Below are 115,343 nucleotides of genomic sequence, written 5' to 3' on the forward strand. Positions count from 1 at the left end.
TTAAGATTGGGAAGAGCTTCTAAATGCTGTTTCCCCGTCAATTCTTGACTCAAAATTTTTTCATCTAAGAAAAAGGAAACTTTGCCTACTGCATCTGCTGTACTATTGATAGTCTGATCAAACACTCTGATTTCTCCCGTAGTCGCTTTGAAAATACCAGAAAGCAACGAGAGAAATGTAGTTTTTCCTACCCCATTTGGGCCAATACAACCGATAAGCGAATGCTTTTCAAATGTTAAATTGCAATTATGAAAAATCGTGGTACTACCAAATTGTTTACTCATGTCTCTAATCTCAATCATTGTTGTATCACTCCTAAAACTGGCTATTAAGAAAGGAAGGGGTGTCTTTTAAACGTTTATTTATCTATAATCGTAGATATAGTTTGTAGTAACAATCGCATGAAGTCCCGAATAGTACTTAGTCTTTTTCTCATCGACAGGGTGACAATATCTTGTATAGCGAATTGTTCTCCAATAATTGGTTGTAGAAGTAATACGTCCCAATATATCTAACACTTGTACTCGACTACTTTTTACAGTTACATCATAGTCGCAGCACTTGCAATGCTAGCTCCCGCAGCGAAAAACAATGAGGCAATAGTTATAACTAAAAAACCAACATTAACAACTTTTTTTATCTTATCCTCCTAGTAAAGCCCTTCCTTTTAATTTAATATATAGTAGGAAAACAAAATTGTCTATATTTTCTAACATTTTTAATTTAAATAAATCGATTCATTAAAATTAAAATCAATTAAATAATTTTAGATTTCAAACACATAGTAGCTACAGTTATTGCCTATGTACCGAGTACTTCCATCACATCTATATATTGACCCTCAAAAAACCAGAATAAGTCATCTGAAAGCCGACTTATTCTGGTTAATGATGATCTTTACTTTATTTTTTCGTTGAAAGAATTGTTTATTTCTCTTTCACTGCAACCCAAATCTCACTGTAACAATTTTCTAGACCTTCATCATAGTTTGTAAAAGAAAGCTCTGGGGCTTGGACCAATTCGTAGTTTGATGAGGGCAGCCATTCAGAATAGATCTTTCCCCAAGTATCTTGTAAAGTCTGAGGAAATGGTCCCTTATTTGGGAAAATCGCCCATTTGTGTTTCGCAATAGGTAGTTGCTCCAAATCATCAAAAAGATTTTCTTGTGTTGTCGCAAAACCGATGAAATGTGTTAGTTCTCCTGTTTCTTCCATCCTTCCTTCATCGAACGCGTAGGAAGCGTTCAACACCTGATTAGGATACATATTCCCTAATTTACGCATTTCTGTTCGTTGCTTTTCCGTCATTGATTGTGCCAGCTCTTGAACCACCTTGTTTGTTCCTTCAAATTGTATGGGAACACGCTTTGAGACACCCACTAAATTGAATGTGGGTTTTTCTTCAATTTTAAAATCCATTGAAACTCCTCCTTTAACATTAATATAAAAGGATAGTGGAGGAAAAGACTTTTGAAACTGATTTTTGATAATCTCGGAAGGCAAGAAGCCTGACCATTCTCGGAATGCTCTTGAAAATCCCTCTACGGACTGGTAGCCGTATTTAAAGGCTACTTCTGTTACGGATTCACCTTTGATTAAATCACTATTAGCCAATGCCAACCGTCGATTTCTAACATATTCTACTAATGAAATCCCAGCAATAAATGAAAACGTACGCTTTAAATGGTATTCAGATAACCCCATCGTTTTAGCAGCCTCTGCCAGTGAAATCTCTTGTGTTAATCGCTCTTCGATATACGTCATCAACCGATTCAACTCTTGAATCATTTCTTCCACCTCACCTATGTACTGATTCTATATAAGATTCCGTTATCGGACTTGATAAATGCTAGACTAATATTATCGGTTTCACCTATTGGAATGACGAATCGTTTAATCTCAAACTTCATGCACGTATTCCTATAAAAATAGTGCCTATTTCCAACTTGTTTTTCTTCAACACCTATTAAACACCTCCTTACTCACAATTGCTAACAGAATACTCGATAGATTTGAATGAGTCTAGAAGATTTTTTATGTTTTTATCGCTTTTCTCTGAAACTTCGTGGATATTCTTCCGGTAACGAACTGTTCTAAAATTCATCGTCTCCTATTTTCAGCTGAACATAGATTTTGTTACGAGTTTCTGTGCACTATATAGAATACTTTTCATAGAAATTTGTTCAAAGAAAAGAATGTCCAGAAAACAGTCATTTTCTGAACACTCCAATTTTAATGGTAACCACAGTTTTATAATTTTTCTTAATTTTGAATTCCATATCGAGATTATGTTAATTTGGGGAAGAATTAACACGCGCACTAATTTATTATCATTTCTTAATCGTTTTATAAATACCATATGCACAATATAAAATAAACAAGACGGGGATAGCGATTAATGGCGTTTTTAGTAATAAATAAGGATCTAAAACACCATTGACTGTACCTTGTTTAACCAAAAGATAGTTGCAGTAACTGATCAATTGTAATTGAAAAAATAGAATGAATCCGATAAATAAACTATAAATGTATTGTTTCTCCATCTTTTTCTCCTTAGAGGTTTTTAAATGAGTAATCCCAATGACCAAAGGTTTTTACAGTAGCGGTTTTAGTTGTCTTTGTTTTGACCCCACTTATATATTCACGCTGTACTACTTTTGTAGATTTGTACACTGGTCTAAAAATTATTTGTTGTCTTTTACCTGCGGGGATGTTTATAGAATAAGATACTCCGTAAGTCTTTGATTGCCCAATTGTAATTCCCAACGATGCTCCGATTTTATCGGCACCAATTGGATAACTACCTGAAATAGAAGACGAAACAGATCTACTAGAAGTATTTGAGTTAGTGGCTGACAATGTTGCTTTTCCCTTTCCAGACGGTCCATTTCTCCATGCGCCATAGGATGTACCAGCTGATGTTTTCGATTCAATTCTCCACATTCTATATTGAGCTACCCTAGTATTTACTTGTATACCTTTCGAGTACAAGTTCGTATCATTATCAAGATTAATTTCAGGAATGTTTAAGTACTCTGCTCCTTCGTCCGAAAAAATTGGTGCATTTTCGTCAGGAAGAATAAGTTCGTTAGTTTCTTCCATTGTTTCTGCTTTAGCATAAGTTACTGCACCACCAAAAGCTGTAAATACAGTGGATGCAATTATTGCTGTTAACATAGTTGTTACGATAGATTTATTCATTTTGATCCCTCTTTCATTTTTTATATACTAAGTATCCTTGAAATATGAAAAAAATGTAAGGAACAAAAAGTTTACATCATCGGCTTACTACTAAAGGTAAACGAAAAGGTTATTTTTAGTAGTTACTATTACACCTTCAGAATTAAAATTGTCTTCACCATAGAATGGGACTACTCATTTAATAGTTTATCTCTTTCTTGAACTAATTCTTTTTCTTTATCAATCAGTGTAAGAAATGTTTTATCAGAATACAGTTCTTCCTGAGTATTACCCCTAAATAGAAGAAATTCTTCCGCATAGTTTAATTTTTGCTGATTGACGCTTCTTCTTTCGTTACAAACAGTAAGTAAATTTCGTTTTTTCATTCTTACTCCTACTGATTTTGACGTTATTCAATCTGTTCGATCGAAACTGATCCCCAACCCATATAATTTGCTAAGTGTCCGTATCCAGCATATAAATTTAACGCCAGTGCTAAAATGCTGATAAGCCAAATTAATTTGTAGTATGAATTACAGCGCTTATTTCTGACAAATACGAACATACACACAATAATGCCTACTGGAAATATGAACGATGCTAACGCTGAAAGACCGATTAAAACCAGACTTTCATCTTTTCCCAAGGTATTTCTTAAAAGTCTGAGCTTCTGTTTCTTACTAGCAATATCTTCATTATTATGTTCAATTTTTTTCTTCAATTTTTCATTCTCATCGAGTAGCTCTCCAATAGAAACTTCATAAAGTTGGCTCAATAGAATTAAGTTATCGTAGTCAGGATAGCCTCGGTCATTTTCCCACTTTGAAATAGATTGTCTTGAAACATTAAGCTTTTCAGCTACAAACACTTGTGAGAATCCTTTGTTTTCTCGATGTGACTTAAGTTTTTCCCCGAGTTCCATCATTAAATACACCTACTTATTATTTTACAACCAGTTTACCATTTGAAATAGTCGTCGTCACGCTCGCATTAGAAGTCATTGTTCCAATCTTGTGTTTGAAATTACAGATAGCTCTTGATGAATTGCTACTCAAAGAACTTGAAGTAATACTTCCTTGATAAGTGGTCATATTTAAATTAGTTGCAGATGTGAATTGTTTGTTCGAGTTAACAGTCACATTGTACGACACTAACCAATTACCCGTGCTTTTTTTTGAGACTTTGTATGTCCCTTTACCTACCCTAGTACCGGATGAAATATTTTCAATCATTAGTTCAATGGTTTCTCCCGAGTCATCTATATACGATGACTCGCTTCTAATAGTTGTTGAATCAAGGTCAAATACTAATTCCTCATTTTCGTGCGCAAGTCCCGTGGCTGGAAAAAAAAGAATACCTACCCCTAATATAAATAACGCAAATATTTTGTTCATTTCGTTCTCCTATTCTAAATTTTTCTCTTAGTATACATTGTAATAATGGCATTTATAAGTATCGTTCTATTTACACTACGTAAACTTCAGGTTTACATCCCTTCGTAAACCTGAAATGTAAATAGATTAGTCCTTTAAAGTAAATAGATATGTGGCATTATGAAAATGTAAATGGAAAAGGAGTGTGAATGATGGAAAAGAGAATATTTAAAAATAAAAAAACGTCATTATTGTTTACCATACTTTCAATAGTTGCATTATCCATACTTATTTTTTTAGTTTTGCCCGGCCTCTTATTAACTAATCCTAAGTCCGAAGAAACTCAAACTATTGTTTTCGAAAACACCATAAGTTATGGATTACGTGATAGTAATGGTCAGATAGTTGATGTAGGTACACAAATAAACCAAAGCGGCTCATCTTCATTTTCAGGGGATCTTGAAATTATCCAAGATATGGAGGGACAATACCTTTATTACTTAAACATTTTAAAGGACTTGCATGAAATTCCCTATGAAGTTAATGGTAAAGAAGTTACTTCGGCAAACATGTTTTCATTGACCAATAAACAGAAAATAAATATAGACCTTTCAATAGATAATATTTCTGAGGGAAACGAACTAATGGTTTTACTTTTTAAATATCCGAAATCGAACGACTCGATGACCTTGGAAAGAAGTTTAGAATACTCGGTTATGGGACTAAGATTCAATTTGACTAATAACAGTACCTATCCTCAGTCCATTAAATTTCTTAATGATAATGATACGAACGATTACAATGCCAGAATTTCAATGGTAAATGTTCAATCTTCAAATGAAGCGATCCTCGAACTTGAAAAAAGATCTAATGACAGTGTGGAGCTTCTTTTGGGACAAACTAGTCATGAGAACAGCAGACACTCTATCCTTTCCTTTGTAAATGGCTCTCTCATAGAAAAAAACGAACTGCCTCCAAACACCGTGTATGAAATCTCTGATAATAAATTGTATAGGATTCCGATTAAAATTCCCTTCACAAAAAAAGAAAACAGTATTTTTCAATTAGTTGATGTTCTGTCGCCATATCAAATGAACGATGGGATATATTCTATTACTGAGATTGATTTCTCAAATCCTATCCTCATAAAAAATAGTAAGTAGGTGGAAAAATATGAAAAAAACAGCAAATCTTGTAAATAACTTAATTTTCGCATATTTCATATATTGTATATACGTCATAATCTCGCCAATAGTTGTGCCATTTATTTTCCAGTTATTGTTAGCAAAAGAGGTTCCTTTGGATACAGTAAATCACAGTTTCTCTTTCGTGAAAGCAGTATTATTTATTGTTTTCATCTTGAAAGGTAACTTTGAGAATAAAAAGAAAGAAGGTCATCATAATGAAAAAAGTACTATATAAAATGGGGGTACTGAGCCTCTTACCACTCACGACACTACCAGGTTTTGCATACGCCTCTGAAGAAGGTGAAAATATTCAAGAAGAACCAATTCTAGAAGAAGTAGTCGTCTCGAATAGTGATTCCAGCTCCATGGCTGGTGGAGTTTCACGGTCTTCCATCAAATGTACTACGACTGCTACAATCCATTACACACTCGCTCCAATAAGTGCAGCGTCCTCTGCAACTGGAGAAGCTGCTAAAATGATGGACAGTATCTTTGTACGATCACGACTTTACAATTCAAACGGTGTACTGAAAAATGATAAGTCCTCTACTAAAACAAAAACAGCCTATAATTCTGTTAAAACAAATCATGCCCCAGTAAGTGTGTCAAAAAACTATACCTATGCAAATTCAACATTTAAGAAATCAGGTTATTCAACGGTCACTCATGAAGTTAGAGCGAATCAGTAAAGGAGAATCAATAATGAAAAGAAAAATTATACTTTTTACATTCTTGCTAAGCATCTTAGGATTCAGTGTCTCCACTACAGCCCTTGCAAGCGAACAAGGAAATCTACTTGAAGTTGTTGACTCAAACGAAGCAACAATGTCGAACGCACGCACACGCTCTTCTATTTCAGTAAAAGGAAATCTATCAAAATCTAATCTAGTTTTTGTGGCTACTTCAACTGCTAGTCAAAAACAAGATTCTATCTGGTCGAAATGTGAGTCTTATACATCTGGAAAAAAACTCATAAACAGCGATCAGAATACAGTAAAAAATAGCAAATATGGAAGCGCACAAGCAACGTTTGGTATACTGCACACTAGCCCTAAATCTTTAGGGTATCATCAGTTTAAAAAATCAGGCTACAACACTGTAACACTAACAACAAAATATAATTGGTAAAATGAAAATGGGGGCGTGACATAAGTTAATTAGATACGCCTTCCAAAAAATAAGGACCAAAACTCAAATTTTTATATGTATATTTTGGACACCCAAATTCCCTCGCCAATAAAGTGAATCTGGCGAGGGATATTTATTATTATAATCAAATATTTTTCAAGCAATTACAGGTTTAGTGCTGCTTCCAAGAATAATCTTCCCATACCACTAATACTGGTATAAGCAGACATGTATGCACGTCCATTTCCAGCTGTATTTTGGGAAGCATATCCCCATCCAGTATTATAAGAGAAGGTATTGCTAGTAGGATATTTCCATGCAGTCTGTTGAACATTTGGTCCTCTATAAGTTACATAACGATCGGAGACGATAATTGATGAGGTAGAAGCTTTGCTCCAGGATCTATGACATTTTTCAACCTTGATAGTATTACCAGAAATCCAATAGGTCAACGTTATACTCGATTTCGCAACACCATTATTAGCTGAACCAGTATTAGTAGATAATGGGGAAATATTAGTATTATCAGGAGTAAAGTAATAGTCGACTTCTATAGTAGTCTCATACTTCTTTTCTTCTAATGCAGGAACCATTGAAAATTTACTTAAATAAGTTAATTCCTTATGTTCGATAACTTTTGTTTGCGTACTTCCTTCTCCGACAACACCTTCAGCGGAAGTAATCTTTGCCTCAACTGTAGAAATAGTTGCTAGAGAATCGGCTTTAGCCTGTAAAGTATTTCCAAACAATATCGTCAATGAGACAAATCCGATAACAGTGATAAGTATTTTTTCATTTGAGTTCTCCTTTTTTATAATCTGGAGGCTGTTGCAGAAACTCTATAGCTAGCCATTCCAGACATTGTTACTGTTCCTGATACCGTAGTTTTTGCAGTAGCTGCTCCACCATAATTGTAAACATATCCCCATCCAGTATTATACGTGGTTAATGAATTAGAAGTAGACGTTCTTTCTAAGGCATTGGTAAAACCCTGTTGAACTTTTAAGTTTCTGCTTGAAACACTTGCGAAGGAACTGGTCAATGTAAATTTGGAAGAAGCGCTAGTTACTTTAATGTTGTATCCAGATTTTGTATAAGTAATTCTTGCAAGTACTTTCACAGCTTCGGTTGAATTTGTTTCATCATCATTACTAGCAAATGGTTTGATCATATTGCTGTCAGTTTCATCTTCAGGAGTAAACTCAATCTCAAACTCAGAAACGTAGCTCTTTTCTTCGCTAACATTGCCATCGGTTATCATACTTGATCTTAAAGAAGGTACTTCATACGTTAACTCAACATTTTCATTTACGTATTCCCCAGTATCAATATTTTGAACTGAAAAATTAATTTCGTCAGTTCTCTCAATTTGACTAGCTGCACCTTTATCTGACAACAAAAATACGCTACCAACAAAACGGAAAACGCAAGAACGATTTGTTTCATGATTACCTCCAAATATATCCATCAAACCAATTTGATTGTAATCAAAAAATATCTTTTCACTTCAAATACATTTAAAAGTTTTTATTCGATTTTAAAAACACAAAATTTATTTGTTTGCATATTTGAAATTTTACCCTATATAATAGAATAAATAAGATTTATATTATAAAACAAGGAGGGATTTATAATGAAAAAAATCTGTTTAAGTATTTCAGCATTACTAGTACTTGTGGCTATAGGGGGATGTACTTCCAGAAATAACAATAACGGAACGAGTAGTTCCAGTATCGAAGTAAGTGCTACAAGTGATTCTGCTACTAATCCTACGGGAGATAGCATCGATAGTATGAGAACTGATGGCGATAACTCAAGGTTTAAAGTAGAACAAAAAGCGGGGCAATCCATTCATATCATGTCTACTAATCTAAAGACTGAAGAAGCGACAGAAATAGTTAATTCGGAATTTGTAAGTAACTCCCAAAGCAGAGAATTAGAATTGATTTTTACCACTCAAAACAATAAATTTGAAGTCTCATTGTCGGCTTCAGGTAGTGAAGAATTATCTGATACCAATACTTTTACGGCTGATCAAAAATATGTTGCATTCATCCCCTATAGTTCTGAAGAAAAAAATAAGTTAGGTGTTTTCGTAATGAGTAATGATCAGAAGATTATTACTGATATAAAAAATGATTTGGATAATATAACTAACTATATTGAAAGTGATTCAGATTTTTACGAACAATCGATAGAGGTAAAATAGATTAGTATCTCCCATCCTAGCATAGTTTATTATATCAGGTGTTAAATTTATAATATTAAGTTGATCAAAATAAAGAGTGCCCAGATAATAACTCTGGACACTCTTTATTTTGTGGGTAAAACAACCTTTGGGTTTACAATACACTCTATTAAATAAGGGGAAGATTTTCATAGGTTGACATTACCTGGATACTCTCACGTGCACTATATGTTCGTTAAGTAATACTCAACGAGAGAATTAGTTAGTTACAGTTCCTGTTTCTAAATTGATGGTATAATTCGTGTTTTTAATTTTGATAGTTTCCTTATCAGATAGAAAATCATTAGGAATTTCTAGATTCACTCTCTTCTTTGGATTAAAAATAGCTTGTAGCTGTATCCTTTTCGAGACTTCAATAATCCCCTTTCCATCCTCTAGATCCGGATAATATTCCCAGACTTCAGGTTGTTCAAATACATTGAGATTCAATTGAACCTCAACATTAGTGTGATCCTTTGATTTAGTAACAGTAACAGAATCTACATCGTCTTTACCAATATCCATTGAGGGAGAAAAATAGTTTAAAACAAATATAGAAATTAATAAGGTTAAACAAAGTGTCGCTATTTTCCATCCTTTGTATTTTTTTGACATATTAACCTTTTGTGCGAAATCTTTTACCATTACAGAATCACCTCGTAAAATTTCATCTAAGGAAAATTCAAAAAAAATGCTAAGTTCTACAAGAGTATCTATATTAGGGTATGATAATTCATTTTCCCAGCGAGAAACAGTTTGACGTGTAACATTAAACTGCTTCGCAATATCTTCTTGTGTTAAATTTAAATCAGTTCTCTTTTGGCGTAACATTTTTCCGATTTCCATAAATAAAGTTTATCCTCCAAGGGTTCGTTTGTTTAGCAATTGCCATTTAACAATTGATTTTGTAAAACATAAATTGCTCTAATTATTTTATTGTACCTGTAAACGAGTAAGAATTGTTTATCAAGTTACCATTATAAAATTGAGCATACCAAGTTGTACTAGATTTAATTCCATTCCAGATTACTGTCCGGCTTTTCCCTGCTTTGACAGAAAAAGAAATATACGTTGTACTACTATTTTTACACTTTATATCTATAACATTTTTTCCTGTATTACTAATCGATACGGTATAAGAAGTTTTTCCTTTAAATGTATACGAAGAATACACGTATCCCCCTCGATCACTACTTCCACTAAGGGAATATTTACCTTTGGAAGCTATGTTCCAATTGCTACTTGGCACATTAGCTCCTCTAGTCAACCCAGGGATAGTTATGCCAATATTTTCAATTGGGTGATCGCTTAAATCGGCATCCGTTTCAACATCACTAATCATTTCAATTCCCTCAGAAACCCAAATCTCTGATTCTTCAGCTGAAGCTGCTACACCCCATTAATAAAGATAGAACAGCTGCAATCCCTAAAATAATTTTCTTCACAATGATCATCTCCGATTTTTTCTGATTACTATATCAGTCAAGTAGGATTATACATTGTGTTCGACAAAACAGGCACGCAATTATCATGTTACATCCCTGAAAACATGCTATTCTACCGTATTCGTCTTTCTATTTGTTGCCCCCCATCTTTTCATGAGAGGGACCCACTCTTCTAAAGATTCGATTTTTCCACCAGCCTCTTCGATCTATCTTTTTTGCTTTTGCACAATATGGTTATCTATTTTAGTAATCCCTTGAAAATAAAAGGTCAGTATTTTGGTAATCTTTTTGATTTATAGGCTGATCGATTTCATCATAAATTTTACCCTAACTTAATACCGACTGAATAACTGAACTTAGATTTTGTTACGTGTTTCTGAACACAATAATTAAGACTAATGAATAAAACTGTAGTCTACGATAAATCACTTTCTTGATCAACTGGTAACCAGCTTCATCAACACCAGAAAATACTTCTAACGGAGAATTATTGTACCTCTTACCATCTTCGAATCCATAGAAATCTTGATTGGTAAACAAGTGATACGCCAAAGCGACCAATCGTTGTTCCCCACCACTTAGGAGGACAAAAAAATAGACGTGCAAAGCAAGTCTATAGCGTCAATGATTGATATCTTACCGAAATCTTGCTATAATTACTATGTAAAGAGGAGTTGCGTCAACAACTCCCCTACAGCACCGCTTAAGACGGTGGCCAGATTTAATTACTTTTTAAAAAATAATCGTCGCCTGGCTAAAGAGGACGGTTATTTTTTTGCACTCTTTTTTCGTTTCTTCTTGCTTTTACGCTTAGAAGAACGAGTGTTTATAATCGTATCTGCTAGTTTCACACATGCTTCGATTAAACCAATAAAGGCTAATAAAACAGGCGCTATTGCTAACAAAATGCCGATTATATCTACACCTTGCAAAAGACTGCTCCTTTCTTCAGATTTCGATAGTACATTCATAATGCACCACCTCACTTTCAAAAAAAGCGCCACCGTCACAAACTCTACTGTATCCTTATTATACCAAAACCCACGCTAAAAACCGATATTTATCAAGGTTTTTAGCGTTTATTCATGCGATAAAAAGGGCTAAAATAAAGGAACCATTCACTCGTTTTATCCACTTTGAAAGATTTTTCTTACCTCAAGAACACATACCTACACCATTTTTTCTCTGACCTTACCTCAAAAAATACCCATTCTTCACCCTTCATCCTCCCAAGACAGCTCATCCAAGATCCTAATCAACTTCTGAACTTCTTGATTCAACATCGCACTCTTTAAGTAAGCATATTGAATATAAAAGATCTCCTTATCTTCAGGGATCAGCGGTATTTTCACTAAGCCTTCCATTTCTTGAAACACGGGAAATTCCGTCATCAAGGTAATGCCGATATTGGAACTGACCAGCTGGCCAATCGTCTGGACGTCTGAAAAATAAAAGGGGACTTCGGGTTTCTTCTTTGATTTCTCACTTAAATTCTGAAAGGCGCGCATGTGGGTATAGCCTTTTTCCAATAGGATAAAGGGATATTCGGCAGCTTCTTCAAATGAGATTTCCTTTTTCTTAGCTAATGGATTTTCTTTTGACACAAAAATAAAAAACTCTTGCTGATGCAATAATTTCACCTGCAGATTCGGGTGGACGAGGGGATTGACACTGCCCAGCAAGCTAAAATCGATTTTTCCTGATAATAGTTTTGAAAGCAATTCATTGGATCCCCCAGATACCAAGTGAAATTTCGAAATAAAGCGGATGATCTCTTTTTCATCTAAGAGTTTCGAAAAAACTTTGGAACGAATGATCGGCGGCAAACCGATGTGGGTCCGGTTGTTTTTAGCATGGTCGATGGCTCGGTCCAAGGTCACAAATTCGTCTAAGATATACTGTGCATGAGCTTTCAAAATTTCCCCTTCCGTGGTCAATGAGATGGAGCGATGCGAGGCTTCTCGCACGATCAAATCACAACCATAATGCTCTTCCAAGCGTTTGACAGCGTAGCTGACGGTTGGTTGACTGACCGCAAATTTATGCGCCACTTGGGTAAAAGAAAGCATATCTGCCAAAGCGTTAAAGTATTCTAAATCTCGTATGTTCATCGTCTGATTTCTCCCTTAGCCGATTCAAGCTCGCATCGGCTTTGTTATAAATAATTTTTATTATACCACCGATAGTTGACTATAATTCTGTCCGAGGATTAAAGTAGCTAATGGAAATGAACGAGTACTCAAAATATATCCATTGGAGGAACATAATGAAAGCACATGACATTTTAAACAACCCATTTTTAAACAAAGGAACCGCGTTTACACAAGAAGAACGAAAAGAACTAGGATTGATCGGTTTATTGCCCCCACACGTGCAAACGATCGAAGAACAAGCAGAACAAGCCTATTTGCAATATGTCACCAAAGAATCAGACATTGAAAAACGTCACTTTTTAATGGAGATCTTTAATACCAATCGGACATTGTTCTACTATTTGTTCAACCAACATATCGTTGAATTCAATCCGATCGTCTACGATCCAACGATTGCTGATACCATTGAAAATTATAGCCGCCTATTCGTTGATCCTCAATATGCAGCATATTTAGATATCAACCATCCAGAAAACATCGAAGAAACGTTGAAAAACGCCGCTGGCGATCGGGACATTCGCTTGATCGTAGCCACTGACGCTGAAGGAATTCTTGGGATTGGTGACTGGGGTGTCCAAGGTGTTGATATTTCTGTCGGTAAATTGATGATTTATACAGCAGCTGCTGGGATCGACCCTGCTTCTGTTTTACCAATCGTGATCGATGCCGGTACCAACCGCAAAGAATTGTTAGAGGATCATTTGTATCTAGGCAATCGTCAAGAACGTGTCTACGGTGACGCTTACTACCAATTCATCGATCAATTTGTTCAAACGGCAGAATCATTGTTCCCTAAACTTTACTTGCATTGGGAAGACTTTGGCCGTTCAAATGCTGCAACGATTTTGGACAAATACAAACAAACAATTCCAACTTTTAACGATGACATCCAAGGAACGGGAATCGTTGTACTGGGTGGTATCTTCGGCGCATTAGATATTACAGGTGAAAAATTAACGGATCAAGTCTACTTATGTTATGGCGGTGGTTCCGCTGGTGCTGGGATTGCCAGTCGAGTCCATGCGGAAATGGTCAGCGAAGGTCTTTCAGAAGAAGAAGCCTACAATCATTTCTTTATGGTTGACAAACAAGGGCTTTTGTTCGATGATATGTCCGATTTGACTCCTGCACAAAAACCATTTGCCAAAAAACGGGCTGACTTTGCCAATGCTGGCGATATGACGCAATTGATCAATGTCATTAAAGTCGCAAAACCAACGATTTTGGTCGGTACTTCAACCAATGCGGGTGCCTTTACCAAAGAAGTGGTGGAAGCGATGTGTGAAAACACTGCTCGTCCAGTGATTTTCCCTATCTCTAATCCAACCAAAAAATTAGAAGCAACGGCTGAACAAGTAATCGAATGGTCTGATGGAAAAGCCTTTGTGGCAACCGGTGTCCCTTCAGGAACGATCCAATACAAAGGAGTCGACTACCAAATCGGTCAAGCAAACAACGCCTTGATCTATCCTGGTCTAGGGTTAGGTATGTTGGCTTCAGAAGCCTCTCTCTTGACCGACGAAATGATTGGTGCCGCTGCTCACTCATTAAGTGGTTTGGTTGATTTGAGCCAACCCGGTGCACCTGTTCTCCCACCATTTGAATACGTTGCGGACGTTTCTATCAAAGTGGCTGAAGCAGTTGCCAATAAAGCCCAAGAACAAGGACTAGCCCAAGCGCAAGAAACCGATATGGCAAAAGCTGTCCAAAATCTTAAATGGTATCCAACATACTAGGAAGGTCTGAAAAATGAATAAATTAAAAACGATGACGATTTCGGGAATTAGTCTTCCCTTGTATCTCTTTTTCATGGTTGTCATATTCAGTGCGATTGCCTTAGACAAGTTGCCATTAAATATGGTTGGGATCACCATTTTACTGGTTGCCTTAGGACACCTGCTGTATTTCATTGGGGAAAAACTCCCAATCATGAATTCTTATCTTGGCGGTGGGTCAGTTTTTACCCTGCTTGGTGCCACCCTTTTAGCCTCCTTCCATCTCGTTCCCACGAAAGTCATTGACGCGGTCAGTGACTTCATGGGGGGCGGTTTTGGTTTTCTTGATTTCTATATTGCCGCTTTGATTTGCGGCTCGATTTTAGGTATGAACCGCAATTTGTTGGTGAAAGCTTCTACGAAATTCATTCCTGTTGCTTTGATCACCATGGTAGTAGGCTTTTTCTCCGTCGGCCTTGTCGGTATGCTGCTAGGCAATGGCTTTGCTGATTCGGTGATGTACGTATCTCTACCAATGATGTCTGGCGGGATGGGTGCGGGAATCACCCCACTTTCACAAATTTATGCCGATGGCTTGGCAAACGGCAATCAAGCCGCCATCTTTTCTCAATTAGCGCCAGCAGTTACTTTCGGGAATATTCTTGCCATTATTGGTGCTTTATTTATCGCTAAGGCCTTTGCTAAAACCAAATACAATGGCCATGGCACCCTGATCAATGCCACGAAAGAAGAATTAGAAAAACCAAAAATAACACTTGATGCCCAACAAATCGGGGTCGGGATGCTGTTTTCCTTCTCACTGTTGGTCGTTGGTGCGATTTTAAGCGACTTTTTCCCTAAAATTCACGAGTATGCCTTTATGATCGTGATTGTCTTTATTCTAAAAGCCTTGAACATTGTCCCTAAGAAACTCGAAGATTCTGTGGTGATGTTCAACAATGTTGTGATGACGAATTTGACCCATGCGGTCTTGGCGGGGATTGGTTTGGCATTGATCGATCTGTCAACATTGGCCTCTGCCTTTACTTGGCAATTTGTCGTGCTTTGCCTAACCAGTGTCGTATCTATGGGGGCTGCCAGCTGGTTCTTCGGGATGGTATTGGGGATGTATCCCGTTGAAACCGCAATTGGCGCCGGTATGATCAACAACTCGATGGGGGGAACAGGTAATATCGCTGTATTGTCTGCCTCTGATAGAATGGAAATGATTGCTTTTGCCCAAATGGCCAACCGTTTATGCGGTGCGATTGTGCTAATTTTAGGCGGGATTTTGATCCGTTTCTTCTATTCTTGATCTAAAACAAAAAAAAAGTGCTGCTACGCATGACGCATAGCAGCACTTTTTTGCATTCATCAAGCGAATTCGTCCAATTCGTTGCACGAATCAAACAAAGGTTCAACCATGTCCTCATAAAAGTGTCAACAAGAGCAGTGCCTCTGCACTGCTCTTGCTTTACTGATTCATTCAAGGATTACAGCTTCTGAAACAAGGTTGGGGCTTGATCAGGAGACCAAGTGGCGTCCCCGTAATTTGAGTGGGTGTTAATCACGACATAATTGCTGCCTTTATGGCTCACGATTTCACCACTTGTATACACTTCTGGTGCAGAGAATGTACCTAGTTTCCACACACGGTATTCTGACTCCCCGCCTCCAGGTGTTTCCGTTTCTTCTTTGGCATTGGTTTTCACGCTCAGCTGGTTACTGAAAGCGGATTGTTCGCCCGTTTTGCTGATTGCTTTGATTTGGTAATTGTAGGTTGTATCCGCTGCTAGATTCGTGTCTTCATAGGTTGTTCCTGTGGCTGTAGCGATTTTGACGCCATTGCGGTAAACATCATATCCAGCGATACCATTTGTATGAGTGGATGCTTGCCACATTAAGGACACGCTGCTGTCTGTCACGCTCATTTGGTGTAGGTTGCCTGGTGTCGAAGGGGTTTCGACTTGATTGTCTGCTGCGGTAGTCACTTTCACTGCAGCACTTTTTTCTGAAACTAACGCCGTAAAGCCGACAGCTTCTACTTGATAGCTATAGGTTGTGTTGGCTTTTAATTGCGTGTCGGTAAAGGTTGGCTCAGTAGTGGTTGCCACTAAGGCACCATCACGATACACGTTGTATTCTTTCGCATCGGTTTGACCGTTCCATGCTAAAGCCACCGTGCTGCTAGTCACTCGTTCTGAGCGGACATTTGCTGGTGCTGCTGGTTTTTCGGGAATGACTGTTGAACCGGAAACGTTGACGTCGATCACGTTATAAAAGGCATTTGGCGTATCGGCAACATCCCAGACCGCTAAAATGACATGGTAACCAAGACGATTTTCTGGAATGGTAATGGTATGGCTTGGGCTATTGCTGGCAGCCGATCCATCGTGATTCACAGTAGCGATCAATTCCAAGCTATCTCTTGAAAGTGGCGCGTTTTGATCCCACCCTGGTTTCGTGATATAGTAATGCCATTTTGTGGTCTTGTGAGGCGCTGTATAATGCCAGTTGACCCGCAATGGACCTTGATTGATGTCTTGTTTGGTCCAACGATTGGTTCCTTGTTCATCAAGAACAAAGTCCCCGATTTGTCCAAGTCCACCATCTGCCGAAGCGATGCGACCATCTACTGGTCCTGCTTCTGGAAAGCCTTTTTTAGTTTCCAATGATTGTGGGTTTGAAATGACATTGCCATATTTCTCAAATGCAGCGCTCCACCCTAACGTATTGCGATCCAAAGACCCTTGATAGCCCCGACTGACAGGTGATTCCACATAACCATGAGCAAATACTTGTTTCCCCGTGAAGAACAAGGTCCCTCCAAGTAAGATTGCCACCCCGACCGACCATTTTACCAATGCGTTTTTCATACTCTGCCTCCTAAAATTTTTTATCATCGAATAAACCAAACTTATCCGTTTATTCATTGATTCCGATTCAGTGAAAAGCAAACCCTCCATTTAAAAATAGTTTATTTATATATGTATAATAAATGACCTAATCATTATAAGATTATAATGACTAGTTTTCCGTCCTTTCAGTGAGAAATACAAAAAAACTTGAAACGATTCTCCTAATCACTTAAGAGGATTCGTTCCAAGTTTCTTTCTTTATAGACGATCTTTTTCAGGAAAAAACAGCCGCTTATTTCCCGTTTTCTTTCACATAGTCAGAGGATTGCGCGCCTGCTTGGCGACCAAAGACCATAATGTCGGCTACAGCATTGCCGCCGATTCGATTTTGTCCGTGGATACCGCCGGTCACTTCACCTGCTGCATACAAGCCAGTGATTGGTGTGCCATCTTCTTTCAACACTTGGGTCTTCGTATTGATCTTGACGCCGCCCATTGTATGGTGGATCCCAGGTGCGATTTGAATCGCATAGAATGGTCCTTCCGTCAAATCATAGTCCATCGCCGTTTCACGACCGAAATCTTTGTCGGATTTGTCTGCCACTGCTTGGTTCCATGTATCTAAAGTTTTCTTCAAGGTTGCTGGATCAACATCAATTTTTTCAGCTAACGCTTCGATGGTGTCAGCTTCTACCACTACACCTTGTTCTTTGTAGTAATCGACTTGTTTGGCTCTACCTGCTAACGCATTATCAAAAATCAAGTAGGCATAGCTTTCTGGCAGATCCGTAATAGCAGCTGAAACATTGTCGCGGGTTTCTAATTCATTGTAGAAACGTTCCCCTTGTTGGTTCACCAAAATGGCGCCTTCTCCACGAACGGTTTCACTGATCAACATCCCTGTATCTTGAACCACTGTTGGATGGACTTGGATTTGATCCATATCAACCGTTGCGCCGCCTAATTCTTCGATCATCTTGATGCCATCGCCTGTACTTCCTTCAGAAGTCGTGCTGACATAGCCTTTCAGATCTGGACGATATTTTTCGATCAGTTCTTTGTTGGAGCCAAAACCACCAGTAGTAACAACCACTGCATCACCAGCGATTTCTTTTTCTTCGCCATTGATTTTCACGTTGACGCCAGTGACTTTGCCGTCTGTTTCATTGATTTTTGTCACATCAGCATTTACAAACAAAGGAATTTCTTGCTCATGAATGTTTCTCAACAGGCCATCCACCAAATACGTACCGACTGCTGAACCGTCATGAGGACGATGGATTCGTTTTACACTGGCACCGCCACTGTAACTGATATTGTCTAAAGTGATCCCCATTGAATCCAACCAATCAATCGCTGAAGCAGAGTTGTCTACTAAATAATGCAGCAATTCTTGATCGTTGGTTCCTTTACCACCTTTAAGGGTATCTTCAAAAAATTGTTCATTGGAATCTTCAATACCTTGGGCTTCTTGGAATTTGGTTTCTGATGCGTTCATTCCGCCAGAAGATTTCAAGGTATTTCCGCCTGCGATCGGCATTTTTTCTAAAATGACTGGATTCATTCCAGCATCTTTAGCCGACAAGGCTGCTGCCATCCCTGCACCGCCAGCACCAACGATGACGATATCATATTGATCTTTTAACTCTGCTGGATCGGTATACTCTTGTTGGGAAGCACCTGAAGTGACTTCACTTTCTGAAGAAGAGCTTGCCGCACTGCTGCTGGCTTTTGTTCCGCCATCGGCACCACATGCACTAAGCAACAATAATGAGGCTGCCCCAATCACCCATTTTGACCATCCACTTTTTTTCATTTGTTTCCCTCCGTTTTTCTTGCTCTTTTCTCCTCACTGATCCCCGTCATATATGATGAGAAAAGAAGCTTTTTTCTTGTGAACTCTGCCCAACTTGTTACTTTATTAACAATGGTAAATATCTTGCGATCGGACTATTTTTCTATTCGATAGCGATAAAAACATTGTTTAAGCAACATTTCAACAGCGCTCTATTTTATTTAACCATTGTAACAAAAAAAGAAACTAAGTGTCTCGTAATAATTTGTGTATATTTTAACTATCCATTCTCATCTTTTTCTAATTTTATCGGAAAAAGATACTATATTTTCCTCGCTACTTTCTGCTATTGAAAGCTATCACAAAAGACATGCCCATAGAATGACCGTTAAGCTCGCGAGTAAAAAGATATGGCCGCGATTGTTCTTTCACTGTTCTTTTCCCTTTGTGCTGCACCTTCTTTTGTATAATAAAAGAAAAAGCAGAAATGGAGTGGCATATGGAAAAATTGACCCGGATGTTCGAGCGAGTGATCAGTATCTGTATTGATAGCATGTTAGCGATCTTAGTCGTTGTCGTCTTGATTTTTATGGGAAAAGCGATTTTTATGATCAGCACGACGCTCTTTCCTTTAAGTGAAGCGCCCCATCTGTCCTTTTTGATTGAAGAAATTGCCACGTTATTCATTTTGTTAGAAATCATTTTGATGTTGCTGCGGTATATGAAGGACGGACACCATATTCCCGTCCGTTACTTGATTTTGATCAGTATCACTGCGATTTTGCGCGAGTTATTATTGACGCAAGGCATGGCGAACGATGCCCTATTTTTTGCTTTAGCGATCTTTGTTTTGGTACTCGTCTTACTAGTCCTGCAAAAAATCAATGCCTTCCAGCATGCCCAAGAAAAAGACCACTGAAACCACCCCGTCGGATCAGTTGGTTTCAGTGGCTTTTTCGGGATCAGTTAGAGGAATACCAATATAAAAGGTGGTTCCTTTAGGCGTACTCGTAACATCGATCAACCAGTCGTTTTTTTCCACGATTGAAGAGACAGTAAAGAGTCCTAGACCAGTACCGCCAGTGGCACTCTTGGTCGTGAAGAAGCGGGTAAAGATTTTTTCTTGGATCGCTTCTGGTATGCCGGGACCGTTGTCGGCAATTTCGATCAAAGCAAATTCCTGTTGCGCTGGGAATGCTTGCTTACGAAACGGAAAGTTGGCGGTTGTTGTCGAACTGCGACTCAATCGAATGCTGCAATCGGCATTTGCTTGGTACACATTCATCAACAAATTGTAAATGATCACTTGCAGATCGATTTTCTCGTAGACGGCATATCCCGCTTCTTGGATATCATACGTAAGGGAAAAGGCTTTTGGCAACAGTGCGCGCATAGTATCGATGGCTTCTGTCAAGGTAGTAGCAATCGACTGCACAGTTTTATCGGCACTTTCGAGTTTCGAAAAACGCAGCACATTGCTGGCTAACTCTTTGCCTTTTTCCGCCGCTTTGCAGACTTCTTGCAAGTCCTCCACTAAGACTTCATCGTGTTGGTTTTCCTCGATCAGCAATTGCAGATGACCAATCATGGGCGTCAAAAAGTTGTTTAGGTCATGGACGATTGAGGTCGTTAGCAAGCCAATGGTTTCCAGTTTTGATTCTTGCAAAATGTTTTTTTCGATTTCGTGCTTTTCTTTTAGTAGCCGTTGTCGTTCTTTCAATGCTTGGTTTTCGACATAGGCTTGATTGCGTTTCATGTAGTTTTTGATCAGGACCGTCAATAAAATCATAATGACAAACAACAAACCCAGTAGGCCGATCAAAATCAAGTTATCTTGTAAAAAGAGACCGCTTTGCTCCAAAAAATCGGCATTGCTAGCGACGATCAGCCGACTGTCGCCGATGGTGATCCATTGATAAGCAGCCAATTTCAGTACTTTTTGCAGTGTTTCTTCATTCCACCAATAAGAATAATAGACGGAGGTGCCTGCTTCATTGTCGATTTGTTCTTGCTCCAAGCGCTCAAGATCGGTGAAATCCAGCTCTGGAAATTCTTTTTTACGGCTCTCAACGATGGAAAAACCAATTTGTTCGTCCGATGGGTGCATAACGATCCGCATATCGGCGTTTTTGACCATCGTATAGCCGGAGACATTGCGATCGGTGGTAAATTCATGATGATACATGCGCTGCAGATTCAAAGGCATCACAAGAACCGCTTCTTTGTCGTCAAGGGTTAGGGACTGATACACATTTAAATAGGCCTCTTTACCATCGAAATAGACTTGCCCATTTTGTACCTGCCGTCCCGCCAATACTTTGTCTAAGGATGGATCTTTAAATAACAGTTCCTGCATCGTTGGGTCTTCTGGTTTATTGACCGCCGTTGCGGTATTTTGGGCGATGACCTGACCTTGTTGGTCGATCAAAAACAATCCGACCATGGCATTGTTCGCAGAATTGATCACTGGTAACGTTAAGGGGCGCTGCAAATCAGCCAAGGCGGCGCCTTCGAGGTGGTCATCGGCATAATTGGTAAGAGCCATGTGGTACGATTCGATACTGCGGCTGATCAGCTTGATCGCCGCTTGATTGACCGTTTCCAACTGCCGCAACCCGACGGTTTCAGCTTGTCTTTGTGCGCTTTTATAACTTGTAAAGGTAAAAATAAGTCCAATCAATGTAATGAATAAGGTAGCGACCACGCTTAAATACAGCCAAAACTTTGATGGCGGTTTCATTGTAAACCCCTTTCATATTTACTATAATACTATTGATACAGGAGGCGGATATTTTGCGAGCTGAAAAAATTTTAATCGTTGATGATGACCCTGCCATTCGGCGGCTGATTTGGAAATCTTTACAGTCGACGGGCATTTTGATCTACCAGACTGATTCCGTTGAAAAAACGATTGCGATCAATTCTCGTGTCAGCTTTGATCTTTTTTTACTGGATATCAGTTTGGAGCATGAAAATGACGGCTATCATTTGGCACAACTGATTCGAGAAGAAAACCCCACGGTGCCGATCGTCTTTTTGAGCGGTAAAAGTGACGAAAAAGATATGATCAACGGCTATGAGATCGGCGCTGATCACTACATTACGAAGCCTTTTTCACCGGCACTCTTAAAAGCACAAATCGTTTCGATTCTAGATCGCCGCAACGTGCTGCGAGAAAAAGGGATCGCTAAACCGGAAGGAGATCTGTGCAGCGGCATGTTTCGTTTTGACCAAAAACGCTATCAGTTTTTCAAAAATGATCAGCCCATCAAGTTATCTTCAAAAGAAATCATGCTGATGCGCTTTTTCATGGAAAATCCGGATCAAGTGTTCTCGAAAGAACAGATTTACAGTAATGTTTGGCAAGATGGCCAATTCGATGCCAATACCGTGATGGTTTTTATCAATCATCTGCGAAACAAAATTGAAGATGAGCCGAAGCAAGCCCGTTTTTTGAAAACCGTTTGGGGGATCGGCTATACCTTTTTACCAGAAGGAGACGCCTTCTAGCTGCAAGAAATAAAGGGCCAAGGCTAAAAGATCCGCCGAGCCGCCGGGACTCAAATGGCGTGCAATCAATACTTGATCATAGGTCGTTAATTCACGAAGCAAGTCTGTATCCGACAGATTGGCTTGGTGAATTTTTTGCATCTCCTGCTGCACGGTCTTCATCGCCTCGTAGCCGCCTCGGTGGACGAGGTTGCTGTCTTCGGTTTCACTCATTAGATAGACCAACCCGCGCAACAAGGAAACGGAGGTTTTTTGTGGTTGCTGCCGCAAGTACTCCAGCAGTTTTTTGACCGTTGGATACCCAGCTGCAGCTTCTCCACGAATCCCCATCGTGCCATAGGTCAAATAATTTTTTTCTCCGTAAGACAACTGGTCTTTGTGGGTGATTTGCTGCAGGTCTTGCTTGACCAAATGCTGGCAGATATCGGCAGCAAGCTGCAGGATCTGATTGGTATCTTCAGCCGTCAGCTCCGCCTTGCCATTTTGTTGATAATAGACTCCTGTTGCCCCCAACAAAACTGCAAAGGAAAAATTCGCCCCCTTGTGGGTATTGATGCCTTTGGTTGCCTGAAGCATCGCTTCTTCTGCTTCTTGACCGATGCCTCGTAACTGGTCAAACAGCTGGATCAGCGAGCCTGTATGGGCAAAACCGGCTTGGCTATAGCGCTGAAAAAACGGCGCCAAACAAGTGATACTATTGATAAAGGTAAACACATTCATGTCCTGATGCGCACCGGATGAGCAAGGATCTACTAAACCAGGCTTGGGAGCTAACACTACCTCATAATGCAGCGCATTGACTGCATAGTTGCTGGCGGTAAAAAGACGGGAATCAGTCAATTTTTCTTCGCTCCATTTCAGCAAGAATAAATTGCAGGGAATGATCCAAATGTTCATGGGTCAACAACGTGATCTGTTCCGTGTCATTGGTTCTCATGCCGCGATAAATCAGCCAATGTTCCGCCAATGCCGCATCCCTTCTTCTAGAAGAGCGAATCGCAATATCACGAAAATACACGAGGTACGCTTGCAGATCCAGCACGATACTTTTTAACCGTAGCATTTGGCTTTTTTCGTAAATAAACGCATTGAAGTCAGAAAAGTTTTTCAAGACCCCATCCACGTCATCCTCACGATTCAGCTGTTCGCCATGTTCTAACAAGCAGCGCATCTCCCGGAAATCTTCCTCACTCATCAAGGCCATTGCTTTGATAGTCGCCAACGTATCCAGTGATTTGCGGATATCATAAATCTCATAGGCATCCTTGATACTGATCCCTTTTACAACGATGCCGATTTTTGGCACATGCTCCACCAGTTTTTCAGCCACGAGCTGAGTCATGGCGTAACGAATCGGGGTTCGGCTGATATTTAGCGTATCGGAAAATTCTTTCTCATTGATGCGAGAGCCTGCGGGAATGTCTCCTAAAATGATGGTTTTTTTGAACGCTTCATAGATCAAATCTTTTAATGGTTTATTTTTGGTCAGATCCAGATTTTTATTTACTGCATCAATAATTGGATTCATGATTTACTCCTATCATACTAAAAACAAATGAGATTTTTGGGAAAAAATAGATATATCGATAAACAAGGAAAACTACCGAGCAAAATGGCAGCCTGCTCGATAGTTTCTTTATGAAATTACTGTGGAATATAAAACGGCATATGACCTAATAGTACGATCGTAACGACGAAGATCACGAAAATTCCCAGTGCGTATTTCGCCGCTTCTTTTTGCCATTGCCCCATATCTAAGCCCGTCAAGCGCAATAGCAAGTAGATGAAGGCAACCAATGGACTTAACAAGTGGAATGCTTGGCCCATTAAGGACGCCAAGGCCATCTGCATATTGGTGAAGCCATACGAGCGACCTGCTTCTGCTAAGACCGGCAGGACCCCAAAGTAAAAACCGTCATTGGAAATAAAGAAGGTTCCTGGTGCGGAAATCAGGGCGATAACTAACCCCCAGAAACCGGCCAATTGTTTAGGAATAATTTGCGTGAAACTATTCGCTAAGGCAGTAGCCATCCCGGAGCCTTGGAACAAGCCCATGAAGACGCCCGCTGCAAAAACTAAAATTACGACTTGTACAGCGTCGCCGCCGTTGGCACCGATCCGTGACGATTGGTCTTTCAAAATTGGGTAGTTGACCATCAATGCGATACAAGTACCTACAAGGAATAACAAGATTGGTGGTAAAGCGATACTAGAAATAAAGGAGCTTGCTACTAACCAGCCAATCAAGACGATCGTTAAGATACCATTGAAGACAAAGTTTTTCGGACGACGGATCGCTAATGTATCAGGATCAGTCACAGTCGTCATTTCTAAAATCTCATCGTTCGTCAGTTCCGTAACCCCTAAACGTTTCCGTTCTTGGATCCCCATTCTGCGAGCTACGAAGAAAATCACATATAACAGAGACAAAATCATTCCTGGCAACAAATAAGAAAGAATATCCGCATCAACTTCCAACACCGCCATTGCCCGAGCAGTCGGTCCGCCCCATGGCAATAAGTTCATGATGGTGTTTTGCAAAATGATCAAGACACCAAGGTTCATCATTTTCATATTCAGCTTCTTGTAGATGGGAATAAACGCAGAACAGCAGATCAAGGTAGTGGTCGTTCCATCACCGTTCAAAGAGACTGCAGCGGCAACGATTGCCGTTGCCATCAAGACTTTCATCGGATCGCCTTTGGCAAAATAAATCATTTTTTTCGTGATTGGATCAAATAAACCGGCATCCAACATAATGGAAAAGTACAAAATCGCAAACAGCAACATGATCCCTGTGTTGGCTGTAGTGGAGATTCCCTCAAGAACAAAATCTCCGATGTTGCCTTTTTCGGAAACACCGGCAACCATCGCAACGAGGGTAAATAGTAATGGGATAATTACTAAGGATGTAAAGGGTGACATTTTTTTCTTCATGATGACAAACATGAAGACAATAATCATGGCATAGGACAAAATTGTTAAGAACATTTTCTTCTTCCTTTCATGCATCGAAATGTGTAAGCGTTATCAAAAAACATTTTAAAAAAATTACAGGCCCGTAATTTATTAGTGACAAGCGCCACTAGTTTGTGAAAATTTTTCTTTTCTTAAAGGAAATAATGTTATTGAATGCTTTACACGTCTAAGAATAAACAATCAAGAATTAGAAAAAAAGACCCGTTTACAAAAAGAACAGCAAAAAAACAATTTCTCTTTTCAAATCTTATTTTTCGTTTAAAAAGTTCTTAACAGAATATTAACGCAAGAAAAACCTTGATAAAACAACGTTTATCTCGGTTTTTCGCTCTTTTCTCAAAAAAGGAACACTGAAAAAACAATTTTGAGCTGAAATAATTCTCGCTGATTGAACAGGAGTTTCTATAATGAAAGAGAACGAATCATTGAGAAAGGAGAAGCCCATGAATCTTATTAAAAGATTGTTCAAAAAAACGCATGATGAACCAGATGCGCCTGTCAGTCCTCCTCTGAAGCCAAGGGAAATGATAGCGGATCCACCCGCATCTGTTTGGCAAGAAATGTCGAGCTATCAGCCGGCGCCAGCAGAAGATTATCCACTAGTCAGTCTGATAGCCGCCGCACTAGGTGCCGAGTGTTCCCCTGAAAGTCAGTTTGTCATTCGTAGAATTGAGAAACGCAATCCTGAATTTATGCGAGTCACCCTGATAGCCGCCAGTATTGCCGCCGGAGAGCTGCCTGATTCTCAGTTCACAATCAAAAAAATAGCCAAAAAAAATGAAAACAAGTGAGGGAAAAACATGTTACGTAAATTTAAAATAGCAATCGATGGGCAAGAATACCTTGTCGAAATGGAAGAAATCGGTGCGCCGCAAACTACCGCTCCTGCCCCAGCAGTGCCAACACCGGCTCCCGCAGCGGTACCTACTCAACCAGAGCCAGTCAGCACACCAGAACCAGAAGCCGCACCACAGCCAGCGCCAGCTACGCTCCCTGCTGACGGCGAGCCGATTCATTCTCCGATGCCGGGAACGATTTTACGTCTCTTGGTCAATGTAGGTGATACTGTACAAGAAAATCAGTCATTGATGATTTTAGAAGCCATGAAGATGGAAAATGAGATCGTGGCACCAAAAGCCGGAACCGTGGTTGCCATTGCAGTCAATGCGGGCGATATGGTCAACCCAGGAGAACTGCTGATTACGATCGGCTAATTTATTGAAAAGGAAGTGACGTAGTGGAAACGTTAATTGAAGGTGTAGTCGGGTTAGGATCAGAGCCGGGACGGATCGTTATGATGTTCATCGGTGGTCTATTGATGTATTTGGGGATCAAGAAAGAATATGAACCAACCTTGTTAGTCCCTATGGGATTGGGCACGTTGTTAGTGAACTTCCCGAACTCAGGTGTGTTAAGTGCTGGTGGAGAAGCTGGCCCGTTCCAAGTATTGTTTGATATGGGGATCTCAACTGAATTATTCCCTTTGCTTTTGTTTATCGGGATTGGTGCGATGATCGACTTCGGTCCATTGCTGCAAAATCCATTTCTTCTGTTGTTTGGCGCTGCTGCACAATTCGGGATCTTCTTTACGATCATCGTTGCCGTGCTGCTTGGCTTTGATTTAAACGACGCGGCTTCCATCGGGATCATCGGTGCCGCTGACGGACCAACGTCGATTTTTGTCGCAAATACGCTGAACTCGAAATATATGGGTGCGATCATGGTGGCAGCTTACTCTTACATGGCGCTAGTACCGATCATTCAACCGGTAGCCATCAAAGCAGTGACGACCAAGCATGAACGAAAAATCCGTATGACGTATCGTGCCGGAGAAGTTTCGCAAACGGCAAAAATTTTGTTCCCAATCGTGATCTCGATCGTAGCAGGGTTGATTGCGCCTGTTTCATTGCCATTGGTTGGATTTTTGATGTTCGGAAATCTCTTGCGGGAATGTGGTGTCTTGGATCGTTTGTCCATCACCGCTCAAAACGAACTGGTGAATATCATCAGTATCCTCCTAGGTTTATCAATTTCTGTGAAAATGCAATATGAAGAATTTTTACAAGTCGACACATTGATGGTTATTGGTTTAGGGCTGGTTGCCTTTATTATGGACTCGGTCGGCGGCGTGTTGTTTGCGAAAGTGCTGAACTTGTTCCGTAAAGAAAAAATCAACCCAATGATCGGTGCAGCTGGTATCTCTGCGTTTCCAATGTCTAGTCGGGTCATCCAAAAAATGGCGACAGATGAAGATCCGCAAAACTTTATCTTGATGCATGCAGCCGGTGCCAACGTTTCAGGACAGATTGCTTCGGTCATCGCCGGTGGCTTACTGCTGGCACTGATTGCTTAGGTTACTAGAAAGGAGAGGAAAACTATGAGTCAAGATTTACTGACTTCATTTGAATTGTTGTTATTCGGTTGGGGCGGCGTCTTTGTCGTGATCCTGATCATCTACTTCGCATCCTTGCTTTTGTCGAAGCTCTTTCCAGTAAAAAAATAAAGAAGGCATTGTATGTATACCTTAAAAAGAATCTGGCTGCAAAAAGATCCGGAAGTCTTTTTGCAATGGCAAAAATTGATCACTCATGCTGGCTTAGCCGTCGGTGAAGAAGTAGCCTATACCGTGGGCATTTTTGATCAGCAAACCTTGATTGCTACTGCTTCTTGCTATGCCAATATCATCAAGTATGTAGTGGTCTGTGAAAAAAGACGCTCCGAACAGCTGTTGACGCAATTGATTTCACACCTTAGCGATCATATCAAAGACGAAGGCTTCAGCAAGTCCTTCGTCTATACAGCACCGAAAAACCGCCTGTTTTTTGAATCACTCGGGTTTCGTGAAGTGCTGGCAGCACAAGACATCTTGTTCATGGAACAAGGCGTTCCTTCTTTTGAAAGCTATGCCCAACAGCTGCAACGGCAGCGAATTGGACAAAACAACGGCGCGATCGTCATGAACGCTAATCCTTTTACTAAAGGACATTTGTACTTAGTCGAAACGGCTGCGAGTCAAAAAGAACAGGTTTATGTGTTCGTTTTATCAGAAGACCGCTCGCAATTTTCTGCCAGCGAACGGCTGCAGATGGTGACGGATGGTGTGGCTCATCTGCCAAATGTAACGGTGCTGCCGACCAACAACTATCTCGTCTCTTCGGCAGTTTTTCCCAGTTATTTCTTGAAAGAGCAAGCACCTGAGGCGATCGCCAAAAAACAAGCCGCCTTTGATGCGACCCTCTTCAAAGAAAAAATTGCCCCGCTGTTGGCGATCACCACGCGTTTTGTAGGCTCAGAGCCTTACTCACCCGTGACCCAACTCTACAATGAGGCAATGGCTGCCGTTTTTTCTCCCGAGCTTGAACTGATCGTGATCGACCGTCTGAAGATCAACCAATCAACCGTTTCGGCTACAAACGTTCGGAAAGCGATTGCAGAAAAAGATTTACTTTCCTTGCAGCAATTTTTGCCAGAAACAACGTTCACATTTTTAATGCAGCATAACTATATTTAGAGGTGATAATAAGTGGAAATCAAAAAAAGTGCGGTTGCTGGCTCTGTTGAATCCAGTGATATCTTGATCGCGATCGAGCCTACCACAACCCAAACCATCGAGCTGACCCTCGATAGCAGTGTCGAAAAACAATTCGGCAAACAAATTCGCGCCGTCATCCTTGAGACGCTGAACCATCTAGGCGTGACACAGGCCAAAATCACTGCCACCGATAAAGGCGCATTGGACTGTACCATCAAAGCCCGAACTCTGACCGCCGTTCATCGGGCCGCCGAACAAGAACAGTATGCTTGGAAGGAGATCGACACATGGAACGTTTAAGAAGAACGATGATGTTTGTACCAGGAGCCAATGCTGCCATGCTACGGGATGCACCATTGTATGGCGCCGATTCCGTTATGTTTGATTTAGAAGATGCGGTCTCCTTGAATGAAAAAGACTCCGCTCGGACACTGGTGCATTTTGCCTTAAAAACCTTTGACTATTCTGCCATCGAAACCGTCGTACGCATCAACGGCCTCGACACGGTGGGTGCCCTTGATATCGAAGCGATGGTCCTAGCGGGGGTCAACGTCATTCGTCTACCGAAAACCGAAACCGCCCAAGACATCATTGACGTTGCCGCTGTGATTACACAAGTGGAAAAAGACAATGATCTACCGGTAGGAACCACCAAAATGATGGCTGCCATCGAGTCTGCCGAAGGCGTTTTAAATGCCCGAGACATCGCCACAGCTTCCGAGCGCTTGATCGGGATCGCTTTAGGGGCAGAAGATTATGTCACCAATATGAAGACTCGTCGCTACCCAGATGGGCAAGAATTGTTGTTTGCCCGCAGTATGATCTTGCATGCAGCTAGAGCTGCGGGAATCGCCGCCATCGATACCGTCTTTTCTGATATCAATGACACAGATGGCTTTATCGCTGAAACGACCCGCATCAAACAGCTTGGTTTTGACGGAAAATCAGTGATCAATCCCCGGCAGATTCCCCTAGTCAATGGGATCTATGCGCCTTCAAAAGCCGAGATCCAGCAGGCCAAAGAAGTGATCTGGGCCATTCGCGAAGCCGAAAGCAAAGGATCTGGTGTGATCTCCTTGAATGGCAAAATGGTCGATAAACCAATCGTTGAGCGAGCGGAACGCGTGATCGCCCTTGCCAAAGCAGCGAAATTGATTACCGAGGAGGAAGTGTAATTATGGTGTTAAACAAAGCAGGAAAAGACATCCCTGAATGCTATGCCACCCAATACGGGGTCTTTGAAAATGAAACAGCCAATATCCATGCCTACAAAGAAGCGAGTCGCAAGATCGAGCCAGTCCTGCCAGGCAAAAGCAAGGTCTTGGGCAGTATTCGTGAAGCCATTGAAAAAACAGGGTTAACGGACGGCATGACGATCTCCTTCCACCATCATTTTCGCGAAGGGGATTTTATCATGAATCTCGTTTTGGACGAGATCGCAAAAATGGGTATCAAGAATCTTGCGATTGCCCCTAGTTCCATCGCGAATGTCCATGAACCATTGATCGGACATATCAAATCTGGCGTCGTGACCAATATCACCTCCAGCGGACTGCGGGACAAAGTCGGTGCCGCAATCTCCGAAGGCATTATGGATGCTCCAGTCATTATCCGTTCTCATGGCGGTCGGGCTCGTGCGATTGCCGCCGGCGATATCCACATCGATGTCGCCTTCTTAGGGGCGCCTAGCTCAGATGCGTATGGCAATGCCAATGGTACCGTCGGAAAAGCAACCTGCGGCTCATTGGGCTATGCGATGGTCGATGCAAAATACGCCGACCAAGTCGTGATCATCACCGACACCCTTGTGCCGTTTCCAAATACCCCAATCAGCATTCCCCAAACGGATGTCGATTATGTCGTGGAAGTCGACGCCATCGGTGATCCTGCAGGGATCGCAAAAGGTGCGACCCGCTTTACCAAAAATCCAAAGGAATTACTGATTGCTGAGTATGCAGCCAAGGTCATCACCAGCTCGCCTTACTACCAACAAGGCTTCTCCTTCCAAACCGGAACAGGCGGTGCCGCATTAGCCGTTTCTCGTTTTTTACGCGAAGCAATGATCAAAGATGAGATCAAAGCCAGCTTTGCCCTCGGCGGCATTACCAATGCCATGGTGGAACTGTTAGAAGAAGGATTAGTGGAAAAACTGATCGATGTCCAAGACTTTGATCATCCTTCCGCGCAATCGCTAGGGAAAAACACCAATCATTACGAGATCGATGCCAATATGTATGCCTCACCGTTAAGCAAAGGGGCGTTTATCAATCAATTGGATACCGCCATTCTTTCCGCACTGGAAGTCGACACGGATTTCAACATCAATGTCATCACCGGTTCTGACGGTGTGATCCGCGGTGCCTCTGGCGGCCACTCAGATACCAGTATGGCGTGCAAAATGAGCTTAGTGATCGCTCCTCTTGTGCGGGGACGGATCCCAACGATCGTCGATACCGTCAACACGATCGTCACGCCAGGCGCCAGTATTGATGTCGTCGTTACGGAAATCGGGATCGCCATCAACCCTGCTCGCGAAGACCTGATCAGCCATTTTGAAGCATTGGATATTCCCCAATACACCATTGAAGAGCTAAAAGAAAAAGCCTACAGCATTGTCGGTCAACCCGAACCAATCAAGTACGGGGAAAAAACCGTCGCTTTGATCGAATACCGCGATGGCACGATCATTGATGTGGTCAAAAATGTCTGATGCCCTATTTTCAGGAAACCCTGTGACGCTAACCGACATGCTGCAGGCACGAGAAAATAGAAGCTCCCTTCAACGGGAGCTTCTCGCTGCGGATGAAAAAGCGGCATTGCTTGTTGCCACCATGAATATTCCCGGTCCAGTGAAAAATTCTGCCCCATTGACCGCTGTTTTTGAAGAACTCATTACGGAAATCGAAGAGGCCGTCAAGGAACTGATTCCACTGGCAAACCTCTACCGTAGTTTGGAAACTGGACCGGAATATTATCTCGTACTGCCCACAGATCCTTATGAACTAAAACGAATGATGGTTCAGATTGAGACCCATCATCCTTATGGTCGATTGGTGGATCTGGATGTCTTAGCCAAAAACCAAGACCAGCTTTTACCTATCAGCCGCACCGAAATCGGACTGCCGGCAAGAAGCTGCTACGTCTGTGAACAAGATGCCAAAGTTTGTGGCCGTTCTAGAACTCATAGCGTAGCAGATATGCAGCAGCAGATCCGTAAAATCATTCAGGAAAGAGTGAAAGAATGAAAAAAATCCAATTTACCGAAACCGTCTTGCGGGACGGCCAACAAAGTCTGATCGCCACGCGAATGCCTACCAGCGATATGCTGCCAATTTTAAAAACCATGGATCAAGCAGGCTATCATGCCCTTGAAATGTGGGGTGGCGCGACCTTCGATGCTTGTCTGCGTTTTTTAAATGAAGACCCATGGGAAAGATTGCGGGCGATCCGCAAAGAAGTGAAAAAGACCAAACTGCAAATGCTCTTACGGGGACAAAATCTCTTAGGTTACAAAAACTATGCCGATGACGTCGTTGCTGACTTTGTGACCAAATCAGTCGAAAACGGCATCGATATTCTTCGTTTGTTTGACGCCTTAAATGATGTCCGCAATTTAGAAACCGCCATCCGCGCCACAAAAGCAGCCGGTGGACACTGTCAAACGGCAATCTCTTATACTACTAGCCAAATCCATACCGTGGATTACTTCGTTGACCTTGCCAACAAAATGGCAAATCTCGGCGCCGATTCCATCTGTATCAAAGATATGGCCGGCGTTTTGACGCCGCAAACCGGCTATGAGCTGGTCAGCCGAATCAAAGATGCCGTCGATCTGCCGCTAGAAGTCCATACCCATGCCACCAGCGGCATCGCTGAGATGACTTACTTGAAAGTTGCGGAAGCCGGTGCAGACATCATTGATACCGCCATCTCCTCCTTTGCTGGCGGCACCAGTCAGCCAGCAACCGAATCTGTGGCAATCGCCTTAGAAGATTGCGGCTTTGCTACAGGACTTGATCTGCAGAAAGTCGCTGAGATCGCGGAACACTTCAATCCCGTTCGTGATCGTTTCCGCGAAGAAGGACTACTGAACCCGAAAGTCAAAGATATCGAACCTAAAACCTTGATCTATCAAGTACCTGGTGGCATGTTGTCGAACCTACTCAGCCAATTGACGGAACAAGGATTGCAAGACAAGTATGAAGAAGTTCTAGCAGAAGTACCAAAAGTCAGAGCGGACTTGGGCTATCCGCCACTAGTGACCCCATTGTCGCAAATGGTCGGCACTCAAGCCTTGATGAATGTGATTTCAGGAGAACGTTACAAACTTGTCCCAAGTGAGATCAAAGATTACGTCAAAGGACTTTACGGACAATCGCCAGCACCCATCAGCGACGAAATCAAAGAAACAATCATCGGAGATGCCGAAGTGATCACCGTCAGACCAGCTGATTTACTGGCACCGCAACTGCCAGCCTTCAAGGAAGAAATCGCTGAGTATGCCAAAAGCGAAGAAGACGTGCTGATGTACGCCCTCTTCCCTCAGCAAGCCCAAGACTTTTTAGGCCGACGAGAAGATCCCTTTTATGACGTCCCCGTACAGACCGTGTCTGTGAAGATTGCGGTGGATTAACAACGAAGCCAGAAACAGAGAAAACGACTGAAAGTGACCCTCACAAATTCGCTTGCTTGAGCAAATTTGTGAGGGTTGTTATCATTTCCAGGCTGTTTCTTTGTTTTTACTAATCAGCAGCGCAAAAATACATGCGCCATAGCCACTCCACCAACAAGCTTTCATTCGTCGTTTCTCGCTCACGTATTGTGGACAGCTGAGAAGCCAGGATTGTACTTCCGCTTCATCCATTCTATAATCAGCTAAAAGAAGGGGTTTAAAGGAGGAGTTATCCATGCAACGATACATCGCTTTATTAAGAGGCATCAATGTCGGTGGAAAGAACAAAATTTCTATGAAAGAATTGAAAGCCGGTTTTGAAGAATTGGGGTTTAGCAATGTGGTCACTTATTTGAATAGCGGCAATGTGATTTTTTCCAGTGAAGGGGATGATCCACAAGCCCTTGCCGAAACGATTAAAGCAATGGTCAAACGCGACTTTTCCTTTGATATCGCTATTTATATCATTCGCCAATCAGAGCTGCAGGAACGATTGACCCATATGCCCGACTGGTCAGGGACGGAAGATAAAACCATCTATGACAACCTGATCTTTTTGATGCCTTCGCTGACCTACGAGGAGTTATCTGAAAAACTCGGGGCTCCGAATGCCGAGCTTGAACAGGTTTTCCCTTACAAAGACGTCGTCTTCTGGTCTTACCTCCGCAAAGACTATCAAAAAACCAATTGGTGGAAAAAAACAGCCAGCACCAGCGTCGGCAAACAGATTACGATTCGAACCATCAATACCGTACGGAAGATTGCGGAGCTGTGAGGACATTCTAAAAAATATTCCTCTTTCAGCTTATAAGAAAAACCGCCAGAAGGAGTCCCTCTGACGGTTTTATTTGACTATCGAATCGTCTTTTTCGCTTGATGGATTTCAATAAAAAGTGCCAGCAGAAACGTGAAGGTTACGATCCAAATTGAATATTTTTTCAAAATAAGACTGACAAAGGCTAGTAAACAAGCACCAATGACAAATGAGAGCACGACGATCGTATAGTTATGGGCATTGCGTTTTTGAAGCGACGTTTTATTTCGTGAGGTCAGATACAGATACCATTCATTTAGCATTTTCCGATAATTGCCTGAGGTCATCATGATCGTATAAGGATTTCCTTCGATTTGCGTTCCAGTAAACGTCAGCATCAGCAAGCCACTGCCAAAAGCAAGCAGACCAATTTTAAAAAGGTGCAAGTTTTGAGACAACAATGGAATGATCAAGCTCGATAAAATAACAGGTAGCATGGTGTAACTGCGCCAATAATGACTGAAATTGCTGCGCTTTAGAAGAATACCTAATAAAAATCCTACCGTAAACAAAACGATCGATACGATCTTAGGCAGCATTTGCTGCCAATTATATTGGGATAAATTCGAAGCCATCAAAATAATGTTCCCCGTCTGGGTAGCAACTAATCCATGAAAGTAATTGTGAGAATAGACATCTAATGCCCCGCCTGAAAAAGCCATTAAAATCGCAAACAGACGACTGTTATTCGAGACAGAGACAACTTTATAAAATTTTTTTTGCATAGTAGGTTCCTCAATCGCTTGATAGTTTTTATAATAACGTTCATTTTAGACACTTTTCTTCTATCAACACATTCAAAAATCATTGATCTTTGAATGAAGTTTTTTCAATTGTAAGTATAACAGAATGAACATCTCCTCTTACTTTAATGCAAAGAAAATAAATAGCAAGTAAAGAAGCCCAACAAAGCAAACTTCGTTGAGCTTTCCATACCCGAGATTCGAAAAGAAACCTTTCGCTATCTTTTCATCCAGAAACCAATAGTTCAAACGTACCTGATTCTTATATGCTACTGTTTTGCATGGCGGGCAGGTCATCCTTATTAAGTTTATTTAGATAAGGAATCATCATTAAGACACCCGCAACAAACGCGATACCTTCTGTAATCGTCATTGACCAAATCAATCCATCCAATCCATAGAAATGATGAAGCACTAAAACGATTGGAATAAAGAATGTTCCTTGAATCGTGGACATCACTCCGGTCTGAGCACCTAGTCCAGATGCCTGAAAGATGCCCGTGAATAAACCAGAGAAACCATTAAAGATCGAAGAAACCAACTGTGCCCCTAAAATCGTTAAGCCAACTTGGATCACACGAGGATCACTTGTAAATAACCCCAGCACAGGCACTCGCAACCAATACACAATCAATGCAAAAAGGATGGAGATCCCACCTATCCACAAAGATACTTCTTTCAGTGCTTCTTTCACTCGTTTCGTGTTATGGGCAGAGAAACTGTAGGCAAATAACGGTATGACGCCCAAAAATAGACCCATTGTTAAAAATTCCGGTAGTTGCGTGATTCGAACAGCGATACCAAAGCTAGCCACAACATTGTCCCCATATTCAGCAGAAAAATTGTTCAATAATAATGTGGTGACGATCATGAAAGCTGATTTAAACAGCTCGGATATTCCTATTTTGTAAACTTCTAGCTGATCTTTGATTGAAAGTTTCATGCTCTTTAAAAAGCCCTTCAATGTCTCACTTTTCGTTTCTAGGAACCAGACATAATACGTTGTTGAAGCGATATTCGCAATCACCAGTGATAGCCCTGCACCGATCACATGTAGGTTAAAGACGAGAATCAATAATGCATCAAGTAGGATACTCACTGCAACACTGACAAACATGCCATACATTGATTCTTTTGATGCCCCTTCTGAACGCACCAACTGTTCCAAAGCAAAATTTAAAATGAACGATGCTCCACCAACAAACAAAATCAGTGAATATTGTTTTGTATACAAAAATGTCTGACCACCTGCTCCTAGTAAATGAATAAACGGATCCATGAAAATTACTGCGACAATCCCTATGATCACACCGAGCAGGATGCTCGAGTAAAACGCATAGCCGGCAACTTTCTTGCCCTTTTGAGTGTCTCCATTTCCTAGTAGTCGTGTGATATAGCTTCCTCCACCAACACCTAGCATGTTCCCAACGGCCATCAACAAAATCGTAATGGGCATCGCCAAGGTAATCGCCGACATCATATTGGTATCATGGATCAATCCAATAAAATAAGCATTAATCAAATTATAGATCGTCGTGGTTGAAATACCAACCATCATCGGGATCGATAAATGGGCAATTGCCTTTCGCACCGGACTTTCGCTTAAGTAGTAAATATTGGATTCATTCATTGTGACTTCTTCCATGATGATTCCTCCTTTAATTAGATAGTTAAATGTTAGAATTCTAACTTTAAGGCAATAAGCAGTGATTGACTGCTTATTGATCATAGACTTTGATCGATTTTTCTTAACAAACGAGTCAGTTCTTCGACTTCTTCTGCATTCAGTGCTTGGACCAGTTCTTTTTCTGCCGCATAAAAAGCTTCATTGGTTTGATCAATCAACGCTTTTCCTTTGGGCAAAACGTATATATTTTTTTGCCGCTCATTATTTTTTGGGATGCGGCGTTCGATATACCCTTTTTTTTCTAACCCTTGAAGCATACTTGTGATACTGGCATCACGACGTTGAAACACTTGGGCCAAATCCTTCTGAATCAATCCCTTGTCTTCATTTTGTGCGATATACGCAATCATTCTTCCTTGCTGCTGACTGATATCCAGGTCTTTTATACGCAGTTCCATCGATTCCCGTGACTTATTCATAATGGAACGCATCAAATTCGAAACGATCAGTTCCTCCAAAACGACTCCCCCTTCGCCAAATGTTAGATATCTAACTATTCGAAAAGAATATACACCGGTTAAAAAGGAAAGTCAATAAAAAGATTCGCTACCTAATAATTAGATCTCTAATTATTTTCAAATCCAATAATGGTAGTAAGGCTCAGGGAGTTCCACACTGTGGAAAAGTTACTCACAAAAGCAGACAACAAGGTACTTTTTATTGCCTTTGTAGTAAACGTGTATAAAAGAGACTCTGGGTTCATCGATTTTTTCCCCTCATGGTATCAATGCCAATTAGAAAAGTAGGCTTTATTTTCCGCTCTTGCTAGCGAAAAAAAGAAAGCTTATCCAGAAATCATTTTCTGAATAAGCTTAAACTGATTTATCGATCTAATTAAAAAAATTTTCGTCAACTAAGATCGGCTTCAATACTGTAGTAGGTATTATGAACTCTTGTGTCCCCATGTATCCAGCCGAAACTTCATATTTATCAAACGAAATAACTAGTTCATGATTTTCATTAATATAAAAATTCGGATCATTCTCCAACCAATTTGTATCATTATAGTCTAAAACCCAATATTTGATATCGCTATTTACTCTCATCCGCTCTTTCATTTGGTGCTCAATTTCCTGAGCCAGCACCTCTAAATAGTTTTCCGTTTTAAATAACATCTTTAATGATAATAAGACCTCGTTCTTTTTATCGAATGTATCAAATCGATGTTCGACATTGGTGCTCCCCACTGTCTCTTCAAACGTACGGTCGATTACTAAAAATCGATTATCATTGACTTTCACATCATAGGTACCACTGACATACATTTGTTTTTCGTCCACCTTATTTATTACGTCTATATAACTTTGATATGCTCGTTGTCCTTCACGGAGATATTTTTCATTTAATTGCGAATACACTTGATTTTCTTCTGTTATCTTAGGCACATCAATAGTGATTTCTGCTTCCTCTTTACTGAACAGAAGCGTTTCCCCAGTTATAATTGATACCAAATCCCCCAAAATAGGTATTTCTGATGCAAAACCTCTAAAGGTAGTATTTTGAAGCATAATCAAAAAACTAAAAACCACCAAGATCACGCTTTCGACTCCTCTTCTAAGTACTTTTCGCTTCTTTTCTTCGTATACCTTTGCCTTTTCTATTTGAAAACGCGCAACTATTTCACGCTTTAATTGTTCCTGGTTTTCTCCATCAAACGTGTGCTGTTTCATTTCGCTCATTCTCCTTTTCATATCTTGTTTTTTCTAATTTAAAAGATGCTTAAATTGAACAAGAGAACGGTACATCTTCGTTTTCACCGTATTCTCATTTAAATTAAGTATTTGAGCAATTTCCTGCAAGGTAAATCCATCAAAATATTTTAAAATGATGATATCTCTTTCCGGACTAGGCGTTCTCTCTAGAATTTCCTTTAGTTCAAGAAATTCACTTTGATCGAAACGAAAATGACTTAGTTCTATAGTTTCTTCAAAGGCTAACCCAAATGGTCTTAGTCTCTTCACTCGCCATTGATCAATCGCGGTTCTTACTAAAATTTTATAGAACCATGCTTGAAAATTATCAATTTCTACTGTGTTTCTAAAGCTTTTTAACGCCTTTTGAAAGCTATCCTGCAGGACATCTAAAGCATCTTCATGATCATAAACATAACTGTAGGCAATTCGATACATTTGATCATATTTACCTTCTATCAGTTCTTCTAGTAGATGCTCATAATAGCGCACTTTTTTTGTTTGACTTCTATTCTTAAAAATAAAGATCACTCCTTCAACAACTCTCCAAGGGACTAGAAAAGACTGCTATTTAATTTCTCTTTGGTCAGCTAAACCAAAATACTGATTTAGTGGTTTTTGTCCATAAGAGAGCAATTCGCTTATAGTCACAAACTCATAGCCTCTTTTTCTTAGTTGACTTACCATTTCTGGAATGGATTCTACGGAACGTTCATGGATATCATGAATCAAAATGATTGATCCATTTTCTACAGTATCAATTACCTTATTTACAATCAAATCTTTATTTTTGACTTGCCAATCTTCAGAGTCTACATTCCATTGAATAATAGGCAATCCGATGGTTTTGGCAACGGCGCCGTTTACTGCTCCGTAAGGTGGTCGAAAGAGTTTTGGCAATACCCCTGTAGCATGAAATATTGCCTTATCAGTCTTCAGTACTTCTTCTTTGACTTTATCCAGAGTTACTTGAGTTAAGTCTGGGTGAGTGTATGAATGACTGCCAATTTCATGCCCCTCTCCCACTATTTTTTTCGCGACCTCTGGGTTCTTATCAACCATCTGACCTAAAACAAAAAAAGTCGCTTTTATCTTTTCTTTTTTTAACTCTCCTAGTAATTTTTTCGTAGACGTATCGTTAGGTCCATCATCAAAGGTGAGCGCGACATAGTTTTTTTTTTGGTCTAAGGATTTTTTTGGCAGATTATTATCAGAAACGATTGCTGGATCAATAAAAGGCAGAATTTTTTCAATGTCGACATTCATCTTTGTCAACCCTAAGACCTCTTTATCAAAAGCGATTTGTATTGAGTGGGGGAGAATGGTTATCTTACTATCCTTGCTTAAAAAGTCATATGTTAACACTTGATCTAATTCTTCCTCATCAATTGTTGATTTTAATTTAGTTCGAGTACTAAGTAGTTGTTCTTGTACAACTCTGTTTATCGCAAGCAAGTCTGATTCATCGTTGACAATATCTTTTAATCGAGGCTCATTTCGATTTTTGGATAAGAGTATTTCAGATAGTTCTTTTATTTCACCTAAATATTTCAAAGACTTTGTTTTATCATCCCAAATATATTCCTTTGTTACTAATTGTCGATTAATAAGGGCATCATTCACCTTTTCCTCATTGACATAGGAAAGCACCATTGACCGAGAATCCTTCAATTGTTTCGAAGCAACCTGAGTTTGAGCTTCCAATTGTTTTATAATATTTTTATTTTCAGTCGCAGAATAGTACAGGTAATATTTATTGTATTGATTATCGCCACTCTTTGATTCTTCAATCTGAGTGATATCACGATCAAAAAATGCAGTTTTAATTGTTTTTTCGACTTGCGTTTCAAAATTTGTTTGTTCTTCTCCATACACTTGACTCATTAGGTACTTATACGTGACACCCACTACTAACGTAAGAATCAATGCACAGAATATAGCTATTAACAATAATTTTTTTCTCATAGTATTTCCTCTCTTTCGTTGTTCTATAGGGTATGACGAAAGAACAGGTCAATTAGTTTCATTTATTAGCAAGTTTTTATCAATCGTGAACTTTCTTAATCGTGATTCCTTTATCTCCATAATATTGCTGTCTAAATTCATTAGCGAAAAATAGTAACTTCCAAATTATTCGTTTTTTCCTATCTTTTCCTTTAAGGTTTAGCTTTAACACAGACCTTTACGTTTTCCCTTAACTATGTCATTAGACAGTAGCGTTAGTTCTTAATCTTAATACTTGCGGAAAACAAAAAAAGGCTTCAAAAAATTTTTTTGAAGCCTTTTTTAAGATAATTTTTATTTATACAAACTCTATGACACATTGAATACGATAGAATTCTTCTTTTCTACACTTAGATCATAACCACAGATTTCTTTGAAATATGTCTTGATTTGTTTGATATTTCCTTTAACTATTGGTGGCATGACGCTTAGTTTCTCTTTTAATTCTTTGTTCGTCATGGCTTGACTTTCTTTTGAATGAACCAGGATCATACACGAACTATTCATCTTTTTACGAACCCATCTAGCGGTCTCAATAATAAATGGCAGAAAAAGGAAAAAAGAAATTTCTCTTTTAATTGTCAGGAATAGCATTCAATTCCCATATCAGGGTTGTGGAATAGCTTGTGGCTTCAGGATTTGAACCTTTCGGTACGTTGAGCGTAACACTTTCTCTTGCTGTATGCTCATCTCCAAAACGATAGATCCATGTGCCTGTTCCTTCAGTATCTTCCGCACGAATCAGCGCTCGCTTGTTTCCTGGTACCAACGTTAACGGGTTGGCTGTCTGTGAAGAAGGGGTATTGCCACCTTGAGCGGTCACTAATTGTTGATTTGAGAAAGTAATACTCGCACCTGTAAGCTGTTGATTTTTTAATCCTTCAAATTGTTTCGTCTGGGTAACCGATAGCTGCCAGCCGTTACGTTCAGTAGCTGACCGACGATCGCTGATCTGAATATAGTTAGGACGTTCTTCCATCTCATTTACAGTTCCGTCTTCATCCAATAAACGTTGTGGTTGCGCGTAATAGATTTGGTCATGAACTGAAATAGGTTGTGAGCCAAAGTTAAAGGAGGAAATGAAGTCAATACTCAGAAGCCCTTGATTTTCTGGCAGCTCTGGTTTATTTTCTGGGTTCACTTCTATTTCAGGATCCAATGGATCTACTGGTGGCATGGAGCCTTGTAAGATATAAACGAGCCAATAATTTTGTTGCTCTCGAGTAAATACTGTATTCAATAATTGATTGTCTCTTTCAAATAAAAACTTGTAGTTTTCTATTTCCTTAATCGTTACTTCTAGCTCCTCATTCACATAACCAATGATTGTATCAGATGGCGAAATAACTGTCCCGGCATCATCAATGTAATGAATTGTCACCTCGGACTCAGCACGATTAAAAAAGTAAGTAACATTCCGACGCTCAGTCTCTGGTTTTATGGTATTGTTTCTTTCATCGAAATAAAGTGCATCTGTCTCAACATGACTATAGTCATAACCAAGAAGGTACGGTTCATCATCAATCCCTGAATTTGGATTAAGAACTGCCTCTGATTTAAAAGGAATTTCTAACAATTGACTAGGTATTATTTCTTCATTTGTAGCTGCATCACGATAACTGACTTCAACTTCTCCTGTCCCTATTACATAGTCCATCTGTTCAAATACAAAGCTATGAACATTACATTGCATAACACAACAACAAAAAATGAGCAACACACGGCTATTAATCACTTCATAAAGAAATAAGATGCTTCTAAACACAAAAAAGGATCAAATGCTCTTATGCTTTTCCATTATTATCTATTTGCTTACAAAACATTCTAATCTCATTAGCGATGGTGAAGAAGAGGAATGCTCTCGAGCTTCTTTCATTGCAAAAATCTTCTCTCTATGGTTTAATGGTTTAAACTTTTAAACCATATAGGAGAGACAATTATGATAGATTATGCCAATCTGCAACAAGATTTTTCTGAATTAAGTGATTTTTTAATCGCGCTAGGTGACAAAAAAAGACAAGCTATCATCATTCGGTTGCTAGAAGCGGAAAATTGTGCTGGCTTACAGGTCACTTCCTTATTAGAGGCCACCAATTTATCTAGACCCGCCATTTCACATCATTTGAAAATCTTGAAAGAAGCCAAAATCGTGAATTTCAGACAAGAAGGAACAAAAAATTATTACTATCTCGATCACAAGCAAACAGAAATAAAGAAACTCCAATCTTTTTTGACGAAAGTCATTCACATTATGAACGCGAGGGACCAATCATGAAGAAAGTATTAGTTGTTGAAACAAACATTCAAAAATATGCTGGCACGAACGAAGCTACCGGACTTTGGTTAGGAGAAAGTGCCGAGTTTCTAGATGAAGTCTACCAACAAGGGATTGACGTTGATTTCGTAAGTCCATTGGGAGGCTTTGTTCCTCTAGATCCAAGAAGCATGAAATATATAGATCAAGCCATTATGAACATTTATCTGGAAGAAAATTTCATTCAGAACGGCTTGATTCACACGAAAAAAACCTCAGAGATAAATCCGAACGATTACCATGCGATTTATTTTACCGGAGGGCATGGTGTCATGTGGGATTTTCCTGATAATAAAGAGCTGCAAGAACTCGCTTTAGCCATTTATGAAAATAATGGGTATATTCTATCTGTTTGTCACGGAATCGCTGGTTTACTAAATATAAAAGATAGAGAAGGAAGCTTTTTGATTTCTGGGAAAAAAATCACTGGATTTACGAAAACAGAAGAATTTCTCGCCGGGAAAATGAACAAAGTTCCTTTCTTTAATCAAACCGCCGCAGAAGAACGAAACGCTCAATTCAAAAAAAGACGCTTTTATAAAGCATTTTCCCTAAAAGATGGACGGATTATCACTGGCCAAAATCCTTTTTCTGTACGTGCTGTAGCAAAACTATATCTTGAGGAGGTACAGTCATGCAAACAATTTTAGGAAGCAATGGACAAATCGGCTATGAACTAGCAAAAGAACTATACAAAAATTACACAAATGAGCTTCGGCTAGTTAGCCGGAAGCCTCAAAAAATCAATCCTACAGATCAGATCGTTTCCGCAGATTTGATGGACTTTTCGCAAACGAAAAAAGCGATTGAACATAGTGAGATTGTTTACTTCACTGTTGGGTTACCGATGGATGCTGGGCTGTGGGAAACCAATTTTATGAAAATCACAGAAAATGTCATCCGCGCTTGCCAAGAAGCACAGAGCAAACTGGTTTTTTTTGATAATACTTATATGTATCCAAAGGATCGTACGCCCCAAAAGGAAGACACGCCATTTTTTCCAGCAGGCAGGAAGTCCCTCGTACGCTCTAAAATGGCTCAATTGGTTTTATCCGAGATGGAAAGTGGCCGTTTAGATGCGGTGATTTGTCGAGCCCCCGAGTTTTACGGCCCTGGCAAGACCCAGAGCATTACTAATACACTTGTCTTAAACAATATAGTCCACAATGCTCCCATCAAAATACCTGTCAATAAGGACACCTTACGCACACTTATATGGACACCTGATGCTAGCCGGGCAATGGCCCTTATCGGAAATACGCCTAGTGCCTATGGCCAAACTTGGCATTTGCCCTGTGATACACCTCATAGTTTCCAAGACATGATCGATCTCGCCGAAAAAATTGAAGGCAAGCCATTGAAATACCGCGTCATTCCTTTGTGGCAATTTAAACTTGCTAAGCTATTCAGTAAAAACGCGCGCGAACTAAGTGAGTTATTACCTAGATACACGGTGGATAATCTTTTTGTCTCTGATAAATTCAAAAAGGCATTCCCTCATTTTAAGATCACAACGTTTGAAGAAGGCATTAGGCAGGTACTTGTTGAGAATAGGGCAGGATGACTGACAACACTTTATTAACCCCAATGAAGAGAATGACTGATGAGAAGCTACCCAGCTTTTAGTAAATCAAATTCAAAGGATGTTCGCGTTAGTAGAAAGTTGAATTAGATATACTTATTTTACCGTTAGCAAAACCGTTCATTACACCGTCACTATTATTAATAAAAAGGATATTCATCCCACCCAAACACAATTAGAACAGGAATATAGAAAGCCAATTAGGCGTAGGCCTAATTGGCTTTAATAAGACATTCTGTTTCCTTTTTCTTTGCTCGGGCTAATAGAAAAAAAACAAGCACTAAGAAGTAATTTTGAGGCAGCTAGACAACAATATAACTGAAGACGAGAACGAAAGAAAAAATTCTTATTTGCGACATTCGATTACGCAAAAAAATATATATGAACATCTATTATTAGCCATCCTTTTTTCTAGCTCTCATTTTAGTTAACCTTTTTATCTATCCTAACTGCTATAAAAACTCTCTCACACGTTCTTTAACATGCTGCTATTGTTCCAACTTCTTTATTGCTAAAGCTAAGCAGCCGATCAAACCTGCATCGTCAGCAAGCATTGGAGTTAGTAGGTATTCTTCGAGAGTGGGCGTATCCACGTAGGAACCCATTTTTTCTTTAAACGCTTGGCGAATCAACTCGAGTAGTTGCGGCTGTTTCATTACACCCCCGCCTAAAATTATTACTTCCGGTGCATATAGTAACGTTGTGTTATACACACACTGAGCAAGATAATCTGCCTCAATCGCCCAATAAGGATGATCAAATGAAATGGTCTGGGCTTTTCTTCCAAAGCGTTTTTCAATCGCGGGGCCTGAGGCTAACCCTTCCAAACAATCATGATGAAAAGGACAGATTCCTTCAAATTGATCTTCATTATGACGTTGTAAGAGCATATGTCCCATTTCAGGATGACTGAAACCTGTGACTATTTTTCCATCGACTACAGCACCACCACCAACACCAGTACCAACGGTGTAATAAAGAACACTATTTTTACCTTTTCCATACCCTGCCATATATTCTCCATAACAAGCAGCATTTACATCGGTAGTCCAATAGATGGGAACCGACAAGGCGTTTTCCAAAGCTCCGACAAAATGATAATTTTGCCAAGCTAACTTCGGGGTGTTGGTGATATATCCGTAAGTTCTTGATTCGATTTGAATATCAATTGGCCCAAATGCTCCTACACCAATTGATGCGATATTTCCTTTGTACTTATCAAAGAAATCAAACACTTGCTTCATCGTTTCTTCTGGTGTTGTGGTAGGAAAACTTTTCCGTTCTATCACTTGTAATTGTTCATTACCAATCCCACAGACAAACTTTGTTCCACCAGCTTCAATTCCACCATATAACATTTTATCTACACCTTTCATTCACTCATTTTCAAAAAAAGAAACGTATTTGCACTAAGCAAAATCGTTTCTCACTAAAGATTTCGTTGTTCCACCTTCACCAAATTCAATCGGCAATACGGTACGTTTTTCTACTGTCTCTCCATTAATGACAGCAATTAATTTTGCCACTGCCACTTCCGCCATTTGCTTTGTAGGTTGGGCAATTGTTGAGACGAGATAAGGGTCTCCTTCTGTCATCTTTTGACCATCAAATCCGATAACTTGGACATCCTCTGGTACGTTTTTCCCTATTTTTTCAAGCATACCAATGACAGCTAATGCCATCGGATCGTTGATCGTAAAAATCCCATCGATATCGGGATTCTCTAACAAAAAATTTGTTACACGTTCTGAGAGATGGTCTAAAGGTTCTAACATATCTAACGCTTTATAGGAAATCCCCAGTTGACGGCACTCGATCTCAAAATATTTTCGACGACTCTTCGTTTCATTCGGTGTTTCTTGGTACCCACCGATATATGCTACATTCTGACATCCTCGGCGATAAAGTTCATTTGCAGCCAAACGTCCACCGGCCGCATTGTCAGCGGTCACATAAATCACCTCTTCAGTGAAATAACGGTCAATACTAACAAAAGGCAGATTACTCGAAATGTATTCATCGATATCTGAATAAGTAATTCCAATGATGCCGTCTACTTTATTTTGGCTGACCATCTGGATATATTCTTGTTCTTTTTCACTATTACCACTGGAGTTACACAAATAAAGCTTGTAGTTTTGTCTTTCTAATGCTGTTTCTACATGGTAGGCAAATTCGCCAAAAAATGGATGCCATACAGTGGGTAGAATCAAAGCAACCGTGTTCGTATGCTTCATCTTTAACCCCCGGGCATAAAAATCTGGTTGATAGTTTAACTCTGTCATTGCTGCTTCAACTTTTTCTCTAGTAGAAGCTTTAACAGAACCGTTATTCAATACCCGGGAAACAGTTCCTACTCCGACACCTGCTAATTTTGCGACATCTTTCATTGTTGCTTTCATAGTTGATCCCTCACATTTCTGCACAAGTTTAGTATAATGAATTTTGTCATAAATTACTAATTTTTTCAAAATACTAATAGCAAAGCCGTGGGAAATCTAGCTATCTGTTCTTTTCTAAAAACATTATCCTTCAAAACCTATTAAGTAATTGATACATCGCCTAAGCAATCAAACATTTATTTCACACTCGCTGTTTCAAAAGCTTGAATACGACTTTCTCCAATCGAATGAAACAAGATATCTCGAGCTTTTTCTAGCTCATAGAAAGTAGCCGTCATAACTTCTAACCCATTAATAAAGACTTCAACTGATGAGGTATCTCTAAAAATCTCAAGAACGAGCTGATTATCAATCAAAGGTACTTCAACTTTTCGGACATTCAGAGGGTCTTCTTCCGCCCCTGTAAGCTCTCTTCCTAGTTTCTGACGATCCAATTCAAAAACCTGTGTAGCAGTGTCATAAGTTAATTTGAGACAATCCGTCTTAGACCTCAGTAATTCAATTGTAAAAACTTCAGCTTTCTCCAAATCTACGACTAGATGTAAATATGAAGAATCAGACAGCGCGTTTCGAAATACGACTGAGGTGTCAGTCACTGCAATATTTTCACTGCCTTGTTGATAAACTAAATGACTATATACAGTTGAGATGGGTTTTTGTACCAATCGATTTTTTTTCACTCTTAACTCTCGGGGCAAACTCATAGAGCCTGCCCAAAGATGGCCTAACTCATGTGTAGGCAATGTACGATCCCACATCTGCATCCAAGCAATCATCACCCGTCCACCATTAGGATCTGTTGTTGTTTGTGGTGCATAAAAATCCATTCCAAAATCCATTTCATGGAAATTATCAACTATCATCTGACCTGTTTCCCAGTCTACCTCACCAATACAAGCCATGGTAGAACTGATATTATGATATTCCAGTCCGTTCTTCTTGATTTGTATCGGTGACATGATTAAGACATCTCGTCCGTCTAAATGGAATAAGTCAGGACATTCCCACATTATTCCTTGCTCTGAAGTCCCTTCTAGCAACACAGAGTAAAAGTGCCAAGTATACAAATCTGATGATTGAAACATCACTATTCTACCAGTAGACTGTGTAGATTTAGTAGCTACTACCATATAGTAAGCATCGTTGTGAACAATTACTTTAGGATCACGAAATTCTTGTATCAGCCCATTCTCACCTAGCTGTTTTTCTGCTACCACAGGATTACCACTGTATTTGCTAAAATGAATACCATCTTCAGAGACCGCCAAACATTGATGCTGATGGCTAATACCATCAATTTCTTGACAGCCTGTATAAAATAAATATAGTTTTCCGTCTCTTTCAATTGCACTTCCTGAGAAACACCCGCCGCTGTCATAAGGTTGATCTGGGGCTAACGCTACTGGTAGATCTTCCCAATGGACCAAATCACTACTGCGCGCATGCCCCCAATGCATGGGCCCCCATCGACTATCGTAAGGATAGTATTGATAGAAGAGATGGTAATGCCCTTTGTAATATATAAACCCATTGGGGTCATTTATCCACCCGATGGGTGCGGAAAAATGATAGTTTTGTCGATACTGAGGGTTAACTTTTCCTCGCATCATTTCAATAAATCGATTTGCTTTATCCAAAATCGCCGTTTCTTCTACTAACACTTATTGTGCTCCCTTCAAAAAATTATCATAGCCAGTTTGTTTTATTTGAATCCATTCTTCCAAACCTACACGTTCCAATTCAGCAAGGTATTCTTCCCATTCTTCATCGATTTTACCGCCGGTGATCCACTCTGCTCTTTTGCGATAGATGTAATCCCACATATCTGTTTCAATTTTTGCTAATCGGTCTGTATCTTCTTTTTCTAAAAAGACACGTGGATAGATATTGTCTTCCGTAATATATGGCAAATACGTATCATGCATCAAATCTAAACGCCACTTCGCATCATCTGGCATAGTAGTGACTGTGTCGTAATAAGAATCAAGAACTGCTAATGGTCCTCCAGCTTCGGTTTTTTGTCTTAGTTCCCCCGGTGCTGTCCCCTCTAAAGGCAAATGTTTTAACATACCATCCTTTAATTCAAAAATATTGGCCTGTGCTTCATCACCGTAGGTTCCCCAGTTATTTTGGACAGACTGTAACGGTTCATACATTTTATCTATCCATCTAGCTGTAAGTTCCAAGTTTTTATTCGCACTAGTAATTACGAAACGATCTCTTGAGAAACCCATGCCATTCGTACGAGTAACGTGTTTCGTTCCATCTGGTCCCGCTAAGACTGGCAAGACGTCATAACTATCATCTGCACCCGTGATATTTGCTTTATCCCAAGTAAAGTACACGCCATACTTATGTTCTTTTCCTTTGGCAACATACGTATTCCAATCTTGTTCGAAAGCCTCTTTATCAATAAGACCTTTATTATTCATTTCATTGAAATATTTGATGGCTTCTTTATACCCTTCTTTGTTAGCAGTAAATTGTACCTGGCCATCGTTATCAACGACTAAGTGGTCATCATTATCACCTAGACCGAATGCCCCCATTAAAAATTTTAAGTCTTCATTTCCTCCATTGTTAATAAAGCTAAAAGGAATTTCATCTGCTTCACCATTACCATTTGGATCTTGCGTCTTGAAAGCCTCCAACACAGTCATCAACTGATCAGTGGTTTGCGGCATTTCAAGACCCAAATTATCCAACCACTCCTTGTTGATCCAAGCCATCCCATTTACTGTATGAATCGACTCTTTTCCTTCGCCTAATTCTTCAATCCAAGGCATAGAGTAAATGTGACCATCAGGTGCAGTAGACATTTGTCGGTATTCGGGGTTTTCATCAAAAATTTTCTTCAGATTTGGCATATATTCTTCGATCAAATCTTCAATCGGTACAATAACGCCACTTTCCGCCCAGTTTAATAAATCATAGTCACCTGCAGCGGCGTTGAAGATGGCATCTGGTAAATCACCACTAGCGATATCCAAATTTCTTTTTTCGGCAAAATCACTACTGTAGTTTGTCCAATCAATATGGAGATTGGTCTCTTCTTCTAACCGTTGGAAAATCAATTTGTCATTAGGATCATTGGGAGCCAAAGGGGCACTTTGAGACATCATTTTTAAAGATACTTTTTCTTTCAATGGAAAAGAGACATTTTCTAGTTCATAATCAGGGCTTGATGTACTCTTTTCTTTTGAGCCTCCACAAGCCCCCAAAATTAGTACGGAAGTAAAAACGATTGGCAGCATCCATTTTGCTTTCATCTTAAAATCTCCTTTATAATTTTTATTCATACAAATAGTGAACAATACTTACCCTTTAACGGAACCAACTAAAACACCTTTATCAAAATATTTTTGGAAGAAAGGATACATTATGATTAATGGCAGACTAGAAATGACGATCGTTGCGTATTTAATCAACTCAGCAATTTGTTTCATTTCTGCCATGGCTGTATTGGCTCCCACCATGTCTTGTGAGGGCTGGTTTTGGATCAAAATATTTCTTAATACGAGTTGCAACGGCTGTAAGTCGGGATCTTTGATGTAAATCATGGCGTCAAAGTATGAATTCCATTGTCCAACAAAGGCATATAGAAACAACACGAACATAATTGGTTTAGCTAATGGAAGCATGACTTTGAACAGTATTTGCAAGTCATTGGCGCCATCGATAGTAGCAGCTTCAGAAAGTTCTTTTGGCAAAGCACTAAAATAGGTACGCGCTAAGATAATATTCCACACATTTATAGCACCTGGTACGATAATCGCCCATACACTATCTAACATGCCCAAGTTCTTTACCAATAAATAGGTAGGTATCAAGCCGCCACCAACGAACATTGTAATGACAAAAAAAGTCATAATAATCTTTTTCCCAGCCAAGTTAGGTCGAGACAAAGGATACGCAGTGATCATCGTAATAAATACAGTCAATAAGCTGAAGCTAAAAGAGTAAAACAACGAATTTACAAAACCGCGTAAAATGGAATCATCTGCAAATACCCGTTGATATCCTTGTATTGTCCAATCTTTCGGATTGAAGCTTATACCTTTATTGATCAAAGTAGCTGGGTCCATAAAAGAAGCTACCAGTACATAAATCAGCGGAACAATGGTAATGACGACCAAAAAAGTTACAATCACTCGATTCAGCCATAAGATTTGACGGTCGATTTTTGATAAAGCACTATTCATAATTTTCTCCTTTCATTACAAGCCTTGACCATCGTTTAGCCGCTTGGTTATATTGTTGACAATCAGTAATAAAACGACATTAATAATCATATTGAACAGACCAACAGCAGCAGAGTAGGCATAATCACCTGATTGCAAGCCGACTTTGTATACATAAGTGGAAATGATTTCTGAGGCAGGGATGTTCATTGAAGTTTGCATCAAGTAGGCTTTTTCATATCCTACATTCATAATACCGCCGGCGGCCAAGATGAAGCTGATCACCATCACAGGCCTCAATGCAGGCAAATCGATATGCCAAATCTTTTGTAAAATATTTGCCCCATCGATATTTGCTGCCTCATATAAATCGGTACTGACTCCCGCCAGCGTCGCGGTGTAAAGAATGGATGACCAGCCGATTCCTTGCCAAATTCCCGATAAAATATAAATCGTTCTGAAATAAGCTGGATTAGACATGAACATAATTGGTTGCCCCGTAACCTTTTCTACTAACCCGTTAATAGGTCCATTTGCGGATAGGAACAAAAACAGCATCCCCACGATAATAACTACTGAGATAAAATTCGGCGCATATAGAATCAACTGGATTTTCTGTTTTATTTTTTTATTGATAATTTGATTCAAGCTCAGTGCTAAAATAATTGGTGGAAAAAAACCTAACAATAAACCATAAATGCTAATTTTTAATGTGTTGCTCAGCAAAAGCGTAAAATTTGGTGAACTAATAAATTCCCTAAAGTGATCAAGTCCTACCCAAGGACTTTCCAAAATTCCTAGCATAGGATTATAGTCTTTAAATGCAATCACAGCACCGTACATTGGCACATACTTAAAGATAAACGTCATGATGATACCTGGTAAGAGCAACAAGTACATCCACTTATCACGCCGCAACTGTTTCTTTAATTTTTCCCACTTCGAGATATTTTTTTTATCCCGTTGTACCGCCCTTATCTCACCACCTGGTCCCAATGTCTTTTCCAATTCGATCTCCTCCCAATACATTTTAGAAACGTTTCCATTTTTGTTTAAAAAAATAAAAATTTAACAAAGATGCATTTTTGGAAACGTTCCCACTATTTTCGTTTATAGATTACCATAGCCATTTTTTTAAGTCAATATTTTTTTGTAATTATTCTTTCACCCACACTAAGCTTCCTTCAATTCATTTATGGTTTTCGAAAATTGTTAAAAAATAAGGATCTCGATTATTTCATTAATCCTATTTTTTCTCTACTTTTCTAGCATTCTTCTTTTATGAGTTTACTTATCACAACTTGCATTCCCTAATCTATTTTCTAACAATCATTCACTGTTTAACCGTTCCAATCGGAAGATTATCTAGTTAATTATTTAAAAATAGCTCGGATTCACATTTATTTTTTGCTTTTTAACTAACTAAAAGCGAAAAGATAAGAGTTAGATATGTAAATGTATATAAGGTTAAGAGCTGTTAGATGAGCTTTTTAGGGGAATCTTGGAAAATTAAAGATATTCAAAAAAATTGTGAATTTACTCCAAATCAATACAAAGCTTTTTTTTCAATTAATCAAGTTTTATATAGAGATGCTTGCGCTTTCCTCCTATAGCAGCCCCATACTTAGTCAATCTCAACATTCAGCCACGAAATGCTTTTGCATATGAATGATCTGTGATTAGCTACCGATCAAATCTACAATAATCATTGTATTCTCGATGTAAGAGCGTTTAGATCACCACACAAAAAGCTAGTCAGGGACTGTTCCTAACTAGCTGTATCTGCTTTTTCATCTTCCTATGCCATTATCAAAGTAAACTATTAAAGCTAGTTTCATCTTATAAAATCCTCGTAAAAAAGATGTTCTCTTGACTACTATCTCTCTTACTTTTAACTGATTTTAAGCTTCCCTGCAATCAGCCCCACTAGAAGCAATAAACTGCCGGAAAGAACAAACACCCACCGTACATCAAAAACATCTGCTACCTGTCCCATCAACAATGTGAATAAAGCAAAAACACCGGAATTTAAGATGCCTGAGGCAGCGTAGATGGCAACCAATCGATCGGCTGCTACTTTTTGTTGGATTAATGAGGCTTGTGGAATATTTTTGATCTGGGAAAAAAGCCCGATTAAAACGGATAATCCCAGAATCAAAAAGCGGTCGCCTGATAGGGCAACGGCAACGGTGATCAGTCCGCCTAAGACAGCGCCCATTACAATCGCTGTTCGTTTGTTTTTATCAAACCGCTCGGAAAATCGCATCACCAACGCACTTCCTAGCAACGCGCCAACAAAATAAGTGGCGTTGATATAGCCCCACCAAGCATCAGGTGCCTGCATCACTTCTCGAACGAATACTAACACAATTGCGGACACCCAGGCTGTATTGGCGATACTTTCCAGCATGTCCATACCAACGATCACCCGAACCAGAGGATCTTTCATAATCCAGCGCCAGCCAATAAACAACTGGTGTCCTAATGGCTGCTTTTCGTTTTTTTCTCGAGTCGTTCTAGGCAAAAACGCTAATACTATCGAGGCACTTAGAAACAAAAAGCTGTCTAATAAAACTAACTGATGAACAAAAAATACCCGCAGCAAGGAGGTTCCGATCGCCCAGCTGCCGATGTTGACTGTTTGAAGCATCGAATTGAATATTCCATTGGCTTTGACGAGGCGATGCTTTTCCACATATTTCGGGATCAAGGCACGGCTAATTGGTTCTGAACAGCCGTCCAAAAACGAAATCAATGCGACAAGGCAATAGAAAACCAATAGATTCATCGTTTCAGCTTTCAGATAGAGATACGCGGTCATAAAAAAGAGTAAGGCTGTTTTGCACATCTGGCTGACCTTCAGCACTTGTTCTAAGCGAAAATAACTCGTGATGACCGGTGAGAGAAAGCCGGAAATGACACCACCTCCTGTTACTAGCACTGGGACAAGCGCCGCTGCCAAAGCAGAGTCCGTCCAGCTAAAAATAGAACTGATAATTGCCACAATAAAAATGGTATCCCCGACATTCGCCACTGTTTGGCCAATGATCAATTGAGTAAATCCCTGATTCTTCTTCATTTGTTTTCCACCTTTACTTAGAAATAACGATTGCTCGTTTTTCTAGTTATTGATCGCCATTTGCTAAGTAAAGGATTTTATTTTGTCTGATTCATTTGTGGGCCTCCTCTATCTGGTGTTGCCTAGCTGTCTAATAGTTCTACTATACCAGATTGACGGGTAAAATTATCTTATGTACACTATAATCACATTGCTCAAGGAGGTGCCTATGAATAATTTAGGAACCACGTATCGTAAAATCAGAAAAAGCCGTGGCATCACGCAAGCGCAAGTTTGTAAAGACCTGCTTTCAAGAACCACCTTATCTAAATTTGAGAATGAAAAATTAACGCCCTCCGTTACCCTTTTTATCGCACTTTTAGCGCGAATCGATTGCGGTTTTGAGGAATTTTTTTACATCGCCCAAGGATACCGTTTAAATGAAAAACAACAAATCTTGCATCAATTTTTCTCTTTGTTTTCCAACCAGGATCTAAAAGCATTGCTTGCTTTGAAAGAACAATGTTTACTTTTCCAAAGAACATCCGTCAGTAAAACCATTGACTTATTGTTGTATGTAATCGACTCTCTCACAGCGCTCTCAACGAATGCAGAAAAAGAAATTCCTTGCCTGCCCAAAGTTCTTTTGACGGTTCCCTGGGATGCACTTCAAGCTTATTCCGACTGGACCCTTGATGATATTAAGCTGATCAATTGTCTTTTATACCTCTTTCCAGTTGAAATCGCCCACGCCATCGCCCGCCAATTGATCCAACAACTAAAAAAATACGAAGCACTAGAAAACACTATGTCTTTACAGTGTGCGATTCATTTGAATGTCGCCTTGCTTTATCTGCAAGAACAGCAACACCAAGAAGCGAAAGGAGCCGCGGATCAAGCCCTGCTATTGGCAAAAAAGAGCAAGCGCTATGATTACTATTCGTTAGCCACTGCTCGAAAAAGTTTTGCGATCAAAGATACGGATTTGTTTGCGCAAGCAAGACAGATGGCATCGTTATTTGAGGATAAATAGACGTGTGAGTTGATTGAGAAGGAAGGACGACAGTTTTTGAGTTGATGGCAGGTTCATTGGAGGATTACATTGTTTATAATGAGGAAATTGATGATGAAAGTTTGTTTTGAGCTTAGAAAGTGACTAGCCTCTCCGTCTTTTTGGGAGTTTTGATGTTGTGATGATTCGGTCGATCGTTAATTGAATGCTTTTGGCGTTCCTTTGTTTTAGATTTAGACAAGATCACACGGTTGTTACTAGCGGTCAACAAGTAGCTTTAAATTCCACTATTTTAGATTTGAACCCCGCCCCTACTACACATTGAAATAATAGGCTTTATAGGCCTGTTTCTGTCGATGTCCAAAATTTGAAGTGATTCATCCCCTTAGATAACATTATATATCAAAAGAAGCTTATATTCTAAGTACTTTTCGTCATCTGTCGTAACTAGGGGAAATTAAGGCTGTTTGACATCGACAGTTGAAAAGATCTAGAACCTATTCTATACTATCGATGCGACTGTTCTCATTTGGTATTTTCTCTTATTAATATTTTGATCGTCAAGATTATGTGAACCAGTCGTTAAATACCGTTTTTTAAAAAAATTTGATAAATGAGACTTCATCCATCCCGTTTTGAATCGGTGTGATATTTTCTTGTTTATATCCCATTTGAGTATAAAAATGTATCAACCTGCTCTCTTGCAAAATAGTTTCTAAATGCCATTCTTTTACAGTATTAAATTCCATTTCGACCAGTTGCATTACTTTTTTTCCTAATCCCAAATTTTCATACTCTGGGAGTATAACTATTGGCGCAATTCTAGCTTGATCTCTTTGATCTGTAGTAACCACCCTTATGTAACCTATACTTTCTTTATAATTTTTAACTAGAAACATATAATTATTGGGTCGATTAAACTTTCTCAGAAAATCTTCGCTAGTTTCATTATAAGGAGATTCTTTATCTCCGTACTTTCTATACAATTTTTCAAAACCTAATTTTTGAATTTCATGAACTTTTAGTATATCCTCCGTCGTTATTCGTTCAATAAAAACCATATAGAAATCCTCCAATTATTTTAATAAATTAATTTCAAAATAAATTTTCTTCCAAATTCAATTTTTTACTTGGTATAAAAAGTTTGATTATGTTAACTAATTGGTAAAAAAGCTGAGTTAATCCAAAAGAGTTATTGTTGCGATTGCTGTTTTCAATATGATTAAATGCTTTTTTGTTGTTTCAACTTCTACTCTCATAGAATCTTCAAAAATATTTATTACTGTACCTCTAATATTTTCTAATTTATCGTTTAAAAATAGAATGTCTACTTGTGAGCCTAATAATACTTTCACTTCTAAATACCTCTTATTTCCTTTCAAAAATCACATTTTTAGATGGCATATTACCATGTCTTATAAACTCGAATATGATCCAGAACTTCCTCTGTCGTGCTTACTTGCTTGACATAAACTGCATACCCACTTACCCATTCATAACCATTTCGAACATTTAAAGTCTTATAGCGCTTATTATAATAGTCCCCAACTGCTGCCCCTGTAGCAATTTTATGCTTTCTATAAGCTGCAGATAGAACATCCACTCTGTAAGCACGTGTACGATTAAAAACTGGTACAGGATCTTCAATAGTATATTTATATACAGCTCCAACTTCTTCTTTCGAGTAACCATGTTCTTCTAAAATCGAGCTAATTGTTTCTAAGTCTTCAACTTTTTCTAAAACTACCGTTTCGTTGTCAATAGTAGCGACCTTCGTTTCTGAAGCTTCAACATTTTTAAAAAACAATACGCTCAAAGACACAACTACTCCCAATAAAAACAAATATTTCTTCATGCACAACACTCCTAACTATTGCTAATTTTGATTGATTTGATTCCACTTATCTTTCGCACTAGTAAAAACATTTTTTACAACTTTCATATCTTCGCTAGAAACTATTTTTCCTGTTGTTTCGTCTATAACGTTAAAATTCGAATCCATGTGTACCGTTTCGCTGATGTTTCCGCTTGTTGTCCATGTCACTTGAAAATCATTGTCATTTCCATCGTAATCAACTAATACGCCATTTTCATAATCTGTAGCTGTAATAGGAAGACTGGCTGGCACTTCGAATATATTTTCGGTACTAAGTTCAACAACAGAATACCCAATACCATTTTCATTGGTAGTATACGTTCTCCCAGTTTTTTCCCACGTAGAAACTTGGGAATACAAATCAGAGAGTTTATTCTTTTGAACTGTAGCAAATCCTGTAGCCCCCCCAATCAATACCACAAAAAACAAAATAACCACAACAACCATTTTTTTTGATCGCTTCATATTTTTCATATATACTCCTTTCTTTCGAATTTCTCACCCGAACATTTAATATTTTGAAAAGTTTAAATATTATTGAAATTATACTGAATCAATATATTTATATCAAATAAATTTATCGAACAAGCAAGTGGACTAAAAATCCGTCCATTTGCTTGTTCGTGTTAAGGATAAAGAACGACCGTCAATCGCTGGATCACGAGTGAGCCACAAATAACCTGTGAACAACCGTTGGCAGCACCATATCGCCTTTTCTACTCTTTAAATATCATAACTGCTAGTATGATAGACTAAATACCGGTAACTGGTCCGCAATGGGTTGTCACTGTGATTGAAGAACGAATTTCGTGGATTATCGGCCTACTTCTAGTAGGTCTAGTACTTTTGCTAGTTGATCGCTGGTTAGACGATTAGCCGATAATCAAAGCAGTTGCCTTCTAGCCTCACCACGGAGTCGCAACAGCGCAAAAAAATCACTCCTATTCGCAGTAGGAGGGATTTTTGTTGCAACTGTAATTTTAAACTAATTTCGTTTCGCACACTCATTTTTACACAGACCAATTCAAAAGTCATACTCGATACAATCCCCTTTTTACCTTATCTTCTCTTTAAAATTAGAAAATAATGGCGTCTCACTTATGGCAGAACCAATAATGAACCCACAAGTATTAGTGAAAATATCACCAAAATCAAAAATCCCTAAAGCAAAAACGTATTGGCTAATTTCTACAAGAAAAATAACCAAAATAAATAGGAGTAAATTTTTCTTGTTAAATTTAAATAAAAAACCATTAGGTATAAACATAACAATATTAAGCAATACCACAGCACTCAGTAAATCTTGAATGAACATAAGAGGATTCCATTCAATTCCTTGTATTCCAATATTTTTGAAAAAAAGTAAATAAATTAATAACAAATAATAAATAATATAAAATATATATATTGCCCATTTTGGAAAAAAACCAGAAATAAAACTTTGAACAAATAAATACAAATAAAAAGTAATTAGCAATATCTGTATCAATGGAATAACAAAATCAACAGATCCACTAGTAGGGAAAAAACTCATCGAAAAAGGATACAAAAATTCCATAAAAAACCATCTGGATACAAAAAAAGAAACTATAATTATAAAAAAATGGATTGAAATTAATTTTAAGTTTTTCATGAATTCTCCAATATATTATCGTATACATGCAATCGTAATATTATTATATCATGTTAGAGGATAAGTCATGGAGAAATATATGAAAAAGGTAGCTTACTCATTGCTTGTGTTAAGCTTTCTAATTCCCGTTGTTGCACACGCAGCCACCGATATTACTTACAAAGGATATGGTATTTGGTCTTGGTCATCTGTAAGTGATTGGTCAGTAAGCTCAACAAAAAAATACAAAGTAACACATAAACAAACAAGAACAACTGCAACCTCGAGTACATCAATGACAGTATATATAAAGAAAAAAGAATTCGTGGGTTCTAGCACTGCAGCTTCGTCTAGTTTTAAAGGCTCAACAAACGGTTCTTTTTCAGCTAATCTAGGCAAAGGAACATACTATTTAAGATTTGAAGCTCCGAAAGCATTAAAATTTGATATTAGTGGTAGCGTAACTCACTAAACGAAAAAACGAGCAAAGTTCTGCTCGTTTTTCGTCTTAGAGCGTTCGAAATCTCAAACGCTTTAAAAGAGCATAAGGGAAATCTGTGCTCATATCCATGGGATCCCCACAGTGCTGGGCGATTCGCCTGGGACTGCTAAAATCATTTTTGACGCCACACGCCGTCAGTCTGCCACACATTTGCCACTAGCTGACGGTAAGGAGTTTTCTGAAACGTTTAAATACAGCTTAACTCGTGTGTATACTAAAGACAAAAACAAGGTGGTGACAACCCTAGTGATAACCGATAGACACCCCAGACAAATGCTGACAATAAAGGAATTAGCTGAGTTTTTCGGAATAAACAGACAAGTTATGAGGAAACATGTTGACAATCTTGAGACAACCTACCTTGCCAAAAATAGCCACGGATATAAGTTTTATATCCCCTTCCACACTATCTTTGATACCTTAGTTAACTATAATCAGATCCATAATTAATCAAAACGTATGATCGACTTTCGTTTCAGTGCGGATCTTCACAACCATCACGAGCCCTATTTTAAATATAGATTATTGAGAATTTCCTTAGCGAAACAAACATAGTTACTCCCATGATACAATTAGTAAAAAGGAGACCTATATGGATAAAACTATTGGTGTTTTTAGTGTGATCATTTCAAATGATCGTGTTTTGTTGGTAAAACGAAGAGACCTTCCCCTATGGGATTTACCAGGAGGAAGGCTTGAGGTGGGAGAATCTATTTTTGATTGTTCAATTAGAGAAACCCGAGAAGAGACTGGTTACAATGTAAAAATTGAGAAAATTATTGGTTCTTACATCAATAATGAACGAAATGATACTCAAATACTTTTACTAAGCAATATAGTATCAGGCTGTCCCATCACTGAAGGACCTGAAACGAAACAACTGAAATTCTTTCCTTTAAACAGGCTGCCCTTGAATATGGTTCCTGCTAGACGACGTCAAATTAGCGATGCTAAAAAAGGAAAAGAGAATATTGAGATTGCTCTAAAAGAAAACGCAATCATTCAATTTATTCGTAAAATTTTGGTGTTATAGTTTAGAAAACGGATGAATTAGACGTGATTTTTCAGTCCCAGATTTAATTTTTGTACAACTCACCTGTCCTCGTAAACGAATTTTTGCCTAATACGCTGCTTTTAAAGCGTCTATAAAACATAAAATTTTTGAACAACCCATTCCTTCCGGAAATGATTTCGTTGTTGTATGATTTTGCAGAGTACAATGGATTTAGGGAAAGAACCCAACGAGGAGTTGCTAATTAGTTCTATAGCTTATCCCTTCATAAGTCTGTTAACCAGAGCACTCTGTTCCACTTACTAGCTGTTTCGATCAGGTGCTCGACTCTCAAATAGAAATCAGAAGACAGCTGCTCGCTCTTTTACTCCATATTCTATTAGGTGAAACGTGGCCATCCAGTGAGATTCTGGGAACCCCCACAGTATCAAGATGTTTGCTTCCTAATAGATAATAATCAACGGCCCATTTTGCCGGAAACCTCGGTTACTAATAACAGCGAGGAACTTCAATAACCTGATAGACTGGATGACAAAGAGCCAATATTTGACTCGTCACGTCGCCGTCGGTATTTTTTACAAACACTTATTTGACGACTTCTAATAAATATTTTTTTTAATCAGCTCACCGTTTTTCCACTGCATTTCAACTGTTTTATTCCCTTTGATTTTTAGTCCTTTGACAAAACCATCTTTCAGTTCATTTGGTAATGCAGGCAACCATTTAACGCGTCCATTGCGATCTTGAACAAACAGATTGGCAATCCCAGCGGCCACACCAAAGTTACCGTCAATCTGAAATGGTGGATGTTTGCTCCAAAGATTACTATAGGAAGCTTCCAAAATAGCATGCTGAATATGTTGATAGGCTTTTTGCGAATCTCCTAAGACAGCAAATAAATTGATTAACCAAGCATTACTCCATCCGGTATGTCCCCCACCATTTTCTAAGCGCAGAGCAATTGACTTTCTCGTTGCATTTAAAAGTTCATCTGTCTTATAAAGTTCACCAGGATATGCCCCATAAAGGTGAGAAACGTGGCGATGCCCGGGTTCTACTTCTTCAAATTCTTCTTGCCATTCCAAAATTTGACCTTTCGATCCAATTTTTACAGTTGCTAAATATGGTTGGATTCGCTTCATTCTATCCAACAAATCATCTTGGATACTTAGTGATTCACAAGTTCGCTGGAAGAAATCGAAGTTTTCATTGATTAAGCAGATATCCATTGTAGTTGACAGATGCAACGAGCATTTATTTCCAGCAGCATCGAAAAACAGGTTCTCTGGTGACGAAGAGGGACAGCTATGATATGTTCCATCACTTTCTATTAATGTATTGACTAAGAACATCACAGACTTTCGCAATACTGGATAAACCACCTCTTTCAAGTAAGTCCTATCTCCCGTGTACTCATAGTGCCGGTACAAATCACTGGCTAGCCACGCCCCGCCCATTTGCCACATTGCCCAAGAAGCATCGCCTCTACCAGTCTGGGATTGATAAGGAGCCCCCACTGGATTGGTTGTAAACCAACGATCTGTATTATGATGACATACAGATCCTGCTACACCATAATGAACACAGGCTGTCTTTTCCCCTGCACTAGAGAGTTGTTCAATAAAGTTACTATAAGGCACAAAGCATTCGTGTAAATTACAAGTATCCGCTAACCAATAATTCATTTCTAAATTGATATTTGTTGTGAAATTGCAGGACCAAGGCGCTCGCAGCTGCCAACTCCAGATTCCTTGTAAATTACTCGGCAGACTCCCAGGGCGAGAAGAACTGATCAATAAGTAGCGTCCATATTGAAAATATAAAGCGATTAGTCCAGGATCTGATTGCCCTTCCTTTACCCTTGCAATACGTTCATTCAGCGGCAAATGGACTTGGTCTCCTAAAGACATCTCCACGCGATTGAATAGTTCTTGATAGTCTTTCCTGTGGCACTTTTCCGCTTCTACAAAGCTTGAAACCTTTCGTGACTCTTTTCTTCTAAAAAGAAATGATACATTTTGGGCGTTTTCGATGACAAGTCGATCGTTGTCAAAAATCAGATTGCCATCCGTTTTCTCAATGATTAATTCATAGATATGTGTTTCTCCGCGTGTCCCTTGTACAAAGTCCCGTTCATTGCTTATATATTTAGGGTTTACGTGTTCCGGACATTTAACCTGTATTTCAACACAGCTTTCATTCGCATGGTAGATAACCCTTGAGTGTAACTGTGACTCATAGGCAATAATAATGGATTCTGCTTCGGGAGCAACGAATCTTCCCCACAAGGCTTGGTCAGGATAACTAGCAAAATACTCGCGCTGATAGACACCTTTCCTTCCTTGGTAGGTTATTTCTACTTTACTTTTACTTAAATCAAGACAACGACAATACTGTTCAATCGCTCCTTTTTGATCTGGTTGCGTAATGATCAGGTTTCCCAAGGGCAAATAGCTTTCGGTATAATTTCCTAAAAAAGCCGCTTCCACTTGTTGACCTGCTTTTAGATAACGGCCTTCTAAAATAGCTTGTTGTACTTCTGACAAATACTTTGCAGCTTCTGGCCTATTTTTATCATATTCGTATCCCGACCAGAGTAATTCATCATTCAAGCCAATTTTTTCAGGGAAACTTCCAAAGATCATTCCCCCTAGACTACCATTTCCAATAGGTAACGTTTCCTCCCATTCCTGCGCTGGACTTGTAAAGAAAAAATTCATTTTGAGGACCTCCATCATAAAAAGACATATGGCTGTTCTTGAAAAGAGTATTGTATCCCTGATTAAACAATCAGGCATGGTCATATTGCCCTCTTTAATTCAAGCTAATTCTTGTCATATTCCACGAGAGCGGCTTTGTGTTAATTGTAACTCTTCCTCCGTCAATCACTATCCGCTCCAACGAATCACGAGGGGCAACTAACTCTTGATTTGGCCCATTAACCGCTTTTGGATCATAATCAGCCATTTCAGTAGCTTCAATGACACTAGCTAATCTCAAATCAGAATCAACTGTGAATGCAATTTCTTCACAACGATGCTTATTAACAGAGAAAATGACTAACTCATTTTTTTCACCGTTCAAAATAGCAATACTGTCAAGATAGGGCACATTCTTGAATTGGTTTGTATCATAAGTTGCTACATCAACTTTTGTCGTTAATGCTTGGCCATGGCCATACAATGAAGCTTGTTGGTACGGATAGAAGATGGTCTGCTTCCAAGCGGTTCCATTTTTTTCGGTCATAATCGGTGCGATCACGTTTACCAATTGCGCTAAACAAGCAATCTTCACTCGGTCAGAATTCTTTAACAATGTAATGAGCATGCTGCCAACAAGCAAAGCATCTTCAAAATTGTAGATATCTTCCAAAATGTGCGGTGCTACCGTCCATGGTTTTTGCGCCGCCGTCTCTTCATTGGAGTGGTACCAGACGTTCCATTCATCAAAGGACAACATCATCGTCTTGTCACTTCGTTTTTTTGCTTTCATCGTGTCGCAAATTGCTATTACTGATTTGATAAAACGATCCATATCTTCTGACTTGGCCAAAAATTCAGCAAGGTTATCTGTTTTATTGTCGTAATATTGATGCAGTGATAAGTAATCGACATATTCATAGGTGTGATCCAGTACCGTTAATTCCCAATCCACGAATGTCGGTCGAGTACTGCTGGAACTGCCACACACCACTAGTTCAATTGAATCATCAACCCATTTCATTGCTTTTGCCGTTTCTTCTGCTAAGCGACCATATTCTTCTGCAGTCTTATGTCCAATTTGCCAATCTCCGTCCATCTCATTCCCTAAGCACCAAGTCTTAATTGCAAAGGGTTTTTCATCTCCATTTTGCTTTCGAAGATCAGACCAATAGGTACCTCCCTCAAAATTGCAATATTCAACAAGATTACGTGCTGCATCAATGCCCCGTGTCCCCAAATTAACTGCCATATTCACTTCAGTCCCGCACTTCTGCGCCCAATGCATATACTCATGCAATCCCACTTCATTTGTTTCAACGCTTTGCCATGCTAAGTCCAATCGCTGAGGACGATTTTCTTTCGGTCCTATGCCATCCTCCCAACGATAGCCAGACAAAAAATTCCCTCCAGGATAGCGAACAATTGGAACAGACAACTCTTGTACAAGCTTTAGAACATCTTGGCGAAACCCATTTTCGTCACTCGTTTCATGATTTGGTTGATAAATTCCTTCATAAACGGCTCGCCCCATGTGCTCAATAAATGAACCATAAATTCGACGATCGATTCTCGAAATTTGTTGCGTCTGTGAAATTCGTGTACTAGCTTTCACTTAATCACACTCCTTTTATTCTTACCTCAAATTGATAATGATACTTTTGTAAATGTAGTTGGTATTTGTCTAATACATCAGGACCACAGCTTCTAGAACCAATCCCGTGCTGTTGATAATCGATGTACAAATAGTAGCGGTCTGCTTTTTTTAATTCATGAAGATGTTGTGCAGAATCAATAGCCGCAACAGAATAAGGATGTACACTAAAATTAAAGGAATGGTTTCCTTGAAACTTGAGTGCTAATTGGCTGTCTGCCTTGAATGTTGCCCACTTCGTCTGGCAGTGATTACCACTTTCTTGTGGATACAAATATCGAAAACTCAGCTCATCTGTGACCTGGGAAAATACATCAAAGTAACTCCCATTTTCGGTATCTGCATAGGTTTCTATGGGCCCCTTCCCAGACCAGCAAGTTTTATCAAACTGTTTATGCAGCTGCCAAACAAGTCCGATACGGGGAACTGTCAGCGGATAGTTATTTTTAGGCTCCCCAGATATTTCATAGATAACTCGACCATCCTTGAAAAAAGTAATCGTCGATGTTTGCTCAATATGCCAAAACCTCCCTGCTGGCCCGATTGCTTCCCTTAAAGATAGCTTCAATTTCTCAGAATCATTGGCGACAATGCTGCAGCTCATTACATTTGTTAGCATGCGATCAACACCATACTCCCGCCACGTTTCACTAGAAATAAAATCATTGTTTGTTGTCGGTCGCCAAAAAATACTTTCTGGCGAAGCTAGATAAATGTCTTGTTGTTCGTTCATAAACTGCCATTTGCCAGTGACTTTATCCACTCTCAAATAGTTTGTCCCATGTTGGAGCAGCAAAATTTTTGCATCATCCTGAATTTCATTAAAAATGAGTAAATCAGGTTCTGGCTCAGGTAGAGAGAATCCTTCAACTGGCATAGATGCGACAATATTAGCTAGTTTGCCATGAAGTGCTTTTTGATCATCGAAAATCAACACTTTTAAAAGGTTACCCTTTTCTGTATTCAACAAATTCCTAGGCAACGTAATTTCGACGTCTTTTTCGTGGGGCAAATTGACGGTCACTATCTTTCTTGCTAACACTTCTTGATCTTGTTTCATTTCAAAACAACACTTCATACCTAGCAGGCCTTTGAATTGATTGCGATTACGTAGGATTATTTTTCCAACTTCATATGAGGAAAAATCAATGGTGATTGGTTCTTGTTGTCGCTGAATATCGAAATAACTAGGTGATGGTTGCAAATCAGGCGTCATTAACCCATCCAGAACAAAATTGTAGTCGTTAGGAATATCACCAAAGTCGCCGCCGTAAAAATAGGTCAGTTGTCCCTCTCGCTTTGCTTTGATTCCTTGATCTTTCCATTCCCATAAAAAGCCACCTTGTAATTGCGGTTCCTTATAGAACATTTCCCAGTACTCTTTTAACGAACCGGGGCCATTCCCCATCGCATGCCCATATTCACAGAGGATGTAGGGTTTGATAACTTTCGGATTATCAACGACCTCTTGTAATTCCTGAATCGTCGCATACATTCTAGAATTAAAATCGGCTTGTTGAACATCTTTAACATAGCGTCCATCCGTTTTTGAGAGACAATCACGGGACTCTCCTTCATGGTGAATCAAACGAGTGGGGTCCTTCTCGCGGCACCAACGAATCATGGCTTCATGATTGGTCCCATTTCCAGACTCATTTCCTACCGACCAGATAATGATTGAAGTATAGTTCTTGTCGCGTTCGACCATTTGTTTCATGCGATCAAGATACGCTTCTTCCCATTCTTGATTGCTACTCAAGAAATTTTGATCACCGGTACTCCCTATGCCATGGCATTCTAAATCCGCTTCATCCATCACGTATAATCCATAGCGATCACACAACTGATAAAATTCAGGGCTATGAGGATAATGAGCAGCTCGAATGGCATTGAAATGCGCTTGTTTTATCAACTGGATCTCTTCTTCTAAAAAACCTTTTGGCAAAGCTCGCCCCTTCGTCTCATGAAACTCATGATGATTGACTCCTTTAAAGAGAATTGGTTTGCCATTAATACAAATTTTATTTTCCAAAAGAGCAACTTCTCTGAAGCCAATTTCCTGACAAATTTCCTCTTCTGAAGTGACCAAGCGCAACCGATACAGTTCTGGCGTTTCAGCAGTCCATTTTTTTGGTGAAGCGACTGGAAAAGAAAAACAATGATTATCTTTATCTATCACGATCTTTTTTTGAAAGACAATGGCTTCTTTTTCTAAAAAGATTTCGCAAGCGAGCTGATTCCCATGAATTTTTGGAAAATCAATCGTCAAAATACCATTCTCATAATTGCTATCAAAAGATGTTTGAATTTGGAAATCCCAAATACATTCTTTGGGGCGACTAAGTAACGCTACTTCACGAAAGATCCCACTTAACCACCACATATCTTGATCTTCAATATAAGAACTATCGGACCATTGGAAAACCTCGATGACGAGTTGATTCTCACCCTTTTGGATATAAGCGGTTACATCAAATTCAGCTGGATTACGGCTGCCCTTACTAAATCCTATATACTTCCCATTCAGATACAAAGCAAAGCAATTATCTACACCTTCAAACCTAAGAAACTGCTGCATTTTTTGAGGGTCACAGCTAAAATCACAGCGATAAACCCCTACCGGAATCTCAGAAAATGTATAGGGTGGATTGATTGGAAATGGATATTGGATATTTGTATAGTGCGGTTTCCCGTACCCTTCCATTTGCCAATTACTAGGTACAGGAATCCGGTTACTATTTTGCCAAAATTCATCAGAAAAAAATTGCTCCTTTTCACTATCTAGATGAGATGGAAAATATCGAAATCGCCAAAAACCATTCAATGACAAAACTCGCGAAGAATTGTCATGATCATCCGTTGGAGCATAGGGAAGATAATAACTTCGCGAGCTTTCTCTATTTTCATGAATGCGCTTGGGATCTGACAAATAGTTTGTCGTAAACATTCTCTTTCCTCGCTTTCATTCATAATTAGTCTTTCATCCCAGTTGTCGCACCAGAATCTAAGATATACCGTTGGAACACGATAAACACTAATACTAATGGAATAATTGAAATCACTGAGGCAGCAATTAACACCGTCCAGTTTACATTTTCTGCCCCCACCAAGCTCCTGATGGCTACCTGGAAAGTGTATTTTTTGGGGTCGTTCAAAACTATCAACGGCCAAATGTAATCATTCCACCGCCATTGGAAAGAAAAGATGCTCAGCGTCATAATGATTGGTTTGGCAATGGGTAACATGATTTTCATAAATATTGTGCCATCTGAAGCTCCATCAATTCGCGCGGACTCGATTAAGTCATCCGGAATAGAGACAAAGAAGGTTCTGAACATGAAAATTCCGGTAGCAGTATTGATTGAAGGAATAATGATCCCAGCCAAACTATCATACAAACCTAATTTACGAATCACCGTAAATACTGGATTCATGATTACTTCGGTAGGTAACATCGTAGTTGCAATAATACAGACAAAGAAGAATTTCAACCACTTCATGTCATATTTTGCAAACGCAAAGCCACATGTTGCACTGGCAATAACCGTTAATATCGTGGTAATAACTGACGACTTCATGGTGTTCGTAAAGTATTTTACGAAATCCAGACTTGTCCATGCATCAAGATAATTCTGCACGGTTGCGTTCTCTGGCAAGATACTTAACGGGTAGGAAAATAATTCTGACCCGGGTTTAAAAGAGCTAAGTACAAACCATACTAGTGGGAACAAGTACAACATAGCCACAAGAATCAGGGCCACTGTGAGAATGATTGTGCTCGTTTTATCGTGAAGTTTTGAAGTGTCATTCATTTTTACCACCTCCAATTTTCATTTGAACGAGTCCGAGAACTAACAAGATTGCAAATAATACCATGGAGGCTGCACTGGCATACCCAACTCTCATCTTGTCAAATCCAGTTGTATAAATGTATTGCACAATGAACATATTTGCTGTGCCTGGTCCACCATTCGTTAAGGATTGAACTAAAGCAAATTCTTTCATGGCCCCAATACTAGCTAATAGGATCACCATAAAACTAGTTGGTTTTAATGAAGGAATCGTAATGTACAAAAACTTTTGAAAGGATGAGGCACCATCAATATCTGCTGCCTCGTAGTATGATTTAGGTATGTTCTTGAGCGCAGACATAAATTGCAACATATTAAATGCGGTCCCGCCCCAAAGCGCTGCTAACAGAATGACAGCAAATGCCGCGCTTGCATTGGAAAACCACGGAACGGATTCTCCCCCTAAATTCCCAATGATGTAGTTTACAAAGCCAAAATTTTCTCCAAACAACCATTTCCAAATAACCCCAGCGACAATTCCTGAAATTGTCCAAGGTAAGAAGAAAACTATTTTTCCTATGAGTTTTCCCTTTGTGTGTTTGTTATTCAACAAGATAGCAATTCCTAAAGACACAGCGTAAATCAGTGGCACCAAGAAAATTGCATAGGTAAAGGTCCGGAATAAGGAACGATAAAAACTCGCATCTTGAAATAAAGCAATATAGTTATCGAAACCAAGAAAGTTAGCAGTCCCAAATCCTTTATAATCCGTTAAAGAGTAATAGAAACCCAGAATTGCTGGTATGAGAAAAAAAGTAATGAACAGGACAATATTGACTCCCGTAAAAACTAAAGGCCATATATTTTTTTTAAGTTTCTTCATGCTCTGCTCCCTCTTTCATTTTTACAACTGGCATTACTTGGTACGACGCAAGATGGTCAATCTCATTCCAAACGAACAAGCCAAATTGAGAATCATCAAACGACTCATCGGTCATTTTCGCTTTTTTGACCGCTGTTATAAAAGACTCAAAAGTTGAAAACTCATTCCTGCTTCCGCACTTTACAAGTACCGTATGATCTATTCCTTCAGAAACGATGTCTCTCCCACGAGTATCCCCGCTTTGCTGCATTTTATACCCTTGCGAGAAGTAAACACCAAGGTAGCTTTGATCTTTTTTGATAAACAGCCAATTAGAATCATCCATATCTACCTGATCTAAATTCCAATAAGGCACATACATGTGGATAAACGGTACATATGCCTTCGATAAATTGTATTTCATACACAGAACATTTTTAAATTGTTTAATACAAGGCATTCTGCCATTTCCGGCCCAATAACTAGGTCGATTTTCGCCACTATGCATAAACTCACCTGGGTTATTAATCCAAAGCTGTGTCCCATCACTGCCTAAGGAAACGTTCATCATATGTTGCTGGTGACCCTTTTCAAAGCAATGATAGTCGATCCCACTAGCAAGTGAATATTCTCGACATTTATAAAGATACGTCTGCACTTGATTGATCCCCTGAAGATAAGTTACGGTCAATTCCTCCTTTGGCTGTAAATCAATCAAAGACAAGCACTCTTTTGGTGGAACATAATCAGATAGGCAAAACAGTGTCGATGCTCGTAAGGCGTAATTAAAATTTCCGCGGTCCCAAGCAATCGCTAATATATTACTGAGTTCTCCTAAACGCATGGCTTTCAAATCGTGCTCATAGGTTCTACCGAATGTGGAGGAAAGCGTGCCTCCATGAAAATTTACAGCCATGATTGTGAAGGTGAAATCCAGTGCTTTTTTCGCTGCATCTCTTATCTTTTCATCTGGCGCATTCGTATAAAGGCTGAAAAATCCGATTAAATCGATAGGTAGATACGTAGTAGAATTCCATTCAGAAAACCCATAGTGTTCAAATTGCTCAAACCACTGTAACAAACGTTGTTTTCCTAAATCGTATTGTTGACTTCCCTGTCTGCCACTCGTTACAAACGTCTCCTCCGGAAGCAAGCACCCAGCAAAATATTGGCAGGTATGAAACAACAAGGAATGATTTTCACTAAAGTACCACATAACATCATTGCCAGGTTCATCAATCCAATACCGAAAATGTATGGCCAAATCTTTTAATTTTGTCCTTAGCTTTTCTGGCAATTGCTCTTTTTTTCCTAGCCAAAAGCCTAACAACGGTGCAAACATAAAATCTGCACAATCTCCCCGCTCTTCGATCATACGAAAAGCAGGCTGGAGTTTTTCCCAGCACTCTTCTGACAAGGAACCTGTTAAGTGAATTTCGGCTAACGCACTATTCATATCCTGAATAGCCAGTTTTGAAAAAATCGTCAGCGCTGTCGTTTTTCTTTCTTCCAAATTTCCACCTAAATGACGCGCGAGTTTTTCTTCGTTATAAACTGTAAAAACAAATTTCTTGAACAGATATGTTTGATCCGGAAGTAAAACCCCCACAAATAGATGCGTTAGTCCTGAGGTAGGGATGTCTTCTACATCACCTAAGGAAATCCGTTGATTGTTTAACGGCAGAAACTGACTTTCTCGTCGGAAATCAGTCAGATTTCCCCCAACTTCTTCTGTAAAGGTGACTTCTTCATAAGTAACAAAGACTTTTTCAAAATAATCATAGTCTGAACAGATACTTACTTCCCCTTTAGAATAAAAGTCTTTTTCAAAATAAAGACCATTCAAGAAATCCTCTGCCTGTTGAAGAATCGTATCGTCATACGATAAAGGTAAAACGACTTGAAAGTGATGATTCGACAAAATTTTTAATTCAACAAAAAAGTTTACGTCCCGCTCGGCTAGATCATTCATGTACACGATCAGCTCGTTATCCCCCTGTTCAAGAGGAAGATTTACCGTGGTTTTCGTACCGTGGTTTCGCGTGTAGGGATGAAAATCGATGAGCAATTTTCCGTTTATCCAAAGAATAGCTCTTCCACAAGTAACCAACGCGCATTCCACCGTTTGGTTCTCTTGGCAACGTAGTTGTGCTCGCAAGTATGTACTTACTTTCTGCGGTGTTGCTTGAAAAGTAGAAAAATCTACCCTCGGGTTTTCAAAGCCATCATACACTTCTGAAAACACTTGCTTTCTAGGGTAAGGCACCTCCGAAAGTTCTCTCAAAAAGTTTGTTCGAATGGGGTATTCGACTTCTTGATATCCTTCCGTCATATTTACAGGAGCATCAATACAACTAGCTTTGCTTGCAACTTTTTGCTTTTGGAGCGTGCTGCGTTGCCAGCGATTGATAGAAGTGCCTTGCTTTACTGAATAAATATAATTGCTCATTCTTCTCCCACTTTCAAAATAGAATGGATGTGAACCGGATGAATATCCGTCCAGTCCACATCATTTCCCACTTTACTTACTTCTTCGTGTACCCATCATTGTAGTCTTTTTCGATATTTTCAATCATTTGATCAAACGTGATTTCGTCATTCAACGCTTGAACCATTGAGTCCTTGTATGCACCAGTTAGTCCAACGTATCCAGCCATTGTCATCGCTACTTGATCTGCAGTTTGTTTAGAAGAAATTGGCTGGGCTGCAGCTTCAATTTCTTGATTGTAGATATCATAAGCCGCTTGTGCATCCCCGTAGTCCACATTTATTCCTTCTTCTGCTGGAAGATAACCAGCTAATTCACATAACTCAGTATAATTTTCTGGTGTGTACAACCACTCCATAAATTTCTGTCCGCCCTCACTGTTCTTACTGTTCTCAAAGCCAACCATAAAATTACCACCCATATTGGTAGCACGAGTTGTTTCATACGGCATGTAAATGGCTTGCCAATTGAAATCTTTAATATTCGTAGTAAAATCCTTAATTTGCCAGCTACCCGACATGTATGCAGGAATCATTCCACTCTTAAACATGGAAGAAGCATCTTCCCCAGAAGTCCAGACCGTTTTTGGAATTGTTCCGTCATTATTTAGATCAATGAACTTTTGTAACGCGTCTTTTGTCGCGTCATCCGTTTCATACGTACCAGTTGCTTCATTCAAAACAAAATCCTGTCCACCAAATTGGTACGTAAACGCTCTCAAACGATGGTCAGAAGGATCCATTACAAACCCATATTTCGCATCTGTTTTTTCTTGAATTGTGTCCACTGCTTCTAAAAATTCATCCCATGTCCAAATGTCTCCTTCATCCTGGGGATAAGAAACACCTGCTTGATCAAATAGATCTGTATTAATAAACATCCCTACCGCAGTAATATCTGTTGGTAGTGCTCGAACCTTGCCGTCGTCATCTTTGATTGTCATCGAATCTAGCGTTTTCCCATTATTAGCAATATCTGTCAAATCAACTAAGTAGTCTCCCCAATCTGGTAAGATTCCTGAAACGCGGGCAACATCGGGCGCATCATCTGATTGTACAGCTTTTGTAATTTTCGTTTCCATATCTGCATAAGGTACATCTGTCACTTCCACTTTGACGCCAGTCTCTTCTTCATAACGTTTTGCCATCTCACTATAAGCACCGCCTTCTGATGCATCTCCCGATACAAACAATCTTACCGTTTCGGAAGAAGCAGAATCAGAATTGCCACATGCCGTCAGGCCCATTAATAACCCTACACATAAGCCTGCCTTTAAAATCTTGTTTTTCATTAGTATTTCCTCCTAGTCGTCTATTTAAATTGACTTAAACCCAAAATTGCTGAAAAAAACATGACCATTCCGATGATCGTATGCATCACTTCTACCTTGGACTTTTTTTCCTTTAATAATAAAATCCCCCCAATAATAGATACAAATATGCACAACTGAGAAATCGTATAACTGAATCCTACGCCTAACTGTGTCACGATATAAAATAAGGAAACATTTGCTATTGTCCAAAATATACCTGTCAGCACATTACGAGAAATTCTCGATAGTTCTTGCTTCCCTGGATCAAATTTCGCAATCACACAAGAGGAGAGAAACATTGCAAATGCTTGGGGTAGAAAGATTTGTAGCCCTTCTACATGAAAAAGTGATGTCGTTATCATATAACCCATCAGACAAAGTGATGAGGTACAAATCATGATCATGGTTTGTAACGACACCGTTTTTTGTTCAGTATCCTTTTTTTGATTCATTGTAATAAGATAGATGGCAGCTAGGATAACCAGCAGCAATAGCAGGGTAACAAGTGACTGCCTCATACTCTGCCATTCACGGAGAAGGATGCCCGCAGCCAATGACGTAAACACCAATTGTGTTCCATTTGATAATGGCATCACGACCGAAACTAACCCAGTCGTAAGGGCTTTGAATTGGAGATATTGGCCACCTGCCCAAAATGATCCAGAGATCAACGCCGCAATTGTCCCAGTCAAAGTGTACTCAACACCCGTTAAAAAACTGAGAATGATAGAAATGCCAAACGCCGTAACAGTTGTTCCCAATAATTGTTCCACGGGTGATCCCCCAGCTTTTTTAGAAATAATAGGCATCAATCCCCATCCCAAAGCTGGTAAACAATAGATGAGATAGTTCATTTGATTTCCTTTTCTTTCAAAGATTTTGCGATACTCAAGGCAAGCAGTGTCATCGCTTGTCCATACACCATTGGCATTTGTACAATTCCTTTATAGTCTTCCGCGTTGCAAGAAATCGGAGTACCTGCAGACACCCCAAGTACCGTACCATCTTCTGCTATTTTGGCAGTTAATGATGAGATTAAATCGTTGATCGTCTCGTCAGAAAGCTGAATGGTAAGGAAGTCATTCTTTATTCCTAAAAGAATGCCGGCAATGATTCCGGCTGAGCCGGACGTTTCCGTATAGGAAGTGGCGTCCGTTAAAATGGTATGCCATAATCCATCCTTGCTACGGAGGTCTAACAACGTTTTGACTTGATTGTTGTAGAGATTCAATAGGTACACTTCTGACGACTTAGCTAAATACCCTTTCATTATTTCCAAAAACAGCGGTATACCAATCGTGATCCAGCTATTTCCTCGACACCAAAAATTGCCTCCATAGTTTGATTGTTCTTCAAAATTCCACCCATGATAAAACAGCCCACTCTTACGATTCAAGAGATACTTACAATGTAGCAGCATTTGTTCTATTGCATCCTCACGCCATGCCTGATTATCGTATTTCACCCCCATTTTTCCCATAAAAAGCACGGTCATGAAAAGAGTATCTACCCAAATTTGCTGTCGATTCTCTTTTACTGTGAATTTGTCTATCCCAGACGTAATATGCTGTAGACCATTTTCATCTGTTCTAGGAAACTCTCTTTCAATCCACTTCATCCATTCTAGAGCCATGTTTTCATACTCCGGATAGTCAACAAGTGTTAGTAAAGGACAAATCGTATTCACATTTTTAGTTGGAAGTCCTTTATTGATCTCTTCAGTTGCCCATTGTTTGATATACTCATCATTTAGCGGTCCTTCCAAATGTAAACCATAGATTGCGACGCCTTGAGGCCAGTCCCATTGTTCCATGCCAAAGTCTCTAGCAAAAAATCCTTTACGTTCGGATAATTGATTATTATTGTCTCTAAAATCTTCTTGATTTAACGGTAAGCTATCAAAATACTTAAGCCGTTCTCTTACGAGTGAGATTTTATTATTCGCTACTACCATTCCTAACTCCTCTTGGCTCTTAAGTTTTTTAATTGGTATTGTTTTGGTGACTCAGCTTGTATCTCTTTAAACTTTTTAATATAGCTAGATTCATCACGATAACCAATTTTTTCCGAAACTTGTTTCACAGAGTATCCTTGTTCCAATAATTCTCGTGATTTCATAATTCGCATATAGATTAAATATTGATTTGGGGTCATCCCAAGTGCATTTTTAAATGCGCGAATAATCGTTGATTTACTGATAAAAAACCGTTCACTCAATTCGTCCAGAGTCATTTCATTCATGTATTCTTCTTTAAGAAAAGAAACAATCTCAGAAATTGTTTGGTAATGCTCATACGATATTGGTTTATGTAGCTTCTCATTAGAATAAACGATTTTATTCAATAGAATAAGTAACTCAGTTAACTTCAATTTTAGATGCAAAAGTTCAAACGGTTTTTCTCGCTCTTGGTCACATCGAATCATTTCCTCATAAAGGTTAGTGACTTTAAGACTTTGATCTGAAGTCAACTCGAGACAGTCGACTTTTTGTTTCTTAGAAAATATTTCTAAAAGAAAAGGAAAACTGGTTGTGAATTCTTCAATAAAGCTGGGCTTGAACAAAACAAAATAGCGTTCATACAATTTGCTACGATCAATCGAGACTCGATGGAGTTCTTCTGAACTAAATAGAGCAACTGTACCAGCATCCGCATCAAATTTTCGTTCATCAATCTGATACGTTGTGCTATTTGTTAATGTAAAATGAATTTCAAACCCGTCATGAAAATGCGGCTTATCCATAAAATGAATCCTGTCTATTTTGTGCATTACTACTAAATCATTTTCAATCAGTACCTTATCAACGTTTTCAGTATCTAATCTCATGTTCTCACCTCACTGACAAGATGATTGTAACCGATTTCTCTATGAAATTGTATACGTTTCCATTCAATAAATCGGGCAATATTGTCATAAAATATAGAATTTGGCACGATTTTAATTGTTACTAAATAATTAACCGAAAAAAAGTATGCATTACTTAATCTAGTTGAGTGGCTCGAAACCTCTTGATATCCCTCCAAGCCAAAATTTTTCGATAAGCAGTTTTAAAGGCACATAACGAGAAGAACGTCCGTTGGTTAAGCGTATCTGGCTTAAATGATGATCGCCATTCAAATCAAACTGTCAGAAAGCATTGGCTACTAAATAGAGAAATAGAGGAATCTATCATTTATCGGGCTGATGAATCATAATTGTCGTTGTACCATTTTTGCGCATCGTAAGAAATAAAAAAGCCGCGCGTTTCTACGCGTGGCCAAGATAACATGAACGATAAAAAAACCTTTCAATACACGAACAGTGGCTACCAACCACATATCAGATCGAAAGGAAGTTTTTAATGTCTAACAACGATAAACCTTTAGGGCATGTAAGGTGGAGTTGTAACGTTCCCCTTGTTTTTACGGGTGGCTATTTACTATAGCTATAAAAAAGTATCGGTCTCTAGGTTGAGTAAATTACTACAAAATAAAAATCGGGATCTTACGAGTATAACATTCCATTATTTTAGATTTGAAAAGGTATTTAGGTCTTTTAAACAAATTAGGACTTTTTTTCTGTATTTATTCTTTTCAGGTTATCAGTGTGTTCCCTAATTAGTTTAAATGGAAATGGATAGACTGTCATTGAACCATTCCTCACCATATCAATATCAAATAACTTTACAATCTCTTTAAATTGTAATTTTGGGGTACCGCTTACTAAAAATTCTCTCATTCTTGTTGTTCTCGCTACAGGGCTATTCGATATATTATTAGCAAATCCCGCGAAGTAAAAATTTAACCCAGATGAATTTGAATCTCGAAATAAGTTGATATTTAAGAGATTTCTATAGACTTCTTGATATTCTACGGTTCGGATAGGTGGCCAAATATAATAACCTAGCTTATTATGAATCTCTTCATTTATTGCTTTGAAAATGGATGGGTTTCCCCTTAAATCATACCCTTCCTTAATTAGTCCAACTTTTTCAATATATCCTAGCTTCAATAGATGCTCATAAAATAGCTTGCCCTTTTGGATGTTTGGATGATGCGGGTTTTCCTCTAAGAAGTCATAAACAACTTCCTTTAGTTTCGCAGTGCTAACATCCTTGTCTACAGTCTTAGTATCCAAAAGAATATCATGGATGTATTGATAATCTGCAATCGTTGTCATGTCTGTTTCATAGATCATAGCTAAAGAATGCTCATTTTTCATAACAAAACCTGCAACCTTGCTGTAATTTTCATACTTATCATAAGGTTTTTTTCGTTTGCATCGTAGATTTTCTAGCTTGACCAGCAGTGGAGAAACCCTGTTTTTCACGTTGTCTGAGGAGTAATAAATATATTCCAGCACTCCTCCCTTCGCTATCTTCAGTACACATAGTCCATACTCACTGTCTTGCTCTCGAACATAACAGCCAAAAGTCCAGATATCATCTGTGTTGAAAAAGTCTAACAATGTTAATTCGTTTAACTGCTTTTGATCATTTACTTCCTTTAATATAAGTTCGTGGAATAATTTAAATAACAGAGTTTCTTTTTGCTTCTCATTTGTACTCAAAAAATTAAAGTCCTCGATTGTAATGTGTTGGATAATTTTTCCAGGTTGCATCACTAAGTAAGGATCTTCTACATTTGATTCCTCTTGGAATTGGTAATACTCCAGATTATGAAGCAAAGCTATGTTATAGCCTTCTCGGACATCATCAGAATACTGGAAATTAATCTCTTCACATCCTTTCATTGTAGTTAATAATTCTAACGTTTTACTCAAAATATCTTTTGATTCAGAAGTTTTTACTAAATCAATCAGATAAATTGTTTTTCCTGAAAAATAATCTGTATATAATTTTTTGTTTTTATTACTCGCACGTTTTGCTGAACTATACGCAACATCATCCATTGTTGAAATGGTTACTGTCATATAATCAGACATATGAGTTTTCATTTCTTCCATGAATGAGTATAAAATCCCCGTTTTTGATTTAAGAAAATCTGTATGCGATTTTAAATCTAAATGGTTCACAGATGCTCTCATACTAGGAACTGCACGATTTGAAAAAACTTTCTCATTCATATCTATAGAAGCATTCTTTATTTGCTTCAATATGCCTTTCTTGTCTTCCCAAATATAAAATTTAGTAGTTTTTTCTCGATTAAACTCAGTTAATTTTGCAAAATTTCTCGCTCGTAAGTTGAAGCGGTTATTTTCAAATAACGGTTCGATCATTACACCCATTATTGAATTTTTACGATGCCAACTGCCCTCTTTTTTGGGAAGAAAAAAACAAGTATGTCCATCAATCTGGCCCCAACCGTTTCTGTCACTTAACCTTGGAAGTATTCCAAGAATTAAGCATTTTAAGGGAAAAAAATTTTTTTCAGCGTCAGGATATCTCCCTTGATAGAAAACGTTATAACTTTTTGTTAGGAAAATATCAATTGGTATTTTCCCGAAAAAAACTGAAATTTCATCTAAAAAATCTGGATTCTGATCGCTTTTCTTCAGTAGAAAGAATGCTTGACCTGATATTATTTTAAGATTGAGTACTTGCGACCAGTACAATGGAATTTTTGTGCAAACAGAGTTGAATTCTTTATGTCCTTCTTTATTGATAATCGTATAGAAATAAAAATCTTGGTCCAATCGTTCAAAATGAAACTGTATATTCCATTGATTATGATATAACTGCGCTTCTTTATTCACTTAGTTCCCCCCATATCATTCGTGCCTGTTTTTTTAATATACTTTGACCGTTTAGATCAATTAAACCAGCAATTTCAATAATTTTTTTGTCATTTGTCATATCAAAATGAAAATTTCCGCTAGTATCAATTAAATTAATTATCCACGCATGTTTCCCACCTATATCGCAAAATTTACTACGTACCTTTTCTCTTGACTCTTCCAGCGAAACTTCAAACGTTAAATTCCAATTTTTAAAGTCATAATAATTTCCTGAATCATCACGATAATCAAATAACTCAAAAGCTGCATCCGTTCTTATTTCGTGCAATGTCGTTTCCAATTCGGTTTCAACAATAAACTTCCCAGCTATCTCCCCATAAGCTCCCTTAAGTATGGCTTGAAAGAAAATAGGATTTACCATAAATGGTGCTTCGGAAAATGTTTTAGAATAACCTTCTTCTTTAAACAACTCCTTCATTCTTGGATACTTCAAAAGTATAGGTAAATTAGCATTTTCTTTTGACACTCGAAAAATCGACTGTTCTTTCTTTCCTCCAAGCTTTTCCACTTCTAACTTTGTCTTTCCTAAGTAATAATTCCCATAATCATCTTTTGCATAATAGTAAGAGTCTGCCATTCCTCCAGGGCTCTCAATATAGGCACTTGCTAACTCGTCATTAGGTAAGTAGTCCAAGGTTGGGTTAGTCAAGAGTCTTCTTCGTATTAATCGCCACTCTTCTCGTGCTTGCTCACTGTGGTGGATACTTTTAAGAAGCTTATTTAGATAGTTAGCTGCATTTTTCATAACTAAATTGTTTCTTCTATTTCTTTGTACTTCGGCATCCACAACTGGTTCTAACCATTTTTCTTTTTTATGTGCTAGAACTGCTGCCATCTCAGGAGTTATGAGTTTGGTATTTAGACCTGATTCAGTAATGTTTCCGAGTAATTTCGGAGAGATCAAAAATAAGATACGATTGGATTTATTGGTTGTTCGTGTGATTCGACCAACAGCTTGAATAACTAGTTTGGTAGCTTTCAAACGGACACTTATTGTTTTAGAAAGTTCTCTAGTATTGAGCTTGCGCGATTGTCTTGTCGCATAAACTTTTAAAATACTATCAATAAGTTCATTTTTATAGCCTAGATCGATCTCACCTCCTGTATACAAATACTCAATTTCCAAAAGCAAATAAAGAACCTGCTTATTCAACATTTCCCATGGGACATCTACATTCAGATAGGAAAGTAGGTAAGTGATATTTCCTAAGTAAACACCATCAATATCTTTCATTATTGTTTGCAAATCATCTTTAGTAAGTGATGTTTCCATCCTAACAATAGCTTCGGGCTCACAAGCTTTGTATTGGAGATTTTGACCAGCTCCAGTAGTCGCATATGATGTCAATATATACAATTTTTCCCCGCCTGAAAGTCTAGTTAACATTTCTTCTTTTTTCTTCTCAAAGTGATCGCCCTTCAAAATAAAAATGCCTACGGTTATTTCATAATAAGCTACAAGTGCGTTGAAAATTTTTAATAAGATAGTTTCATCAAATTCAGGATGATTTCGTTTTGGTAATGCTGTTTGTAATGCTAGTATTGACTGGTATTGGGAAGAATTAATAAAAATACAAAACGATTCAACGACCTCCATGTATCGATCAGCAAAGTAAGAAGTCTCTTTCTCCTTGATTTGGCTTACTGCATTTTCGATATCTGTTGATATCTCAACGGCAAGTTTTTCTAATAATGTTTCGTCATCGACTTCCTTAAATTCAGAAATTATATTTTTTATTTTTCTTTTTGAAAATGGTTCATCAAAATATTTATCGAAACTATATGTATCAAATAAGATTCTGTTTTTTTCGTACAATGAATACTGCTGACTATATTCTTGCATCGTTTCTTGTGATATCAAATTTTTCTGTTGCGTTGCAATATGAAAATCTGTACCTAACTGTTTCTGTATTCTTCTTAGATCGTAGTTACCAAGTATAGTAGGAACCATTGCTGTTGCCGAAAGGCCAATCACTCGTGCGCGACTTGCCAATGAAACAATTGCTGATTCTGGAATATCATCAATACTTAAAATTTGGATCATCGTTTCAAAATATCTGCTATCTGAATCAACATATTCATACCAACGCATAGTTATTTTTGTTTCGTCAAAATAATAACTGTTATGATTCAGTTGGTTCGCTACTTTTCGATTCAACAAGCGCTTTATTTCATCCTCCGGAAAGTGGAACAGTCGATACAAAGACTCGATAGATTGATTTCTGGTCATGCGACTATCGTTTATGTTGCGATTCGCATTAGTATTGGTTCTTAAAATCTGTGCCCATTGTGTAACAGCGTAATGAAATTTTTCAACAAAGTTGTACAATATCTTTATTGTATTTAAAGGTTTCATCTGCACCCCGCTTTTTACCGACTCACTGTATTCTACTTTTGAAACAAAAGATAATTCCACTTGCTCTTTCTGTTCATTAATAATGCCAGAAGTCAAATTATTTTCCGCATCATAAGAATAATGATTATCGCCATCAAAGAAAACGACTTTGACCGAATTGGTACCAGTATCTATGGTTTTATATGAAAGATCTAAGCGATTATCCTCATAAATTCCTTCTACTTCTTCAATTAACCCAGGAAATCCATCGCCTTTACCAACGAGAAAACCTCTATTCAATTCTTTATCATACTTTTTTATAATTTTTACGTTCCTAGGATTTGTTAAAGTTGAATGTATTCTTCTGAAGGAATCAAGCAAGTTGCTTTTAGACTTCATAGCAGATTCTACAATCTCATTTAGTAAAACTTGCTTCGTTTCATCAAACTCATCGATAACGATTGTGGCATCTTCTGTAAAATCAGAATTCATAAAAATAAAGCTCGCATCAACAATTGGATCAACAACTTGAATAAACTTTTTAACAGTCATAAAGAAAATACTATAGTTCCAAATATCGGCAGTTGGATATAAAGTTCTTAACCACGCCCACTCATCACTCCTGCTTACCATTTTTTGGCGTTCTTCCAATTTTGAGGGAAGATCGTGCAGTACTAATTTCTTTAGTTCTCTTCTAAATTCGGGTTCCAAATCTTCTCTAATAAAAGTATGCAACTGTCGTTTTCTTTCGCCTGATTCATTCTTATACTCATTAATCGCATTTACTATTTTATGATAGATGTCTGTTTTATACTTATCAGGATATGCCAACATCTCATTTAAATTCTCTAACACAAAATCAACGTTCGATTTTACATGAAGCACTTCTTTCTTAAAACAGCACTCTCGACCATCAGATTTGTATAACGCTTTCATTTCTTCGGATGATAAATTTTTAATATTATTTGTTATAAAAATTTGCTTTTTATTTCCTGCTTTACTGTTACGATAAAGCAAATTTCTTGCCGCGTAGCTCTTGCCCTTTCCCGTAGGCGGATCGTATAAGAACAGTCCTCTACTATATTCCATTACCCCTTTTAGATCTCGATATTTCATACGACTCCCCCTATTCAATAATTATTCTAAAATTTTCAGCAAGATGTGCTTCTTGAAATTTGTATATTTAACTCTCCCCACAATGCTTTTTATTAAGCTTATTTCTATTATTTTACCAAACGCGATTTTTTATTCAATAAAAATAAGAAACTTATTGTTTTTAACAACATTTTTGAAAAAATAAACTTTTTGGTCTGTGTAAGTATCTTAGTCTGTTATATCGACACACTCTCATAAAAATATGCAAATCCATTCCTTAATTTGAAAAAAAACTAAATAGTCTCCTAACATTCATTTTTTAGCCTTCTTAAGTACCACCTACAAATAAATTTTTCTTATAAAAATCAATGACAAAATTATTTTGATAGGAAAACGTATCTTCCCCAATAAAATAATGAATAATATCATAAGCAATAAAAGCAGCCGTAATCAAATTAGTTGGACAAAAAGATGCTTTCGGTATTTCAGATCTTATTTGACTTCTTTGTACGCTATATTTCGGCTTACGCATAGCATTAAAATGAATAACCCCAAAATTGATTCCTACTCCACCTTCTATACATGGAATATGTTGCTCTGAACAATATTCAGTTATTTTTTGAGGTAGCCCATTAGGTTGATCAATAGCTACGACAACTATATCTGGGTGTTGAATGTCTACACATTTCTTGAAATCATGAATGTTGTTGATCTTTTTATCAATTTTTAAAATTTCTGAATCACAATAATATTCTTTGACCAATTCTTCGCACTTATCCGTTTTCTTTTTGCCAATATCACTTGGATAATAAACCATTTGTCTATTCAAATTAGTTAATTCAACATGATCATAATCAACTAAAGTGTAGTTTTTTATACCCGAACATAATAACTGATGCAACACCATTGATCCAATTCCGCCTAATCCTATGATTGCAATGTGAAGAGTGCTCAAATACTCTTGCACTGCTTTAGGATTAACAGTAAAATCACTTAAATAGTAAAGTTGTCTATTTGTTATAGTTTCCTCATCCTCAAAAAGATAAGTTAACATCCTCATCTCGTTTAATTTATCTATCAACAAACAATAGTCTGGATCCATTCTTTCCAGAACTACGGTGTCTACTCCTTCTATAAGGGATTCAACCATTTGTTCTATTCCTTCAAAATGCGCAATTTTCAAAGTTTCTCTATTAATAAAATAAAAAAAGTTTTTGTCTCTCTCGACTGTGATATGGTTTTTCAATCCAATTTTCATATACTTTCTCCAATAATCACTACATCACTAAATTTATCTAATACTAACTGGTCGTAATGATGTAAGGACAGTAAAACTATTTTATCGTCAATCTTAAGCAAATAGTCCAGCACAACTTCCTCCATTACTTTGTCCAAAGCAGAAAAAGGCTCATCCATAATTAAAAATGACGCGTCTTTATACAAAGCTCTGGCAATTGAGACCATTTGCTTTTGACCACCACTAAGGGCGCTGACCTCTTTCGAGAAAAATTCATCCTGCTCATTAATAAACAATTTTTTTATCTTACATAGTTTCTCTTCATTCACATCGCTAGAAAAGCCTGTAATGTTGTCGATTACACTGCCGTTGTATAGTTTTATGTTTTGAGTCACCGCACTGATTTGAGAAAAATAGCCTTCTTTTTTCAAATGTTGGATGTTTTTACCATTAATCAAAATTTCTCCACGATATTTATTATTAGCCAGCATCAAAGCAGCATATATCGTTGACTTTCCGCTACCGTTTTTCCCTATCATTGCATAAGTATTTCCTTTCTCCAAAATAAAACTGTTTGGTCCAATTTCTCGCTTGTTTTCCATAAGAAATGTTACATTTTTCATTTCTACTTTATCTATAACAGAATGGAAGTCCTCTCGCTTTTGTGAATCTTCTGATTGCAAAAACTCCATCATTTCTTGTCGAATTTCCTTTGAAGAGTAAATATCTGCTAGCGTATTGGAAAACCAGAAAATAGGTGTTGTAATTGTACCAGCAGCTTGTGTGATAGCAATCAATTCCGCAAAAGATAAGCTCTTTTGTGTAATGAGAATAGCACCAATGACATACATACCAATTTGTAATAGCCAAGCAAACGAATCATTTGAGACAGTAACGATTGACTTTTCTTTTTTTAATACAAACATTTTTTTTGCACTCTGTTCACTCGAAGAAGCAAACCGTTTTTCCAAAAAATTATCTAGAAAAAATACTTTTCTAATTATGGAGTGATCAAAAATATCTAGCAAAACGTCTGAGTTATTTCCCAAACTATCATTGTATTTCTTTTGAGAAGGGGATATCTTGTTTGACATTTTTTTCGAGACGAGTAACGAACAAACAGCAATAAGAATCAGATAGCACAGAATAATTTTGTTTAAAGAGAAAATAAGAATCGCACCAAAGCTAAATGACAAACCAAAATATATTAAACTAATCAATGAAGGAATATAATTATCCACGATTAAGGGGATGTCATTACTAAATACCTTGATTAGTTTTGAAACCTTTAATTCTTCTGTCACATGTTTAGCAGCTTTGCTGTAAAACAATTGATTTAACTCGTTTTGTGAACGAGAATAAAATTTAATTGAAAAATATTGAGAAAACCAATTAACTAGACACAAAAGAATCAATACACTCAGATTTATTGTTGTCAATCTAACCAGATCTAAAGCGTACTTACCTTCTGCGACAGACATATTGTATTGAATTAATTTTGATAAAATAGGACTATACGCTGAGTAACATACTAAAAAGAATATCGATAAGAAACCCAAATATTTATTTTTTTTCAATAAAAGTCTAAACATTATTTACCCCCAATATGTATCTTTTATACTGATCTTTTAACATTTGGTGCTGATCTATTACTCCATTTGGATTATCAATATTATTCATCTCATTATTCATCAATAGAAAACGATAGAAAGTAGATTCTTTTATTTTACTATCTAGCAATCCAAGCGAATAAATATCATTTTCTTCACTAGGTAAAGGAAAATGTGAATAGATATCATTGTTTCCAATCCATAAAGTTCTAAATAAATTTGTAACTATCGGATTCAAATAGTGCTTCAGTTTTTCTCTTGTACATAGGGATGTATAAATGGGAATTTTAAAAAAATATTTTTGATATACTCTTTTTATTTCTTCAAATATCTTCTCATGTACTTCTATACCTTGTTCGATATGAGCTGCCTTACCATCTGGAATAACGGGATTAATTGTGATTGACTGTGCTCCTAAACTGATTGAAAGCAGATAAACAGCTTCTATTTCTGAAATATTTTTTTCAGAAACAGTCATTGTCGTAGAAAATGGGATTTTTTTAGGGAGATGTTCAAGAAATTTAACAGTCCTTTCATAAGCACCTTTCTTTCCACGCAAAAAATCGTGTGTTTCACTTTCTCCGTCAATACTCACGACAAAATGACTTATATATTCGTTTTGATATATTTCTTTATCTAATGTAGTTGTGCCATTTGTTAATACTTGAACCGGCAAAGAAAAATTGGTTGTTACTTTCAAGAATTTATAAAAATCTGGATGGATTGTAGGTTCTCCCCCTGTAAGAATTACTTTCTTCAAACCATAGTCTTTTAATTCATTAATTTTGTTTTCAAAGTAACTAAGATCCATTTTATCTTTATTCGAATATTGAGCAGATGCAAAGCAGAAATTACAACGAAGATTACACCTGTTGGTAATTGGAAAAATAGCAGTTTCTACTATGTTAGGCATACTCAGCCCTCCAATATTTGATAAAATATTCTTTCCAAGGAAAAAACTCATACGGATAGTTCAGTATTTCCTCTGTAAAGATTTTTCCATTTATATTCAAATAATTTTCTTGACTATCATGCAGTAAATCCTTTAAATTGTCATACTTCAAATTACCAATATTACAGTCCGAGAAAATATAAATTCCATAATCAAATTTAAGGTATATATTTTTAGGTAATCCAGTTTTCTTCATATGGCATTCCTTCGCACTACAGGCACCTATATGACAAGGATGTTGTCTAAGGGAATTCACATGTATATGATTATTAGATAATCGTATATTCTCGTATGGCATTTTAAATATCCATTCAAGAAAATTGGCATACTTATCAATGGCTATTTCATTTTTATAAAAAAAAGGATCAAAGATAATGACGTGTTGATTACAAATTATAAATTTCTCGATTTTATCTTTATCGTAATCCCCAGATAAATTTAATGGAAGGTTTATGAAAGATAAATCTTTATTATCTCGAAAACATAAATTTGGTTGGATCATTTCATAATCGAGCGTTAAGCTATAACTTTGGTTTCTACTCAAAATTGGCATATTTTGAAGATTTTTCATGTTACATTCAATATTAATATTGTTTGAGGTAAATATATTTTTTAATTCAGCAAAGTTTAGGTTCACATTCCGAGAGTTTTTTATATTAATACTGGCAAAATTAAACTCAACCAAATTGCAAAGCTTTTCTTTGTCCTCATCTCTTTCAAGAAGTTCAGCTTCAATAGTTAAAATAGCATATTCTTCATCGGTAAATCTCATTTTTCCACTCCATCATCTCAGACTTTTCATTTTGATAAATACTACACATGATAGGATCAACTTCTTGAACATCCCCTAAAAAATGGTATGCTCGAGAACGACAACCTCCTAAGCATTGCTTTGAGTAAACACATTCTTGTTCAAATTTACAAGAGACATTTATATGTTTGTTTTTAAAGTTATGCATAATCGTTTCAAAAGAATCTTCTTTTAAATTCCCAAACCAAAATTGTTCATTGTGAGTTTTTCGCATAGATGGACAAATAGTTACATTGCCATGACTATCCACAAACAAAAAACTTTTACCAACACCACAATCGTTGGCATATATGCAAGCTATGTTACACTCTATTTTTTTACTTAAATCTAACTTATGGTCATTCAGAACAGCATCTACTGCAATTTGTTTATACTTAAATGAATTTTCCCACAATTCCGTTAAATTGTTTCTATTTCGCCCTCTTCCTGTAGGTATAATCACATCTGCTATATAGGGAACTTTTAAATCTAATTTTAAAAAGTTGATAATACTCTCGAGTTCATTATCATCTTTGTTATCAATCATCATATTTACTCTTACTTCGATTGACTCATTTTTTAATTTTTTTATGTTTTTTATAGTAGTATTTAAAGCACCCGTTTTCCCTCTAAAAGCATCGTGTTTTTGGGGATCAATGAAATCGATACTAGTTACAATTTTTATACTGTACTTACTTAAAAGAGCCACTATCCTTTTGGGTAAGAACGTCAGATTAGTAAAGATAGTAATTTTGAATCCGTTTCTTCCTATATAGTCAATAATTTCCTCTATATCTTTCCTAATCAAGGGCTCACCACCTGTAATTTGAAAAATATAGCACCCTTGTCCTTTAGCGTTGTCAATTAAACCTTTTATATCACTATAAGATAAAGCATCCTCCATCAATACTGAAGATTCATTATAACAATGATTACATCTTAAGTTACATTTTTGACTAACTTCCAAAAAAATACGGTTCACACTATAATTTTCTTGGATAAAGACTATATCCATTTTTGTTGTACAATATGAAACTAGAACTTCCTTTTGAATTAATTCATCTAGTACGTCTATTTTACGAAGATACTCTATAATCTCCTCTGTCATAATATGTTCATAACTTAACCCTATAAGTAAATTAAACATATCTTCATTCATTTTCTCTTTTTCTTCACTTATTTTATTGAACAAGAAAAACTTTTTATTGCCATATTCCTTTACCAATAAAAAGTTTGTATTAAACCAAAACATTGAACTCCTCCTCACAATTTAAAGAAAAGCCCACTATCTTTCGTATAGTGAGCTCCTTAAGCTTCATTAACTTCTGGTTGGGGCTCCACTACAATGACAAGTGCCACAAGTTATGATTGAAGCTTTGGGTTTCTGTGTATCAGATACGAATGCTGGGTTTACTTTTTTGAAAGTAAACTGTACTTTTGTTTCTTTTTTTACTTTCGTTGTCATAATACACACCTCCTTAAATTTTTGTTGGCGATAGATGTACACCAACTACCTTCAGATTAACAAGATTTTATTTTCCAACTACTTTCTGTAAAGATTAATCACTCTTTTACCCGCCAATTAACCATAATGTAAGACTAGATATACACAAAGGTAGTATAATATGCATAAAATTCACCCTTTCTTTTTTTGAAAAAGCATATTACACTTTCTTTAGAGAAATTAATTTTGTACAGAGTACTCACTTTTTAAGGAGGTTGTTTATGAGATGGGATGCAGGAAGTATTTACAAAAAGATACGAAAGAGTAAAGGGTTAAGTCAAAACGAGGTTTGTGGCACCAGCATTTCTAGAACAACCTTGTCAAAATTCGAAAATAATAAACTTTCACCTTCCTATGACACAATGGTCTATCTGTTGTTGCAAATTGATATGAGTGAAGAAGAGTTTCAATTTGTATGTAATGACTTCAGCTATGATTTAAGGGATGAAATTATTTCTCTTTTCTTTAGACAAACGTCGAACTTAGAAACTGCTCAACTTTTCAGGTTACTTGAAAAAGGAAATAAATATTTGAAAACAGCAGACGATATTTTTATAAGACACTTGATGAAAATCATTCAAAGTCTCACTTTACTGACTAATGACCAGATTGAGCAAATCGATTGTTTACCAAAAATCATCATAAGTGATGTCTGGTCTAAATTGTCAAAAATGGATGAATGGTACTATAGCGAACTTCGTCTAATTAATAGCTTTATGTATTACTTTCCGATAGAAACCGTCCTTTCGTTTCTTCCAAAACTACTTGAAACAGTTGAAAAATATGAAAAATTTACCCCTATGATTACAATTAGACTATCTATTCTATTAAATGTAGGATTACTTTTGATTCAGAACAACCATAAAGAAGCTGCAATTCCTCTACTCAAAGAAGCAATCGATCTAGGAAAAGAAGCGAAACGATATGACTATTTGTCGATTGCCAAAGTACGTTATGCTATCTGCATAGATGATTACAAAATAGCTTGTGAAGGTTTTCTCTTATTGGAAATGACCGGAGAAAACGATATTTTAGAGCATGTGAAAAAAGAATGGGCAGTTTTCTCTTCTTAATTAAATGCTTACCTATTTCCTTTTATGTACCGATGGACAAAAGACTGAACTAAGCAGAAACCAAAAAGCTATAACAACGTTGATATTCACTTTTTTCCGCCAACTGAAAGAAATTAGCGAAAAAGAGTAAACTCACAAAAATTGTGAATTTACTCCAAATCAATATACGGCTCTTCTTTTATGGAATCAAATTTTCTAACGATGAGCTAGTATTTTCTCGCATATAGCTTCTCCCTACTTCACCGATCCCAACATCCCAGCCACAAAATACTTTTGCAGCGAGAAGAAGACCACCATTGTTGGCAGAGTTGCGATCACGATTGCTAACATCATTAAGCCATAATCTGGATTATTGGCGGCACCGATGGCAGAAATCATCAGGGGAAAGGTTTGCTTTTCTGGTGATTGAAGGGTGATCAACGGCCAAAGGTAGCTGTTCCAACTATTGATGAAGGTAATGATGGCAGCTGCCGCATAAGTTGTTTTCATGGTTGGCATGTATATTCGGAAAAACAAGCCTAGTTCCGACAGACCATCCATTCGCCCTGCTTCAAGCAGTGACTTGGAAAACATTTTTGTGTTTTGTCTGAAAAAGAAAATCAGAAATGCGGTCGATAATGTTGGCAAAATGACTGAAGCTACTGTATCGAGTCCAATAAAAGGAATCGTCGTTGAAAAGCTGCCGAACATTCGAAACAGCGGAATCATGGTGGCGGCAAAAGGCAACATCATCGACAAGAGCAACATATTAAAAAGCATATTTTTTAATCGGCTTTGATAGATCTCAAATCCGTAGCCGGCCAACGAAGCGATCGTCACGGATAATATTGTCTGTAACAACGCAATCCTTGCACTATTAAAGAACACTTGTTTCAAGTCATAGGTTGAGACTAGGTTACGCCAGTTTTCTAGCAAATGGGTACTTGGCAATAGTTTGCCTTGCATGATATTTACGGTAGGGTTGGTGATACTCACTAACATGAAATAAAAGGGAAAGGCAAACAGAATGGTAAAAACACCTAAAAACACATATGTGCCTACTTTTTTCATTTGTCCTCTCCTCCGATCTTAAATTGGATCATGGAAAAGAAGATGACCATGACGACAATGGCATAGGAAACTGCAGAGGCGTAGCCAAAATCTGGTGTATAGCGAAAAGAAAGATTATAAATATATTGGGAAATCGTTGATGTGGCGTTTCCTGGTCCCCCTTGGGTCAAATTCATCGGTTCATCAAATAACTGTAGTGTGCCAATCGTTGAGGTCACGGCTGAAAACAAAATGACTGGCTTCAGCAAAGGGACGGTGATTTTAAAAAATTGTTTCGTTGGAGAAGCCCCATCGATTCTAGCAGCTTCATAAATTGCTGGGTCAATGTTTTGCAAAGCCGATAAAAAGAAAATCATATTGTAGCCGGTCCAGCGCCAAGTGATGGCTAAAATGATAATGACTTTTGCCCAAAAGGGACTAGAGAAAAAGGCGATTGGCTCAGAGACAATCGACAGTCTCACTAAAAGGGCGTTCACCACGCCATTTGTTGCAAACAGTGATTTAAAGACCATGGAGTATGCGACTAATGAAGTCACTGCTGGTAAAAAAATGATCGTCCGAAATAGGCCATTCAGCTTTAGGGTTTTCTGATTGAGCTGGACGGAAAAGAACATGGCCAACAAGACCATGACAGGCACTTGAAATCCCAAAAAGATCAAGGTATTTTTCGTGGCTGTCAAAAAGGTTTGATCCGAAAACAGCCGCCGATAATTTGCGAGTCCGCTAAAGGTCAGCCCGGTGCCGCTTCCTGATTGCAAGGATAATAGAAACGCTTGGATCATTGGATAAAAAGAGAAAAAGAAGATTAAGAGTGTCGGGATAGCAATAAACAGCCACCCCGTGATCACTCCTTTTTTATAAAATAATTTATTTTTCATCGTACATGCCCCTCAGTCCGTGTTAATTCAATTGATTGTCAGCAATCATTTGCGTGTTTTTTAAGACTTCGTCCAAATCTGCTCCATTGACATAGTCCAAAAAGCCTTGATTCATGATGTCTTCCAACGCATAAGTGTTTTTCCCAAAGTTAACCGAAGGAATTTCATTTGCCCAGTTCATGAAATCTTGATAGATAGCCTGATCGTCGAAGAAAGGATCTGGTGCATGATACGCATCTCCTTGTGAAGCGGGAACGTAAGAACCGATTGCTCCAACGGTTTGAATCAGCTCTTCGTAAAAGGCGATATTTTTGCCAAATACGTCAGCAATATAGCTCAGGGCTTCTTCTTTCCCATCGATATCTAACACATAAATTGACGAGCCTCCGAGATTGGTTGCATTGACTGAACCTTCGATCGATTCTTGCTTTGGTACTGGAACGACTGCCCAATCGCCACTGTGGCTTTCTTCTGCTTTCACCGATGGCGTGATCCAGTTTCCTTGTAAAACGCCTGCTACTTCGCCGCTGTTAAAACCTGCCAGCATTTGGTCCCAGCCATTGTGCGTTGTCATTACTCCTGAATCAAGCAGCATTTTCAAATCTTCAATCCCTTGTTTCAAAGAAGGATTGCCGTCAATAAACGGCGTTTCACCATCCTCCGCGGTATACCAGTAACCACTGGAATGCATCATCATTCGCAAATGTCCTAGATCGTTCATATCGATGGACAGCAATGGTTTGCCAGTTGCTTCTTTCACACGGATCCCCAATTCATTAAAGGTTTGCCAAGTGATATTGGTGAAATCTGACAGCTCCAAGCCCGCTTCTTCAATGATCGATTTTCGCAAGTAAACGCCTGCTACCCCTGAATCAAACGGCATCCCATACTGCTCGCCATCGATCGAAGACACCTCGATTTTGTAATCCATAAACTCGTCAACATTTATATACTCAGTCAATGGAACGAAATACTCTGGAAACACTTCTAAAAAATTACGAGCGCGAAAATCTTCAATCAAGACGATATTAGGCAATCCTTGGGTACTGCCTGAACTAAAGATGGTATTCATTTTTTGTACGCTGTCTTGTTGGGAAATCTCGGTGACATTGATTTTGAAATCAGGATTTTCTTCTTGATGATATGATTCCGCCAACTCAAAGGCTGCGATATTGAATTTTGGGTCCCACGCCCAAATGGTGATTTCCTCTGCGCCGTTTTGTTCGCCCCCCTCACGCTCTGGCGTATCGCTGCCATTCCCACAAGCAGCTAAGCCTCCTAGTCCAATCATTGCCATACATAAAGCTATTTTTTTCATTGTTTTGCTCCTTCCACTTTTTTTTGATAATTCATCTGAAAATCAAAGGCAAATGCCTGATTTTTTAATAAATACTTCGGTAAAATGCCGGGACCGCAACTGGCACTTCCTAATCCTTGCACCCCATAGTCAATGTTGACGGCAACTGCGTCGCTGGTTTCTAATTGATTGGTATGGGTCGCTTGTTCCAAATTGTTCTGGGTGTAGTGATGCACACTAAAATTCAGCGATTTGCTGGAAATAGTCAGTCCACCTCCAGAAGACTTAGACAAACGGAAGAATTTGGTCTTCATACGGTTGCCATTTTCTTGCGGCCGCACATACGGCGTGTGCATCTCTGGAACGGTTCTTTCCCACCAATCGAAAAACCCACTCTGGCAACTATCAGGATAGGTTTCATGCGGCCCAAGTCCCAGCCACTGAACATTCTGATGTTGTTTATCAATCATCAGCTGCACACCGATTCGCGGTAGGGTTTTCGGTCCATTGCCAAACGGGGTTCCTTTGACTGCTACACGGATGTCGCCTGCCAATGAAAGACGATACGTAAAGAACAAGTCAATTCCCCAGTCGAGGGAAATAGGCATGCTGTTGCGGCGAATCTCAACTTTTATTTCATCAGGGCGCTGTTCATAGGTAAACGCGAGCACACGCTCCTTTAAGTGGCGAATGCGAAATGCTTCCCATTCCTTGGCGATGCTTGCCGAACCAAATTCTTCACTGCCTAACAAGTCGTTGTCAGTCGGTGCCCGCCAAAAGTTCATTTCAAGCGGTTCAGTAAGCAAGGCTTGCCCTTCGATGAGCCACTGGCTCAAGGTACCTGTTTTCTTATGAAAAATATGGGTCTGCTCAGCTAAAGTAATCCTCAGTTCATCGGCCGTTTCTGAACAGTGAAAGGCATCCGCTTTAGGTATTTGTACGCTTTTTACTGGTTGATCAATGACGGCTTGTTCCCAAGCAACTGCGTGTTCTAGAGAAAAATCTGGCGCACTTTCTTCAAAGAAAAACAGCGTGACCACTGCCTGTGCTCTTCCTGCTAAGCTCAGCGTAGCTTCTTCTGGCAGGGAAATGGTCGTTTCTTCCTGAGGCAGAAGGTCGATTCTTGGCAACTCTTGTAAGAAAATCACCTGATCGTCTTCTTTGATTTGCAGGACTGCCTGTAAAGACGCTAAATTTCGAAAGTCGAAACGGTTGGTGATGTGACAGGTCTGTTCTGATAGCTGGAAGGTGATTTTGACAGGCTGAATCACTTTCTTATACTCGAACAATGCTGGCGATGGCGTACGATCTGGAAATAGCAATCCATCAATCACAAAGTTGCCATCATGGATTTCCTCTGCGAAATCACCACCATACTTGTAGTACGTTTCACCAGAAACACGATCTATGCTCTTGATGCCATGATCGATCCACTCCCAAATAAAGCCGCCTTGCAAACGAGGATAGCGATAAAACAATTCCAGATATTCGCTCAATCCACCAGGGCCATTGCCCATCGCATGACCATATTCACATAAAATATGCGGTTGTGTTAAGGAACGTTCCCCCTGTTCTGCCATTTCGCCAACAGAAGTATACATAGTCGAAATGACATCAGACGCTTGGCACGCTTGCCATTCTCCCAAGGCTTTCAAGTGCCGTGCTTCTCCTTCATAATGAATCAGACGACTGGGATCTAATTCCTTGATCAGCTGCGCCATCTTCAAATAGTTTTCCCCATAGCCAGACTCATTTCCTAACGACCAGAAAATGATCGAAGGATGATTTCTATTTTTTTCGACCATTCTTTTTGCTCGGTCTAAATACGTCGGCAACCATTCCTCACTACTGCTCAGTTCATTGATCCTTTGGGTGATATCCATCCCATGGGTTTCAATGTCTGCTTCGTCAATGACGTACAGCCCATAACGATCACACAGGTGATAAAACTTTGTGTCTGCTGGGTAATGAGAACACCGTACAGCATTGATATTGAATGCTTTCATCATCTGCACATCTTGTTCCATCGTCTCAACCGTCAGACTTCTACCAGACTCACAATGCCATTCATGGCGATTGACGCCCTTTAGCACCACCCGCTTTCCATTGATTTGGAAAATACCGTCGGTTATGAAGATCTGTCTAAAGCCGACTTGGAACGGAATGACTTCCAACAGTTCCTCGCCTTGATACTGTTTCACCAAAAGATGGTATAAGTACGGTTCTTCTGCGTTCCAGGGAGTGATATCTTCAATGGTTGCGGAAATCGTCCAATCTGCTTTTGCTCCTCCTAGTCTTTTCTCAGCTTTCTTTAAAACGGTTACATTTTCTTGATCTAGCAATTTGATTTCTATCGTACGTTCTAACTGCTCTGGTATTGTAGGGTTAAAGAAAAGCGAAACTTCCAAGATGCCATCTTTGTATTGATTGCATAAATCTGCTTGGATCGTTACATTTTGGATCGACTGCGGCTTACGGGAAAACAAGTAGACTTCTCTAAAAATTCCTCCAAGCCACCACATGTCTTGATCCTCGACATAGCTCATCGCGCTCCATTGCTTCACCTTTACACTAAGCACATTTTTGCCCTTTTGAAGATAGGGTGTGATATCAAACTCAGAGACCAAGCGACTGCCGGTGCTGTAGCCGACATACTGCTCATTGACATGCACTTCAAACACCGATTCCACGCCTTCAAAGTGAAGCACATGCTCAAGATTAATGTCCTCCACAATAAATGCTTTTCGATAAAAGGCGGTTGGGTTCTCCATCGCAACAAATGGCGGATCAATCGGAAAAGGATACTGGACATTCGTATAAATTGGTTTTCCATGCCCTTGAAACTGCCAATGAGCAGGCACCTCAATTTTTTGTTCATACACAATTTGATTTTCTGCCTCACCCAAATAAAAATCCCACAGACCATTTAATGACTGATACCCAAAAGATGCCTGCGGATCCCCTTGCATAGCTGCTGCGATCGTTTCATAACTAAAAAAACTGGTTCGAGGCGACAAGCGGTTTTCATGTAGTATTGCTGGATTGAATATTTTTTCTTGGAACATAGCTTCCTCCTGATGTGTTTCGTCCTGTCTGTAACAACCAAGTGACTTCTCCTCTATATGGACCCTCTTTGAAGATGGCAATTACATAGAGATAAATTTGTTTCTGCTTTTCAAGTACTCCCTCCTTTCATTTCCTATGTAAGTTACTAAATATATTGATGTTTAACAGAAAATCCAAAACAATTATGCGTTTAACGCATGATATGCCGTAGCACAAAATTACTCACCTAAAATAAGGTTGAGGTGATTTTTATGTATCATAGAATTCGTGACTTACGCGAAGATAAAGACTTGAATCAAGAACAACTTGCTAAACTACTGAATATCAGCCAAACAACTTACTCCCGCTATGAGTCAGGGAAATTAGACATTCCTACCCAATCTCTGATTAAACTTGCAGATTTTTATTCTACTAGCGTCGATTACTTGCTTAATTTAACAGACCATCAAAAGCCTTATCCTCGTAACTAACAACATAATATGCGTAAAACGCATAAAAGTCAATATGCGATAAGAGCATAATTTAGAATAGTATCGAGGTGACGTGAATGTTTCAGCGAATCCGCGATCTGCGGGAAGACAACGATTTAACCCAACACCAGATTGCTACTCTTTTAAATATTTCACAGTCCACGTATTCTCGGTACGAGAACGGTGAATTAGAGATTCCTATTCAAACGTTGATAAAGTTAGCAAATTATTATAATACTAGTATTGATTATTTGGTAAATTTGACTGATATTAAAAATCCTTATGGGTGACTTTAGAGTTAGTAAAATATAAACAATCTAATTTTATTAATCTGCAGGACATATTTTAACTAATTAAACAGAATTTTCACTTTAGAATAGTGACATGTACCACAATTTTCTAAATATCTAATTTCTAGTTAAAACATAAGACACTACTATTATTAGTCAATAACATCTTCTCCATATTAGAGTTTAGCAAAAAAACTACCTTCCGAAAATCGATAGGTAGCTTCATAAAATATATAGTTTTTAAATGCAATTGACCCTTATTTTCAATTATAATAGTTATAGGAAAATTATTAAAAGTCTATAGATAAGTAAATTCAGCAAAATTAAGAAGATAAGCACATAGATTTTTGGAATCTCCGGTTCTTTTATATAACGGTCAAAATATTTCGACTCAAAAAATAACTCATCTATATAAAATTTTTTAAGTTTCTTAAATTCTTTTTTCATTTCTTGAAATTCTTTTACATATATACCCCATATAATTACTAGGGCCATAATAAATATCATTAAAAATAAAGTGACCTTTTCTGATTTGGAACAAAATAGTGAAAACCATAGATCTTTGCTTTTTATACCTTGGAGCTCACTATAAACAAATAGTGCGATGGATGAACCCCATCCTAAGAATTTCAAATGCAAAGACTGTAAATTTTCTTGTCTATGTTTATTTATCTTGAAGAAATCTTCACGTAACATATTTACTTGTTCAAAATATTTTTCTGTCTCTTCCTTTATTATCCTATTAAAAGCAGATTTTATTCCTAGCAAGTCAGATTCAACTAAAGCAAAAGAACCTTTCTTGAGAATAAATTCACGAACTATTTTAAGTCTAGTATTCAAATTTTCCTTGCTCTGAATAACCCAAGTATAAATATCGAATAAGTTTAATGACTGTATATCATCGAAATCAAAATTGTATATAACCTCGTTTTCGTCATTTTTAACTTTGAAAAGAAAACTATTGTCGCTATATTCAGTAATATTTGAAAGAAAGAATAGTATATATATATTTTGTACAAAAGTTAGCTTAGCAGATTGTTGATAGTCTTGAAAGTGCGTTACAGAAATACTTAAATCTTTTTTTTCTAGCCCATTTATATTATTTGAAGAAAGTATTTCATCAAACTTTTTTACTTCTTCAGAAAGGTCAGTAATTTTTTCAATCTGTCCATTTCTGTATATTTTCATCTGTTCATCAAATTTTTTTATTTTGAGTTTATCAATAATTCTTGAAAACTTCGAACATTCCTCAATATAATACTCTTCAAAGAAAAGCAAATCTTTCTTATTATACAGCTCGCCATCTTCAATATAATTATTCAAACAAAATGGGTATTCCCCACTAAAAACAAACGATGTAATATTAAATGAACCATTAATCTTTTCCATTTTTTAACTCTTCCGGCAGCTTATCAATAAACTCCTCATCTATTGATAAAATAACCTTTCCATCTTTATATTCTATTCCTTGTCTCTTAATAAGTTTAGTAAAATTTTCTGTAGAAATTTTTGTTTCCGGCGAAATTAATATTGTTTTATGATATTCTTCTTTGATTGCCTTCTTGGAGATATCAAATTCCGAGTCAATTAATTTAGATTCACTTGAAAAGATATCATTCAGATTTTTTTCTTCAATTAATCCAGGGCTGATCAACATTTCCGCTAGTATAACTTTATCGAACTTCTTATTACTAAATAAATAACTCTCTGTTACATCCTTTATTTTTGGAAAAAGCTCAGATTCATAAATTTTTTGAATATAAAGCTTATCCGTCTTAATTAATTCGATTAAGTGTTTGGAGTTTTGATAGTCATTTCGATTAAGCTCTAGACTTAAGAATTTTTCTCTCCAATATTTAGCCACACTTTTATTTTTATCAATAACTTTAATATTACTGAGGCTACTTTCAAAAATGCACCCCTTGTAGTAGTCCGACTCAGTCGTAAATGATGTTCTCATCTCGTAGTTATTATCTTTGTCTATGACTTCTAAATTTTCAAGCTTAAGCAAAAATAATTTTGTATTTTCCTTTTTTATAAAAAGATAACCTTCTGTAATTTGTCTATTCCTTGTTCCATCAGTTTTTAATTCGGCTAATTTCAATGCTTCTGCAAAGGACTTTAGATCGAATGTTTCTGTTTCGGTATGATATTCCTTTAAAATAGAGTCGTCATTGGCATTACAATCTATTTTATTATGATCAATATTTTCTGGGGAAAATATTTTGGAAAACACTTTACTTATATTCTCTTTATCAAGCGGTTTCAATTTTTCCTCGTGTATCTCTTCACTAATTTCATAAACTCTTATATCCATTTATTACTCCTCTCTTAGACTGATTTGCATAAAATTTATCCATTGACTTATAACTGATCAATTCGTTGTGTTATATAGAACGAGCTGTTTTCATGACTTTAGACGATTTTATTTATGCTAAAGGATTATAACAATCACCTAATTATTGTCTTTCCAAACAATTCATATTAATCAGCTTCTATAAATTGAGCCTATCAAAGTTAACCTTATATTATTTATTAAATCAAATATCAACATGTAAGAAAGATTCGTCATAAAATTCGTCCATGAGAAATCATAAATTACTATATTCTGATTTCTCATGGATGAAATCCAATAAAATAAACAATGTAAAAAAGAAAAAAATTTCTTACACTCAGTTTTATTTGTTAAGCATATTCATAAACTTTTGTAATTCTTCTTGAGATTCATCTGTTGTGCCTTGTAGTTCACTCAGCATTTCAAATAGTTTATCGGTTGATTCCGTAATTTCCTGTCTCACTTCTGCTAGTTCTTGCGCTAACTGTGGCAATGGTGTAACTTCTTCTTCTTCAAAGGTATCTACATATCTCGGAATATTTAAGTTGTAATCATTTTCTTTAATCTCATCTAAAGACGCTACATATGCATATTTTTCAATATCTTCACGATTCTCATATGTTTCAATAATTTTTGCAATATTATCTGACGTAAGTTTGTTTTGGTTTTTCCCTTTATCAAATTCATTGGATGCATCGATGAATAAAATATCCTTAGTTGTACGTGCCTCTCTTCCCTTAAATACCAATACACAGGTAGGGATGCTTGTTCCGTAAAAAAGATTCGGTGGCATTCCAATTACAGTATCCAATAAGTTATTATCAATAATATTTTTGCGAATTTTCCCTTCTGCAGCGCCTCTGAATAATACTCCATGCGGCAATACAATCGCCATTGTCCCATTTTTGTCCAAATGATATAGCCCGTGTAAAATAAAGGCATAATCAGCTTTTGATGCTGGTGCAACACCAAATCCTTTAAAACGCGTATCTTTTTCACGGTCAATTCCTTTTACATCCCATTTGGCTGAATAGGGAGGATTGGCAACGACAGCATCAAATTTTAACGGAATCTGCATCCCCTCTTTTTCTGCAAATGGCCAATCTGCCTCAAGTGTATCCCCACGTTTTAAGTTCATGTTGCGATAGTTGATTCCATGCATCATTAAGTTCATACGAGCTAAGTTATATGTTGTAGTATTCAATTCCTGACCATAGAAATCAACACTACCTGATTTATGTCCATCAGGTAATTCATTTTTTACCGTTAGCAATAATGAGCCTGATCCCATCGCTGGATCGTAAACACGAAATTGATGACCATCAGCTTTCGCATCTTTGGTAACGATTTTTGCTAGGACTTGACTAACTTCATGTGGTGTATAAAATTCGCCACCTTTTTTTCCAGCATTAGCGGCAAATTGGCCGATTAGGTATTCGTAGACATCTCCTAAAATATCGTGTCCCGATTCATCTTTAAAATTAAAGTCGTTCACCATTAATACAACATCGTTTAACGCTTTTGCACGCTCATTTGTATTTGAACCTAAACGCGTGTCACCGAGGTTAATATCCGAAAAGACATTCGCAAAATCATCTTCAGCAACAGGATTACGTTTTGCATTTACATTAAATGAATCTAGCATGTCTTGGAAATCACTAGCTTTGATTTGATGATTTTCAATCTTAGATACTAATTTATCCCATGTATAATCGGGATCAATGGCATAGCCAATCCCACGACTAATTTCTTCTAAGTAATCTTCTTTTTCTTCTGGATCTGTTACTTCGTAGTATTCTTCCAAGCCATTCTTTTTTAAATAGGTATCTTGATTTTCGGATAAGTAACGATAGAACATGAATGGTAAAATATAGTTCTTATACTCGCTCGCGTCCATAGTTCCACGTAACTTATTGGCCATTGCCCATAGTTTTTTTGTAATTTCATTTGCAGTACTCATTTATTTTTTCTCCTTTTAAACAAACATTTGTTGTAGTAATGATTTTTTCATTTCTTTTAGTACATTCAAGTTACGTTGATGAAGAGCGATCGTGTCGTCGAGTTGTTTGAAGAAAGTGCCAATTTTTTTTTGTTCCTCTTTATTCCTAGTAAAAGGAAACTTGATATTAGCGAAATTCTCATAGAATAAGTATTCTCGTACGCTTCCTTCAGTGTTGCGCTTGACCTCTTTGATGAATGTTGGTGACTTGATAAACTGAAGTATGAACTCATTATCTAAGTCCTCACTCATTTTCACAACTACATAAAGAGAGCTAACAATGACCGTCATACCAAGATTGTTAAATGCAATTGATCCTACGTTTATTCTTGCTGGATTATAGGCGAATTCATTTGGTTCAACGAATTTATAATTTGTTTTTTCTAAATCATCCAACCTACTACCATCAAACTGTTCTGTTTGAGAAATTAAACCTGCTTTATTACTTACCGAATAGGCAGGGAAGTCTAAATCTTTCGTGTTCTTTTTTCCAGTCTTCTTACTAAACTCTTTGAACTTACGCTGTTCCCAAGGTTCAGTAAATCCAGCGAAACGAATTTCTGGTCTATCTTCACCTGTTTTTGGGAACATTTTTTGAAGATATGTCTGTTTTATTTTTCTTAACAGATCAAGCTCTCGCTGATGAAGAGCGATCGTGTCGTCGAGTTGTTTGAAGAAAGTGCCAATTTTTTTTTGTTCCTCTTTATTCCTAGTAAAAGGAAACTTGATATTAGCGAAATTCTCATAGAATAAGTATTCTCGTACGCTTCCTTCAGTGTTGCGCTTGACCTCTTTGATGAATGTTGGTGACTTGATAAACTGAAGTATGAACTCATTATCTAAGTCCTCACTCATTTTCACAACTACATAAAGAGAGCTAACAATGACCGTCATACCAAGATTGTTAAATGCAATTGATCCTACGTTTATTCTTGCTGGATTATAGGCGAATTCATTTGGTTCAACGAATTTATAATTTGTTTTTTCTAAATCATCCAACCTACTACCATCAAACTGTTCTGTTTGAGAAATTAAACCTGCTTTATTACTTACCGAATAGGCAGGGAAGTCTAAATCTTTCGTGTTCTTTTTTCCAGTCTTCTTACTAAACTCTTTGAACTTACGCTGTTCCCAATCTTCTGTATATCCTTTAAACCTTATTTTCGGTATATTTGTTATTTCATCATTCATGTTTATTCTCCTCTGATCTTCCTTTTTCTTTGTCAAAATCAGAAGCAAATTACTGACGCTTACCTAACTTCTTCTATTCGTCAATTGCTTTTCTTTTGGCATCTGTACAACTATTATGACTGTCTACTAATTATTTTCAACCTTTGACCCTAATTTTTTAAAAATCATATTCATTATTCTTCTTTTTTGATTTCATCCGCCATTTTATAAAAGGCTTTACGAAATTCAATGCGGTATTTAACCCATGACAATGCAGCAATATCAGCTGCGGAAATTTCTTTATAGTCAGATCTTGCATCATTCATGATTGCTGTGAGTTCCCCTTGCTTGTCCATATCTTCTTGTCCAATTCGATGACGTCGAATTAATTTATCCAACTCTTTGGGTTTCGTACTATTGTCCAATCCCCATTTGCGAATAAATTCTGTTAGTAGTTTAATGTTTCCTTCTTTTTGCGATTGTTCCATTGCTAAATTCATTTTCTCAATATCGCGCGGAGCTGGATACTTATCGAAAACAAATTCTTTGGTAAAAATTTTGGAAACAAAACTACGAACTTTTGTTATTTCCTTATCACTGTCTGATTTTGCAATTTCAATGTCAATATCCTCTTTCGTACGTTTGGCTTCATCCATTTTATTTTCATGCACTTCATCAGCCATGCGCGCAATCAGTTCAATCAGATAATCATAGTTAATGGTGACATCGTGGATATGAACCATTTCTAAATTGACTTGAGAAATATCAATTTCTTCTATTTGAGCACGTCTTTCCCGCAATTCATTGGCCAGAACAGTTGTCAGCATAACTTCTTGATCTTCTGTAATTCCCAAACGCTCATAAAATACTTCTGGCTCATCATAAGCAGATATCGGATTCTTATCATCATCTTCGGTAAATTGCTTCAATTGATTAAGTAACCGATTGTAGTCCTTCAATCCATTAAATACTTCTTCTTGCGCTTTTTCACTTGGAGGCAATTGAACAAAGTTATCTGTTAACTCGGCTAATTTTTCAATGACTGCTTTGGTTTCAGCTTCGACTTTACCAAATGATTTTGCTAAAATTCCAGACTCTTCATTGCTCTCTTTCAGCTCATCTAGTGTAAGCTGCTCTGCTGCGGATTCGCGGTTTGAGTAAATTGCGAATGATTCATTCATTTCATACTCATTTTGCACAGGCCAACGGTAATTCACAATGTTTCCTTGTGGTTTTGCATCACGATCATGGATACGATTCGTTCGTGAGTAGGCTTGAATCAAATTCCCGCCTTTTAATGTGCGATCAATATAGAGCGTATTCAGCTCAGGGGCATCGAATCCAGTTAACAATTGATCCACGACGATCACTAAATCTAAGTAGTTTCCATCATCAGCCGTTTTGTTCAAACGCCTTGTCAAATCCTCTGTGTAGGCTTTAACCGAGGTCATATCGAAAGCTGTACCAAATAATGCATTGTAAGCTTTGATAGCTCGGTGAAGACTCTCATTGGTTCGAAGTTGATGAACACCATTTGTCGTATCAACTGAGAAGCTCACAGCAACTTTCAGTCGTTCTTCACTTGGTCGTTTGCTGTTTTCTTCCATAAATTTATCAAAATACTCCATCGCACGTGGAGTGCTGGCGCGATTTCCACCAACATGGACGGTGAGTAACGCGTTATATCTACGATTATTTGAACGCTCTTTCCAATTTTTAAAGATGTCGTTGACAACAAGTTCTACATGTTCTGGGCTGTAATCATATACGCTCCCACGGATAGTGTCATCGATTTCTTCTTCTGTTGGATCTTTAGGTGCTTCAATCGTTTCTTTAAATTCAACTTTAAAGCCTAAGACATTTCTATCAGCGATTGCTTCTTTTATAGTATAGGCATGGAGTAAATCACCAAAAATCTCTCTTGTTTCTGGAAACTTCGGTGTCCCCGTATAACCCACCCATGCAGAATTTGGCAATGCTTTTCGAATGGTTTCAAGCATTCCTTCATTTTTTAGCCCATCCCCTGTTGATCGGTGAGCCTCATCGACAATAAATAAAATATTTTCGGTCAATGGTTTGTAACTATCTCTTGCTACATAACGAGACATTTTTTGAATACTTGTCACAATAATGTTTTTATCGCTTTTCTTCGTCAGTTTCCGATGTAAATCTGAAATATTGGCTGTATCACTAACCACCCCTGTTTTCCCCTCAAACCCAGCAATGGGATCGTATGCGCGATAAGCATCTGCAGTTTGATTAGTCAGAGCTATACGATCAACCAAAAAAATGACTTTATCCACATTAGACAATCGGCTTGCTAACCATGCTGTTTTAAAACTGGTAATGGTCTTTCCTGATCCCGTAGTATGCCAAACATATCCTAGTTTTCCATCGCCATATTTAAAATCAAATTTACGTACTTTATCTAATACTCGCTTCGTTGCATATACTTGATAAGGCCGCATAACTTTGATACTTTCTTTGTTCTTTGTCCCATCAAGGATCATATACCGAGTAGCTAAATCATGAGCCATTGGAATGGAGAGCACTTTATCAGCAAAAATCTTCCATGAACGCACTGGTTGTGCCGTTTCTTCATCTTGCCAATTGAAAGCAAATGCACGATTAAAGCTTTGCAAAGTCGTATTTGCCATATAACGTATGTCATATGGTGTCATTGCAATTAGTATTTGTAACGTAGAAAAGATACCGCTAAATTGTTTTTCAGCAATATATTGTTCCATTTGATTTAGCGATTCCGTCGCATTATGTAATGCTTTTTTCAACTCAATTTGAATGATGGGCAGTCCATTGATCAAAAGCGTTACATCAAATCGCCGATTTTGTTTGCCGTCAACCACTTTGGGCCGTTCAATTTGATTCACTACTTGATAAACAGTGTTACCTCCACCAACTTGTGCCTGATCGAAAACCGTAAGGAACACATGTCTACCATCATCGAGATCTACTTCAATTTCGGAAACCCCATTCACACCATATAAAAACTGTCCAGCGGAATAAGGAGAATCGATATTTGTGATGATCCTTTTTACTTGATTAAACTCAGTTATTGATAGTGGCTGTACTAAACGAGCTTGATTATTTTGCTCAAGAATTTTTTTGAAGTTGTCCCACAATTGTTCCGTCGTTTTTATTTCCTTTTTGTATTCCCACTGCTTTACTCCACCAATTTTTGTTAAGTGATCAATCACTTCTTGCTCGAATTTTAATTCAGATAAGCTCTTTACACTCGAGTTCTTTTTCATCTCTCTACTCCTTTAGTTTATTTTCCAGCATGGCGCCTGTAAATTTTTCAAGTAAACGCGCATATTCACTCAATTTACTTTGTGCTTTTAGTGATTCAACATAAATCGTTCCAATTTGTCTTTGTTCTTTTAAAGGAACGATTGGAATAATAAGTTTCTCTAGAGATTGCTTTGTCAACCGAAGAATGGGTCCTGTTCCTTGCAGTTCACGTTCTTTTTGACGTTGGATATCTTGATAATTATTGAACAAATATAAAAAATAATGCTTGTCTAACTCCTCATTAATAAAACTTACTTTAGTAAAATTGATGGAGAGTACTTTTCCAATGTTCGTCTCCCCTACCATGGTCGCACGTTGCAGTGAATTGCTAATTACAATATCACGCTTATCCAAGGTTACTTCACTCGTAAAAGATTCATTTATTTTCTCTTCTTGATTCATTTCGTTGTAATGTCGATAGTCATCTTCAAAGGAGGCTTGATCGTAATATGGTATTTCTTGATCCCCAAACTGCTTTTCAGCTCTCGACTGGTTAACCCCTTGAACAAAGCTAACAAAATCGGACAGTTTTCTTTTTTCCATTTTGGTTGTCTCCTTTAAAAAAACTTTTTTCAATTCGATTATTTGAAATATATTTATATAACTTATATTCATGGTGTTATGATACCTTTTTACTGAGATTAAGTCAACCGCTTTCTTTGGAAATATTTTTATATTACAAAAAACCATGGATATAATCATGCGTCAAAAATTTGAATTTTATTTGTGCCCACTTTGATCATAACAACACAATTATTAATAAACATCTTTGCTTTCTGTTAAAAATCCTTTTTCAAAGATAAATACAGAGAGTCTTTGTTTCTGTATTACTTCTAATGGAACCAATTAATTATTGCATTACAAAAACTGAACAGAAATGATTTTTCTGTCCAGTTTTAATTAATTAACATAATTGATATAAATTGAAGTAGATCTTAAGTAGTTTATACGAACTATAATACTTGACAGTAGAAAGGCTACTCTCTTGAAAAAAGTACATCTTCAACTTCTTTTGGAATAATCCCTAAGAAGTAATCTTCAATTTTATCCCAGAAAAAGCTTGTATAATTTTTTATCCTCTCTGATTTCTTTCTACCTTCTACTTTATGTGTAAATAGATATGTGAGCATTGCAACACTAATCCTATGCCTTTTATGAACATCTTCTAGAAGATAATTACGATACCGCTCGCCTTCCATTATTGCACGCTCTAATGGATATATTGAATTCACCCGAATATAGATTTGAGGATTGAATCCACTTGATACTTCATAATCTAAAACGCCTAGAGCTTGTCCCAGTCCTAAAACCAGCATAGCCTCATCTATTTTTGAATTATCGCGACTTCTAAAAAAGTATACGGTAAACGTCTCTTCATCTTCAAAAAGATTTGTACTGTCATGATAAAATTTAGACAAACTATTTTTCACTGTTTCTAAAAACAAATCAAGTTGACTATTTATTTTATAGATACTTTCCCCACGGGTATCAGTTCTTTCTTGAATGAACCTGTAGTTCTTTAATTTACCAAAATCGAAAGCTGCATTTACTATTACTTGAGCGATTGATCGAGCTTTAAAAATATCTATATAAGGAAAATCTTTATGAATCACTGCCCCTAACTCTTTAATATTAAAGAAACCCTCTACGCGTCTTTTCTCTCTACAAAACCGTTCAAAAGAAGCCAGCAATCCATTATATTTTGTAACAATTTTACTATATCCAGTTTGATCTACTCTGGGAACAGTTATTCCTGTAGCAAAAGTGAAATGCTTGAAGACACTTGAATACTCTAGTTCGTTACGCTTACTTTCATTAAAAAGAGCAAACTTAAACTGTGGGAAACTCATATGTTTAAAATGTTTTTCCCAAATACCCGCTACATCTACAGAATATATATATTTATAATTTGAATTTTCCAACTCACATACTTTATTTAAATAAACTTTCAATCGACTATTTAACAAGATTGACTCCGCATTTTCTTTAACTAAAATCTGCTCATTACCGAATAATGATCTAGGACGAGCAACAAATGGAGAGTAACCAATTTTTTTAGGAGACGAAAAATCCTTTTCAATCATAAGCATAACCGTTTTTATTTTATTGTCCAATGCTGTTGGATCATCCAGATCTTTTGAAAAAATATATCGAAATTCATCAGCATTTACGATTAGATTACGATTGTTACCTTTAGATTTATATATACTAATAATTTTCCTCATAACTTCTAGTATTTGATCTTTTCGGATCGCGCCCATTCCTTGTAATTTATTTACTTCCGAAAAATCATTTGATAGATAATCAAGCCAAGCAAATCCTAACGAAACCTTATCATGATCTCGAGAGACCCTGCCTATTTCTTGAATATAATCAACAACATTTCCTGTTGGTGCAAAATGATAAACATTATTGATGTCAGGTATGTCTATTCCCATACCAAAAGCTTTTGTTGCTAATACAAATCGAAGTTCACCATTTTTGAAGCTCTTGAGCACTTCGTCTTTTTCCTCTTTTTCCATAGATCCATAATACATACCTGTAACTTCCGCAATATCACCATCATGGTTATCAAGAAAATCTTTAAAAGCTCGTAACAATTTAATTGTTGGAAAATACATCAGGGTTTTTTGCTTACTTTTTTGAGAAGTTTGAAGGTGCTCTAAGGCAAGCTGAAATTTCGTTTTCCGATAGTCTCTCCCAGCCTTTTCAAATGATTTGCCAGATGAGTCTATACACATTATAATATCGTCACGTTTGACTTTTCCGAAATAAGCGATTGGTTTTTCCATGTTTAAACTATCCCTAGTATCCATATACATATCATCTTTCCCACCGTAAATAGCCGTGGCGGTAAACGTTACTATTGGAAAACGCTGTTTTTTTCTTAACTTCGATAAGTAGATGCCTAAATACCAATAATCAGCTCTAAAAGATCTTCCCCATGTAGTTACGATGTGTGCTTCATCAATTATAATTAGACCAATTTGACGCTCTCCAATCAGCATAGTAATATCAGAACGACTTTGAAGTGTTTCTGGAGAAAGATATAACAAATCAATACTACCATCTGTAACACCGGTTAATATCTGCTCTCGCTTATAAGGTGGCGTATTAGAGTGTATTCTAGCAGCACTTTTTATCCCTCGACTTGTCATTGAATCAACTTGATCATTCATTAACCCGATCAACGGGGAGATGATTAATGTTAATGGCTTTTTATCGGTAAAGTGTTCTCGAATAAACAGAGCTGGGATCTGGAACATTATTGATTTTCCTGATCCTGTTGCAGAAGTTATATAAATATCTTGATAGTCTTTTCCGCTAAGTGCTGCATCAGCTTGGTTGACAATATCATCAATTATTTGAGCTTGAGAAATCTCAACAGTTTTTCTATCCCTACTCTCAATATTCAAATACATCTCCAAATCCTTGAAACTATTATATCCCCAATAATGATTTAAAATTTCCAAATACTCAGGTAGTCTTTTAATATCTTTACGTTTAATTGTTTTTTGCTTGAAAATAAATTCCGTTTGAGGAACAATTACATTTTTGAGAATAGCTAATCTTCCGACATAATCATTAGGAAGCTCTCGAGGATCGGCAGTTAATATAAACTCAATTTGGTGAAACTTCTCTGTCGAGTAAATTAGTTTCTGAATCAAATCTAGAAACAATATTTCATCATCTGATAGTTCAATAGAGATCTTTGATGAATTAGAATCGTCTGAAATAGTTAGATCCTTTATCATTAATTCTGTTTGGAAAAGATTAATTACTTTGTGTTTACTAGCATCGATAGATTGATAAGTTACATAATAACTATCAGACGATGAGGAATAGTCAATATCTCCATAAAATGATGCTATGTGCTCAAATTCTTCTTGTTTCGAATCTTGTATCATCTCATCATTCTCATAATAAAACCTTGTATATATATCCTTAATATCTGATAGAGTGTTCTGATAAGGAAACTTAGTTAAATACAAGTTATTCTCAATTATTCTTATATCAAAAGCATAAGAAAGTAATTCTTCCACAAGAGTAAATTCTTCATAAGTTAGCCAAAAAAAATCACACTCTATACTATTTATAGTTGTAACTATTGAGAATATTTTATCGTGAATGTATTTTGTATCAATTTTATCTAAAGGAAAAAAAAGCGTTTCGTCTACAAGTCGTCGTCCTAGTGTTTGTGGTATCCATTCAGGAAAAAATCCTTTATATACGAGTAACAACTGTTTATCGTTTTTATCTAACACAATGCTCTCAATTCTTTTTTGTACATTTTCAACTAAGCTCATCATCAACTGCATTGTCCCTTCCATTTGTATAATAGTAATCACTAATTAATTCACGATTAACTTTCTTTCTCATCTTCCTAATTGCTTTAGCTTCAATCTGTCTTATTCTTTCTCGAGTAACACCAAAAATATTTCCAATCTCTTCCAATGTTTTACGACTTTCACCATCAAATCCAAATCTCAAATATAAAATTTCTCGCTCCTTTTCTTTTAGGTAATTCATTGACTTCTTTATATCTTCCCTTAAAAAATCAAGATCAATGACTTCATCAATATCATAATTATTATCAGGAAGCATGTCCCCAATAGTTGTATCTCCGTCAATTCCAATTGGTGTATCCAAGCTAGGTAAGGATAAATAGGTATTTCGGATAGCAAGTAGATCATAGTATTGTTCTTCACTTATCTCCATTTCCTTCAAGATAGAAGAAATGTCAGTTGTACTTGAATTAGTCAGCATTTGACTTTCAAGCCGATTTAACTTATTGATCTTCTCAAAAATATGAACCGGTAATCTCACTGTTAAACTTGTATCCATAATTCCTCTGCTTATTGATTGTCTAATCCAATGTGTTGCATAAGTAGAAAAAGCATATTCTCTAGATATATCAAATTTATCAGCTGCTTTTAAAAGTCCAATCATTCCAAATTGTTCCAAATCATCTATATCTAATGAACTTGTAAGATATTTATTATATCGTTGAGCAATCTTTAATACTAAGCGTCGGTTAGCCTTTACAAGAGCATCTAGCGAAGAGTTGTCTCCTTCTCTTTGATAGGAGTCTAAATAATCATTATTGAATTGAAACCCCATATTTTCTTTTTGCTTACTTAAATTTCTAGAGAAGTTTTCGGAGTTTATTCTTTCATCTAATGTGTGAAATTCATCAGAATCAAACATGGAAAGATCAAGTGTAGATAGTCTGGAATTTTCTTCTTTATTCTCTAAGCCCAATTCTTTTTTTAATTCAGCAATAAATAAAAGACTATCTTGTCTGAGATCTTCAACTGTAATAGTCTCAATATTTAACCTTCTATGGGGAAATTTTTCTTGAATAGCCTTAATCAGATCATATTTTATCTCTTCAGACAATCCACTCAACCTCCAAATTTCATTATCCGATATGTAATAAATCCATAATCTCATTCATCTTCTCTTCATAAATCTAATTCTATTAGTGTATAAAGGCTCAGTCTTAGAAATTAATGCCTTGCTACCGTATATTTTGTTTAATTCCATAATTATACGCTTAACGTAAACCAAGAAACCGATTAATAAAAAGCGTTTTCAAATAAGTGTATAGTAACAGCGGTCCTTTATTTGGATTCTTTCTTAACTGTTATTATACCCTATATTATTAAATTTTAATACATATCTAAATAGAGCCAATTTGCTATTATAAAGAATATTATCAGGTCCATAAAACTATTTTTTCAGTGTTTAAAGCATAAAAAAATAACAATTTAATTCATATGTAAATACAAGTTTCTAATAGTTAATTATTAAATATGTCATTGATTCTATTATATTAACTTATAGGAACTACTAAATCTAAAATCTGTCCTTTTCAAAAAACACTTCTCGAAAAATCGAGAAGTGTTTTGAAAACTTCAATAAAAAGATTAACGTTTTGAAAACTGTGAAGATTTACGAACTTTCTTAAGACCTGGCTCGATTGTTTGTGTTTTGAATATAGTTCAAAATCCTTTAATAGCAGTGGATATAAAGTGATTCATATTTTAAAGCTTTATTGGATTTCAAGAAATTTAAAAACAATGGTGTCAATTTTTAAATAAAATATGCGAGCCAAAGTATGTACTTAAATTTTTTCAATAAACTCAAATTTTCAAAATTAATCCTAAACTACTTTTACAGAGTAATCAAATAGTTTATCTAACTCTTCTTTAAACGTTTGGATATCAAACTCCTCAGAAAACTGCGAGAAACTATTTTTTAAATGGAGCGATATTCCGATATCTTTATCAAAGAAACCAGATGGAAACCGATAAGTCTTACTTATAAATAGTCCAAAGTGGGATAGTTCGTCACTATTAACAGATGTGGTAATTTTTCTTGACTTAAGTCTAAAATCAATGTAATCCTCTAAAATCTCAATTTTATTTTTCTTATTTTTATCAAGGTACCAAAGAATCTTTTCAAAAGCAAAAACGTTCACGCACCAACAATCATTGTCTTGTAAAATTTCCTGTGAAGATTCAGCTAAATTTTGGAAATCATCCAATAAAATAATTATTTTTTTCAGACGATATTTTTCAGGTTTACTTATAGACAAAATAGATTTTCTAGACTTGGGATTATCAGAGTTATAGTAGTCACTTTGTTCTATTAACAATCTTTTTTCTACTCTTCTACACTGTTCATAACCTTCTCTAATTGATGAATTAAACCTATGTGTTAGTCTAGTCATTGCACTTTCCTTATTTCGAAAGACTTCATGAAAATTCTTCGCCTTGCATTCAATAGAATATATGACATCTTCATGAACTATTATGAAGTCTTGTTCAAACCCTTCTTGATCATAGATCTCATGAAATACAGTTTCTTTTGGAAAAAATTTCATTAGCAATTCTTGAACATATTCCTCAAGAATATCACCTTTTTTCTTTTCATTAACTACTTTGCTTTTTAACACTAACTGGAAGAAGTTGTTTAAAATAAAGGGACTTTGTGGTATATAAAAATATTTTCCATAGTCTACACCTATTTTTCCAACCATTTCCTTATTAATATTTGTAATGAAGTAAGAATTAGTCAAAGATTCACTATCTATAAATAAATCTTTCATACATTCTTTAGTAAGATTACTTTTTTCAATAATCCTTAGTATATCCTCTTTAAGTATAATCCCCCTATTAAAGAACATAACTCCTTCCTCTTCAAGCTCTTGATAGTTATCTGGTCGCTTAAGCAATACCATATCTAAAATAAATCTCAACAAATCATCTAAATTCTTATATCCAGAAATTTCCTTAGACAAAACCGGATTAAACAACTTCAATATTTTTATATATTGTCCAAAAGATATTGCTGGAAAATCAAAATGATACGAAAGAAAGGCTCTGAAATGGATATCTTCTGAAGTTGTCGACTCGTCCGTGATATCTTCACAATATAAAGAAAATATCTTTTCTGAACTCTCGTTTATAATCATCAATTCTTTATAGAAGTCAAATTTCATTTTTCTAAATATTATTTGCTTCCAATTTTCTTTGATGTCCCCTTCTATATGCGTATAGGATAAGGCAAATAATATTTTTAAAGAGGAATCATCAAAATTGTTTGTATTTTGATAGGTATTAAATAATATAGCACTAAGATTAGCAGAAATCTTTGTATAATGTCTTGTCAAAATTTTGTTTAGTTCAGCAAAATCAGAACTATTTTCAATTGCTTGTAACAATTTATTGTAATAGTCCATTGTGCTCCCCTCCATTCTACAACTTTCCGATACTCAAATTTTAAATGAGTTTTCAAAATTCTTTGGCAGCAATGGATGCATCTGTCATTGAAACTATGAAAAGTAAAAATATCGATAGAATTAAAACTTCCACTCATCTTTATACTCGGTCAAATTAATATAAGTAAGCACTGATCCCTCAAAATCATCTTTTTTTCTTTTCTCTTTTACATGGATTGACATGACTAACAAGATTACTGCTTCCCTACAAGTTCTTAATAGATTAATAACCAAATCATGAAATTCATCTATTGAAATAGATGTTGCTAACTCATCTATTTTTGAATCATTTTGAAACAAATTGGTTCTGATAAATTTTTTTAATATTGATGCTCCATAATATTTCTTATTTTATATGTTCTATTTAGCATAGGGTCTATATGATCTTTATAATCAGAAACAGAATTGCCATATAAGTCTTTTTTATCCAGTAAAAAGCTTTTAATGGGTTCCCAAGAATTACTATAGCCATGAGAAGGTTGAAGATTTTTAATTTTTGCTTTCAAGGTAGTTTCATCTACACTAAAAATGGTATCAACAGTGAAAAAAGACGTTTCACAACCTGAATTGTGAAACGCCTTGAAAGTTGATATATAAGATAGATTAACGTTTTGAGAACTGTGAAGCTTTACGAGCTTTCTTAAGACCTGGTTTTTTACGTTCAACCATACGTGCGTCACGAGTAAGTAAGCCAGCACGTTTAAGAGCTAAACGGAAATCAGGATCAACTTGTAACAATGCGCGTGCGATACCGTGACGGATTGCACCTGATTGTCCAGCGTATCCACCACCATTTACGTTTACAAAAACATCGTATGAACCTTTAGTTTCTGTAACGCCGAATGGTTGGTTGATTACTTCACGCAAGTCTGCGTGTGGGATGTATTCTTCAACATCTTTTTTGTTAACAGTAATTTTACCAGTACCTGGTACTAAACGTACGCGGGCTACTGCATTTTTACGACGGCCAGTGCCGATATATTGAGCTTGTGCCAATGAAATTCCCTCCTATTAGATTAAGTTTGTGATGTCCAATACTTCTGGTTGTTGTGCAGCATGTGGGTGTTCAGCGCCAGCATAAACATGAAGTTTCATTCCTTGTTTACGGCCTAAAGTGTTTTTAGGAAGCATGCCTTTTACAGAAGTTTCGATCAAACGACGAGAATTTTTAGCACGTAATTCTCCAGCAGAGACTGATTTCAATCCTCCTGGGAAGTTTGAGTGACGGTAATAAATTTTATCGCTTGCTTTGTTACCTGTTAATTTGATTTTTTCTGCATTAATGACGATTACGAAATCGCCTGTATCCACATGAGGTGTGAATGTTGGTTTATTTTTACCACGTAAGACAGATGCTACTACTGCTGAAAGACGACCCATAGGAACATCTGTTGCATCTACTACGTACCATTTACGTTCTACTTCGCCTGGTTTGGCCATATATGTTGTACGCACAATTTTTTCCTCCAATTCAATTTCACGAATGTTTGACATACACTTGAGTTTCCGGGGCTCTTGTGGGGCAAACAATACCATATAACATAATACCTTCTATAAAGCCTAATGTCAACGTAATTCCGCCTCTTTTTGAAAATTTTCTCCATTCATTTTCTGCCATTTTCTCTGAAAAACGAAACTTGTTGTTGCAGACTTCTAAAACTGAATACCAGAATGAATATTATGTATAAACTTTCATTAAAAAAGTGAGCATCCACTTCTTTTCCTTAATCATCGATAATAGTATAAAAACCTGATAATCACCATTTTTATGTATAAATATTTAATTTTACCCTTGATTTATTATTTTTATTCTGATAAGATAGCTTCAATCACTTGAAAACACGCGGAAAAGGAGTTAATAAGTATGAAAGAAAAAGTAATATTGGCCTATTCTGGGGGATTAGATACCTCCGTTTCAATTAAATGGTTAACGGACCAAGGATATGATGTGGTAGCTTGCTGCCTAGATATCGGTGAAGGTCGCGACACCCAATCCATTAAAGACAAAGCGTTGGCAGTTGGCGCGATTGAATCGTATGCCATCGATGCCCGCGAAGAATTCGCCCAAGATTTTGCTTTGATCGCTTTACAAGGCAATACTTTTTATGAAAATTCTTATCCTCTTGTTTCCGCTTTGTCTCGCCCATTGATCGCCAAGAAATTGGTGGAGTTGGCATTAGCGACTGGCGCAACGACCGTCGCCCACGGCTGTACCGGCAAAGGCAACGACCAAGTTCGGTTTGAAGTGGCGATCGCCGCTTTAGCGCCTCACTTGAAAGTCATCGCACCGGTTCGGGAATGGAAATGGTCCC

The 115,343-nt window shown here is 37.6% G+C and carries 101 protein-coding genes (2 of these 101 cut by a window edge); 29 read left to right on the forward strand and 72 right to left on the reverse strand.

All coding sequences use genetic code 11. The annotated features are described in order from the left end of the window. The 7 genes from IGI78_RS15450 to IGI78_RS15480 form a co-directional block, all read right to left on the reverse strand. Positions 1 to 302 carry the 5' end (the start) of an ATP-binding cassette domain-containing protein gene (locus IGI78_RS15450; protein WP_081119385.1) on the reverse strand. Its footprint begins 376 nt before the window's first position, so 302 of the gene's 678 nt are visible here — the first part of the coding sequence; its start codon is at positions 300 to 302; its stop codon lies off the left edge, out of view. A 624-nt stretch (positions 303 to 926) separates the two neighbouring features. Next, complete coding sequence (locus IGI78_RS15455) at positions 927 to 1,787, reverse strand: AraC family transcriptional regulator (protein WP_195266289.1); 861 nt, start codon at positions 1,785 to 1,787, stop codon at positions 927 to 929. Positions 1,788 to 2,329: 542 nt separating this feature from the next. Then, positions 2,330 to 2,542: a hypothetical protein gene (locus IGI78_RS15460; RefSeq protein ID WP_086291513.1), complete on the reverse strand. Its 213-nt coding sequence runs from the start codon at positions 2,540 to 2,542 to the stop codon at positions 2,330 to 2,332. Positions 2,543 to 2,552: 10 nt separating this feature from the next. Further along, entirely contained in the window at positions 2,553 to 3,200 is a 648-nt protein-coding gene (locus IGI78_RS15465) for a hypothetical protein (protein ID WP_086291512.1), read from the reverse strand. A 170-nt stretch (positions 3,201 to 3,370) separates the two neighbouring features. Then, positions 3,371 to 3,565: a hypothetical protein gene (locus IGI78_RS15470; RefSeq protein WP_086291511.1), complete on the reverse strand. Its 195-nt coding sequence runs from the start codon at positions 3,563 to 3,565 to the stop codon at positions 3,371 to 3,373. A 23-nt stretch (positions 3,566 to 3,588) separates the two neighbouring features. Beyond that, entirely contained in the window at positions 3,589 to 4,101 is a 513-nt protein-coding gene (locus tag IGI78_RS15475) for a helix-turn-helix domain-containing protein (protein WP_195266446.1), read from the reverse strand. Between the two features lie 19 nt (positions 4,102 to 4,120). Continuing rightward, entirely contained in the window at positions 4,121 to 4,573 is a 453-nt protein-coding gene (locus IGI78_RS15480; RefSeq protein ID WP_086291509.1) for a DUF5626 family protein, read from the reverse strand. A gap of 191 nt (positions 4,574 to 4,764) precedes the next feature. Here IGI78_RS15480 and IGI78_RS15485 point away from each other — a divergent pair, with 191 nt between their 5' ends. The 3 genes from IGI78_RS15485 to IGI78_RS15495 all read left to right on the forward strand — a co-directional run bounded on the left by IGI78_RS15485 (position 4,765) and on the right by IGI78_RS15495 (position 6,867). Further along, complete coding sequence (locus tag IGI78_RS15485) at positions 4,765 to 5,715, forward strand: hypothetical protein (RefSeq protein WP_086291508.1); 951 nt, start codon at positions 4,765 to 4,767, stop codon at positions 5,713 to 5,715. A 239-nt stretch (positions 5,716 to 5,954) separates the two neighbouring features. Continuing rightward, positions 5,955 to 6,428, forward strand: a complete 474-nt coding sequence (locus IGI78_RS15490) for a hypothetical protein (protein ID WP_195266290.1) — start codon at positions 5,955 to 5,957, stop codon at positions 6,426 to 6,428. A 13-nt stretch (positions 6,429 to 6,441) separates the two neighbouring features. Next, the gene (locus IGI78_RS15495) at positions 6,442 to 6,867 is read left to right on the forward strand and encodes a hypothetical protein (protein ID WP_195266292.1); all 426 of its coding nucleotides are present in this window, start codon (positions 6,442 to 6,444) and stop codon (positions 6,865 to 6,867) included. A gap of 164 nt (positions 6,868 to 7,031) precedes the next feature. Here IGI78_RS15495 and IGI78_RS15500 read toward each other — a convergent pair whose 3' ends face one another. Together IGI78_RS15500 and IGI78_RS15505 are read right to left on the reverse strand one after the other, a co-directional pair. Continuing rightward, a complete protein-coding gene (locus IGI78_RS15500; RefSeq protein ID WP_229045655.1) occupies positions 7,032 to 7,625 on the reverse strand; it encodes a hypothetical protein in 594 nt (197 codons plus the stop codon). 53 nt (positions 7,626 to 7,678) lie between these two features. Then, positions 7,679 to 8,335 carry a hypothetical protein gene (locus IGI78_RS15505; RefSeq protein WP_229045656.1) on the reverse strand — a complete coding sequence of 219 codons (657 nt, stop codon included), beginning with the start codon at positions 8,333 to 8,335 and terminating at the stop codon, positions 7,679 to 7,681. Between the two features lie 165 nt (positions 8,336 to 8,500). On the opposite strand from IGI78_RS15505, the gene IGI78_RS15510 reads away from it, so the two are divergent. Then, a complete protein-coding gene (locus tag IGI78_RS15510) occupies positions 8,501 to 9,076 on the forward strand; it encodes a hypothetical protein (protein WP_195266294.1) in 576 nt (191 codons plus the stop codon). Positions 9,077 to 9,313: 237 nt separating this feature from the next. On the opposite strand, the gene IGI78_RS15515 is transcribed toward IGI78_RS15510, so the two are convergent. The 5 genes from IGI78_RS15515 to IGI78_RS15535 form a co-directional block, all read right to left on the reverse strand. Beyond that, positions 9,314 to 9,940, reverse strand: a complete 627-nt coding sequence (locus IGI78_RS15515) for a helix-turn-helix domain-containing protein (protein ID WP_195266296.1) — start codon at positions 9,938 to 9,940, stop codon at positions 9,314 to 9,316. Positions 9,941 to 10,022: 82 nt separating this feature from the next. Continuing rightward, entirely contained in the window at positions 10,023 to 10,436 is a 414-nt protein-coding gene (locus IGI78_RS15520) for a hypothetical protein (protein ID WP_195266298.1), read from the reverse strand. A gap of 469 nt (positions 10,437 to 10,905) precedes the next feature. Beyond that, complete coding sequence (locus IGI78_RS15525) at positions 10,906 to 11,145, reverse strand: hypothetical protein (protein ID WP_195266300.1); 240 nt, start codon at positions 11,143 to 11,145, stop codon at positions 10,906 to 10,908. Between the two features lie 161 nt (positions 11,146 to 11,306). Beyond that, the gene (locus IGI78_RS15530; RefSeq protein ID WP_086338795.1) at positions 11,307 to 11,510 is read right to left on the reverse strand and encodes a hypothetical protein; all 204 of its coding nucleotides are present in this window, start codon (positions 11,508 to 11,510) and stop codon (positions 11,307 to 11,309) included. Positions 11,511 to 11,753: 243 nt separating this feature from the next. Continuing rightward, the gene (locus IGI78_RS15535; protein ID WP_081119342.1) at positions 11,754 to 12,650 is read right to left on the reverse strand and encodes a LysR family transcriptional regulator; all 897 of its coding nucleotides are present in this window, start codon (positions 12,648 to 12,650) and stop codon (positions 11,754 to 11,756) included. 116 nt (positions 12,651 to 12,766) lie between these two features. Here IGI78_RS15535 and IGI78_RS15540 point away from each other — a divergent pair, with 116 nt between their 5' ends. Both IGI78_RS15540 and IGI78_RS15545 read left to right on the forward strand, forming a co-directional pair. Next, positions 12,767 to 14,428 (forward strand): malolactic enzyme, encoded by a 1,662-nt coding sequence (locus tag IGI78_RS15540; protein ID WP_288362584.1) that lies wholly within the window; start codon positions 12,767 to 12,769, stop codon positions 14,426 to 14,428. Between the two features lie 13 nt (positions 14,429 to 14,441). Then, the gene (locus IGI78_RS15545) at positions 14,442 to 15,722 is read left to right on the forward strand and encodes a 2-hydroxycarboxylate transporter family protein (RefSeq protein WP_005230514.1); all 1,281 of its coding nucleotides are present in this window, start codon (positions 14,442 to 14,444) and stop codon (positions 15,720 to 15,722) included. Between the two features lie 178 nt (positions 15,723 to 15,900). Here the strand turns inward: IGI78_RS15545 and IGI78_RS15550 are convergent, their stop codons facing one another. Next, positions 15,901 to 17,283, reverse strand: a complete 1,383-nt coding sequence (locus tag IGI78_RS15550) for a lytic polysaccharide monooxygenase (RefSeq protein ID WP_195266308.1) — start codon at positions 17,281 to 17,283, stop codon at positions 15,901 to 15,903. 274 nt (positions 17,284 to 17,557) lie between these two features. Beyond that, positions 17,558 to 19,081, reverse strand: coding sequence for a flavocytochrome c (locus tag IGI78_RS15555; protein ID WP_195266310.1), 1,524 nt, complete (start codon positions 19,079 to 19,081; stop codon positions 17,558 to 17,560). 478 nt (positions 19,082 to 19,559) lie between these two features. On the opposite strand from IGI78_RS15555, the gene IGI78_RS15560 reads away from it, so the two are divergent. Further along, positions 19,560 to 19,979, forward strand: coding sequence for a phosphate-starvation-inducible PsiE family protein (locus tag IGI78_RS15560; RefSeq protein ID WP_008381850.1), 420 nt, complete (start codon positions 19,560 to 19,562; stop codon positions 19,977 to 19,979). 15 nt (positions 19,980 to 19,994) lie between these two features. Here IGI78_RS15560 and IGI78_RS15565 read toward each other — a convergent pair whose 3' ends face one another. Continuing rightward, positions 19,995 to 21,800 carry a sensor histidine kinase gene (locus tag IGI78_RS15565; RefSeq protein ID WP_195266314.1) on the reverse strand — a complete coding sequence of 602 codons (1,806 nt, stop codon included), beginning with the start codon at positions 21,798 to 21,800 and terminating at the stop codon, positions 19,995 to 19,997. Between the two features lie 53 nt (positions 21,801 to 21,853). Here IGI78_RS15565 and IGI78_RS15570 point away from each other — a divergent pair, with 53 nt between their 5' ends. Then, a complete protein-coding gene (locus IGI78_RS15570; protein WP_195266316.1) occupies positions 21,854 to 22,570 on the forward strand; it encodes a response regulator transcription factor in 717 nt (238 codons plus the stop codon). Here IGI78_RS15570 and citG read toward each other — a convergent pair. The 3 genes from citG to IGI78_RS15585 form a co-directional block, all read right to left on the reverse strand. Then, on the reverse strand, positions 22,547 to 23,410 hold the full coding sequence (citG, locus tag IGI78_RS15575; protein WP_229045659.1) for a triphosphoribosyl-dephospho-CoA synthase CitG: 864 nt from the start codon (positions 23,408 to 23,410) through the stop codon (positions 22,547 to 22,549). The genes IGI78_RS15570 and citG overlap by 24 nt on opposite strands. Further along, entirely contained in the window at positions 23,403 to 24,098 is a 696-nt protein-coding gene (locus IGI78_RS15580) for a GntR family transcriptional regulator (protein ID WP_005233081.1), read from the reverse strand. The genes citG and IGI78_RS15580 overlap by 8 nt, the downstream gene beginning before the upstream one ends. Positions 24,099 to 24,214: 116 nt before the next feature. Beyond that, positions 24,215 to 25,561, reverse strand: a complete 1,347-nt coding sequence (locus tag IGI78_RS15585; RefSeq protein ID WP_195266318.1) for a CitMHS family transporter — start codon at positions 25,559 to 25,561, stop codon at positions 24,215 to 24,217. 395 nt (positions 25,562 to 25,956) lie between these two features. Here IGI78_RS15585 and IGI78_RS15590 point away from each other — a divergent pair, with 395 nt between their 5' ends. The 11 genes from IGI78_RS15590 to IGI78_RS15640 all read left to right on the forward strand — a co-directional run bounded on the left by IGI78_RS15590 (position 25,957) and on the right by IGI78_RS15640 (position 34,528). Then, positions 25,957 to 26,340 (forward strand): hypothetical protein, encoded by a 384-nt coding sequence (locus tag IGI78_RS15590; protein WP_430618138.1) that lies wholly within the window; start codon positions 25,957 to 25,959, stop codon positions 26,338 to 26,340. 9 nt (positions 26,341 to 26,349) lie between these two features. Beyond that, positions 26,350 to 26,763 carry an acetyl-CoA carboxylase biotin carboxyl carrier protein subunit gene (locus tag IGI78_RS15595; protein ID WP_195266322.1) on the forward strand — a complete coding sequence of 138 codons (414 nt, stop codon included), beginning with the start codon at positions 26,350 to 26,352 and terminating at the stop codon, positions 26,761 to 26,763. A 23-nt stretch (positions 26,764 to 26,786) separates the two neighbouring features. Next, complete coding sequence (locus tag IGI78_RS15600) at positions 26,787 to 27,902, forward strand: sodium ion-translocating decarboxylase subunit beta (protein WP_081119350.1); 1,116 nt, start codon at positions 26,787 to 26,789, stop codon at positions 27,900 to 27,902. Positions 27,903 to 27,926: 24 nt separating this feature from the next. Next, positions 27,927 to 28,052, forward strand: a complete 126-nt coding sequence (locus IGI78_RS15605) for an OadG-related small transporter subunit (RefSeq protein ID WP_008381833.1) — start codon at positions 27,927 to 27,929, stop codon at positions 28,050 to 28,052. Positions 28,053 to 28,064: 12 nt separating this feature from the next. Beyond that, positions 28,065 to 29,060: a [citrate (pro-3S)-lyase] ligase gene (gene citC / locus IGI78_RS15610; protein ID WP_195266324.1), complete on the forward strand. Its 996-nt coding sequence runs from the start codon at positions 28,065 to 28,067 to the stop codon at positions 29,058 to 29,060. A gap of 12 nt (positions 29,061 to 29,072) precedes the next feature. Further along, entirely contained in the window at positions 29,073 to 29,381 is a 309-nt protein-coding gene (citD, locus tag IGI78_RS15615; protein ID WP_005230465.1) for a citrate lyase acyl carrier protein, read from the forward strand. After that, entirely contained in the window at positions 29,369 to 30,256 is an 888-nt protein-coding gene (gene citE / locus IGI78_RS15620) for a citrate (pro-3S)-lyase subunit beta (RefSeq protein WP_077454178.1), read from the forward strand. Before citD ends, citE begins: the two co-directional genes overlap by 13 nt. A 2-nt stretch (positions 30,257 to 30,258) precedes the next feature. Beyond that, a complete protein-coding gene (citF, locus tag IGI78_RS15625; RefSeq protein ID WP_077454177.1) occupies positions 30,259 to 31,791 on the forward strand; it encodes a citrate lyase subunit alpha in 1,533 nt (510 codons plus the stop codon). After that, complete coding sequence (citX, locus tag IGI78_RS15630; RefSeq protein ID WP_077454176.1) at positions 31,772 to 32,326, forward strand: citrate lyase holo-[acyl-carrier protein] synthase; 555 nt, start codon at positions 31,772 to 31,774, stop codon at positions 32,324 to 32,326. Before citF ends, citX begins: the two co-directional genes overlap by 20 nt. Beyond that, the gene (locus tag IGI78_RS15635; RefSeq protein WP_195266326.1) at positions 32,323 to 33,714 is read left to right on the forward strand and encodes an oxaloacetate decarboxylase subunit alpha; all 1,392 of its coding nucleotides are present in this window, start codon (positions 32,323 to 32,325) and stop codon (positions 33,712 to 33,714) included. Before citX ends, IGI78_RS15635 begins: the two co-directional genes overlap by 4 nt. 274 nt (positions 33,715 to 33,988) lie before the next feature. Continuing rightward, a complete protein-coding gene (locus IGI78_RS15640; RefSeq protein WP_195266328.1) occupies positions 33,989 to 34,528 on the forward strand; it encodes a DUF1697 domain-containing protein in 540 nt (179 codons plus the stop codon). A 77-nt stretch (positions 34,529 to 34,605) separates the two neighbouring features. On the opposite strand, the gene IGI78_RS15645 is transcribed toward IGI78_RS15640, so the two are convergent. The 7 genes from IGI78_RS15645 to IGI78_RS15675 form a co-directional block, all read right to left on the reverse strand. After that, a complete protein-coding gene (locus IGI78_RS15645; protein ID WP_195266330.1) occupies positions 34,606 to 35,292 on the reverse strand; it encodes a YoaK family protein in 687 nt (228 codons plus the stop codon). A gap of 280 nt (positions 35,293 to 35,572) precedes the next feature. Further along, positions 35,573 to 36,955: an MATE family efflux transporter gene (locus IGI78_RS15650; RefSeq protein WP_034872420.1), complete on the reverse strand. Its 1,383-nt coding sequence runs from the start codon at positions 36,953 to 36,955 to the stop codon at positions 35,573 to 35,575. Between the two features lie 80 nt (positions 36,956 to 37,035). After that, positions 37,036 to 37,416 (reverse strand): MarR family winged helix-turn-helix transcriptional regulator, encoded by a 381-nt coding sequence (locus IGI78_RS15655; protein ID WP_016613715.1) that lies wholly within the window; start codon positions 37,414 to 37,416, stop codon positions 37,036 to 37,038. 411 nt (positions 37,417 to 37,827) lie between these two features. Beyond that, entirely contained in the window at positions 37,828 to 38,667 is an 840-nt protein-coding gene (locus tag IGI78_RS15660) for an RsiV family protein (RefSeq protein ID WP_229045661.1), read from the reverse strand. Between the two features lie 33 nt (positions 38,668 to 38,700). Beyond that, positions 38,701 to 39,219, reverse strand: a complete 519-nt coding sequence (locus IGI78_RS15665) for an RNA polymerase sigma factor (protein WP_005233050.1) — start codon at positions 39,217 to 39,219, stop codon at positions 38,701 to 38,703. 36 nt (positions 39,220 to 39,255) lie between these two features. After that, complete coding sequence (locus tag IGI78_RS15670; protein ID WP_195266332.1) at positions 39,256 to 40,653, reverse strand: polysaccharide deacetylase family protein; 1,398 nt, start codon at positions 40,651 to 40,653, stop codon at positions 39,256 to 39,258. Between the two features lie 613 nt (positions 40,654 to 41,266). Further along, a complete protein-coding gene (locus tag IGI78_RS15675) occupies positions 41,267 to 42,457 on the reverse strand; it encodes a WxL domain-containing protein (RefSeq protein WP_430618140.1) in 1,191 nt (396 codons plus the stop codon). Between the two features lie 174 nt (positions 42,458 to 42,631). Here IGI78_RS15675 and IGI78_RS15680 point away from each other — a divergent pair, with 174 nt between their 5' ends. The 3 genes from IGI78_RS15680 to IGI78_RS15690 are packed head-to-tail and all read left to right on the forward strand — an operon-like array spanning position 42,632 to position 44,570. Next, positions 42,632 to 42,967 carry an ArsR/SmtB family transcription factor gene (locus IGI78_RS15680; protein WP_430618142.1) on the forward strand — a complete coding sequence of 112 codons (336 nt, stop codon included), beginning with the start codon at positions 42,632 to 42,634 and terminating at the stop codon, positions 42,965 to 42,967. Next, complete coding sequence (locus tag IGI78_RS15685; RefSeq protein ID WP_195266338.1) at positions 42,964 to 43,656, forward strand: type 1 glutamine amidotransferase domain-containing protein; 693 nt, start codon at positions 42,964 to 42,966, stop codon at positions 43,654 to 43,656. The genes IGI78_RS15680 and IGI78_RS15685 overlap by 4 nt, the downstream gene beginning before the upstream one ends. Next, positions 43,641 to 44,570, forward strand: a complete 930-nt coding sequence (locus tag IGI78_RS15690; RefSeq protein ID WP_195266339.1) for an NAD-dependent epimerase/dehydratase family protein — start codon at positions 43,641 to 43,643, stop codon at positions 44,568 to 44,570. The genes IGI78_RS15685 and IGI78_RS15690 overlap by 16 nt, the downstream gene beginning before the upstream one ends. A gap of 506 nt (positions 44,571 to 45,076) precedes the next feature. On the opposite strand, the gene IGI78_RS15695 is transcribed toward IGI78_RS15690, so the two are convergent. The 7 genes from IGI78_RS15695 to IGI78_RS15725 all read right to left on the reverse strand — a co-directional run bounded on the left by IGI78_RS15695 (position 45,077) and on the right by IGI78_RS15725 (position 54,250). After that, positions 45,077 to 45,946, reverse strand: a complete 870-nt coding sequence (locus IGI78_RS15695; protein WP_005230455.1) for an ROK family protein — start codon at positions 45,944 to 45,946, stop codon at positions 45,077 to 45,079. 51 nt (positions 45,947 to 45,997) lie between these two features. Further along, positions 45,998 to 46,990 carry a LacI family DNA-binding transcriptional regulator gene (locus IGI78_RS15700; protein WP_008381799.1) on the reverse strand — a complete coding sequence of 331 codons (993 nt, stop codon included), beginning with the start codon at positions 46,988 to 46,990 and terminating at the stop codon, positions 45,998 to 46,000. 176 nt (positions 46,991 to 47,166) lie between these two features. Further along, on the reverse strand, positions 47,167 to 48,651 hold the full coding sequence (locus IGI78_RS15705) for a glycoside hydrolase family 32 protein (RefSeq protein ID WP_195266341.1): 1,485 nt from the start codon (positions 48,649 to 48,651) through the stop codon (positions 47,167 to 47,169). Then, positions 48,652 to 50,259 carry an ABC transporter substrate-binding protein gene (locus IGI78_RS15710; protein WP_195266343.1) on the reverse strand — a complete coding sequence of 536 codons (1,608 nt, stop codon included), beginning with the start codon at positions 50,257 to 50,259 and terminating at the stop codon, positions 48,652 to 48,654. Positions 50,260 to 50,307: 48 nt separating this feature from the next. Beyond that, positions 50,308 to 51,192: a carbohydrate ABC transporter permease gene (locus IGI78_RS15715; RefSeq protein WP_005230433.1), complete on the reverse strand. Its 885-nt coding sequence runs from the start codon at positions 51,190 to 51,192 to the stop codon at positions 50,308 to 50,310. A 15-nt stretch (positions 51,193 to 51,207) separates the two neighbouring features. Continuing rightward, positions 51,208 to 52,200, reverse strand: a complete 993-nt coding sequence (locus IGI78_RS15720) for an ABC transporter permease (protein ID WP_005233042.1) — start codon at positions 52,198 to 52,200, stop codon at positions 51,208 to 51,210. A gap of 862 nt (positions 52,201 to 53,062) precedes the next feature. Beyond that, positions 53,063 to 54,250 (reverse strand): MFS transporter, encoded by a 1,188-nt coding sequence (locus IGI78_RS15725; RefSeq protein WP_195266345.1) that lies wholly within the window; start codon positions 54,248 to 54,250, stop codon positions 53,063 to 53,065. Positions 54,251 to 54,458: 208 nt separating this feature from the next. On the opposite strand from IGI78_RS15725, the gene IGI78_RS15730 reads away from it, so the two are divergent. Next, a complete protein-coding gene (locus IGI78_RS15730; RefSeq protein WP_229045662.1) occupies positions 54,459 to 55,262 on the forward strand; it encodes a helix-turn-helix transcriptional regulator in 804 nt (267 codons plus the stop codon). Between the two features lie 575 nt (positions 55,263 to 55,837). Here IGI78_RS15730 and IGI78_RS15735 read toward each other — a convergent pair. The 5 genes from IGI78_RS15735 to IGI78_RS15755 all read right to left on the reverse strand — a co-directional run bounded on the left by IGI78_RS15735 (position 55,838) and on the right by IGI78_RS15755 (position 58,675). Beyond that, positions 55,838 to 56,302: a GNAT family N-acetyltransferase gene (locus IGI78_RS15735; RefSeq protein ID WP_195266349.1), complete on the reverse strand. Its 465-nt coding sequence runs from the start codon at positions 56,300 to 56,302 to the stop codon at positions 55,838 to 55,840. A 117-nt stretch (positions 56,303 to 56,419) separates the two neighbouring features. Beyond that, positions 56,420 to 56,596, reverse strand: a complete 177-nt coding sequence (locus IGI78_RS15740; RefSeq protein ID WP_195266351.1) for a hypothetical protein — start codon at positions 56,594 to 56,596, stop codon at positions 56,420 to 56,422. Between the two features lie 50 nt (positions 56,597 to 56,646). Next, positions 56,647 to 57,096, reverse strand: a complete 450-nt coding sequence (locus tag IGI78_RS15745; protein WP_229045663.1) for a hypothetical protein — start codon at positions 57,094 to 57,096, stop codon at positions 56,647 to 56,649. A gap of 21 nt (positions 57,097 to 57,117) precedes the next feature. Beyond that, positions 57,118 to 57,591 carry a hypothetical protein gene (locus IGI78_RS15750; RefSeq protein ID WP_229045664.1) on the reverse strand — a complete coding sequence of 158 codons (474 nt, stop codon included), beginning with the start codon at positions 57,589 to 57,591 and terminating at the stop codon, positions 57,118 to 57,120. A gap of 580 nt (positions 57,592 to 58,171) precedes the next feature. Further along, entirely contained in the window at positions 58,172 to 58,675 is a 504-nt protein-coding gene (locus tag IGI78_RS15755; protein WP_195266355.1) for a VanZ family protein, read from the reverse strand. A 142-nt stretch (positions 58,676 to 58,817) separates the two neighbouring features. Between IGI78_RS15755 and IGI78_RS15760 the strand changes: the two genes are divergently transcribed. Together IGI78_RS15760 and IGI78_RS15765 are read left to right on the forward strand one after the other, a co-directional pair. Further along, entirely contained in the window at positions 58,818 to 59,201 is a 384-nt protein-coding gene (locus IGI78_RS15760; RefSeq protein ID WP_195266357.1) for a hypothetical protein, read from the forward strand. Between the two features lie 622 nt (positions 59,202 to 59,823). Beyond that, positions 59,824 to 60,264, forward strand: coding sequence for an NUDIX hydrolase (locus IGI78_RS15765; protein ID WP_195266359.1), 441 nt, complete (start codon positions 59,824 to 59,826; stop codon positions 60,262 to 60,264). A 578-nt stretch (positions 60,265 to 60,842) separates the two neighbouring features. On the opposite strand, the gene IGI78_RS15770 is transcribed toward IGI78_RS15765, so the two are convergent. The 18 genes from IGI78_RS15770 to IGI78_RS15855 all read right to left on the reverse strand — a co-directional run bounded on the left by IGI78_RS15770 (position 60,843) and on the right by IGI78_RS15855 (position 88,269). Continuing rightward, a complete protein-coding gene (locus IGI78_RS15770) occupies positions 60,843 to 62,963 on the reverse strand; it encodes a glycoside hydrolase family 95 protein (protein WP_195266360.1) in 2,121 nt (706 codons plus the stop codon). A gap of 94 nt (positions 62,964 to 63,057) precedes the next feature. Continuing rightward, complete coding sequence (locus IGI78_RS15775) at positions 63,058 to 64,557, reverse strand: alpha-N-arabinofuranosidase (RefSeq protein ID WP_195266362.1); 1,500 nt, start codon at positions 64,555 to 64,557, stop codon at positions 63,058 to 63,060. Positions 64,558 to 64,561: 4 nt separating this feature from the next. Then, complete coding sequence (locus IGI78_RS15780; RefSeq protein WP_430618144.1) at positions 64,562 to 67,543, reverse strand: glycoside hydrolase family 2 TIM barrel-domain containing protein; 2,982 nt, start codon at positions 67,541 to 67,543, stop codon at positions 64,562 to 64,564. Positions 67,544 to 67,568: 25 nt separating this feature from the next. Beyond that, positions 67,569 to 68,174 (reverse strand): carbohydrate ABC transporter permease, encoded by a 606-nt coding sequence (locus IGI78_RS15785; RefSeq protein WP_278252041.1) that lies wholly within the window; start codon positions 68,172 to 68,174, stop codon positions 67,569 to 67,571. Positions 68,175 to 68,400: 226 nt separating this feature from the next. Next, complete coding sequence (locus IGI78_RS15790) at positions 68,401 to 69,270, reverse strand: carbohydrate ABC transporter permease (protein WP_195266367.1); 870 nt, start codon at positions 69,268 to 69,270, stop codon at positions 68,401 to 68,403. Further along, a complete protein-coding gene (locus tag IGI78_RS15795) occupies positions 69,257 to 71,698 on the reverse strand; it encodes a hypothetical protein (RefSeq protein WP_195266369.1) in 2,442 nt (813 codons plus the stop codon). Before IGI78_RS15795 ends, IGI78_RS15790 begins: the two co-directional genes overlap by 14 nt. A 76-nt stretch (positions 71,699 to 71,774) precedes the next feature. Beyond that, entirely contained in the window at positions 71,775 to 73,028 is a 1,254-nt protein-coding gene (locus IGI78_RS15800; protein WP_195266371.1) for an ABC transporter substrate-binding protein, read from the reverse strand. A 20-nt stretch (positions 73,029 to 73,048) separates the two neighbouring features. After that, a complete protein-coding gene (locus IGI78_RS15805; RefSeq protein WP_195266373.1) occupies positions 73,049 to 73,903 on the reverse strand; it encodes a GRP family sugar transporter in 855 nt (284 codons plus the stop codon). Further along, positions 73,900 to 75,003 (reverse strand): glycoside hydrolase family 88/105 protein, encoded by a 1,104-nt coding sequence (locus IGI78_RS15810; RefSeq protein WP_244350712.1) that lies wholly within the window; start codon positions 75,001 to 75,003, stop codon positions 73,900 to 73,902. The genes IGI78_RS15805 and IGI78_RS15810 overlap by 4 nt, the downstream gene beginning before the upstream one ends. 2 nt (positions 75,004 to 75,005) lie before the next feature. After that, positions 75,006 to 75,875: an AraC family transcriptional regulator gene (locus IGI78_RS15815; RefSeq protein ID WP_195266377.1), complete on the reverse strand. Its 870-nt coding sequence runs from the start codon at positions 75,873 to 75,875 to the stop codon at positions 75,006 to 75,008. Positions 75,876 to 76,592: 717 nt separating this feature from the next. Further along, positions 76,593 to 78,743, reverse strand: coding sequence for a hypothetical protein (locus tag IGI78_RS15820; protein ID WP_195266379.1), 2,151 nt, complete (start codon positions 78,741 to 78,743; stop codon positions 76,593 to 76,595). Next, positions 78,736 to 82,236 (reverse strand): hypothetical protein, encoded by a 3,501-nt coding sequence (locus tag IGI78_RS15825; RefSeq protein WP_195266381.1) that lies wholly within the window; start codon positions 82,234 to 82,236, stop codon positions 78,736 to 78,738. Before IGI78_RS15825 ends, IGI78_RS15820 begins: the two co-directional genes overlap by 8 nt. A 307-nt stretch (positions 82,237 to 82,543) precedes the next feature. Beyond that, positions 82,544 to 83,473, reverse strand: a complete 930-nt coding sequence (locus tag IGI78_RS15830) for a ThiF family adenylyltransferase (RefSeq protein ID WP_195266383.1) — start codon at positions 83,471 to 83,473, stop codon at positions 82,544 to 82,546. Next, on the reverse strand, positions 83,470 to 85,044 hold the full coding sequence (locus tag IGI78_RS15835; protein ID WP_195266385.1) for an ATP-binding cassette domain-containing protein: 1,575 nt from the start codon (positions 85,042 to 85,044) through the stop codon (positions 83,470 to 83,472). Before IGI78_RS15835 ends, IGI78_RS15830 begins: the two co-directional genes overlap by 4 nt. Further along, positions 85,037 to 85,975, reverse strand: a complete 939-nt coding sequence (locus IGI78_RS15840; RefSeq protein WP_349702335.1) for a radical SAM protein — start codon at positions 85,973 to 85,975, stop codon at positions 85,037 to 85,039. Before IGI78_RS15840 ends, IGI78_RS15835 begins: the two co-directional genes overlap by 8 nt. Then, entirely contained in the window at positions 85,968 to 86,786 is an 819-nt protein-coding gene (locus IGI78_RS15845) for a hypothetical protein (RefSeq protein ID WP_195266390.1), read from the reverse strand. The genes IGI78_RS15840 and IGI78_RS15845 overlap by 8 nt, the downstream gene beginning before the upstream one ends. Then, a complete protein-coding gene (locus IGI78_RS15850) occupies positions 86,770 to 88,056 on the reverse strand; it encodes a radical SAM/SPASM domain-containing protein (RefSeq protein WP_195266392.1) in 1,287 nt (428 codons plus the stop codon). Before IGI78_RS15850 ends, IGI78_RS15845 begins: the two co-directional genes overlap by 17 nt. A gap of 66 nt (positions 88,057 to 88,122) precedes the next feature. Further along, positions 88,123 to 88,269, reverse strand: coding sequence for a hypothetical protein (locus IGI78_RS15855; protein ID WP_159161216.1), 147 nt, complete (start codon positions 88,267 to 88,269; stop codon positions 88,123 to 88,125). A 260-nt stretch (positions 88,270 to 88,529) separates the two neighbouring features. Between IGI78_RS15855 and IGI78_RS15860 the strand changes: the two genes are divergently transcribed. Next, positions 88,530 to 89,381 carry an Rgg/GadR/MutR family transcriptional regulator gene (locus tag IGI78_RS15860; protein ID WP_195266394.1) on the forward strand — a complete coding sequence of 284 codons (852 nt, stop codon included), beginning with the start codon at positions 88,530 to 88,532 and terminating at the stop codon, positions 89,379 to 89,381. A 234-nt stretch (positions 89,382 to 89,615) separates the two neighbouring features. On the opposite strand, the gene IGI78_RS15865 is transcribed toward IGI78_RS15860, so the two are convergent. Genes IGI78_RS15865 through IGI78_RS15880 form a run of 4 tightly spaced genes read right to left on the reverse strand, consistent with a single transcriptional unit; the run spans position 89,616 to position 95,671 of the window. Then, entirely contained in the window at positions 89,616 to 90,431 is an 816-nt protein-coding gene (locus tag IGI78_RS15865) for a carbohydrate ABC transporter permease (RefSeq protein WP_195266396.1), read from the reverse strand. Further along, positions 90,428 to 91,309 (reverse strand): carbohydrate ABC transporter permease, encoded by an 882-nt coding sequence (locus IGI78_RS15870; protein WP_430618149.1) that lies wholly within the window; start codon positions 91,307 to 91,309, stop codon positions 90,428 to 90,430. Before IGI78_RS15870 ends, IGI78_RS15865 begins: the two co-directional genes overlap by 4 nt. 22 nt (positions 91,310 to 91,331) lie before the next feature. Further along, positions 91,332 to 92,627, reverse strand: coding sequence for an ABC transporter substrate-binding protein (locus IGI78_RS15875; RefSeq protein WP_430618150.1), 1,296 nt, complete (start codon positions 92,625 to 92,627; stop codon positions 91,332 to 91,334). Next, a complete protein-coding gene (locus tag IGI78_RS15880) occupies positions 92,624 to 95,671 on the reverse strand; it encodes a glycoside hydrolase family 2 TIM barrel-domain containing protein (RefSeq protein WP_430618152.1) in 3,048 nt (1,015 codons plus the stop codon). The genes IGI78_RS15875 and IGI78_RS15880 overlap by 4 nt, the downstream gene beginning before the upstream one ends. 252 nt (positions 95,672 to 95,923) lie before the next feature. On the opposite strand from IGI78_RS15880, the gene IGI78_RS15885 reads away from it, so the two are divergent. Both IGI78_RS15885 and IGI78_RS15890 read left to right on the forward strand, forming a co-directional pair. Continuing rightward, complete coding sequence (locus tag IGI78_RS15885; RefSeq protein WP_015510596.1) at positions 95,924 to 96,142, forward strand: helix-turn-helix domain-containing protein; 219 nt, start codon at positions 95,924 to 95,926, stop codon at positions 96,140 to 96,142. A 77-nt stretch (positions 96,143 to 96,219) separates the two neighbouring features. After that, positions 96,220 to 96,432, forward strand: a complete 213-nt coding sequence (locus tag IGI78_RS15890) for a helix-turn-helix domain-containing protein (protein ID WP_430618154.1) — start codon at positions 96,220 to 96,222, stop codon at positions 96,430 to 96,432. A 276-nt stretch (positions 96,433 to 96,708) separates the two neighbouring features. On the opposite strand, the gene IGI78_RS15895 is transcribed toward IGI78_RS15890, so the two are convergent. From IGI78_RS15895 to rplM, 11 genes are all read right to left on the reverse strand, one after another. Then, positions 96,709 to 97,821: a hypothetical protein gene (locus IGI78_RS15895; protein ID WP_430618155.1), complete on the reverse strand. Its 1,113-nt coding sequence runs from the start codon at positions 97,819 to 97,821 to the stop codon at positions 96,709 to 96,711. After that, a complete protein-coding gene (locus IGI78_RS15900; protein WP_430618156.1) occupies positions 97,808 to 98,749 on the reverse strand; it encodes a hypothetical protein in 942 nt (313 codons plus the stop codon). The genes IGI78_RS15895 and IGI78_RS15900 overlap by 14 nt, the downstream gene beginning before the upstream one ends. A 361-nt stretch (positions 98,750 to 99,110) precedes the next feature. Next, the gene (locus IGI78_RS15905) at positions 99,111 to 100,727 is read right to left on the reverse strand and encodes a type I restriction-modification system subunit M (protein WP_430618158.1); all 1,617 of its coding nucleotides are present in this window, start codon (positions 100,725 to 100,727) and stop codon (positions 99,111 to 99,113) included. 15 nt (positions 100,728 to 100,742) lie between these two features. Continuing rightward, on the reverse strand, positions 100,743 to 101,957 hold the full coding sequence (locus IGI78_RS15910) for a restriction endonuclease subunit S (RefSeq protein WP_430618160.1): 1,215 nt from the start codon (positions 101,955 to 101,957) through the stop codon (positions 100,743 to 100,745). A gap of 173 nt (positions 101,958 to 102,130) precedes the next feature. Then, positions 102,131 to 105,205 (reverse strand): type I restriction endonuclease subunit R, encoded by a 3,075-nt coding sequence (locus tag IGI78_RS15915; protein ID WP_430618162.1) that lies wholly within the window; start codon positions 105,203 to 105,205, stop codon positions 102,131 to 102,133. A 4-nt stretch (positions 105,206 to 105,209) separates the two neighbouring features. After that, entirely contained in the window at positions 105,210 to 105,788 is a 579-nt protein-coding gene (locus tag IGI78_RS15920; RefSeq protein ID WP_369674811.1) for a restriction endonuclease subunit S, read from the reverse strand. A 434-nt stretch (positions 105,789 to 106,222) separates the two neighbouring features. After that, entirely contained in the window at positions 106,223 to 109,576 is a 3,354-nt protein-coding gene (locus IGI78_RS15925; protein WP_430618163.1) for a helicase-related protein, read from the reverse strand. Further along, positions 109,539 to 110,699 (reverse strand): sigma-70 family RNA polymerase sigma factor, encoded by a 1,161-nt coding sequence (locus IGI78_RS15930; RefSeq protein WP_430618165.1) that lies wholly within the window; start codon positions 110,697 to 110,699, stop codon positions 109,539 to 109,541. Before IGI78_RS15930 ends, IGI78_RS15925 begins: the two co-directional genes overlap by 38 nt. Positions 110,700 to 111,411: 712 nt before the next feature. Further along, on the reverse strand, positions 111,412 to 112,992 hold the full coding sequence (locus IGI78_RS15935) for an NERD domain-containing protein (RefSeq protein WP_074934223.1): 1,581 nt from the start codon (positions 112,990 to 112,992) through the stop codon (positions 111,412 to 111,414). A gap of 642 nt (positions 112,993 to 113,634) precedes the next feature. Further along, entirely contained in the window at positions 113,635 to 114,027 is a 393-nt protein-coding gene (gene rpsI / locus IGI78_RS15940) for a 30S ribosomal protein S9 (protein ID WP_003128901.1), read from the reverse strand. 15 nt (positions 114,028 to 114,042) lie between these two features. After that, positions 114,043 to 114,489 carry a 50S ribosomal protein L13 gene (gene rplM / locus IGI78_RS15945; protein ID WP_301280258.1) on the reverse strand — a complete coding sequence of 149 codons (447 nt, stop codon included), beginning with the start codon at positions 114,487 to 114,489 and terminating at the stop codon, positions 114,043 to 114,045. Between the two features lie 406 nt (positions 114,490 to 114,895). Here rplM and IGI78_RS15950 point away from each other — a divergent pair, with 406 nt between their 5' ends. Beyond that, positions 114,896 to 115,343 carry the 5' end (the start) of an argininosuccinate synthase gene (locus tag IGI78_RS15950; protein WP_005233014.1) on the forward strand. It continues 767 nt past the right edge of the window, so 448 of the gene's 1,215 nt are visible here — the first part of the coding sequence; the start codon lies at positions 114,896 to 114,898; its stop codon lies beyond the right edge, outside the window.

The organism is Enterococcus sp. DIV1767 (genome assembly GCF_050542585.1).
GTDB classification, from domain to species: domain Bacteria; phylum Bacillota; class Bacilli; order Lactobacillales; family Enterococcaceae; genus Enterococcus_D; species Enterococcus_D innesii.

Bases quoted from the DNA above. Each gene is read 5' to 3' on its own strand.
- IGI78_RS15655 (WP_016613715.1), bottom strand. From the start codon at position 37,416: ATGAATAAGTCACGGGAATCGATGGAACTGCGTATAAAAGACCTGGAT.
- IGI78_RS15535 (WP_081119342.1), bottom strand. From the start codon at position 12,650: ATGAACATACGAGATTTAGAATACTTTAACGCTTTGGCAGATATGCTT.
- IGI78_RS15885 (WP_015510596.1), top strand. From the start codon at position 95,924: ATGTATCATAGAATTCGTGACTTACGCGAAGATAAAGACTTGAATCAA.
- IGI78_RS15755 (WP_195266355.1), bottom strand. From the start codon at position 58,675: ATGGAATTTTTGTATCCTTTTTCGATGAGTTTTTTCCCTACTAGTGGA.
- IGI78_RS15900 (WP_430618156.1), bottom strand. From the start codon at position 98,749: ATGGATATAAGAGTTTATGAAATTAGTGAAGAGATACACGAGGAAAAA.
- citE (WP_077454178.1), top strand. From the start codon at position 29,369: ATGGAACGTTTAAGAAGAACGATGATGTTTGTACCAGGAGCCAATGCT.
- IGI78_RS15790 (WP_195266367.1), bottom strand. From the start codon at position 69,270: ATGAAGAAACTTAAAAAAAATATATGGCCTTTAGTTTTTACGGGAGTC.
- IGI78_RS15725 (WP_195266345.1), bottom strand. From the start codon at position 54,250: ATGAAGAAGAATCAGGGATTTACTCAATTGATCATTGGCCAAACAGTG.
- IGI78_RS15800 (WP_195266371.1), bottom strand. From the start codon at position 73,028: ATGAAAAACAAGATTTTAAAGGCAGGCTTATGTGTAGGGTTATTAATG.
- IGI78_RS15860 (WP_195266394.1), top strand. From the start codon at position 88,530: ATGAGATGGGATGCAGGAAGTATTTACAAAAAGATACGAAAGAGTAAA.
- IGI78_RS15765 (WP_195266359.1), top strand. From the start codon at position 59,824: ATGGATAAAACTATTGGTGTTTTTAGTGTGATCATTTCAAATGATCGT.
- IGI78_RS15455 (WP_195266289.1), bottom strand. From the start codon at position 1,787: ATGATTCAAGAGTTGAATCGGTTGATGACGTATATCGAAGAGCGATTA.
- IGI78_RS15915 (WP_430618162.1), bottom strand. From the start codon at position 105,205: ATGAAAAAGAACTCGAGTGTAAAGAGCTTATCTGAATTAAAATTCGAG.
- IGI78_RS15870 (WP_430618149.1), bottom strand. From the start codon at position 91,309: ATGAAAAATAAATTATTTTATAAAAAAGGAGTGATCACGGGGTGGCTG.
- IGI78_RS15855 (WP_159161216.1), bottom strand. From the start codon at position 88,269: ATGACAACGAAAGTAAAAAAAGAAACAAAAGTACAGTTTACTTTCAAA.
- IGI78_RS15780 (WP_430618144.1), bottom strand. From the start codon at position 67,543: ATGTTTACGACAAACTATTTGTCAGATCCCAAGCGCATTCATGAAAAT.
- IGI78_RS15490 (WP_195266290.1), top strand. From the start codon at position 5,955: ATGAAAAAAGTACTATATAAAATGGGGGTACTGAGCCTCTTACCACTC.
- IGI78_RS15590 (WP_430618138.1), top strand. From the start codon at position 25,957: ATGAAAGAGAACGAATCATTGAGAAAGGAGAAGCCCATGAATCTTATT.
- IGI78_RS15715 (WP_005230433.1), bottom strand. From the start codon at position 51,192: ATGAATAGTGCTTTATCAAAAATCGACCGTCAAATCTTATGGCTGAAT.
- IGI78_RS15710 (WP_195266343.1), bottom strand. From the start codon at position 50,259: ATGAAAGCAAAATGGATGCTGCCAATCGTTTTTACTTCCGTACTAATT.
- IGI78_RS15750 (WP_229045664.1), bottom strand. From the start codon at position 57,591: ATGAAAAATATGAAGCGATCAAAAAAAATGGTTGTTGTGGTTATTTTG.
- IGI78_RS15905 (WP_430618158.1), bottom strand. From the start codon at position 100,727: ATGAGTACTGCAAATGAAATTACAAAAAAACTATGGGCAATGGCCAAT.
- IGI78_RS15670 (WP_195266332.1), bottom strand. From the start codon at position 40,653: ATGAGAAAAAAATTATTGTTAATAGCTATATTCTGTGCATTGATTCTT.
- IGI78_RS15475 (WP_195266446.1), bottom strand. From the start codon at position 4,101: ATGGAACTCGGGGAAAAACTTAAGTCACATCGAGAAAACAAAGGATTC.
- IGI78_RS15760 (WP_195266357.1), top strand. From the start codon at position 58,818: ATGGAGAAATATATGAAAAAGGTAGCTTACTCATTGCTTGTGTTAAGC.
- IGI78_RS15555 (WP_195266310.1), bottom strand. From the start codon at position 19,081: ATGAAAAAAAGTGGATGGTCAAAATGGGTGATTGGGGCAGCCTCATTA.
- IGI78_RS15540 (WP_288362584.1), top strand. From the start codon at position 12,767: ATGAACGAGTACTCAAAATATATCCATTGGAGGAACATAATGAAAGCA.
- IGI78_RS15680 (WP_430618142.1), top strand. From the start codon at position 42,632: ATGATAGATTATGCCAATCTGCAACAAGATTTTTCTGAATTAAGTGAT.
- IGI78_RS15650 (WP_034872420.1), bottom strand. From the start codon at position 36,955: ATGGAAGAAGTCACAATGAATGAATCCAATATTTACTACTTAAGCGAA.
- IGI78_RS15560 (WP_008381850.1), top strand. From the start codon at position 19,560: ATGGAAAAATTGACCCGGATGTTCGAGCGAGTGATCAGTATCTGTATT.
- IGI78_RS15875 (WP_430618150.1), bottom strand. From the start codon at position 92,627: ATGAAAAAAATAGCTTTATGTATGGCAATGATTGGACTAGGAGGCTTA.
- IGI78_RS15930 (WP_430618165.1), bottom strand. From the start codon at position 110,699: ATGAGATTATGGATTTATTACATATCGGATAATGAAATTTGGAGGTTG.
- IGI78_RS15595 (WP_195266322.1), top strand. From the start codon at position 26,350: ATGTTACGTAAATTTAAAATAGCAATCGATGGGCAAGAATACCTTGTC.
- IGI78_RS15505 (WP_229045656.1), bottom strand. From the start codon at position 8,335: ATGGATATATTTGGAGGTAATCATGAAACAAATCGTTCTTGCGTTTTC.
- IGI78_RS15640 (WP_195266328.1), top strand. From the start codon at position 33,989: ATGCAACGATACATCGCTTTATTAAGAGGCATCAATGTCGGTGGAAAG.
- IGI78_RS15465 (WP_086291512.1), bottom strand. From the start codon at position 3,200: ATGAATAAATCTATCGTAACAACTATGTTAACAGCAATAATTGCATCC.
- IGI78_RS15770 (WP_195266360.1), bottom strand. From the start codon at position 62,963: ATGAATTTTTTCTTTACAAGTCCAGCGCAGGAATGGGAGGAAACGTTA.
- IGI78_RS15720 (WP_005233042.1), bottom strand. From the start codon at position 52,200: ATGTATTGGGAGGAGATCGAATTGGAAAAGACATTGGGACCAGGTGGT.
- IGI78_RS15830 (WP_195266383.1), bottom strand. From the start codon at position 83,473: ATGAAAATTGGATTGAAAAACCATATCACAGTCGAGAGAGACAAAAAC.
- IGI78_RS15785 (WP_278252041.1), bottom strand. From the start codon at position 68,174: ATGAAGTCGTCAGTTATTACCACGATATTAACGGTTATTGCCAGTGCA.
- IGI78_RS15815 (WP_195266377.1), bottom strand. From the start codon at position 75,875: ATGAGATTAGATACTGAAAACGTTGATAAGGTACTGATTGAAAATGAT.
- IGI78_RS15485 (WP_086291508.1), top strand. From the start codon at position 4,765: ATGGAAAAGAGAATATTTAAAAATAAAAAAACGTCATTATTGTTTACC.
- IGI78_RS15685 (WP_195266338.1), top strand. From the start codon at position 42,964: ATGAAGAAAGTATTAGTTGTTGAAACAAACATTCAAAAATATGCTGGC.
- IGI78_RS15795 (WP_195266369.1), bottom strand. From the start codon at position 71,698: ATGAGCAATTATATTTATTCAGTAAAGCAAGGCACTTCTATCAATCGC.
- IGI78_RS15550 (WP_195266308.1), bottom strand. From the start codon at position 17,283: ATGAAAAACGCATTGGTAAAATGGTCGGTCGGGGTGGCAATCTTACTT.
- citF (WP_077454177.1), top strand. From the start codon at position 30,259: ATGGTGTTAAACAAAGCAGGAAAAGACATCCCTGAATGCTATGCCACC.
- IGI78_RS15835 (WP_195266385.1), bottom strand. From the start codon at position 85,044: ATGTTTAGACTTTTATTGAAAAAAAATAAATATTTGGGTTTCTTATCG.
- IGI78_RS15845 (WP_195266390.1), bottom strand. From the start codon at position 86,786: ATGAGATTTACCGATGAAGAATATGCTATTTTAACTATTGAAGCTGAA.
- IGI78_RS15495 (WP_195266292.1), top strand. From the start codon at position 6,442: ATGAAAAGAAAAATTATACTTTTTACATTCTTGCTAAGCATCTTAGGA.
- IGI78_RS15865 (WP_195266396.1), bottom strand. From the start codon at position 90,431: ATGAAAAAAGTAGGCACATATGTGTTTTTAGGTGTTTTTACCATTCTG.
- IGI78_RS15730 (WP_229045662.1), top strand. From the start codon at position 54,459: ATGAATAATTTAGGAACCACGTATCGTAAAATCAGAAAAAGCCGTGGC.
- IGI78_RS15580 (WP_005233081.1), bottom strand. From the start codon at position 24,098: ATGAATCCAATTATTGATGCAGTAAATAAAAATCTGGATCTGACCAAA.
- IGI78_RS15850 (WP_195266392.1), bottom strand. From the start codon at position 88,056: ATGTTTTGGTTTAATACAAACTTTTTATTGGTAAAGGAATATGGCAAT.
- IGI78_RS15745 (WP_229045663.1), bottom strand. From the start codon at position 57,096: ATGAAGAAATATTTGTTTTTATTGGGAGTAGTTGTGTCTTTGAGCGTA.
- IGI78_RS15565 (WP_195266314.1), bottom strand. From the start codon at position 21,800: ATGAAACCGCCATCAAAGTTTTGGCTGTATTTAAGCGTGGTCGCTACC.
- IGI78_RS15635 (WP_195266326.1), top strand. From the start codon at position 32,323: ATGAAAAAAATCCAATTTACCGAAACCGTCTTGCGGGACGGCCAACAA.
- IGI78_RS15515 (WP_195266296.1), bottom strand. From the start codon at position 9,940: ATGGAAATCGGAAAAATGTTACGCCAAAAGAGAACTGATTTAAATTTA.
- IGI78_RS15880 (WP_430618152.1), bottom strand. From the start codon at position 95,671: ATGTTCCAAGAAAAAATATTCAATCCAGCAATACTACATGAAAACCGC.
- citX (WP_077454176.1), top strand. From the start codon at position 31,772: ATGTGGTCAAAAATGTCTGATGCCCTATTTTCAGGAAACCCTGTGACG.
- IGI78_RS15605 (WP_008381833.1), top strand. From the start codon at position 27,927: ATGAGTCAAGATTTACTGACTTCATTTGAATTGTTGTTATTCGGTTGG.
- IGI78_RS15925 (WP_430618163.1), bottom strand. From the start codon at position 109,576: ATGGAAGGGACAATGCAGTTGATGATGAGCTTAGTTGAAAATGTACAA.
- IGI78_RS15700 (WP_008381799.1), bottom strand. From the start codon at position 46,990: ATGAAAGCAACAATGAAAGATGTCGCAAAATTAGCAGGTGTCGGAGTA.
- IGI78_RS15920 (WP_369674811.1), bottom strand. From the start codon at position 105,788: ATGGAAAAAAGAAAACTGTCCGATTTTGTTAGCTTTGTTCAAGGGGTT.
- IGI78_RS15585 (WP_195266318.1), bottom strand. From the start codon at position 25,561: ATGTTCTTAACAATTTTGTCCTATGCCATGATTATTGTCTTCATGTTT.
- IGI78_RS15520 (WP_195266298.1), bottom strand. From the start codon at position 10,436: ATGATTAGTGATGTTGAAACGGATGCCGATTTAAGCGATCACCCAATT.
- IGI78_RS15470 (WP_086291511.1), bottom strand. From the start codon at position 3,565: ATGAAAAAACGAAATTTACTTACTGTTTGTAACGAAAGAAGAAGCGTC.
- IGI78_RS15545 (WP_005230514.1), top strand. From the start codon at position 14,442: ATGAATAAATTAAAAACGATGACGATTTCGGGAATTAGTCTTCCCTTG.
- IGI78_RS15480 (WP_086291509.1), bottom strand. From the start codon at position 4,573: ATGAACAAAATATTTGCGTTATTTATATTAGGGGTAGGTATTCTTTTT.
- IGI78_RS15910 (WP_430618160.1), bottom strand. From the start codon at position 101,957: ATGAATGATGAAATAACAAATATACCGAAAATAAGGTTTAAAGGATAT.
- IGI78_RS15810 (WP_244350712.1), bottom strand. From the start codon at position 75,003: ATGGTAGTAGCGAATAATAAAATCTCACTCGTAAGAGAACGGCTTAAG.
- IGI78_RS15510 (WP_195266294.1), top strand. From the start codon at position 8,501: ATGAAAAAAATCTGTTTAAGTATTTCAGCATTACTAGTACTTGTGGCT.
- IGI78_RS15660 (WP_229045661.1), bottom strand. From the start codon at position 38,667: ATGAAACAGCACACGTTTGATGGAGAAAACCAGGAACAATTAAAGCGT.
- IGI78_RS15530 (WP_086338795.1), bottom strand. From the start codon at position 11,510: ATGAATGTACTATCGAAATCTGAAGAAAGGAGCAGTCTTTTGCAAGGT.
- IGI78_RS15935 (WP_074934223.1), bottom strand. From the start codon at position 112,992: ATGGACTATTACAATAAATTGTTACAAGCAATTGAAAATAGTTCTGAT.
- IGI78_RS15840 (WP_349702335.1), bottom strand. From the start codon at position 85,975: ATGCCTAACATAGTAGAAACTGCTATTTTTCCAATTACCAACAGGTGT.
- IGI78_RS15805 (WP_195266373.1), bottom strand. From the start codon at position 73,903: ATGAACTATCTCATCTATTGTTTACCAGCTTTGGGATGGGGATTGATG.
- IGI78_RS15695 (WP_005230455.1), bottom strand. From the start codon at position 45,946: ATGTTATATGGTGGAATTGAAGCTGGTGGAACAAAGTTTGTCTGTGGG.
- IGI78_RS15735 (WP_195266349.1), bottom strand. From the start codon at position 56,302: ATGGTTTTTATTGAACGAATAACGACGGAGGATATACTAAAAGTTCAT.
- IGI78_RS15890 (WP_430618154.1), top strand. From the start codon at position 96,220: ATGTTTCAGCGAATCCGCGATCTGCGGGAAGACAACGATTTAACCCAA.
- citC (WP_195266324.1), top strand. From the start codon at position 28,065: ATGTATACCTTAAAAAGAATCTGGCTGCAAAAAGATCCGGAAGTCTTT.
- IGI78_RS15460 (WP_086291513.1), bottom strand. From the start codon at position 2,542: ATGGAGAAACAATACATTTATAGTTTATTTATCGGATTCATTCTATTT.
- IGI78_RS15690 (WP_195266339.1), top strand. From the start codon at position 43,641: ATGCAAACAATTTTAGGAAGCAATGGACAAATCGGCTATGAACTAGCA.
- IGI78_RS15825 (WP_195266381.1), bottom strand. From the start codon at position 82,236: ATGAAATATCGAGATCTAAAAGGGGTAATGGAATATAGTAGAGGACTG.
- IGI78_RS15645 (WP_195266330.1), bottom strand. From the start codon at position 35,292: ATGCAAAAAAAATTTTATAAAGTTGTCTCTGTCTCGAATAACAGTCGT.
- IGI78_RS15895 (WP_430618155.1), bottom strand. From the start codon at position 97,821: ATGGAAAAGATTAATGGTTCATTTAATATTACATCGTTTGTTTTTAGT.